Here is a 112,572-nt window from a genome sequence, read left to right on the forward strand (position 1 = left end):
CTCGTCGGCCTGGCCAGCCTCTTGACCCGTCACGCCGAGGAGCAGGAGCCGAAAGACCTGATCACGCTCGCCGACCGGGTCCGAGACACGGGCAGGGAGCTGCTGCAGGCCGCCGTACAGCTCGAAGCCGGAACCCTCGGCGGAGGCGACCTCAAGGAAGTCAGCGGCTTGCTCCGAGCGCTCGCCGAAGTACTGGAGCTGTACGGCGACAAGTTGCCCACCGCGCTGGCGGCCACGGTGCCGTCTGACCCGCCCGAGTCTCCAGGCCCGTGAACGGTGGGGTGCTGGCGGTACTGGTCGTCATGGCCGTTCCGGTGGCCCTGATCATCGTGCTGCTGGTCTCGAACGCCCGGCACAACCGCCGAGTCCGGTCTCAGCCGGAGCGGACGGTGGCTGGTATCCGAGGGCGCGTCACACACGAGAACGCCGAGGCCGAGGCCGCCAACGCCCCCACGGAAGTCCTGCCTGTCATTCAGCCGGCCCCGGCAGACGAGCCCACCGTGAAACTACCGCCGGTGCTTCCGAAACGAACACGGCCGTACGTCGGCAAGCCCACGCCGTATCCGCGCCGCTCGCTCTCGTCACCGCCCGCTGATATCGCGGCCCGCGTGCTTCAGGGGCTGCGCGACCTCGACAAGGAGTGACCACTCGCCACCATGCCGGACTCGACCTCACTGCCCGAACCGAGCGACGACGCCGAAATCATTGCTGCCTATACGAGCGGCCGGACCGTTGAGGAAATCGTTGCCACATGCGGCTTGTCGTACCGCCAGGTTCGCAGTCGCCTGCTTGACGCTGATGTCACTATGCGGCCGCAACAGCGGCAGGTGCAGCCGACCCCGCCCGGCCTGGTCGAGGCGTACCAGAGCGGGCTATCAATCCGAGCCACCGGGGCGCAGTTCGGACTCAGCTACAGCGCCACGCGGAACATGCTGCTGCGCGTGGGAATTAGCCTCCGCTCGCGCGGGCAGGAGCCTGCCTTCGGGGTGCGCTCATGAACCGCGCAGCGCGCAACCGGCGCATGGTCCGTGACCATAGCGCCGGAAAGACCGTCACCGAGATCGCCCGCATGTACGGCCTGTCGCTGAACTGGACCGGCGAACTCTTGCGCCAGCACGGAGCCAACATGCCCACCTCGGGCCGGGGCATCCGCTGCGATCTCGATATTGATGAGGTCGTGTGCCAGTACGAGTCAGGCTCAACGATTCGGGAAGTCGCCGGCCTCTACGACGTGTCATACGGCAAGGTCTACCGGCTGCTGGCGGCGGTCGGAGTGACGTTTCGTCCGCGTGGTGGCTAGCGGGCGGCGCACCCGTATCGCTGACAGAAGACCCACCGCATACGTACCTGGCGCAGGTAATCCGAAGTAATCCCTACAGAAAATGGAGACAGCAGATGACCACGACCGAGCTGCCAATCGCCGATGCCGACAAGCGTTTTGTGCTCGGGCCTCCGCTGGGATGGACGCCGACGTCTGAGCCTGTTTCAGACACCGACGTGACACCCTTCGGCCTCACCCTGCGGACTGCGCCCAATCGTATCGACATTCGCGCAAAGAAGGACCCTACTCAGGCCGTTTCCGAAATCACCAGTGACGGTAGCGGCGAAGATGAGGATGTGCGATTCGACGTGACCGACGACTAACAGCTGAGCGAGGGAGACAGGCTGAAGCGATGAACCCGCAAACTGTTGCCAGCACGGTGCTGGTCTTGACCGAGGCGGCCGACACAACGGCCGACCTGGTGGTCAAGGAGTTAGACAACAGGGGCGCGTCGGTAATGCGCGTCGATACCGCCGATTTCCCGCTCTCACTCCAGGTGAGCGCGCGTTTTGACGGCACCTGGCACGGCGAGATTCGCAGTACAGACTGCGTCGTCGACCTGGGCGACATCCGCAGCGTCTACGTCCGGCGCCCGACGATGTTCAAATTCCCGGAAGCGATGACCGACGCTGAGCAGCGGTTCGCGGGTCGGGAAGCCCGCCGAGGCCTCGGCGGGCTTCTCATGAGCCTGCCCTGCGCGTGGGTCAACCACCCCTCCCGGGCGGCCGACGCCGAGTACAAGCCGTTTCAGCTGCAGACCGCCGCCGCGTGCGGACTGTCGGTGCCGCGCACCGTGATCACCAACGCCCCGGAGCACGCCGCCGAGCACAGCGCCTACCTGGGTCCATCGGCCGTGTACAAGGCCCTCGCGTCGGCGACGGTGGCCGATGGCAACCGGGTGGCCTTCATCCCCACGACCGAGGTAGCGACGTCGGACATGGCCGACCTGCGGGTGGCTCTGACCGCGCACCAGTTCCAACAGCGGGTGCCGAAAGTCCGCGACGTACGGGCAACCGTCGTCGGCGGCCGAGTGTTCGCAGCCAGCATCCTGTCACCTGACGAGGGCATGATCGACTGGCGGACGAACTATGCGGGGCTGCGCTACGAACCGGTGGACCTGCCGGATGAGGTCGAAGCCGCCCTGCTCGCGCTGCTGGACCGGCTCGGCCTGGTCTTCGCGGCAGCCGACTTCGTCGTGACAGCAGACGGCCTACACCACTTCGTCGACCTGAACCCGAGCGGCCAATGGGGTTGGATTCAAGAGGCGACCGGGCTGCCCATCGCCGCCGCCCTCGCCGCGCACCTGACAGGAGCAGACCTGTGATCGACCTCGACAGCGACCTGCAGCGACTGGCCGACGAACTCAACCACGCCTTGATCCGGCAACTGGTCGACAAGGGAGCGCTGACCACGCCCGAGTGGAGGGCCGCGTTCGAGGAGATCCCCCGGCACCTGTTTGCACCGAAGTTCACGTTGCCGGACAACCTAGGTGGCCAGTCCCACGACGCAGCCGACAGCGCCCGGCGGGAAGAGTGGCTGCGCGCGGTCTACCACAATGAGGCGCTGCTGACCGACTTCGACGAGCAGGGCGTGCTCGTCAGCTCATGTTCCGCCCCGACGGTGGTAGCCACCATGCTGGAGCACAGCGGCGCCACCGAAGGCGACTCCGTGCTGGAGATTGGCACCGGCACCGGGTGGACTGCCGCCCTGCTGTCGCGCCGGCTGGGGTCTGGGTCGGTGACGTCGGTCGACGTCAACCCGACGTACGTGGACCAGGCTCGTGAGCGACTGGACGCTCTTGGCTTGGCCCCGGCGCTCGCCGTGGCGGACGGGTACCTCGGGTACCCGCAGCGTGCCCCGTACGACCGAATCATCGCCACGGCGTCGCTGCGGAAGGTGCCTCCGGCCTGGCTCGAGCAGACCCGGCCCGGCGGGACGATCCTCACCGACATCCGCGGCGCCTTCGCGGGTAACCTGGCCCGCCTGACCGTGGACGCCGACCAGACCGCGCGCGGCCAGTTCCTACCCACAAAGTTGAACTTCATGCCACTGCGAAGCCCTGACCAGCCCTTCCGCCTCTTGCCCGAGCTGTCCAGCCGCGCTGTTCACGAGGCCGGCCAGTCCCGTACGACCCGGCTGGCGCCCGGGGTGCTGCGGGAGTGCGGGCGCGTGTTCGCGTTCTTCGCCCAGTTGGCGATGCCCGGGACCAAGTCCGGACACGTCAAGGTCGAGGACGGCCCGATGTACTTCTGCCTCACCGACCCCCGCACCGGGGCATGGGCGCGTGTGGACACCGCTGCGGGTGATCCGGCCGCTGACCGCCCGGTCACGCAAGGCGGTGACCGGCGTCTGTGGGACGAGCTGGAGGCCGCACACGAACAGTGGCTCCAGCTGCAACAACCGCGGCCGGAGGACTTCACCATCTTGATCACGCCGGACGGTAAGCAGCTCGTAGCGCATCCGGCGGCCGACAAGCGGTGGTCGCTGCCGCTGTAGCGGAATAGACAGCAAAGAGGCTCTTGTGGACCCAGCATCGGGGTCTGCAAGGGCCTCATTTGTCCCGGCTCCACCTCCACGGGCTGACCCGGATGATGCCTAACTCGTCGCGGCCTACACGGGGCCAGACCATTGAAGAGTTGGCTGACGCCTACGGCATCGAGCTGTCGATCCGGACGACTCCCGCACAGTTCGCGCTCAGCTACAGCTACAACGCCACGCGGAGCATGGTGCGCTCGAATCGAGAAATAAAGGCCGCCCAACTCGCTTACAAGTTAGGCGGAAGCGCATTTAGCCTGCGTAGCTATAGCTGAAATCATCCGAACGTGTCAATTTGTAGTAGATGATCCAACTCAACTGGACGATGGCCTCATCGTAATATCGACTACGGAAATAGCGGTACTGAACTCCATAAGCCAGGCTCGCACGTTCAACCCGGATCCGCAAGTTTGCCTTATTGACCTCAGACTCATCCGACAACGCAAAGATATAGCGAAGAGCTGCGGTCAGCGGCTTGTCCCAATTGATGTCATCAAGAGCGTCGATCGCCTCCCCCATACGACGCTCGGCGACCTCAGCTTGCCGCGTATCAACCGGACCGGAAGGCGACTTCATCAAACAGAGTTTTTTCACTAGCTCCGGCGTAGCCTTCAAGAGATTGTCAGCTCCGGCGCCAAGAGGCGCGAGATCGTAGAGCTGATAGATAACCCACTCCGGGCTACCATATCCTTTCGGTTGCTCGTAACGGAATCTACCATCTTTCTTAGGCAATCCATACACCCTCTCACCTTGAACAAAGGTCACTGCAAGCCAGTCGCAACAAATGGTTCACAGCGTGCTTCAGTCAAGATGAGGCAGGACCAACGATTACTATCGTCACATGAAATTCGATGTTTCGTCAAGATCGCATCGACCAAAGGCATGAAAAAACCGCGAGCCCTATAGGCATCGCGGTGAACAAGCAACTACGAATTAGGCAACGATCTGTAGAGTCGCCAGCCCAGCTCTCTGGCATACGCCACTTGCCATGACGATTCAATTGTTCGCGGTTTCACGCCGTACTCTTCAGCTGCATCTTCTCGCCTCTTCTTAAGTGGTCTACTGCGGTTAAGCCCAATGAATCCAAACAGGGTGAGCACCGCATCAATGGTTCGCTCCAACTCAAACTCAGACGTCCCGTACGAGAGCTCCGCAGCTGTCTCGCGCAACAATCCCTCGATGAAAGATTTCAGCCATTCCCGTCGCTGCTGAGGACTTTCGTCGCAAGACACTTGCGGTGGCCGCATGATGTCAACCAATTCTACCGGATAGCAGTCGACCTGCGATGGGCCCAACCCTTTGCCTTTCAACAGCTTGGCAATCTGCCCAATAATCCACTCCGGCGTCCGCGGGTTCAAGCACCCTTCGCCAGCCAACACCAGCTGACGAAGAGTCGTCAATCAGGCCGCAGCGCGGTAACTCTCTTTTTGAGACACTCTTTCATGTTCAACCCTCCTCTCGTCGTAGGTTTCGCTGGATTCAGCGTGTTTCTTCGTCGAAGCAGCACACTATGATCAACTAGGGGTTGTTGATCTAACTCATCGCCTAAGCCTCGCCTCCTCAACTCGGGGACTGACCATCATCCCACAGCCCCATAGGCAACCACTCTGCAGGTGCGTCCGATTCGTCCGGTTCCGTAGAAATCCATGGCGAAGTGGGTAGTAAATGGCTTTGTTCTCCTTATTCACACGGGCACGCAGCCCACCCCGCCAGACGCGGGTTCGAGTGAGGAGCACAGATGACCAAGATCGCTTCCCGGGTGTACCGGGCTAGGAACATTACGGCGCTGCGTGACGAGATATGCGTCATCGGCAACCGCCTCATCCGGGCGTACGGAGAGTCGGCACACGAACCCGTGTTGTCACTCGACCAAGCCTGGGCCGACGTGCTCAAGCTGTACGACCACAGCATGTTCGACCTGGACTGGGAGATGAACTGCTGGCCGCCTTCCGCCGATTGGCTTGCGGAGGACATGACCGTGCCGCGCGACAGCGCGACCTGGGGCCTGTGGGCTCTGAAGAGCGTTGAGCAGCCGGTGCGCGAGATCGCGCAGCAGATCGCGCTGGCAGCCAAGTTCCACTTCAACGTGATGGACCGGCTCGCCGACATCGAAGAGTCATACCAGTCGCTAGTTGCCAACCGACCGTACTAAACGGCCGCGCGCCCGACGTGAGGTGCGTCGGGCTTCTTCTATCGAGAGGAGTGAGGAAATGTCTGAACTCGTTCCGGCCAAGCAGGCCGTTGAGCTGGTCCCGCTGACGCCGCCACGGCGGCGGCTGACGCGGGCCGTACAGACCGAGGTCGATCAGCCCCAGATCAACGGACTGGTGGGAGCCGCCCACGTTCAGGCGGTCGCCTACGTCGCCGCCGAGGCAATGACGCGTGCCTCGCTGCTGTCGGCGCTTGAAGCGCGCCTGGCCGCCAGCGACCCGGTGATCGCGGACCGCCTGTCCGGCTTCGTGGACGACTACGTGCACGTGGCCCGATCCACCGTGCGCAGGATGGGCACGCTGTGATGACGTGGCTGTACGTCGCGGCCGGCCTCGGCGTCGTGTTCGTCCTGGTGCTGCTGTTCATCGGCTGGATGCTGGCCTGGGACGCCTGGGATCGGTTTCGCCGGCGCTGGCGTATCTATCGGCAGCTTGCCGCCACTGATCGAGAGATGCTGCGCGAGTGCGTACGGCTGTCCGCTGCGCATTGGCGACAGGCCAAGGCCCTGCTTGACGCCACCGACCGCCAGCGCCAGGCCGGAGGCCGGTAATGCGACCCGTCCTTGTGACGATCATCGGGCGGTGCCTCGGCGTTCTGGCCGGGCTCCTGCTCCTCGGCATCGTCATGCGCCTGACCGAGCTCGTGTTGCGCCCGGTCTTGCCACCCTGGCTCATGAACGCGCTCGATCAGGGCTGGAGCACGCTCATCAGCATCCTGAGTCCGGCCCTTGGCCCCATCGCGGCCATCTTGATCCTGGCCGGACTGGGCTGGGTCATCGCGAGCAGGCGACGATGACGCGCCGTCGAGGCGAGCGGCGGCCGATGCAGCTGCTCGCCCTTTTCACGCTCGTCAGTGTCGGCATCATCGTGTTTGAGCCGGTCGCCGCCATGCTCGTGCCGCTACTGCTGTTCGCCTTGGCGGTGGCGGTCCTCATCACGGTAGTGAAACGTTAGACGACGCACCTCCCAGGCGGACGCGGCGTCAATCTTCTAAACGAAAAGGAGGACAGCTATGCCCAGAAACTCGCGCAAGAAAATCGTCGGCAAGCGTCAAGAAAATGCCGAGCTGACTATGAGTGCCGAGTTTTTCAAGACACTTCGGCGCAACATTGAGACACTCAAGGTCCAGCCGGTGTCAACACTGTCAGGTCTTCAAGACAGCCTTCCGCGCACCTATTGAGAGCTACCCTACAGACTTTTTCGTCAACTTTCCTGTGGCGTTTCTCTAGAAAAACAGGCCGCCGGTCGGTAATTTGCATGTGGAAAAATGGCTTGCTTGTAATTGTATAGTTCCGGAATAATAAAAAGCCTGAGTGCGAAGCAGTCCCGACTATGCAAGAAAGATGCGTGAACATCTTCCATGCGGTCAAGCGCCGGAACTGACGACGCGTCTCAGGTGAATCACACAATAGCCCGCGAACGGGTACCACTGTGCTTCCTTATTGAAACGCCTGACACTTTTAGCGTCAAGGCTGGTTTCTGTTCGGTATGCAAGCACACGAATCCTCGTTCCGGGCACGTCCCGGAAGGAGGGTTTTTCTATGTCTCATCACTACGCAAACAGGGAGGTTCACGTCACGGCGCAAGAGCGCGCCCACCCGGCACTTCGGCTGCTTTCCCGAGCCTGCATCGCTTTGGCTCGTCACGAGCTGGCCGCTGAACGCCGGACCAGTCCGCCCGCCGCCGGCGGTGCCCAGAAGGAGGCCCGCCATGATTGAGCTGACCTGGTTTGAAGCCGTGCCGCCGCGGGACGCCGCTTACGACGACCTGACGCAGATGGTGCGCGTGCTGGCAGCCCGCCCCCATCACGGCCTGCGACACCTGCAACCGCTGGTCGTCTTTGAGGTCTGCCTCCATGCCGATCGCGTGCAATGGCTGGTCGGGGTGGAACCCCAGCTGGCCCGCACGCTGCCCGGTGAGCTGGCAGCCCAGCTGCCGCAGCTGACCTTGACGGAGTCTCGCCAACCGGCCCGGCCGGCCCCGGTGACGGCGCGAGAGCTTCGCCTCACCAGCCTGATCTACCCGCTGCGCGTGACGACCGCTCGCGCTGTGACGGCCGGGCTCTTCCAGGCGCAACGCCAACTGCGCGCCGGAGAAGCCGTCACCGTTCAGTGGGTGGTCGGCCCATCCCAGGCCAGGACGCAAGTACCGGTACCAGAGTCGCCGCTCGAACTGCTCGGCTTCGCCACTCGCCGCGAACCGTCCGGCGACGAACAGCGAGCCTGGAAGCAGAAGCTGGCTGAACCGCTGTTCGGCATTCGGGGCCGGGTTGGAGCTGTGGCAGGTGATCCCCGCCGCGCGGCTGAGCTGCTGCGCCCGGCGGTATCGGCCCTGTCGCTCGTCAGCGGGTCGCACAGCCGCCTGTACGCCAGCCCGCAATCCAGCAAGACGGCCGCCCAGCTGTATCAGGTCATGGGCCGGATGCGCTCGTGGTCGGGCATCGCCAACGCCGCCGAACTGGCCGTCATGATGGGCTGGTGCCTTGGCGGCCTTGACGTACCAGGCGGCGCAGGCCGGTTCGCTCTCGTCCCGCCGAGCCTGTTGCGCGACACGCCGCCCAGGCCGGCCACCGCGGACCGTCCGGTCGGCATCAGCACGCACCCGGCCTCCCGCGGTCAAGGCGTCTGGCTGCCTCGCCGCAGCTACAGCACCGGCAGTCACGTCATTGGCCCGACCGGGCGGGGTAAGTCCACCTTGCTGACCCACTGGGCAGTCCGCGAGGCCCAGGCTGGCGGCTCGGTGGTCGTCCTGGAACCCAAGTCCGACTTGGTGACCGACATCGCCGCCCGGCTCGGCGATCACGGCAACGTGATCATCATCGAGCCCGGCACGGACGGGCCGGTCATCGGGTTCAACCCCTTGGCCGGTCCGCGTCACGACGCCGAGCGACGTGCCGATGCTGTACTCGGTCTGCTGCGCGACGTCTTCGGGTCAGCCATCGGCCCGAGGTCAAATGACATCCTTCTCCACGCTCTGCTCATCGCAGCCCGACTGGACGACGGGACGTTGTGTGATGTGCTGCCCATCCTCGGCAACGCCGCCTACCGACGGGCAGTGGCCGCCAAGGTCGGCGACCCGCTAACCGTCTCGCCCTGGCTGGCTTGGTTCGACAAGCTGTCGGACGAACAGCGAACGCAGGTCGTCATGCCGGTGCGCAACAAGCTCACGGCCTGGACCGCGCGGCCAGCTATCCGGCATCTGCTCGGTCAACCAGCACCGAAGTTCGATCTGGCTCAGGTCTTCGACCGCCCGACCATCTTGCTCGTCAGCCTGAATGCCGGGCTGCTCGGACCTGAAGCCGCCAGCCTGCTTGGCAGCCTGTTGCTCCAGCACCTCTGGCACCTCGTCCAGCGCCAGACCACCCGGCCCGCCGCCTTCCGCCGTCCCGTCACCGTCATGGTGGATGAGTGGCACACGTTCACCGCCGGTCTCGACTTCGGTGATGCGCTGGCCCGCGCCCGGGGCGCGGGTGTCAACTTCGTGGCAGCCCACCAGAACCTTGGTCAGCTATCCCCCGCACTGCGCAGCGCCGCTCTCGCCAACCTCGGCACGCAAGTCGTCTTCCGGCCGGCGGAGGAAGATGCTCGACCTCTGGCCCGAGTACTCGGCGAGCCGGTCACCCCGGACGACCTGATGGGACTCGGCGCGCATCACGCCGCCGTCAAGACGACGGTTGACGGGAACGCGAAGGCCGCCTTCGAGGTCGTCACCCCGGCGTTGTCAGACGCCCTACGTGATCCGGCCGAGCTGCGCCGCACCAGCGCCGAGCGCTTCGGCACCGACCCGGCCGCCATTGACGCCGCGCTACTGAACCGGTGGGCCGGACAGGCTCCGCCGGACGGGCCGATCGGGGTGCGGAGAACCAGCCAGTGAACGCGCGCGACAGCTTCACCAGCCCTACCGCTCGCCGTACCGGTCCGCTGGTGTCGAAATCACCCCGACGTGCGGGAATGCCCGGTTGCCGCCGCCGACACGTAGCCACTCCCCGAGGTGTCAGATGAATGGCCGTGGTCGCGCCGGACGGCTGGCGGCCCGGCTCAGTGAACGGGACTTGGCGATCTTGGCCGACCTCCAGACGCTGCGGCTCATGACGGGTGGACAGGTGCTGCGTCAGCACTTCCCCGGAGGACAGCCGGAGACACAAGCTCGCAAAGCCCGTGCGGCGCTGGCCCGGTTTCACCGCCTCGGGCTCGTCGTCCGATTGCGGCGGCGCGTCGGTGGCGTGCGAGCCGGGAGCCAGGGCTACGTCTACGGCCTGACGGGCTTGGGACTGGCGGTGCTCGATGTTGACAGCCCGACCCCAAAGCGGCACCGCCGGGTCGTCGAGACCAAGCCCGCCTTTGCCGATCACACGCTGGCCATTACGGAATTACACGTCCAGCTGACCGAGTTCAGCCGCGAGCACCCAGCCGCCCGGCTCGACTTCGCCGCCGAACCGCAGTGCTGGCGCACATTCCCCGGACCGGGCGGGGTGCCGCTGACGCTCAAGCCGGACGCCCATGTACACGTCGAGCGGGACGGCTACGAGCTGACAAGCTTCGTGGAAGTCGACATGGCGACCGAGAGCCTGCCGACGATCCACCGCAAGCTTGACGTCTATATCAGCTACTGGCGCAGCGGCCTGGAGCAGGCCCGCCATGAGGTGTTCCCCCGTACCTGGTGGACGGTGCCGACCCCGGCCCGCCGCGACGCCATCCAGAGCGTCATCCGCCGTCTGCCCACCGAAGCCCAGGGCCTGTTCGCTGTCTGCCTGGCGGACGAGGCCGTTACCCACCTGACTGCCATTCCCAACGACGAAGGAGGTGCCCAATGACCTTGACCCCCGACCAGTTCATCCGCCGGATTCTCATCGGCGACGTACGTGAGCGCTTAGCGCAACTTCCCGACGCGTCGGTGGATTGCGTCATCACCTCCCCGCCGTACTGGGCGCTGCGCGACTACCAAAATCCCAGACAGATCGGAGCGGAGTCCACGGTGGACGCCTGGGCGGAAACCATCGCCGCCGTCTGCGCCGAGCTCGCCCGCGTGCTCACGCCGACCGGCAGTCTGTGGCTCAACCTCGGCGACGGCTTCAGTCGCCATGACCGCGAGGGCGCAGCGAAGAAGAGCCTGCTGCTCGGGCCGCAGCGCGTCGCCCTGCGCCTGACTGCTTCTGGCTGGCTGCTGCGCAACCAGATCATCTGGGCCAAGCCGAACCCGACTCCGTCGAGCGTGCGAGACCGCTTCACCACCAGCCACGAACTGCTGTTTCTGTTCACCCGGCAGCCGCGCTACTTCTTCGACCTGGACGCGGTGCGGGAACCCGCCCGCACCAAGAACGCCGGCTCCGCGCGGACCGCAGCTCGCACCTACCTGACGCGCGAGGCCGTGCCGTCCCTGAACGGCGGGACCAGCCCCCGGGTCGACCTCAACCAGGGCCTTGCCGAGATGAAGACCACGGGACTGGCCAGTCACCCACTCGGCAAGAGCCCGGGTGACGTCTGGACCATCCCGACCGGCAGCTACCGGGGCGCGCACTTCGCCACCTTCCCACTGGCGCTCATCCGTCGTCCGCTCCTGACCACCTGCCCGGAACGCGTTTGCGACGTCTGCGATCTGCCCTGGCGTCGCAGGCTCCAGATGGTGAACGGGCGGCAGCTGGCCACGGGGCCACTGGCCCCGAGCTGTCCGCACCGGCAGTTCCGGCCGGGGCGCGTACTCGATCCGTTCATGGGTGCAGGCACCGTCGCGGTGGCCGCCGAGACGTACGGCCGGGACTGGGTTGGCATCGAGCTCAACGAGGCGTACGCCGCCTTGGCCGAGGCGCGTCTTACGGCCCACCGGACTCAGGCGGCCTTGGCCGCATGAGTCCGGAACACCGCTTTGTCGGTGGCGTGGGGCTGCTCAAGTTTTCGCTTGCAGGCATCTGTCTGCCTGGCGTGAGCGGTCCCACCAACACCGAGAAAGGAGCTCGTCATGAGCGAGCCACGTCCAGGGGTGAAGACGTTGGGCATCAAGCTGCCCGATGCGCTGCACGCGCAGTTCACCCTTGTTGCTCAGCTCGACCGGATCTCGCTGGCCGATGCGGCCCTGCGAGCCGTCGAGCTGTACGTCTCCACCAAGCGGCAGGAGGAGGACTTCGCCGCCCGGGCCACCGCCGCGCTTGAGGAGATCGAGCGTGAAGCGGCTGCCCGGCGCGGAGCCATCGAAGGCCTGTTCGGCGAGACGCCGGACAAGCCGGAAGAGGCCCCGAAGACGCCGACCCGCCGCAAGAGCGCGACCAGCGAGTAATCGCTCGCGCGTCGCCCGGTACTGGATGGCCGCATACCGCAGCCATCCAGTACCACCCCCTAATCAGGATTTCCTAAATAAGGATAGGAATACCTTTCTTGGCACTTACAAGAAAGGCTGAGAAAATGATTAAGGAGAAATTATTTAATACCTTCACGAAGCCAAAAGGAGGCGATTATGAGTCAAGACCAACCAGCGCTCACGGCCGTGTTCTATCTGCGCATTGGAAGCGGTCGGGCCGGAGACATCTTCAGCGGCCTAGCCAGGCAACGAAGCGTCTGCCAACAGCGAGCCAACGAACTAGACCTGCGGGTACTTGGCGAGTACGTCGATCGCGGCAGCACAGCCAACCTCGACGACCAGCCCAGCTTGGCCAAGCTTCTCGACAACCTCGCCACCCTGATGCCGGACTACGTCATCACGTTCGACCATGACCGTATCGCCCGCAAGGTGGCGCGCTACGCCAGCATTGCCTGGACGATCGCCAAGGCCGGCTCTCGGCTGGAGATTGCGTCTGCGCCGCACTACGAGGTGGACGAGCACGCTAAGCAGCTCATTAGCTACATCGGATCGGTGCAGCTCGTCGATAGCGACACCGAAGAGCCAACCGGCGAAGAGTGCGGCGACCACTGAACAACAACCACCGACGAGAGGAGGTCATCATGACCAGCAAGCAGAATCCAAACCCGATCCCTGATAAGTCCGCCAGACAAGCGGCGCTAGACGCGATCCAACGCGCCGGTCACACGAGAACAAGCACGCCTGCTTCGACGCAGTCGCCACACGGTACAGGCATAGCATTTATCTACCTGCGCGTGAGCACAAAGGAACAGGCACGGACAGGCGGCGGCGCGGAAGGCTACTCGATCCCGGCGCAACGTGAGGCCTGCTACACCAAGGCCCAGCAGCTGGGTGCCACCGTGCATGAAGAGTACGTAGACGCTGGCGAGTCGGCCCGATCAGCAGACCGCGAGCAGTTACAGAAGCTACTCAAGGACATCAAGACCATCCGGCCGGACTACGTCATCGTGCACAAGATCGACCGGCTGGCCCGCAACCGCGAAGACGACATAGCGATCAACCTCATGCTGCGCAAGCACGGCGTCAAGCTGGTGTCCTGCACGGAGAACATCGACGACACCCCCAGCGGCCGGCTGTTGTATGGCCTCATGGCCGAGATTGCTCAGTTCTACTCGGGCAACCTGGCCCAAGAGGTCATGAAGGGACTCGTGCGCAAGGCCCAAGAGGGAGGCACGCCCTTTCGGGCACCGCTCGGCTATCTCAACCGCCGCGAGACGCGAGGCAGTGTTGAGTTCTCGTGGGTCGAGCAAGACCCTGAGCGTGCCGAGATCATCCGCTGGTGCCTTGAGGAGTACGCCACCGGCCGCTGGAGTGCCATTGACCTAACACTCACGGCCCAGACGAAGGGCCTCACGAGCAGGCCAACGCCGAGCCGTCCAGCCAAGCCCGTCTCCCTCACGACGATGTACAAGATCTTGGCCAACCCGTACTACATGGGCGTGGTCAGCTACCAAGGTATTCACTACGAGGGGAAGCATGAACCCCTGGTCGAACCTGACATCTGGCTTGCTAACCAAGCTATCTTGGCGGCCCACAACCACACAGGCGACAAGGAGCGGGTTCACAACCATTATCTGCGCTCCACCATCTACTGTTCAGACTGCGGCGGGCGTCTCATCTTCTCCCGCAACCGGGGCAAGAGCGGTGAAGCATACGACTACTTCATGTGCGTCAAGAAGAAGACCAAAGTCAACAACTGCATCCGCCGAGCCATCCGCGCCGAACGCGTCGAAGAGGCGGTGGCCCGCTTCTACGGCACGTTCCACATTGCGCCTCAGCACGCCGAGCTGATCCGCGCGACGGTTCACGAGGAGTTGGCAACGCAGCAAGCCGAGGCGGCCCGCAGCCTAGAACAGGCCAGTTCGCGCAAACGCCGGGTTCAGGACGAGCGCGAAAAGCTGCTTCAAGCTCACTACGCCGGGGCGATCCCGCAAGACTTGCTCGCCGCCGAGATGAAGCGCCTAACCCGCGCGTTGGCCGAGGCCGAGGTGCAGATCAAGGTGGCCAAAGTATCCACCGCCGACGTCGAAGACACGCTCAGCCGAGCCCTGGTAGCCGCAAGCCACTGCGAGCGGGCCTACCTCACCGCGCCGGACCACGTGAAGCGGCAGATCAACCAAGGGTTCTTCGAGAAGCTGTACATCCGCGAAGACGGGACCGTAGAGCGCGCCGCCATGACCGAACCGTTCACCGCGCTGCTGGACGCTGGTCACGCTCTCGCGCCGGGTGCCGAGGCCACGCGAACAAGTCCGACTGACGTACTCCGGGCGACGTTCGGCGAAACGGTCGCCATGACAGACCGTGTGGATACGAACACGCCCGGCGCGCGTATCGCGGCCGGGCGGTGTTTGAATAAGGACCTTCTGGTGGAGCTGAGGGGAATCGAACCCCTGACCTTCTCGATGCGAACGAGACGCGCTACCAACTGCGCTACAGCCCCTTGTTCGTGCTCGTAGAGCTTAGCAGTGCCCTACGAGCACGTTACGGAGGGGGTCACTCTCCGACAGCCCGCCGATAAGGCCCGGTCCCGGGCTCGTCGAGCTCCTCGAAAGCCGGGTCTTCGTCATCCAGATCCACGACCACCGCGCTCCGGCGAACCCGCGCGGTCGGCGACGGACGGCGCTCGACGACCTCCCGGCGGACCGGCTCGACCACCTCGACGCGCTCGGTCTCCTCGACCGGGTCGTCGTCCTCGATCGTGTCCTCCTGAACCGGAGGACGCGGTGCCGGGCGGCGAGGCGCGCGAGTGCTGTTGAAACGGGCCAGGCGACGCTGCCGGATCTCCTCCTCGATCCGCACCTGACGGCGCAGGTACACGAGGTAGCCGACGAGCACGACGTCGACCGCCGCGTGGCCCCACCAGACCAGCGGCATGACGAACCCGGCGACGGCGGCCGTGATCACCGCGATCGTGAGCAGGATGACGACGATGCGCTGCCGGAAGCCGTACTTCGCCCGCGCCGCGATCTCCGCCGCTTCGGGGTCGAAGCCGCCTCGACCAGGGCGGTAACCGGCGCGCTCGGCCCGTTCCGCTCGCTCGGCGCGGGTCGGCTGCGGGAGCGGCTCGGGCTCGGGCTCCTCGTAGTCGTCTTCGAGCTCGAGATCGGCCTCCAGCTCCGCGAGGTCGTCCTCGACCGATGGCCGGGACTTCACGGTCTCCTCGGACATGGCGAATTCCTCCCGGTCTTCGTTGCGTCCACTGCGTACGACCCTGGCCGCCAGCGCGGAGTCGGCCGTATGGGCCACCTGCTGCCGCCGACGCGCGACCATGGGCACGAGAACGACGAGCCATGCCGCGGCGAGCGCGACGATGATCACGGAGCTGGGCATCTCCCGTCACCTCCCCCGATCCTTCACCTGAAATCACGCTAGTCACAGGAGTAACAGATCGGACGGAGGCTCGCCGGGTTGGATCACGGAAATGCCTCACCGGATTAGGTGAATCTCACAGCATGTGGTAACGCGCTCACGAACCCGGGTGGGTAATGACCGTCAGGCGTACTCGGCCCGGCCCGCCGCGACCAGCCGCGACACCAGCCCGGAGCCGGTCTCCTCGCGCGTCACGGCGAAGCAGTAGTGGTCCCGCCAGGCGCCCGCGACGTCGAGATAGCGCTCGAACAGGCCCTCCTGCCGGTAGCCCGCCTTGGTGAGAACCCGCAGGCTGGCGGCGTTTTCCGGGCGCACGGTCGCCTCCAGCCGGTGCAGCCCGGCCGGGCCGAAGGCGTGGTCGGTGACCAGGGCGACGGCGGCCGTCGCGACCCCGCCGCGGACCACGTCGGACGACACCCAGTAGCCGATCCAGGCGGACCGCAGCGACGCCCGGATGACGTTACCCACAGTGATCTGCCCCGCGAGCCGTCCGTCGAGGGTGATCGTGAACGGCAGGCACTGACCGCGCCGAGCGAGCGACCGCAACGCCGCCCACTGCGACGGCCACGACCAGAAAGCGTTGCGTTCGGGCCACGGGCCGACGCCGGTCGGCTCCCACATCTCGAGGTGGGCCCGGTCCCGGAGCCGGATCCGGCTCCACTCGGCGGCGTCGCGCAGCCGCACCGGCCGGATCACGACCTCCCCGGCGGGCACCCGCAGCGGGCCGAGCCGGGCCGGCCAGCCCGGGTGCCGGCTTTCGACCGGGTAGGACAACCCCGACACGGAGTTCATCAGGCCCGTTGCGCCAGGAAGGTGACCTGCACCTGCTCGCCCGCGGGGACTTCGGTCAGCTCCTCCGGCACGTTGATCAGGCAGTTCGCCTCGGCCAGCGACGCGAGCAGGTGCGCCCCCGACTGGCCGAGCGGCTGGACCAGGTACTCGCCGTTGGCCTCGTCGCGCAGGAGCTGGCCGCGCAGGAAGCCGCGCCGGCCCTCGGTCGACGTGATCGGCGACAGCAGCCGCGCCCCGACGATCCGCCGGTGCGGGTTGCGCGTCCCGCGTGCCGTCCGGATCAGCGGCCGGACCAGCACCTCGAACACGACCAGCGCGCTCATCGGGTTGCCGGGGATGAGAAACGTCGGCACCGAGTCGGGGCCGAGCCTGCCGAACCCCTGCACCGAACCCGGGTGCATCGCGACCCGCGTCATGTCGATCCGGCCGAGATCGGACAGCGCCGCGTGGACCTCGTCGCCGGTGGAGCCCCCGGCGCCACCCGCGACCACGACGATCTCCGACATCAGCAGCCGGCCTTCGACGATCTCCCGCAGCCGCTTCGGCTCGCTCGGCACGATGCCGACCCGGCTGACCTCGGCGCCCGCGTCCCGGGCGGCCGCGGCGAGCGCGTAGGAGTTGACGTCGTAGACCTGGCCGACCGACGGCGTCCGGTCGATGTCGACCAGCTCGTCGCCGACCGACACGATCGACACCCGCGGCCGCGGGTAGACGAGGACCTTGGCCCGGCCCACCGCGGCCAGCAGGCCGACCTGCGCCGACCCGATCGTGTCGCCGCGGCGCACCGCGACGTCGCCGATCTGGACGTCCTCGCCGGCCCGGCGCACGTAGCCGGCCGAGGGCACCGAGCGGTGCACGGTGACCCGGGCCTGGTGCCCGTCGGTGTAGGCGAGCGGCACGACCGCGTCGGCCAGCGTCGGCAGCGGCGCGCCGGTGTCGACCCGCACGGCCTGGCCGGGCTGCAGGCGCCGCGGCTGGCGCGAACCCGCCGCGATCTCCCCGACGACCGGCAGCTGCACCGGCTCCTGCCCGGCGGTGCGCACGTCGACGCTGCGCACGGCGTAACCGTCGATCGCGGCCTGGTCGAAGCCGGGCAGCGCGTGCTCGGCGACGACCTCCTCGGCGCAGAGCAGCCCCTGAGCCTCGGAGATCGCCACGCGCACCGGCTGAGGCCGGACGGCGGCGTCCAAGGTCATCGAGATCTGCGCGTCGACCGAGCGCAGCACGGTCTCGTCCCCGGCCACTTCGGGCGGTGCCGCGTCGAGGGATTCCGTCATGGGCGTTCTGTCCCGATCCGTTCCGTCAGCCACGCCCGTAAAGATGGACCGTACTCGGGCGTTTCAAGCGCGAAATCGACCGCGGCGCGCAGGAAACCACCCGGATTCCCCAGGTCGTGGCGTCCGCCGCGGTGCACGACGACGTGAACCGGGTGTCCTTCGGAGATCAGCAGCGCGACCGCGTCGGTCAGCTGCAGCTCGCCGCCGCTACCCGGCGTGATCCGCTTCAGCGCGTCGAAGATCGCCCGATCGAGCAGGTAGCGCCCGGCCGCGGCGTACGTCGACGGCGCGTCCTCCGGCTTCGGCTTCTCGACCATCCCGTGCACGCGCTTGACGTCCGCGTCGTCGGTGTCGGTGACGTCGAAGACGCCGTACGGCGAGATGTCGGCCTTCGGGATGTCGAACGCGCAGAGCACGCTGCCGCCGTACTGCGCCCGCACCGCGCCCATCCGCTCGAGCACGCCGGTGGGGAGCACGAGGTCGTCCGGCAGGAGCACGGCGACGGCCTCGTCATCCGGCTTCAGGTTGGGCTCGGCCTGCGCGACGGCGTGGCCGAGGCCGAGCGCCTGCTCCTGGATGGCGGTCTCGACGGCGAGCAGGCCGGACCCGCGACGCACCTTTTCGAGCAGCTCGATCTTGCCCTTGGCCTCGAGGTTCTTCTCGAGCTCGGGCTGCTCTTCGAAGTAGCGGACGACGGCGTCCTTGCCCGGTGAAGTCACGATGATCAGGCGTTCCGCGCCCGCGGCGGCAGCTTCGGCCGCGACCAGCTCGATCCCCGGCGTATCGACCACCGGCAGCAGTTCCTTGGGCACGGCCTTCGTCGCCGGCAGGAAGCGCGTCCCGAGGCCGGCGGCCGGCACGATGGCGGTTCTGAACGTCTGGGTGGTTGCGGCGCCCGTCATGGGCGCAGAGCCTAACGTGAGGTCATGCACGCGCTGGGCAATGAGCACCTGAGCAAGGCGGAGTGGCGTGACCGGCTGACGCGCGCGCGGGCGGACCAGACCGCCGAATCCCACGCCCGGGAAGCTTCGGCGCTGGTCAGTGCGGTGTCGAAGGTCACATCCGGGACGGTGTGCGCGTACCTGCCCTTCGGCACCGAACCGGGGACGACGGCGCTCGTCGACGCGCTCGCGGCCGGCGGCGCGCGGGTGTTGCTGCCGGTCATCGTGTCGCGGGCGGACCCGCTCGACTGGGCCGAGTACACGGGCGAGGCCGATCTCGTGCCCTCCCGGTTCCGCGGGATCCGCGAACCGGGCGGGAAACGCCTGGGTACCGAGGCCGTGGGGGCGGCCGAGCTGATCTTGGTGCCCGCACTGGCCGTCGATCACCGGGGCGTCCGGCTCGGGCGGGGTGCCGGCCACTACGATCGCTCGCTGGTGTTCGCCGCGGCCGGCGTGCCGCTGCTGGCCGTCGTCCGGGACGAAGAGCTGGTCGGACGGCTGCCCGGGGAACCCCACGACGTGCGCATGAGCGGGGTCCTGACCCCTGCTCGCGGCGTGCTCGACCTGCCGCTGTGAGCAAGCAGGAATTGCTTTCGGGGAATGTCTTCAAGCACAATTGAGTTGGCACTCTGGTCGGATGAGTGCCAGCAAAGGAGCCCTCAGTGCCTACGTACCAGTACGCCTGCAAAGAATGCGACCACCGGTTCGAAGCCGTGCAGTCGTTCTCGGACCCCAGCCTGACCGTGTGCCCGCAGTGCTCCGGCACGTTGCGCAAGGTGTTCAGCTCGGTCGGCGTGGTCTTCAAGGGCAGCGGGTTCTACCGCACCGACTCGCGCGAATCGGGCAAGTCGAGCACCACCGCGACCCCGGCGAAGACCGAGACCAAGACGGAGTCGAAGTCCGAGTCCAAGTCCGACACGAGCTCGGCATCCTCCTCCTCGGGTACGACGAAAACCACCGCCGCGGCCTCCTGACCGGCGAGGTTGTCCACAACACCCCGGTTGTCCACAGATGCCGGATCCGGCCCTTCCGGCGGCCGGTCCGGCTTCCCTAACGTCGATCTCGTGCGGCACACCGCCGCACCCGATCCGACCGAGGGGGCACCGTGGACCTGGCGGCGAAGTTCCGCACTCCTGATCTGACCCGGCTGCGAGGCCGGCGGGCTCGGCTCGTCCGCCGCTGGCTCGCCGCCGGCCTGCTGCTGGCCGGTGCTCTGCTGTTCGCGCATCCCGGTTCCGCACGGGGCGCACCGACGACTCCGACCGTCGTCGCGGCGCACGACCTCCCCTCCGGCGCGGCTCTGCGCGCTCTCGACGTCCGGCTGGCCGACCTGCCCGATTCCACACGTCCGGCGGGGGTGCTGAGCACGGTGGACGGCGTCGACGGCCGCCTGCTGGCGGGCGCCGTCCGCGCCGGCGAACCCCTGACCGACGTCCGGCTGGCGACGACCATCCCCGGCTCGGGTGATCCCACGGCGGCGACAGTGCCGGTGCGCCTGGCCGACGCCGGCGTCGCCGAGTTGCTGGAGCCCGGCCGACGCGTGGACGTCGTCGCGGCGCCGGAACCGGGCGTGCCCGCGTCCGTGCTGGCCGGCGGCGCGACGGTGGTGGCGGTCGGACAGCGGGAGGCGTCCGCGGCGAAAGGTCCGCTCGTACTGCTCCGGCTCCCGGCGGCGATCGCGACGAGGGTGGCGGCGATTTCACTGGAGCGTCCGGTAACGGTTACTCTCCGCTAGCCCACCCCCCTGTTCGTGAGGAGAGCAAGTTGTTCAAGGGTTTCAAGGACTTCCTGATGCGCGGCAACGTCGTGGACCTCGCCGTCGCGGTGGTCATCGGCTCGGCGTTCACGGCCATCGTCACGGCGTTCACCACCGGCCTCATCAAGCCGCTGATCAGCACGATCGGCGGCACGGACGCCGCGCAGGGCCTCGGCTACCAGATCTTCGACAACAACAAAGCCACGTTCTTGGACATCGGCGGCGTGATCAACGCGGCCATCAACTTCGTGCTGGTCGCGGCGGTCGTCTACTTCGTGATCGTGCTGCCGGTGAAGCACGTCCAGGAGCGCCGCAAGCGCGGCCAGGAGCCGGGCCCGTCCGAGCCGACCGACGTCGAGCTGCTGATCGAGATCCGCGACCTGCTGCGAGCCCAGGCCCAGCGCGACAACGGCCGCGGCTGAGCGGGATCAGCGATCGTGGTGCGGCGGCCGGTTCTCCCGGTACCAGTCGTCCGGGAGTCCGGTGCGCCGGTCGGGATCGCGCTCGTCGGAGGTCGTCTCGGGCAGGACGTCCCCGAAGATCTCATCGACCCGCCGGCGCCGCTCACTGCTGGCCTTGGGGTCACGCTGCTGACCGGACATGCCCCCAGTCTCCCACGACGCGTTGATTGACAACTCCAGAGCGAACGTCAAAGGCGGCGGCGTGCCCGCACCTCGTCGCGCCATCCGCGGATCTGGTCGTCGTCGTGCAGGAACCCGGTGCCCGGCCCATCAGGGAGGTCGATGCCCCCGAGCAGCTCCAGCGCCCACAGCTGATCTTCGTCGAGATCGATCCGGCCCGCGAAGTCGTCGCTGAGCAACCGCATGGCCCAGCGGTCGGCCGCGTCGCGGGTGATCCGTCCGGAGAGAACACCGTCGAACCAGGCCTCGATCTCGCCGAGATCCGGCCCGTTCACGACGTCCCGCCCTCGACGAGGGCGTCGAGCCGCTCCCGCTGCTCCCCGCTCAGCCGGACCTCGGCCGCGGCGACGTTCTCCTCCAGGTGCGCGATCCGGCCCGTCCCCGGAATCGGCAGGATCACCGGCGAGCGCGCCAGCAGCCAGGCGATCGCGACCTGGGCTGCGGTGGCTCCCAGCTCGTCAGCAACACCGGCGAGTGCGGGACTGGCCGCCGCAGGAGCCACCGGCCGCCAGGGCAGGAACGCGATACCCGCCTCGGTGCAAGCCCGCAGCACCGGCTCGTGCTCCCGGTCGAGCACGCTGTACCGGTTCTGCACGCTGACGATCTCGGCGAGCTCCCGGGCGCGGGCCAGCTCGTCGACGGTCACCTCGGACAGCCCGATCCGCCCGACCTTCCCGGCGATCTGGAGCTCCCGCAGCGTGCCGAGCTGGTCGGCGAGCGGCGTCCCGGGGTCGATGCGGTGCAGCTGGAGCAGGTCGATCCGCTCCACCCGAAGACGGCGCCGGGCCTGCTCGACCTGCTCACGCAAGATCGAGGGCCGGGCGTCGAGCCGCCACTCGCCGCCGGGTCCGGTGCGCGCGACCCCACCTTCGTGGTGATCACCAGCTCGTCCGGGTAGGGGTACAACGCCGACGCGAGCAGTTCCTCGTTGGCTCCGCCGCCGTAGAGGTGAGCGGTGTCGATCAGCGTGACACCCAGCTCGACGGCCCGCCGCGCGACCGCGATCGCCTGGTCTCGCGCGGAGTCCACCGGCAGGTGCATCGCCCCGAAGCCGAGGCGGCGCACCTCCAGGTCTCCGCCGATCCGGAAGTGCGAAGGGATCAGACCTCTTCGAGGCCCGACAGCTCGTCGATCACGTGCGGTACGAGCGAGGTCAGCGTCGCCATCCCGTCGCGCACCGCGGACCGCGATCCGGCGAGGTTGACCACCAGCGTGCTCCCCGACACCCCGGCGAGCCCCCGCGAAATCCCCGCGTCCACGGCTCCGGCGGCGAGCCCGGACGCCCGGATGGCCTCGCTGATGCCGGGGATCGGCCGGTCGAGCACCCCGGCGGTGGCGTCCGGCGTGCGGTCACGCGGCAGCACACCGGTGCCGCCGACCGTGATCACCAGGTCGGCGCCGCCGATCACGGCGGTGTTGAGCGCGTTGCGGATACCCGCGGTCTCGGCCTCGACGACCACGACACCGTCGACGATGAAACCCGCTTCTTCGAGCAGTTCCGTGACCAGCGGGCCAGTGGTGTCCTCGTGCTCGCCGTGCGCCACGCGATCGTCCACGATGACCACGAGGGCCCGGCCCAGCCGTTGTGCACTCCGTTCCATGGCGCCCACCGTAGTCGGTTTCGGGTACCCGGCGCCGGGAGGTGCCGGGTGAGTTCTGACGATTCCGTGACGTGCCCGCGCGCGGCCGGGCACGCCGGTCCGCGGCCCCCTAGCGTGGCCGGTGTGCGCGTACTGGTCACCGGCGGAGCCGGGTTCATCGGGTCTCATATCGCCGATCTGCTGGCGGAGGGCGGCGACGAGGTCGTGGTGCTCGACAACCTCCTCCCGACGGCCCACGGCTCCCGCACCCCGCCGGCGTACACCGGCAGGCACCGGTTCCTGCGCGGCGACGTCACCGACGCCGAGCTCGTCGCCGAACTGCTGGACGGCGTCGACGCGGTCTGCCACCAGGCGGCGGTGGTCGGGCACGGCGTCGACCCGTCGGACGCGCCGTCGTACGCCCTGCACAACGACTACGGCACTGCGGTCCTGCTCGCCGGGATGCACGCGGCAGGGGTGCGGAAACTGGTGCTGGCGTCGTCGATGGTCGTCTACGGCGAAGGCCGGTACGAGTGCCCGGACCACGGCGTCGTCCCGCCGTCACCGCGCCGTGCGTCCGATGTGGACGCCGGCCGGTTCGAGCCGCGCTGCCCGGCTTGCGACGCCGAGCTGAGCTGGCGGCTGGTGCCCGAGGACGCACCGCTGAACCCCCGCAGCACGTACGCGGCGACGAAGCTCGCGCAGGAACACCTGGCCGGCGCGTGGGCGCGGCAGACGGGCGGCAGCGTGTGGGCGATGCGCTACCACAACGTCTACGGCCCGCGGATGCCGCAGAACACCCCGTACGCGGGGGTGGCGTCGCTGTTCCGCTCGGCCCTGGAGCGCGGCGAAGCACCGGTGGTGCTGGAGGACGGCCGCCAGCAGCGCGACTTCGTGCACGTCCACGACGTCGCCAGGGCAAACGTCCTGGCTCTCCGGACAGACGGCCCGGCGGGCGACCTGACGCCGCTCAACGTCTGCTCCGGCACCCCGCACACGGTCGGCGAACTGGCCGAGGAGCTGGCGCGCGCCTGCGCCGGCCCGGCACCGAAGGTGGCCGGCGGCGCCCGCCCGGCCGACGTCCGCCACGTGGTCGCCGACCCGGCCCGCGCCCGCGAACTGCTGGGCTTCACCGCGGAGATCGGCTTCGAAGAGGGAATCGCCGACTTCGCGACGGCGGAACTGCGCGCCCCGGTCTGACGTCACCCCGCGAACGCTTGCGCGACGGTGAGGCTGTCTTCGTAGACGTGGTAGCGAGAAATCACCCCGCCGTCGACGGTCAGGTGGAGTGCGCAGCGGGCGGTGTACGGCCGCCCGGTGGCCTCCACCGTCTGACGGATGTCACCGAGCACCACCGCGTCCCGGCCGTCGACCAGGACCCTCGGCGTCATCCCACCCCGCGCCTCCGGGATGTGGAAGTCGTTCAGCGCACGGAAGTGGTCGGCGACGTCGGCGCGCGTCGACCGCTGCCGGATCCACGGCACCGCGGGGTGTCCGGCCTCGGGCCAGTCGAGCTGCCAGTCGACGCCGTCGGCGAACAGTTCGGCGATCCGGTCCGGATCCCCCTCGGCCAGCCGGCCGAGGAACTCGGTCACCACGGCCCGGGTGCCCGCCTCCGCACCGGTGAACTGGTAGTCGTGCCGGATCCGGCCGTCCGGGCCGAGAACGACGAAGACGGTGCCGCTCCACACCGGCACGCCACCCGCCGCGGGAACCATGTGGGTGGTGAACGTGACCGCGTCGTGGTGGGCCACGACGTCGTCCGCTGCGACGAAGACGAATGCTCCCGTCGCCACGAACTGGTTGTGAGCGCCGGTGATCCGGGCGTGCAGGGCGGCGTGCCCTCGATGTTCGGCGGTTTCCGTGTACTCCACTCCGTCCTCGGCCCACAGCTCGGCGACGGCCTGGCGGCGGGCCACCCGATCCGGCTCATTCCACACGGACACATAGCGGCTGACCAGGGTGCCGGTGTCGGTAGTGATCGTCATGGCCGGACGCTAACGCGGGTTCCCTGACACCTTCTGTCAGTGGATCCCGGCAGACTCGCGAGCATGCGCGCGACCCGGCTCGTGTCCCTGCTGTTGCTGCTGCAGTCCAGGGACCGGATGACGGCCCAGGATCTGGCGGACGCCCTGGAGGTGTCGGTCCGGACGATCTACCGGGACGTCGGCTCGCTCGGTGCCGCGGGCCTGCCGGTGTACGGAGAGCCTGGTCACGACGGTGGTTACCGGCTGGTCGACGGCTACCGGACCCGCCTGACCGGGCTCACGGCGAGCGAAGCCGAGGCACTGTTCCTGACCGGGCTCCCGGCGGCGGCCGCCCAGCTGGGCCTGACCGCCGCGACCACCGCCGCGCAGCTCAAGCTCATGGCCGCGCTGCCCGCCGAACTGCGCGACCGCGCCGGCCGCGCCGCCGGCCGGTTCCACCTCGACCTGCCGCCGTGGTACCTCGGCACCGAGCGGACCCCGCACCTGGCGCCGATCGCGGACGCCACCTGGAACCAGCACGCCGTGAAGATCCGCTACCTGCGCTGGGCGGAGCCGCACGAGATCACGCGCACCGTGCAGCCGCACGGGCTGGTCCTGAAGGCGGGCAACTGGTACCTCGTGGCTCGCGGCGAGGGACGGTTCCGCACCTACCGGATCTCGCGGATCCTCGACGTGGACGTCCTCCTCCAGCCGTTCGACCGCGCCGAAGGGTTCGACCTGGCCGGCCACTGGGAGACCTACCTCGACCAGTTCGACCGGCGGCGGCACCGGGACACCGCGGTCCTCCGGGTCACCCACCGCGGTCTCGACCGGCTGCCCCAGCTGCTGGACCCGGCGGCCGTCGCCGCCCGGAAGATCACGGCCGGTCCGGACGCGGCGGGCCGGACCGAGATCGAGATCCCCATCGAGTCGATCGAGGCAGCCGTGCCCGAGCTCCTCAAGTTCGGCGCCGACGTCGAAGTAGTCGCACCGGAGGCGCTCCGCACGGAGGTCATCCGGACGCTGCGCGCGATGAACGGCACCTACGGCGTCTAGGACATCGCCAGCGGCAACCGCACCTCGAACCGGCACCCCGGCCCGTGGTTGTGGACGCCGATCTTCCCGCGGTGGGCCTCGACGAGCCCCTTGGTGATGGCCAGCCCGAGCCCACCGCCACTGGTCGTCCCGCCACGCTCCGGCGTCCGGGCCTGCGTCCCGCGGAAGGCGACGTCGAAAACCCGGCTGATTTCGTCGTCCGGAATACCGCCGCAGGAGTCGTCGACGGCCAGCAGAGCCTCGTCGCCGTCGACGCCGATCTGCACCGCCACCGTCCCGTCGGGTGGGGTGTGCCGGATCGCGTTGGACACCAGGTTCCGCACGATCCGGGCCAGTTCCGGGTCGCTCCCGGTCACGACCGGCCAGGTCGACGCGTTGGCGAGCACCCGCACGCGCTTGCGCTCGGCGACCGGCGACTGGGCGGCGACAGCGTCGCTGACGACGTCCCGCAGCGGCACCGCGGACATGGTGAGCTCGAGCGCGCCGGCGGTGATGCGCGAAAGCTCGAACAAGTCGCCGACCATCGCGGACAGGCGCCTGGTCTCGCCGCCGATCCGCTGGGCGTAGTCGGCGACCTCGTCGCGTTCGGACACCACGCCGTCGGCCAGCGCCTCGGCCATCGCCTGGATGCCCGCCAGGGGGCTGCGCAGGTCGTGGCTGATCCACGCGACCAGCTCGCGCCGTGACGCCTCGGCCGCGCGCTCGCGGTTGCGCGCCTCCCGCTCCCACACGCTGCGGCGCGCGATCGCCCGGCCGAGGATGATCGCCGCCGGCACGGTGCCCACCGCGACGAGCAGGCAGACCAGCAGCATCGTCGTCAGCGCCGGGGTGAACATGAACCCGCTGACGCCCAGGACGCCGACCAGCGTCGAGAGCACCGGGATCAGCACCAGCACCGTGAGCGTGGTGGCCAGCGAGCCGCGGCGGAGGAAGTAGAGCACGACCCCGCCGAGCGCGGCGATCGGCAAGGAGAAGAGCAGCGCCAGCGGCAGGATGTGCCAGAGGTGCGTCAACGTCTCCGCGAAGGACTCGCCAGGTTCGATCACGGCTGCTCCCGGTCGTAGCGGTAGCCGACACCCCACACGGTCGCCACCCGGGCCGGCTTGGCCGGGTCGCGCTCGATCTTCTCGCGCAACCGTCGCACGTGGACGGTCACCGTGGACTGGTCGCCGAAGTCCCAGCCCCACACCTTCTCGAGCAGGTCCGCGCGCGAGTAGGCGACACCGGGGTGGGCGAGGAAGAACGCCAGCAGGTCGAACTCCCGGCTGGTCAGCGGCAGTTCGCGGCCGGCGAGCGTCGCGGTGCGCGCGGTCATCTGCAGGCGCAGGTCGCCGTCCGACAGTTCGGCGGCGGCCGCCACCGGACGCGGCATCCGCGCGCGGCGCAGCACCGAGGCGACGCGCAGGGCGAGTTCCTTGGGGCTGAACGGTTTCGTGACGTAGTCGTCGGCGCCGAGCTGGAGCCCGGCGATCCGGTTCTCCTCCTCGCCGAGGGCGGTGAGCATGACGATCGGCACCTGGCTGACCTGGCGCAGCCGCTTGCACACCTCGAGGCCGTTGATCCCCGGCATCATCACGTCGAGGACGACGAGGTCCGGCTCGTGGGCGGCGAACTGGGCCAGCCCTTCGGCACCGTCACCGGCCTGGTCGACGGTGAACCCGGCCACCTCGAGGTAGCGGCGCACGACGTCGCGGACCGTCTCGTCGTCGTCGACCACGAGCACGCGCCCGGCCTGATCGTTCATCACGTCTCCCTCACCAGCCGGTCAGCAGCAGGTGGTTGACCGCCAGCGCCGTCACGGCTTGCGCGGCGAGCCACCACCGGCGCCCGGGCCGCGGCAGCAGGGCCGTCATCGGCAGCAACCACACCCCGAACGGTAGCCAGATCCGTTCGGTCTCGGCTTTCGACAGGCCCGAGACGTCGGCGAACACGATGGTGAGCAGGGCGGCGACACCGAGGAGCAGCACCGGGTCGGTGAACAGGCCACGACCCGGACGGGGCAAGAAGGCGTCGGCGAGCCCCCGCCGGATGGCGGCCACCACCGCGGGGCCGAGCGCGACGACCACCGCCGCCAGATCCGCCCAGACCCAGTACGAGTAGGGCCGGACGAGCGCGACGCCCTGGTAGTAGCGCTCCACGACCAGGTGGTAGCCGTCGAGCCACCAGAAGCCCGCCCACGCGAAGATGCCGACGACGGCCAGCGCCGCCGCGACGGCCAGGGCGGCGGCCCGCCACTGCCGGCCGAGGACGGCCACGGCGAGCGCGAGCAGGCCGAGCAGCACCAGCCCGTACGAAAGGAAGATCCCGAAGCCGAGCAGCACACCGGCGGCCAGCCCGGCCGGGACGGCGTACCGGCGGCCCACGCTGAACCCCTTGGCGGACAACGCGAGCAGCGCCAGCCCGGTGGCGGTCGTCCCGGCGAACAGGCCGTCCGCGGAGACGCCGATCCACACCGCGCCGGGCGTCAGGACGGCGAAGGGCAGCACCGCGCGAGCCGCGTCGGGCCGGCCGAGCAGGGCGACCGTGGCCGGCACAGCGACGGCGACCAGGCTGCCGACGAGCACGACGGCCGTCGCGGCCCACGCGCCGCCGTGCAGGCCGATCCGGTCCAGCCAGACGAACACGAGCGTCGCGCCCGGCGGGTGGCCGGACACGTGCGTCGTCCACGAGTCCGGCCGGAAGTCGAGGATGCGGGAGGAGAACTCGCGCAGCATCCGCGGGATGTCGGTGATGCCGGGTACTTCGTGGAGGTACTCCTGCGGAATGGTCAGCCGGCCGGCGAACCCGCGGGACCAGCCGTCGACCATCGCCAGCGAGAAGATCCAGGCCAGGGAAGCCAAGTAACCGACACCGAGCGCCTTGCGCCACGGCAGGCGGGCGGCCAGCGCGGGGCCGTGGAGCACCACCGCGACGGCGATCAGCACGGCGAACACCGAGCCGGGGCCGACGTGCGGGAGCCAGTCGGCGAACAACGGCGGCGAGGACACGAAGATGACGACGCCGGAGTGCGGCCGGTTGTAGTACGTGCCGACCGCGGCGGCCGCGGCCACGAGCACCGCGGCCACCACGACGGCCAGGAGATCGGCCCGGTGGGCGCGGCGCCCGGGCCGATCGGGTGCCGGGAGTTCGGGTTCGCGGGCAGGCGGCTCGGCGAGCCGGGCTGCCGGGTTCGGCTCGCTCATCGCCGTCCACCCTAAGTCCGCGGACGCGGATCCGCGGGGCCGCGGAGGCAGCCGTAACGACCCGGTAAGAACTCGTCACACGTCATGATTCAGTAAGGAGCGCAAGGGTTTTCCCCGGTCCATCCCGGACTTACGGTCGGCGCCGTGACTGACTCAGGAGTGGACGTCGTCCTCCCTTGCCTCGATGAAGCGGGCGCCCTGCCCGGAGTACTGGCCGGACTGCCCCCGGGCTACCGCGCGATCGTGGTCGACAACGGTTCGGCCGACGGCTCGCCCGAAGTGGCGGCCTCGCTGGGCGCGAAGGTCATCCACGAACCGCGCCGCGGCTACGGCGCGGCCGTGCACACGGGGCTGGAGGCCGCCACCGCGGACATCGTGTGCTTCGCCGACGCCGACGGGTCCCTGGACCTCGGCGACCTGCCGCGGCTGGTGACCGCGGTCGAAGGTGGTGCCGACCTGGCCGTCGGACGGCGGGTGCCGACCGGTCCCGGGGTGTGGCCGTGGCACGCGCGGGCCGGCAACGTCGTGCTGGCGCGGCTGTTGCGGGGCCGCGGGTTGCCGGTGCGGGACATCGCGCCGCTGCGGGCCGCGGACCGGCGGGCGCTGCTCGGCCTCGGCGTCACGGACCGGGCTTTCGGCTATCCGCTCGAGCTGCTGATCAAGGCCCAGCGCGCCGGCTGGCGGGTGCGCGAGTTCGACGTCCGCTACGGCGAGCGCGCCAAGGGGACGAAGTCGAAGGTGTCCGGCTCGGTGCGGGGCACGCTGCGCGCGGTCCGCGACTTCGGGCGGGTGCTGGCGCGATGACGAATCGATTCGTGCTGCTGGTCGTGGCCAAGGCCCCCGTGCCGGGGCTCGCCAAGACCCGGCTCTGCCCGCCGGCGACCCCGGCGCAAGCGGCGCAGATCGCCGCGGCCGCGCTGCTCGACACGCTCGACGCCGTCTGCGCGGTTCCCGGCGCCGCGCCCGTCGTCGCGATGACCGGCGACCTCGGCGACGCCGCGCTGGCCACCGAAATCGGCTCGGCACTGCGCCGGGTGACCATGATCCCGCAGCGGGGCTGGGACTTCGGCGCCCGGCTGGCGAACGCCCACGCGGACGCCGCCGCGGTGCACACGGGCCTTCCGATCCTGCAGATCGGCATGGACACCCCGCAGGTCACGCCGGAGTCCCTCGCCAGTGCGGCCGCGCCGGTCGTGGACGGCGGGCACGACTCGGTCCTCGGCCCGGCCGAGGACGGCGGCTGGTGGGCGCTCGGACTCGCCGATCCGCGGCACGCGCAGGCCCTCGCGGACGTCCCGATGTCCCGCGACGACACCGGCGAACGCACCCTGCGCGCGCTCACCGCGTGCGGGCTGCGACCGCGGCAAGCCGCGCGACTGTCCGATGTGGACACAATGACAGACGCTCGCGCCGTGGCGGCGACGTGCCCGGACGGCCGGTTCGCGCGCGCCGTCGCGGCGGTCCCGGGGCAGGCGGTCGCATGAAGACGGCACTCATCGGCAACGAGTTCGACCGCGGCCTGCTGGGCCACCGGTGCTGGCTCGAACTGGCCACCGGCGAGCGGGTCGACCTGCCGGTCGAGCGGTGGACGGCGCCGTCCGAGGGCGACGAGGTCCTGCTCGACGCCTGCGCCGGCCCGACCCTCGACATCGGCTGCGGTCCGGGCCGGCTCACCGCGGCCCTCGCCGCACGCGGGGTCGTCGCGCTGGGCGTGGACAGCTCTCGCACGGCCGTCCGGCTGACGCGCCGTCGCGGCGGGAGTGCGTTGCACCGCAACGTCTTCCACCACGTGCCCGGCGAAGGACGGTGGCGGCACGCCCTGCTCGCCGACGGCAACATCGGCATCGGCGGCGACCCCGTGGGCCTGCTGCGGCGCGCGGCGCAGCTGATCGCCGGCGACGGTGACGTCCTCGTCGAGCTGGAACCGCCGGGGCGCGGGCTGCGGCACGAGCGCGTCCGGCTGCGGCCCGGGCACGCCGACAGTGCCTGGTTCACCTGGGCGTGGGTCGGTGTGGACGCGATCGCCGAAGTGGCCATGCGCGCGGGGCTGCGCGTCGGCTGGACCACCCGGCACGGTCATCGCTGGTTCGCGCGGTTGGAGCGGTCGTGAAGCTGCCGATCCCGAAGGAAGAACACTTCACGGCACCGGCGCACGACGAGCGCGTGACGTCGAAGATCGGCCTGGCGCTGGCGGTCACGTTCACGACGTGCTTCGTCACCGGCCTGATCAGCCACCTGATCCAGCACCCGCCGGAGTGGTTCTTCTGGCCCAGCCGCCCGGTCGGGCTCTACCGCGTCACGCAGGGGCTGCACGTGATCTCCGGCGTGGCGTCGATCCCGCTGCTGCTGGCGAAGCTGTGGAGCGTCTACCCGAAGCTGTTCGGCCGGCCGCTCGTCCGTTCGCTGCCGCACGCCCTGGAGCGCCTCTCGATCCTGGTGCTCTCGGGTGCGGCGTTCTTCGAGCTGACGACCGGGCTGCTGAACGTCGCGCAGAACTACCCGTGGGGCTTCTACTTCCCCCAGGTGCACTACGCGGTCGCGTGGCTGGCGATCGGGTCGATCCTGGTGCACGTCGCGGTGAAGCTGCCGGTCATCCGGCGGGCGCTGAGCCGCGGCAAGCCCGAGGAGGAGCCACCGGCCGCCGGGCTGTCCCGGCGCGGGTTCCTGCGGACCACCGGGCTCGCTACGGGCGTCGCGGTCGTCGCCACCGCCGGCGCGACCGTCCCGTTCCTGCGCGGGATCTCCGGCCTCGCCTGGAAGACGAGCAAGGGCACGCAAGACCTCCCGGTGAACCGGACGGCGGCGGCCGCGGGCATCACGTGGTCGACGTCCTGGCGGCTCTCGGTGGTGACCCCGCGCGGCACGACGAAGTTCTCGCTCGACGAGCTGCGCGCGCTGCCGCAGACGACCGCCGAGCTGCCGATCGCGTGCGTCGAGGGCTGGAGCCAGTCGGCGACCTGGCGCGGGATTTCCCTGCCCACGCTGTTGAAAGCCGTCGGCGTGTCACCGGGGACAGCCGTTCGAGTGTCCTCTTCGGAGCGTTCCGGGCTGTACGGCGTCAGCGTCCTGCCCGGCGAGCACACGGCCGACGAGCTGACGCTGCTCGCGCTGGAGCTGAATGGCGAGGTGCTCGACCTCGACCACGGCTTCCCGTGCCGGATCATCGCCCCGAACCGGCCCGGGGTGCTGCAGACGAAGTGGGTCACGAAGCTGGAGGCGCTGTGAAGACCGCTCGCGCTCTGCTCGCCCTGCCGGGCCTCGCGGCGCTGGCGTGGGGTGTGGTGCTGTTCGTCGAGTACGCGTTCCCGTTGCGCCCGGACGTGTTCGGCACGGTGGGCTGGATCGTCGGCGGCCCGCTGATCAACGACGGCGTCGTCGCCCCGCTGACGGCGGTGCTCGGCATCGTCCTGGCCCGCGTCCTCCCGCGTCCGTGGAAGGTCCCGGTGGTCACCGGCACGGTCATCACCGGAGTCCTGCTGATCCTGGCGTTCCCGCTCCTCTGGCGCCCGTACGGAACCCCGCCGATGCCCGGCCTCCACGACGGAAACCCGGCCCTGGGCCTGACCCTCACCTTGGCCGCAGTCTGGCTCCTGGTGGCCTTGACCCCGCTGGCCCGCCGTGTCGTCCCCTCAATCACGCGTGTCGCGCCTCCAGACACGCGTGATGCCCCTCCAATCACGCGAGAAGCCCCCTCGATCACGCGAGATGCCCCTCAGGACACACGAACCGACCCTCCAGGCACGCCGGCCGACCCTCCAGGTACGCGAACCGACCCTCCGAGTACGCCGGCCGACTCTCCGGGTGCCTGAACCCGGCCACAAATGCGGCCACGCGCGACCGGCATCGAGTGCCTGATCGCGCGTGGCCTTGTGGGTCCGGCCCCGAGATGCGGGGGTCGAGCCAGTGCTGGTCTCGGCCGCACCAAGGCGGCCGAGCGTCTGGAAGGGATCAGTTGGCCGGGACGGGCTGTCCGCCGAGGGTCACTTCGACCGTGCGGCCGTCGGAGAGGGTGAACGTCGCCTTCTCGTCCGGGGCGCGGGTGCGGATCGCGGCGACCAGCGTGTCGGACGTGTCGATGTTCCGGTCGTCGATCTTCGTCACGATGTCGCCGGACTTGAGGCCGGCCTTCTCCGCCGGGCTGCCGGCGGTGATGGCGCCGAGCTTCGCGCCGCCTTGCGGGGCGTCCGTGACCTGCGCACCGATGTAGGTCTGCACCGCCTGGCCGGTCTTGATGATCGTGTCCGCCGTGCGGCGGGCCTGGTCGATCGGGATGGCGAACCCGATGCCGACGTTGCCGCTCTCGGAACTGCCCTGGCCCTGGCCGCTGGCCGACTGCGGGCTGTAGATCGCCGAGTTGATGCCGATGACCTGGCCGGCCATGTTCGACAGCGGCCCGCCCGAGTTACCCGGGTTGATCGCGGCGTCGGTCTGGACGGCGTCCATCACCGTCTCCTGGCTCGCCTGGCCGCCACCCGCGCGCACCGGCCGGTGCAGCGAGCTGACGATGCCCGAGGTGACCGTGCCGGCCAGCTCGAACGGCGAGCCGATGGCGACGACCGACTGGCCGACCTTCAGGTCGTCGGACCGGCCGATTTCCACCGGGGTCAGATTGTTGACGCCGTCGACCTTGACGACCGCGATGTCGGTGGTCGGGTCGCGGCCGACGACCTTGGCGGCCGCCTTCCTGCCGTCCTGGAACACGGCCTGGATCTGCCCGCCGCCCGTGGCGACCTCGACGACGTGGTTGTTGGTCAGGATGTAGCCGTCGGTGCTGATGACGAACCCGGAGCCCTCGCCGGCTCCCTGCTGCCCGCTGACCTGCAGCTCGACGACGCTCGGCGACAGCTTCTGCGCGACCGCCTCGACCGAGCCCGCGGGGGCGTTGCCGGTCTGCTGGGCCGGCTTCGGCGCGTCGAGCGCGTTGCTCGCCGGGCCGTTGGACGAGCCGCCGGTGAGGTACCCGACCGCCCCGCCCGCGATGCCGCCGACGAGCAGTGCCACCAGCGCGACGCCGGCGAGCAGCTTCCCGCCGGACCGCTTCGGCTGAGCGGGCGGCGCCGGCGGCACGCCGTAGACGGACGTCCCGGCCTGCGCGTACGGGTTGGGGTTCGGCGGCGGGTAGACGCTCTGCTGGGTCTGGCCCGACGGGGTGCTCTGTGCGGACCAGGGGTTCGGCGCCCCGTAGGACGGATCGGCCCCGGTCACCGCGTGGTAGGACGGCTCCGGCGTCGAGTACTGCGGCGTACCGCCGGACTCGGGCGTGGTGGCCTGGTCACCGTACGGGCTCCCCGCCCAGCTGCCCTGAGCGGCCTGCTGGCCGGTCTCGGGGTGCCGCGGCGCCGCGGGGTCCTGCGCGCTGGGGTCGTTCTCGGTCATGTCATCACCTTGCGGGACGGTCCTGAGAGGTTCCTGAGCCGAACCTGTGCATCGGAGATGAGTATGGCCGGATCAGCCCACCGCGCGGAGCTTTTCCGCGATCTGCTCCGGCGTAGCGTCGTTGACCCACACCGCCATGCCCGATTCGGACCCCGCCAGGTACTTCAGCTTGTCCTTGGCGCGCAACACGGAGAACAGTTCCAGGTGGAGCCAGCCGAGCTCGCGGTCGCGGCGCACGGGCGCCTGGTGCCACGCCGCGATGTACGGCAGCGGCCGGTCGTACAGCGCGTCACACCGGCGCAGGACGTCGAGGTAGACGTCGGCGAAGTCATCGCGCTCGGCGTCGGTCAGGGCGGGGATGTCCGGAACCTGCCGGTGGGGAACCACGTGCACCTCGATCGGCCACCGTGCCGCCGGCGGCACGTACGCCGTCCAGTGCTCACCGGACGCCACCACGCGCGCACCGGACTTCCGCTCGGCGGCCAGCACGTCGCCGAGCACCGGGCGGCCGTGCTCGGCCTGGTAAGCGCGGGCGACGTCGAGCATCCGCTCGGTCTTCGGCGTGACGAACGGGTAGCCGTAGATCTGCCCGTGCGGGTGCGACAGTGTGACGCCGATCTCCTCGCCGCGGTTCTCGAACGGGAAGACCTGTTCCACACCGGGCACTTCGGACAGTGCGGCGGTGCGGTCGGACCACGCGTCGACGACCGCGCGCACCTGCTTCGCGCTCAGCCGCGAGAAAGCGCCGTCATGATCGCTGGTGAAGCAGACGACCTCGCAGCGCCCGCGTCCGGGCCGCACCGGCACCAGCCCGAGACCATCCACAGTGGACGGCTCGCCGATGACGTCTTCGGCGAAGGAGGGAAAGCGGTTCTCGAAGACGACGACGTCGTAGTCGCTTTCGGGGATCTCGCTCGGTTTGCCGGGCTTGCTCGGGCACAGCGGGCACAGGTCGGCCGGCGGCTTGTAGGTCCGCGTCTGCCGGTGGGCGGCCATCGCGACCCACTCGTTGGTCAGCGGGTCCAGCCGGATCTCCGACGCGGCCGCGACCGGCGGCAGGTCGCGGGTGTCCTCGGCGACGCGGTCGGGCGCGCCGGGCTGGTCGAAGTAGATGATCTCCCGGCCGTCGGCCAGGTGGCGTACGGTGCGCTTCACGCTTCTTCGGCCTCGACTGTCTCCGCCGTTTCGGCGATCATGAGTTCCGTTGCCCTTTCGGCGAGTATTTCCTTGGCCTCGTCGGAAATCCCGTCATCGGTGACGACGACGTCGGCCTCGTCCAGGTCGGCGATCGTGGAGATCCCGACGGTGCCCCACTTGGTGTGGTCGGCGAGCACGACGAGCTTGCGCCCGGCCTCGACCAGCGCGCGGTCGGTCTCGCTCTCGGTGAGGTTCGGCGTCGTGAAGCCCGGCCCGTCGGCCATCCCGTGCACGCCGAGGAAGACGACGTCGAGGTGCAGCGACCGCAGGCTGTGCACGGCGACCGGCCCGACCAGCGCGTCCGACGGCGTCCGCACCCCGCCGGTGAGCACGACGGTGCGGTCCGGCTGCGTCGACCCGCGGAGCACGTCGGCGACCTGGATCGAGTTGGTCACGATGGTGAGCCCCGGGATGGCGTCGAGCGCACGGGCGAGCGTCCACGTGGTGGTGCCGGCGGAGATGCCGATCGCGGTGCCGGGCCGCACGAGTGTCGCGGCGAGCTCCGCGATGGCGTCCTTCTGCGCACGCTGGCGCACGGATTTGGCCTCGAAGCCGGGTTCATCGGTGCTCTTGCCGACGATCGACGTGGCGCCGCCGTAGACCTTCTCGACGAGCCCGCGCCCGGCAAGGACGTCCAGATCGCGGCGCACCGTCATGTCGGAGACACCCAGCCTGGTCACGAGGTCACTGACCCGGACCGCTCCGGTCCGGCGTGCCTCTTCCAGGATCACCGCCTGTCGCTGACGCGCCAGCACCGCTCAACTCCGTCCCCGTCACACCCCAACCACACAAAATCCTACACGATTCAACACGGTATCCGCAGGGGCGACGTGGGTGAACTTTCGAAAGAGCAGGTCACAGCGCGATCGGCAGAACCACGCCCCAGGCGAACAACACCACTGCGGGCGATCCGAGCGCAACCCGCCACGCGAGCGGCAATCCATCCGCGGTGACGAGCGCCGCGAGCGCGTAGCAGCCGGCGACCACGGCGGAGAACACGAGGAAGGAACTCTCCCCCGGCTCGAGCACGGTGGTGAACACGGCCAGCGCGACGAGCGGCCCCCCGAGCGCGACCACGCAACGGCGGACCGGCTCACGACGCGACATGCGCCGATCGTGGCCCACATCGCCGGAGGCGTCTCGAAAACACCCGGATCAGCCGGGCGCCCCCGGCAGCCGGATCGTCATCAGCGCGCCGCCCTCGGGCGCCCGAGCCGCGTACACCGCGCCGCCGTGCCGCTCGGCCGCGTGCTTCACGATCGCCAGGCCGAGGCCCGACCCGGGCAGCGTCCGCGCCTCCGACGAGCGGTAGAAGCGGTCGAACACCTTGGGCAGGTCCTCCTCGGCGATGCCCGGGCCGGCGTCGGCGACCTCGACCACGGCGGTGCCGTCGCCGAGCGGGTACAGCCGCACCCAGACCGTCGCGTCCGGCGGCGAGAACTTCACCGCGTTGTCCAGCAGGTTCAGGATCGCGCGCTCGATCGAGCTGTTGTCGCCGGTGAGCACCCACGGCTGCAGCGAGACGTCGAAGTTGATCTCACCCGCGCGCCGCCGCGCCCGGTCGAGCGCGCGTTCGACGACGTCCAGCAGCTCGACGCGCTCGAAGCGTTCGCGCGGCTCGTCCTGGCGCGCGAGCTCGACGAGGTCGCCGATGAGCTGCGTCAGCTCGTCGAGCTGGCCGCTGATGTCCGCGACGATGTCGACGCGGTCGGTGTCCGGCAGCGGCGGCGCGCCCGGCTTGCTCGCGGCGAGCAGCAGCTCGAGGTTGGTGCGCAGCGACGTCAACGGCGTCCGCAGCTCGTGGCCCGCGTCCGCGACCAGCTGGCGCTGGCGTTCCTGCGAGTCCGCGACGGTTCCGAGCATGGTGTTGAAGGTCGTGGTGAGGCGCGCCAGCTCGTCGTCGCCGCTGACCGGGATCGGCCGCAGGTCGCCGGTCTTGGCGACGCGCTCGGCGGCCGAGGTCAGCCGGTCGACCGGGCGCAGGCCGGTCCGCGCGACCGCCGTCCCCGCCGCGGCGGCGACCAGGATGCCGGCGCCGCCGATCAGGAACAGCACCAGCGCGAGCTCGTTCAGCGTGCGCTTGGTCGGCTGCATCGACTGGGCGAGCACGATGGCCTCGCCGTGCCCGGTGGGCAGCGCGACGACCCGGCTGTCGGTGCGGAAGTCCGTCCGCATCGACTCCGGCGAATCCCCGTTCGCCACGTTCAACTCGTCCTGGCCGAACGGCGGCGCCGAGCTCGAGAGCGGATAGGTCATCACGGCGTGCTGGACGTCGGGCGCGGCGGTGAGCTGCCCGATCTGCAGGTCGGCGCTGGCCAGGAACGCGCCGGGCACCTGCCGCAGCTCCGTCTGCACCTGGGGCGACGCGACGGCCGCCTGGGCGCGCGCCATCAAGCCGTCGTCCAGCTGCTGGTAGAGGTTGCTGCGCACGACCATGTACGCCCCGAGCGACACCAGCGCGACGGCGCCGGCGACACAGGCGGCGGCGAGCAGCGTCACCCGGCCGCGCAGCGAGAACCGGCGCGTCCCCCAGCGCGTGCCGCGGGGATCGCCGGGTTCGGTCACGGCGGGGTTTCCCTCAGGACGTACCCCACTCCCCGCACCGTGTGGATCAGCCTCGGCTCCCCCTCGGCCTCCGTCTTGCGGCGCAAGTAGCCGACGTAGACCTCCAGCGCGTTGCCCGACGTCGGGAAGTCGTAACCCCATACTTCCTCCAGTATCCGGCCCCGCGTGAGGACGTGCTTCGGGTAGGAAAGGAACAGTTCCAGCAGCGCGAACTCGGTCCGCGTCAGGCTGATCTCGCGGCCGTCGCGGCGGACCTCGCGCGTGCCCGGGTCGAGCGTCAGGTCCGCGAAGGACAGCATCTCCGAGGCCTGGCCGTTCTGGGCCTCCGGGCTGGCGCGGCGCAGCAGCGCCCGCAACCGGGCGAGCAGCTCTTCGAGCGCGAACGGCTTCGGCAGGTAGTCGTCGGCGCCGGCGTCCAGCCCGGAGACCCGGTCGGAGACGGTGTCGCGCGCGGTGAGCACGAGGATCGGCAGGTCGTCGCCGGTGCTGCGCAGGCGGCGGGCCACCTCGAGGCCGTCGAGCCGGGGCATCATGACGTCGAGGACCATCGCGTCCGGACGGTCGGCGATGATCGCTTCGAGGGCTTGCGCACCGTCGCTGGCCAGCTGGACCTGGTAGCCGTTGAACTCCAGGGACCGCCGGAGCGACTCACGGACGGCGCGGTCGTCGTCCACCACAAGGATGCGCATGGCGACAGTTTTACTCAGCGTGCTGAGACTCGCCTAAGAACACACACAGAACTAACAAAGAGATTCCCTCACTCCGGCGCTCGCGCGACCGGCGCGTTCCAGTGCCGCCAGAGCGCGATCATCCTGATCGCGACGACCCCGGCGGCCGCGACGACGGTCACGGGCCCTTCCGGCAGTCGCACAGCGTGACCGATGGCGACGAGCACCGAGCCGGCCAGCGCGGCCACGGCGTAGATCTCTTTCCGCAGGACGAGGGGGATTTCCCGGAGCAGGAGATCCCGCACGGCGCCGCCGCCGATGCCGGTCGTCATGCCGATCAGGCACGCGGCGTAGACGGTGGCGCCGGCGTTGAGCGCGATGGTCGTCCCGGCGGTGGCGAAGACGCCGAGCCCGAGCGCATCGGCGAGCAGCACGCCCCGCCGCAGCCGCGCGACCTGAGGGTGGAAGGCGAAGACGACCAGGGCGGTCACGGCGCAGACGGCGAGGTAGGGCCAGTTCCGCAGTGTCGTGGGCGGGTGGATGCCGAGCAGGACGTCCCGGATGACCCCGCCGCCGAGCGCGGTGGTGAGCCCGACGACGACCACGCCGAAGACATCCAGACGAGCCCGCACGGCGGCGAGCGCCCCGGACGCCGCGAAGGCGACGAGCCCGAGGAACTCCAGCGCCGTGAGCAGCATCTACTGGTCGAGAAGCCCACCGCGGTAGGCCAGCAGCGCGGCCTGCACCCGGTTGGCCGCCCCGATCTTGGAGAGCACGGCCGAGACGTACCCCTTGACGGTGGCTTCGGACAGGTGCAGGCGCCCGCCGATCTCGGCGTTGGAGAGGCCCTGCCCGATGAGCGCGACGACCTCCCGTTCGCGTTCGGACAGTGAGGCGAGCAGCTTCCGTGCAGGCTGGGCGGCGCGCTGTTCGTCCCGGTGGGACTGAACCATCCGCGCGGCGACCCCCGGGTCGAGCACCGCCCCACCTCGCGCCAGGTCCCTGACCGCCCTGAGCAGCGCGGCCGGGTCGATGTCCTTCAGGAGGAAGCCGTTGGCGCCGAGCCGGAGGGCGAGGCTGACGTACTCGTCGATGTCGAAGGTGGTCAGCATGGCCACGGTGGGCGGATCCGGGAGGGCGAGGATGGCCCGGAGAGCGCGAATGCCGTCGTCAGGGGCCCGCATCTTGATGTCGAGCAGGGCGACATCGGGGTGGTACCGCCGGGCGACCTCCACTGCGGATCTGCCATCGGAGGCCTCGCCCACGATCTCGATGTCCTGAGCCCCGGACATCATCGCGCGCAACCCCGAGCGCACCAGTTCCTCGTCGTCGGCGAACATGAGCTTGATCAACGAAGCCCTCCGCAACAGCCAGTAGGAGGCGGCTCCCCGCGTCCCGTTAACGAAGGTTACCTACTGTTGTTCAGCAGTTCGAAACCAGACACGACCAGGTGAGGCGCTGGTCCGTCCAGGTCAGGTCGGGTGGGCCGTCCGGCAGGGTGTATCCCGGGGCTTGGTCATGCCGCAGAACCACTCACCTGGGTGACGACGGAGGTCGTGCTAGGCCATCCGTGCCCCTGCTGCTGAGTCCTGCTTCGGCAAGCTAAGCTTGCCTCGGCAGTTGTAGGCCCTCGTAGCTCAGGGGATAGAGCACCGCTCTCCTAAAGCGGGTGTCGCAGGTTCGAATCCTGCCGGGGGCACCGGCACTCTGAAGGCAAGAGTCGAAGCCGAACCGTCACGATGAATCACCATCGTCGACAGGAGCACACAGCTGAGCATGCGCTCCTGTCGACGACTCAGGCTGCCTGCGCGAAGTAGGCCAAGCCCTTTCCACTGGAACCGCCGACCAGAAGAGCTCGATCGAGAAAGCAGTTGTTGTTTTCGCAACTGGTTTCGGGCAGCAACACACACGCGTGACATGCTGCGAGGTTGGCCCCGTCGACGCCGCTGCTCTTCGACTCCATGCACAGCGGGTCGTTGGAACACCATGAAGCCCTCAGCAACGCACTCCCCAACGTCTGTGCAAGACGCGCGGGCTCACCCTGCGCCACCACCCCGCCGAGACTGCCGGCGGAATCACTGGTCGCCGTGTAGATCAGGACGCCGGACATCTCCGAACCGGCGTAGATCCTCTCGCGCAGCGCGGAAGCCGGGTATCCGCCGTCCAAGCTCCATTCATTGATCAGGGCGTGCGCGAGGGTGTGGAGCAACACACGCCGCGCCGAGACGGGAGACGTCACCTGGTCGACAGACGTCAGCGGGTCGAGCGCAGCTCGCTCGCGAAGCAACTTGAGGTGATTGTCCCGGATGACCGAGACCCGATCACGGACAGCTTCCCGAGTCTCCCACCGACGGACCTCGTCCTCTTCCAGGCGGACGAAGACACCCTCTCCGACAACTTCGATGGCGGGGAGCCACTTCAGGTCAGCCTTGCTCAACGGGGCCTGGCGTGCATCGTCGGCGTTCTCTTCGGACGGCGTCCCACGGGTGAAGGCGGCGAGCGCTCGCACCTCGCGGAGCCGTTTGACCAACATGACGCCATCGACTTTGAACTCGCCGAGCGGATCGAGACTTCCTTCAGGCGGTTCGCAGACGAACGACTGTAGACCGTCGTCAGGCCGCTCTCGACTGCCGGCCACGAGACTACGGTATTCCTGTACCCGGAGCGATGCCGAAGAAACGATTTCCGCGTCGCCGCCATCCGCTTCGCGCTCACGCGCGGCGTTGAGCTCGGCAACCACCCGGAGAACATCGCCCGAAGTCGCATTCGCCTGCTGCAGCTTCGCGTGGTGATTGCTGCAGAACCACAGCACGGCCTTTTCGTCAGGCGCATCCATCAGCTTTTCCCGCTCCACGAGCGCGTGCACACCTTCGCTGAACGGCGGAATGGAGAGGGCACTGCTCATCACGGGGTTCCAGACCGAAGATGAACCACGCTGCATCGTCCGCGGAGTCCGGTCGCACGGGGCAGAATTGTCATCCTGCAACCACGGAGAACGTCCTGAGCAATGGATACCCAGCTCGCGCAACGCCTTACGACGGAAGACTCCCTCCATGGAAGCCTTCTCTCCGCAACTGCACTCGATGACGATCGCCCTCAGTGAAGCCGACGCGCCGGCGGCCCTAAGCTCGAGCGAACCCTTGCAGAAACCCGAAGCACCTTTCCCTCGATGAACCCACTTCGAGTACGGGAAATCCTGGATATGACCGCCGTCGCAGACAAGCACGAATCGCGACGGCACCAACAGCTCGTCACAGTCCCCACAGTTCGCCTTTTCCCCGGCGGTGTTGAACTCACGAAAATTCTGCAAAGCATGACAACTCGGACAAGAGTAGTACTCGGGGAACCTGCGGACGCGCACGCCATCCTTGGCACTCTCCTGGTCCGGCGCGGGCGGCAACCGGAATGAATCGACACCTAGGAGCTGGGCGAGCCGCCGTTCGTGGATTTCCGGCGCTTCGGAGATATCCCAGGAATCGAGCCCGGAAACGATGAAAGACTCGTTGTCGACCGCAACGAGAGAACCGACCCCGTAGGTCGTGACGAGCTGCGACCTCCGGACGGAGCTCAGCTTGCGAGCTGCTCGCAACTTTCCGCCGCTGCGGCGGGCAGAACCTGTGTAACCCATCCCGTCACTCCTACCGCTTGTTTTCGAGGAACAGCGTCGACTCGGCATCTACGTCCCGCAAGCTCCACAACGTGGGCTGACCGTCGCTCGGGCCCGCTTCGTCGGTGTCGAACCCGCTGAGCAAAGCCGGGGCCTGAGTGCCCCGCGTCGCCTCGTACACGAGTTCGGGGTGGTCGTCCGCCATGTCGCGCCACCATTGCACGAATGCGTCTATCTGCTCCGCGACCGACTCCGCCTCCTGCCGGTCGACACTGGCCACGCGATCCAGGATCGCAGCGCGCACAGTCGCCTCCACCTCGCCGACGAACTTGTCGATCCGACCGGCATCACCGTTGCCGGCGAGCCCGGGAACCACCAGCCTCGACAACGCGACGACCACCGCGTGCAGACCCCGATCCCGCGCCCTCGCAGAGAACGGTGTGACGCTCGTCGACTCGACTTCCCGGTAGAGCGCGGAGTGGAAGGTGGGAAAGCTCTCGTAGTGCGAGCGATCCCTGGAACGCATGGAGTTCAACATCACGGTGACCAGACCGGGATGACGACGACCGACCCGGCTGGTGGCCTGGATGTACTCCGCAGTCGTCTGCGGCTGACCCATCACGGACATCAACCCGAGGCGGTCGATGTCCACGCCGACCGAAATCATGTTCGTCGAGAGCAAAACGTCGAGCACCCTGTCTTCCGGCAATGCACGCTCGATCATCTTCAGCAGCGCCGGGATCTTGGTGGAGTCCGCCCGGCTGCTGAGGTCTTCGACCGAAAGATCGCCTCGTTTGCTGGAACCGTCGCGATCTGCCAGCGCCTCCAAACGGTCCTGAACGTCATCGCGGACCTGGAGTTCAGCAGCCGAAAGCAGCCTGAGGCTGTTGAAGTAACCGACGAGCGTCCAGTAGGGATCGAGTACTTCGGGCGTCACCCCACTTTCTCGGGCACGGACAACCTCGTGCAGCAACGCCGCATAAGTGCGCACCAGCAGCGTGGCCTGGCTGGTACTCGACGTCATCAACCCCACGTAGCGCCGCGAAGCCTTTTCCGACCGAGGCGTTTCGACCGCGAACCACGAGTCGCGTGCGTCCAAGCCAGCCGGGGGGAACTGGGCCACATGACGATCGAAGAGTGCGGCGACCTGGTCGGAAGCCCGCCTGATCGTTGCGGTGGACGCCACGATCTTCGGCCGATCGGCAAGTACGTCGATCGCGGTTTCGTACAAGCCGGTCAACGTTCCGAGCGGCCCGGAGATGAGGTGGAGTTCGTCCTGCACGATCAGCTCGGGTGGCTTCACCCCGTCACGATCACGGTTGAACAGCGCCGCGGTGACCGGTCGCCATGGCAGCGAGGCGAATTTGTCCACCGTGGCGATGACGAGTGTCGGATGCCACTCGTAGACAGCCTGATCGACGACGTGCACGGGGAGACCCGGCGCCGGGTGGAAGTCACACCGCGCATTGCGGCAGCGCACCGTCATGCGCACCTCGGCCTCGACGACTTCGTAGTCGTCCGCCGTGAGTACGTCCCCGCACCACGGGCAAGCGCGAAGCTGGACCGGGTTCTGCGTGCTCAGCTGCTTCCCGCGACTCGATCGCAGCTGCTTCAGCGACTCGTTCGCGCTCTTGAGATCATTGGGCGTCGCAGATCGGCCGACCCACATGCCGATCGATATCGATGTCGAGCCCAGACGAGTCGGATCGTCGTTGCGGATGACTTCCATCGCGCAGATCAGCGTGGCTGCGCGTTCGAACTGCTGAAGAGTGAGGAGACGAAGCGTGTACCGCATCAGGACGGTCACGCCGTCCCCCTGCTCGCCGTCACGGAGACGTCGAAGAAACACGGTGAACGCGATCAGTCCGAGGTACGCCTCGGTCTTGCCACCCCCCGTCGGGAACCACAACAAGTCGGCGACCGACCGGTCGTCATGACCCGGGTCGACGATGCCGGCGAGACACTGGAGCACGAAGGCGACCTGGAACGGACGCCAACGTCCGGCGGCGAGATCGGGCTCGCCCTTGCGCCCGTCCTTGATCCACTGGGTCCGCGCCCGTTGCTCGGCCATGGCCTTGTTCGCCAGCCGGAAAGCCTCGAGAACCTCCGGACGTGACTCGTCCGTGAGCAAGTCCAAGCCCGCTCGCATCCGGGCGAGCGCGCTCCGGCAATACTCGATCTGCTTACGAGCAGCGCTGACGTGATCCTTCTCGGTAAGACCGGCGATGTCGACCTCACGGGCGTCGACCCAGTCGGCGTAACCATCGAGCACCGAACGGAGGCGATGTCCGATCTCCTCGGCCGAGGACCCGCCGAGTCCGACCATGTCGAGCGCTCCGTCGTCGATGTCGCGGTTCGAGTCGGTGAGCAGGACCTCCTGAGTCGGAATGAATTCGGTGCGCACACTCGCCACCGCAGCGCGAGGCATCGGCCTGTACAGTTCCGGTGCCTGCCAATCCCAAGCGACCGAGCAGCCGTGTCCCGTTGCGAACGACGGCACATGACGATGCAAAAGCCGGCTGAGTGCTTGCTCTTCATCCACGGCGCCGCGAAGTGCCGGACGTTCGACGAAGGGAACGCTCCCGGCAGGGCCGGTGACCTCCAGAGCCGCTTGGAAGAAGCAGAAGGCGTCCTGGAGGTCGTACTCACCGCAAGTCAGCGTGTTCACCAACGTCACAGTCACCGAAACCACGCCACCCGCAGGTACCCGCACCAGCGCGCGCAGCGCCAGCCCATCCGGAAGACCGTCGACTTCAACCATCCCCGGAACGGTCGCATCGAGTTCGACGGGGGCGCAGTCGAGCGGCACCCGCCGCCATCGTTCACGCTGGCCGTCCGTGCTCCTGGGCTCGCTGCGCTCGGCTCGCACGACGTTTCCCTCGGCGTCCTCCGGAACGTACCGCGCTCCGGCGACGGCGATGCGAAGCATCGGGCAGACCCCGGTGTCGACCGAGAACGTCAACCCCATCGACGAGGGCTTCCGCTGGTTCGACAGCGCGACACCGAGGTCGATTTCGTCCCGATCGGCGCCTTTGACACCGGAGACTTCCGGCACCTGGTCCACGCCGTCCTCCTCGACCGGCTCCGGAACCTCGGTCGGCTTGCGCTGCGGGAACAGGGCACCGATCGGGTAGGCCGTGATCGGGGCGTCGGTGGTGAGAACCTCACGATCGCCTCCGTACGGCCCGAGAAGGTCCGCGCGCAGCGCAGAGCGCAGCTCGGCACGGAGACCGTAGTGTTCACCTCGGAGCGTCGTCACTTTTCGACCGTTCCTTCCCTGTTCTCGTCGCCTGCACGCCACACGATCCGACCGAGTCCGCCGACACGGGGCGCCAACCACACGTCACCGCCGTCCCAGCCGACTTGTTCACCGACTCCCATGGCACCGACAACGGTCTGGACCGCGTCGATCTGCAGGCCTTCGATGGAGATCGGCCAAATGGTGCGCCCCTTCCCACCGAGCAGCTTCCAGAGGTCGCGGCGGAACGCCTGCGAGGCGTCGCCGATGCGAAAACCCTTGTGGAACAAGCCGTATTCCGGCGCTTCGTCGCCTGACATCGGCAAATCGTGCAACTTTCGAAACTCCGCCGAATCGCCCTCGCGCACCCCCACCCGAAGGTACCGTTGGATCGCAGACGGGGCCGACCCATCGGAACAGGCCGGGCGAAGCTGCGCTACATCGAATTCGAGAACCTCGATCCCAGTGCGCTGGGGTTCTTTACGAGAAATGTACCAACGCTCGACGCGTGACGGCAAAAACGACTTCTTCCGATACAGCCACGTCTGGGGTGCTTCCAGGCGGTAGAGGTCCAGCCGCGGTCTGGTCATGGCAACGTACAAGAGCCTAGCCGCAGCCTGGACGTCCTCGCCCGTCTTCTTGCTCTTCGGCCCATCCGGTCGGACGACGAGCACACGGTCGAACTCCAGACCTTTCGCCCGGTGGATGGTCGAGATCGTCAAGCGGTGTTCCAGCGGCGCGGTGAGGTCGTCCGGGAGACGTTCCTCGGCGATGCGCCTCCGCAACTCCGACAGGTCAAGTCGGTTCCCTCGCGCACCTGCCGCTCGACGCAGAGAGCGCCAAGCGCCGGACGGCGGACGAACCGCCAGGGTGTCGAGCTCGTCGACGAACTCGGCGAACCGGCTTTCGGTGATTTCCCCGTCGGCGAATGTTTCGAAGAGTCCGGCGAGCCACGGCGGCGCAAAGCGCTCCCTCGTTCCCCTCTTGACACGATGGGGTATCGCATACTTGTCCAGTTCACGGGACAACGCGAGCGCTTGCGCGTTGTCCTGGCAGAGGATTCCGGTGCTGCCCTCGGCGTCACGCAGGGAAGCCTGGACGAAGCCGTCTTCGAGAGAACCGAAGGACGGCACCTGCGCCAAGAGATTCGTGAGTTCGCGGAGCAGGGACACGGCTTCGTCGTCGGTTCGCATTCGTTGGAGTCGTGGACCGACACCCAGTGCGATTCGCGCCTCTGGCGTACGAGCACGGAAGTTCTCGTCGAGCGTGCACTCGACCAAGTCGTCCAGGAAGCTGCTGCGAAGCCAGTCGAAAAACCGGCCGGTCTCGCCTGCCCGCTCCTGTGGGTCGGCGATCTGGAACCCGTAGATCGACTGCGCGACATCGCCCACCACGGTGAAGCCGGCCTCCCGAAACCGATCGAGGAGAGTCTCGACGAGATCGCGCCGAACACCTACCAGATCCTGGATCTCGTCCACGACGAGATGACGGGGCTCGCCGCGTTCGGACTCCTCGAGCACTCCGCGCCCGATTGCCTCGACTGCCAGCGCAATCCGTCGGTCGAACCCGATCCCGCCGAGGTCGACGCGGTGCGGATCCTCCTGGTGGAGAATCGACGTCGCCCAGCTGTCGAACGTCTGGGCCCGTACCCGGCGGGCCGCCACGCCCGCCCGATCGAGTCTTTCGACGATTTCGCGCACCGCGGCTCGTGAAAAGCTCAGCACCAGGATGTCCGCAGCCTGCAACTCCTCCTCTCGGATCAAGTGCTCGAGCCGGTGGATGAGCATGGTCGTCTTGCCGGCGCCCGCCCCCGCTCCCACGAGAACCTTGGCATCCCACGGCAGCTCCACGACCTCCCGCTGGGACGGGGTGAGGACGAGACGATTCTCTTCGGTGGTGATCATCACCGGCGCTCCTGCCACAGGTGCTCGAAGTCGGTGAAGGCAAGCGCCTCGGAGAAGTTGGTGATGTTGTCCCGAACGTCGAGGATGAGGCACCCGTCCTTACCGCCGTTGAGACGACCACGGAGGCCGCGACCGATCATCTGCTGATAGCTGTTCGCGCTGTACACCGGACGCGCGATGACCACGGCTCGGGTAGCCGGCGCGTCGAATCCTTGGGACAGGACACCGTAGTTGGTTATGACCCGGACGCGCCGCTCGCGGAAGTCGTCGATCTTCTTCCGCCGTTCGGCCAAAGGTGTCGAAGAATCGATCGCGACGGCCCGGATCCCGCGATCTCCCAGCTTGGCGGCGAGAAACTTCGCGTGATGGACCGACGTGGCGAACACCAGGATCGGCCAGTCGTCGGGCAAGGAGGCGATCTCGTCCAGGAGGATCTTGTTCCGCACCTGATCCTCGGACAGCCGCTGCTCGGCGGCCTTGGGCAGGAAGGCGGCCGGACCGTCGCCTTTGAGGCCGACCAACTCGTCCGGCCTGAGCTGGAGGTCCGCACCGCGAAGCTGCCGGTGTTCCACCGCTGACAGAACCCCTCGCCTCTGCAGCGCAGGAATGGCTTCGCCCTCGAAAACACCTTCGTCGAGACGCTCGTTGCCGAAGCGCGCCACGAGCCGTTCGGTCGTCGTCTCGTTGTTTCGGAAGGGGGTCGCGGTGAGCCCGATCAGATGCCTGGTCGTCTCACGATGGGTGAGGCCGAGCTTCTCGAAGATCGCCGTATAGCTCTTGGAGATGGCCACATGCGCCTCGTCGACGAGCACGAGCGACGCGTTCCTCAGCCAGCCGTATTGGTCCTCACCGAGAATCGAGCTGAGCTTCGCATCCGTGGCGACCACCAGGTGCGGGCGATCGGCGACCGGTGTCGCGGAGTTGTTGTGCCAGAGTCGGTCGATCACCAGCTCGGACTTGGGGCCGACCTTTTCCCAGACGAACTTCCAGGACTGGACGGCCTGTTCGCAGAGCTCGCCGGTCTGCGCGATCCACAGGATCGGTCCGGCCGGCGTACCGGAGTCACGGATCCACCTGATCACGCCTTCGGCGGCGACTCGGGTCTTGCCCGCTCCGGTGGGCAGGCTCAGCATGGCCCGCCGAGGAGTCGAAGAACGCAACAGAGCCGACACCCGGGCGGCGATGATTTCCTGGTAGTCGTGCAGCCGAGGGAATTCCACCGGCCCCGCCGCGCGAACGCGAGCGGGTGGCGCCGGGATCCGCGCACCCGCGAAGGAGTCCGGCAGGTCCAGGGAAGCAACGAACCGGAGCGCGGCCTGTTCACCGTCGAACCGCGCCGGCGCGGTCGGGATTCGCGCCTGCAGATCTTTCTGGTGCACCCTGAGGATCCCGTCGCCATGGGCGTTGTAGGCCATCTCGGCAACGCGCAGAGCATCGGGTTCGCGGCCCGACTCGGTCACTTCGCTCTCGAGCAATCCATTGGGGAGTCCGGAGCGCAGATCTTCCTCGGCGATGAGCGACGAGATCTTCTCGGCCACCGTCTTCGCCTGTCGGACGGCATCGAGCTTCGCGTTCAACTCGAGGTCTTGCTGCTGTCGACGGTGCGCTTCGAGCAGGCTTCGGCAGCCGTCCGTGCCCAACTTCCAACCGAACTCCATGTCGGCCAGGGAAAGCGCGGTCTCGTGTGACGCGTTGTCGGTGACGAGCACCGTGGTCCGTTCGTGCAGGGTACTTCGTAACGGCGTCGTGCGGGTACCACTCGGGGTGTGCACCACTTCTTCGAGCTCGGCGCACCGTTGAAGGAACAGACCGTTGACCCGGGATCCGAACCGCTGGCGCAGCGGCGGGTATTCGTCGACCACCGCGACCGGGGAGCCGGCAGGTACCGAGCGCACGCGCTTCGAAATCACGTCCGAAACCCGCCTCATGCCCCAATCGGCGATCATCGCTTCGGCGTCGTCGCGGTCCTCGGCACGGTCGATGAGGAGAGCCGGGTGGTTTTCCTTCACCAATTCGTGCAGTTCCTCGCGGTTGAACGCAATCGCGATCTCGTCGTCCGCGCGCAGCTCCCACCGGTCACCGACTCGGCAACGTGTGCTGTCCTCGTCGCCCAGCAGGCCGCAACCGGCCCTGACCAGCAGTGCGTAGGTGCGGCCGATGAACTCGTCGTCGTCGCTCTGCTTGACCTGCGCCAACAAGTCGGCCCACTGCGCGTCCCGCACCTGGTCGACTGTCGACGGCAACTTCAGCCGGGCGGCCTTGCGCGGACTGATCTCCGCGACCGGGAGGACGTCGCGGTACGCAGCCAGCTCCGGGGAAACAGCTTCGGCGACGCGGACGACGCCCTTCGAGGTTTTCACGTGGCCGTACTTCTCGAGGAGCCAGCGAATCGGCGACTTCACCGCCACGCGGGTGGCCGCGGACTTCCCGATCTGCCGGGTCCAGCTTTCGGTCAGCCCCTCGTCGGGCATCGCACCCAGGAACGCGGCACGTCCCTCCGGGGACAGTTCGAGGAAGATGGTCATGGGCCCCGCAATCGGACCACCTTCGACCTTCACCGTCTTCAACGCCGGCCGGTGATCCGTGGGCTTGAGTTTGCTCACGAAAGCCTTGTAGACCGCCGCGTGGTAATCGTCGAACCACGGTTCGCTCTCGGGCCGGTGGCCGCGTGCAGGCAGGTCGACCGCACCGAAGTCGAGCAAAACTCCACGGTCGTCGACGTGGAATCGCGGGTCGATCGCAACATCGGCGTCGCGCGATCCGTCGCCGGGTACGACCGCTCCGACCAGCAAGCATTGTCCGATCGGCCGCCAGCTGCCGGCGACGGTCCGCACCTTCAGCGTGCTCTCGACCGACGGCATCGCTTTCCGGATCGCCGGCACCTGCGACGTCCGGCCTGCCGCTCGCATGAGCTCCCAGAACCGTGTCCAGGACTCGGTCGTGTAGTCGTCGAAACCTCCCTGGTCCAACACACTGCGAAAGCGTCCCTCGGCGTCGGCATCACGGATACCGAGTTGATCCAGGGCGCGCTGGAGCGATACGTCGTCGGCCAGTTCACGGTGGACGTAGACGAGATCATCCCGGAGCCCGTCCTCGACCGTTCGGCGGAACACGCTCCCGGCGATGGGCGCGACGACCCCGCCGTGTTCGGTGAGAACGATCTTCGCCCTCCGCGCATCTTCCGCGGCGGCCCGATCGTGGAGGTATTCCCCCTGCAACAGCGCGGCCAGGACCCTGAGCGCGGCGGCCGAACCCGCCGGTGTCCCATCCGCCACCAGCGCTTCCAGCCACTCGCGAGTGGATGCGACTTCATGGCCGGCCGCGTCGAGGATGTGGCTGACCTTTCCCCGCCGTTCCCGCGACGCCTCTACGGAATGGTGGATCCAGTCGCGGGGCCTCCCGGGATGGCTCCGCCACAACTCCAGCGTCTTGGGATCGAGCTTCTCCGGGTGGACCCGCAGGTCCACGGGGCGACGCAGCACACCGTCCTGGTCCGGCAGCGACGGTCGGGTCGCCGCCTCCTGCCAGATCCGACCGGTCAGGTAAGCGCACGCCCAGTTGGGTGATTCCTTCGACCGACCGGGCAGGAGCGGCAGGTAGGCGGCCGGATCCTCGTCCACCACCAGCTTGCCGAGTGAAGAGACGACGAGGTCCGCAGCCACGCGCAAAAGCTCGTTGTTGAAGGCGCTTTGCAGCAGGTTCTGACGGTCTTCGTTGGTCTTCCACGCCGCGTTCAGCACGCCGCTGAGAGTCGTGGGGTACGTGGTGGGGAAGTACGCCCAAAAGGCGCCCCGATCGTTGGGGACCGTGTGAAGTGTCTGTCCCTGGGCGTTCGTCGTGACCCGGTAGTCCGGCACCGCCCAGGAAACGTCGATCGTCACCCTGTCGTGCAGCTCACCGGCCCCACGCCGGACTTCGTCCTCGACAGTGTGCGAGCGCGAGAAGACCCTGTGCTGTTCGGTGACGGCCTTGGCGCCACCACGCACCTCCCGAATGGTGCGCCTTTCGGCCGATCGAGCGACCACTATCTCGCGGCGCACCAACGGCATTCGCCTTCGGTCCTCCAGCACGACGGTGCCGACGTGCGACGAGAAGACCTGGAAGAGATGGGGGAACTCGTGGGACGGCTGGTCCGCCAGCCTGCTCCGCGGGGTTTGCTGGATGTCGTGTCCAAGCCCCTCTCCGGCCCCTCGGAGCAACGGCAGACGCACAACCGTCACCGCCCAGTCGAGCAGTTCGTGGAGCACCTGGTCGAGTCGACGTTCGACGGCGACGTCGAGGGGCTTCGCAAGTCTCAGCACCGGCGAGCTCTCGAGCGCGGACAGCGGCGGAAGGCCCTTTCCGACCCGCCCGTCGTTCACCGCCTCGAGGATCCGCCCACGGGCCCAGTCGGCATCGAAACCGAAGGCCCCGGTCCTGCTGAAGAACTGCGGCGTCCGGGTGACCGACAAGACCGACTTGACGCCCACGCCGAACCGGCCGATCTGGCCGCCTCGCTTGCGTGAGACACCCATGCGCAAGATGGTCTCCGCGCCCTCCGGTGTGATGGGTCGACCTTCGTTCGCGCAGTACAGGTGGTCATCAGTGAGCACGACCTGGACGCGTCCTCCGGCGCTCTCGGGTTCACGCATTTCGTCGGCGGCGTTCTGCACCAGTTCGAAGATCTGCCGGTCGCTGTATCCACCTTGGTGGATTCGACGCTCGCCATTGGCGTCCTCCTCTACACGGCCTTCGCTGAGCGCATACGTACTCAGCGCGAGGTCGGTGAGCTCGGTGATCCTTCCGAGCACGGTTCCATCGAACGTGTCCACCACCCGATTCGCTCCCAACGACGGCTGTGCGGCATTCGGAGAACGATCACCCCTGCAAACCGGACTCCGAAATTCTTCATGATCGATCACCGATTCACCACCATCGCCTCGCCCCGACGGCGTGTCAACCGGCTGTTGCTTTCGAATCGGACGTGCTGTATTCGCGCCAGCGAAGCTTCCTGACTCCCGACGCACCCACTTCGGCTGCGTCGGACCGGGATCCGACCTCACCGGAGTCGAGATCGACTTCCTACGATCGATGAGGTCGCCGACCGGCCTGCAAGTGTTACGACCATCGTCCCGGCGAGCAGCGCGACGGCAACGTGTCAACTATAATTTGACGTACCTCATCACGTCAAATAAAATCTGATACGCTGTAGGCATAGGCTCCCAACAGCGGATACAGGAGAAAGCCGATGCCGGACGGACGCCCTGAGAACGACTTCGGGCCCTGGCTCGCGCGCCAGTTGCGCCGTGCGGGGCTGAGTCAGGCCGAACTCGCGGACCGACTGGACCTCACTCGGGCCGCCGTGTCGGCGTGGATCACGGGACGGGCACAACCCCGCGAAGAGACGAAACGCGCCATCGCCGAAGTCTTCGGCACCGACGCGGCCGTCGTCTACAACCGCACCAGCGACCTGACGCCAATGCTCCCCCGCGAGTGGTACCACCGTCCCGCCCACGCCGACGGCGGCCGTGAATACGGGAACGCCGCCGCTTTCGCCTTCGACGCCGACCTCTCGGTGCTGGCCAAAGAGGCCACCCAGAACTCCCTGGACGAACGGCTCGACCGTGATTACGCCGTACGAGTCCGCTACATCCTGCACGAAATCACCGGAGAGCGGCTGGACGCTTTTCTGCACAACATCCAGTGGGATCGACTGCAGCCGCATTACGAGCAGGCAGCGAGCGCCGATCAGAAGGTTTCGAAGAGCTTGCGCTCCGCGCTCGACGATCTGGCGACCACGAGCACACTGCGCCTGTTGCGAATCGACGACTACAACGCCTCAGGCCTGATCGGGCCCGAATACACGGACGGTCAGTTCGCGGCGGTGGTCCGACGCCAACTCGACAGCTTCAAGCAACAAGCGAGCCGGGCCGGCGGCTCCTACGGTCTCGGCAAGGCCACGTTGTGGGGGACGAGCCGGTTCGGGTTGGTGCTGATCAATTCGACCCTCTCCGAACCGTTCGAGGGGAGGACCGCTCGCAGGGTGGTAGGCAGGTTGGACCTGCCCTGGCACACAATCGACGAGCAGGCCTTCGCAGGTCCCGCGTGGTTCGGCGAGCTCGACACCGAACCCGCCCACCACGGGACAGCCAGATCCTGGTGGGCGGATGACGAGACGGTTCGCGGTCTCCACCTCGATCGCCCCAATGAGGACCCGGGCACCTCATTCCTCATCGTCGGTGCCCACGATGCGTCGGGAACCGCGGATACCCTTGCCGAGATGCACGACAAGCTCGTGCGGTCGTTGGCCAAGGACTTCTGGGCCGCCATGGTGTCGGGCACCGGCCGAGAGCCCATGCTGGAGGCGAGCGTGACCGCGCTCCACAACGGACAGACGGTGATCCCGGAGAAGCGCATCGATCCCCACGAGCACCACCCGGCTCTCAGCCGGGCGCTCGAAGCGTACCTGGACGGGGAAACGGTCGAGGAACTCACGGAACGCGACCAGGTGGCACAGGCGTCGGTGCCGCTGACAGTGGTGGCCAGGAGGACGGACGCCCGACGCAGCGCCGCGAACGTCGAGCACGAGGCCGTCCTCCTCGTCACTCCCGCCGGCGAGACCGATCAACAACAACTGAACCAAGTCGTTCTCATGCGAGGGAATCGGATGGCCGTGCGCGACCACCGCCCCCGGGAGGTGGCGCTCGGAGCCATGGCGTTCCAGGCCGTCCTGCTCGCCGGTTACGCAACAGGACGCGAAGGCGAGGAAGTCGAACTGGCCGAACAGTTCTTGAGGGCTTCGGAGCCGCCCGAGCACAACCGCTGGGGCAAGACCGAAGAATTGACCGCGACGTACGCCAGGGGGGCGCTGAGCAGGTTGGCCGACTTCCACCGGGCCATCGACGAGGCGATCCGAAGCATGGTCGGGAAGAGGGAGAGCACGCATCAGGCCGGCCCCGCCCTCCTTCGAGAACTTTTGAAGTTCGGCAGTCCGGCAACAGGAACTCGTCGGAACCAGCCCATTCCGACGGTACGCGCCGTCACTGCCACGATCGGTGACGACGGCGCGTGGAACGTCGGCGTTTCGCTCAAACTCCCCGCCGTCGAAGATCCGTGGTCCTTGACCCCGGTCGCGAAGTTCGACGTCCGCTCGGGCAGCAAACCGGACGTGCCCTGGCGGCTCGTCTCCGCGGAGAACTGCCGGATCGAGGGTGCGAACCTGATGATCGAGCCGGGGGTGCGGTCGGCGGCGTTCACCGCCGTCACAGATCCGACCCGACACCCGGTTCCCAGCTCGATGTCCCGTCTGGTCGTGGACGTCCAGAGGACGCGAGGAGGTGCCGCGTGATCACCACCTTCCCCTATCGAACGGTGTTCGGCGACGTCGACATGGAGGTCTCGGCTGTCACGGTGGACGGCGCGTCGCTGCCCTACTCCCGGATATCGAAAACGGAACGGACCGTGGCGCTGCACCAATCGGGCAAGGAGCACTGGCACACAGCCACCTTGCGCCTCGACGCGAGATTGCCGGGCGAGGAGATCGCCGCCGGGCCGTGGGAGGACGTCCGGTGCATGGCGGTGGTGACCGAAAAGGCCACCAACACCAGGATCGTCACCCGCTTGACGGAACAGGGCACCGGTCTCTACCACGGATCCGTCGAGCTGGCCCGGTCCGCTCACCTGAACCGAGCGACAGTCGGTCTCGCGGTCGTCGGCACGGTCGACGGGATACCCGGTCGGCTCATCGGAAGTGCCGACCGGAACTGGTACGTCGATCTGCAGTCCGCCACCCCGGCCCGGCAACGTGAGATCGACATCGTCGAAATCGACTTCCGCGACGGTCCCGAGCCATGGCTGCGTCCGTTCAAGGATGCGCCTTGGCTGGTCGACACGTCCGGCGAGATTCCGACAGTCCTGATCAACACCTCGGCCATCGAAGGATTCACGGACATCCTCGGCAGCACCGGCGGAACGGCGGGAGAAAAGGCGCTGCGCGAGACGATGAGCAGCCAGATCGCCCAGGACGCTTGGACCGCGATGTTCCAAGCAGCCATCAGCGACCTGGAACTGGACGAGGACGGAACGCCTCAGCTTCCCGGCGGCTGGCGCGGATCCGTTCTCGCTTCGATGTTGCCCGACGTCTTCCCCACCCTCACACCGACGGACGCGCTCTACGAGATCGACCAACGTCGGAAGCTGGGGTTCAGCTGGTCGGAGATGCAGACTCGCATGCAGTACGCGGCCGGGAAGCGCAGCCAGGTCACCAAGCGGCTGACCACGGCCATTCGATCCGTCCGCCGCGCGACCGACATGGGAGAACGATGACCGGCCCCCTCACGTTCGAAGCACCGCCGGCACTCGGCTTGCTGTCGAACTCCGCTGTCGCGGCCCACCTCGGCCGTGGTGTCCAAGCCGGTGACGAGGTGCCCCCACAGATCGCACTGAGCAAGGCAGTGACTGCTCTGCCCGAGAGTGCCCGGTGGCGGACAGAACCCCTTCGCGAGCTCTTCGACGAAGCGATGCAGCGCTTCCAACACCGGAAGACAGCAGCCGACGGGTGGTTGGCTCCTCGGCTGCACGCCACTCTGCGGATGAGCCGGTCCGAGGCCGCCCGAGGCGAACTGTGGAACTTCATCGCTCTTCTGGTGGCTCCGGACTACGTGGTTTGGCGCCACCGGGGCACGGAGATCGCACCGGCATCCCGCTTCAGCGGCTTGCACTACAACCAAGCGTTCGCACGACTGTGGTGGGTGGCCGAGCTCTTCCGCAACGGCGAAGACTACCGCCCGGTCGAGACGGTGTGCCGCGTGCAGGAAATCTTCAACAGCACGATGAGGCTGGACGTCGTGGACCACCGACCGACTGCGCTGACCGTGGTCCGCATCCTGCAAAACATGGTCGAGACCGGTGCACCACGCCCAGGCGATCATCTGCACGCTCTTTCGTCCGCGATCAATCTCGCGGGAAGTACGCTCGTCTTCGAGGCGCTGGCCTCCGATCCCGGTCCTGACCCCGAAGGGATCCAGGCTTGGATCGAAGGAGCGGCAAGCGCAGCACAGGTTCCCTTGGATCGCCTGCCCGACGGCCCGGATGACGGGTCTGTGGCCGAGTCCGGCATTCAGGCCCTGCTGCCGCTGTTCGAGCAACTCCGAAAGGATGCGAACGTTCGCATCCGAACGAAGCACGAGGAAGAAGCGGTCTAGTCGACGTCCCGTCCCGTCGCGGCTTCGGCCATCGCCACCGGACGGGAGTCGTCGAAGTCCTGCCAAGTGCCGCGAACCGCATCGTCGAGACGTCGGGGATCGATCACGAGGCCGATCGCTGCCGCCAGGACGTGAGCAGCCAACCGCGGAGGAATGGCGTTGCCCACCTGTTGCGACACGTCCTTTCCGGACCACGGGTAATCACGGGGGAACGTCTGCAGTCGGCCTGCATCCCACAGATCGAAGCGCGTGAGGTCTTTTCCGTCGGGTGTCTCGAGACGGTTGCGGGAAACCTTCCCCGTCACGGTTGCCGCCGGCTCGTCGGAATAGCGGCGCCCACGAGCCTTCGGGTCACCTCCGGTTCCGTAGTTCGAGACCACCACGAAGTCGTCCGTGCGACCGAGCGCCTCCCCCATGGTCACCCAAAGTGGTAAGTCGTCCGCTCCCGTACGCGGCGCACTCCCCCTCCGAAAGCGACGGTGTGTCGCCTTCGGCAGCTGGGGCTTTTCGGTCGCGCCGAACCGGGCGATCAAAATCGCCCGACGCCGGGTCTGCGGAACGCCGTACGCCTCTGTGTGCAGGATGCCCGAAGTGGTTTTGTAACCGATCCCCTCGAGCGCTTCCTCGACCGCCTCCCAAACCGGCAACACAGCAGGTACCTGTTCGAGTACAACCGTCCGGTACGGACGTCCCAGGTGATTGGCCCGCAGCGCCCAACGCAGCGGCTCCAGCACCAGCGCAGTCCGCTCGTCGTCCAGCGTCTTCAGCTCCGGCCGGACATCCTCTCCGGCCGCCATCCTCTTGACGAACCCGAGCACCTGGTCGAGGGCGCGGCGGCCTGCGCCGCCGCCTGCGACGGTGTAGGTCTGGCACGGCGGACCGCCGGTGAGAATCGTCGCAGCGGGAAAGTCCTCCGGCCCCAGATCACGGACATCGGCTTGATGGGTTCTCAGACCGGCCGCACGGCGGGTCGCGCACGCTCCCGAGTCCCACTCGACACCGTCGGCGACGAGGCCCAACCAGTGGGCAGCGACGTCGAGGCCCCCCGGGCCAGCAAACAGGTCGACGAGGTGTGGGCGCTCGCCGAAGTCGAGTTCCTGTTGCCGGGAGGTCATGGCCGGTCAGTGTATAGAGTCACATCGGGAGTCGAGGCAAGGCGCTCCGATCACAGGAGAGCCTTCCGCAGCGCTCTTCCCAATGCTCGCGCAACTGCGGGCGGCGCAGCGTTCCCGACTTGCCGGTAGCGAGCCGTCTTCCGACCGGCGAACCGCCAATCCGGCGGGAAGCCTTGGAGACGCGCCGTCTGATCCACCGTCAGCCTGACAAGCTGCGATCGGTCGAGGTCAGGTCGCCACCGGTAGTCGGGGCCCGGTACCTCGTCGGCCAGGGAGCTGCCGTTGACACCCAACCGCTGCCAAGCTGTCTTCGTGCCCGAGGGGCCCAGATCACCGCCTCCGCGGTTCCATGATCCGCCCACCAGCGTCGGGGCGAGCCGGTTGGCATGAGCAGCCCACTCGGCCGCCTGGGGCCAGCCGCGCACCGCCATGGACTCACCGAGTGCGTCGCCGACCGTGATCGGAGGTTCCAGCACGCGGGCAGGCTCGTCGAAGGCGTCCATCCGGTCGCCCTTGAGCGCGATGAAGATGCCCTGACGCCGGTCCTGTGGGACACGGTGGTCCGCGGCATTCATGACGAACCATCGACCGTGGTACCCGAGATGCTTCAACTCCGTCGAGATGAAATCACGCGTCGGCTGGTACCTCTCTCGGTCGACCAGTTCTGCCATGTTCTCGAGGAGTAGCGCCTTCGGCTGCACGGCATGCATGAGCATGATCGTCGCTCGGATCAGAGCGATCTCGTCGTCGATGTCCGAAGGGCTGTTCACGGCCGCTGCCGCCGGCACCCGAGGCAGACCTGCCGACAGCAGGTCGACGTCGTATACCTGCTGATCGTCTACTGGATCGAAATCAAGAAGATCGACTTGGCGGACGTCCCAACCGGGCCGATTCAGTCTCAACGTGTCGCACGCTACCTCTCGGTTGTCGATCAGCAGCACAGGATCGAAGCCCGCCTGTTCGAGCCCCAGTGCCAGGCCACCTGCCCCTGCGCAGACATCGAGAAAGCCCAAGCGACTCTCCTCAAGCGGCACGCAAGCCTGATCACCTTCGGTTCCCACCATCACCCCTCGCTGATTCTTTCGCACGATCTGAAAGACAAACTACGCCTGGTCACCAACTCGCGGCCTCACACGTTGGCCGGTCTTCCAGGCGGCGTACCGGACGGAGCCTGCAGCAACCGATCGACCGGGCAAGACAGTGGAGTTCTTCACGACTGCTCATCCCAGCGGGCTCCATACGCCAGGCCCGGCATGAGGCCTCGGAATCGCAGGTGCAGCTCCCCCGACGAATCGACCGCATGAGGCCGACCGCGGTACCCCGGATCCGACACGTCCCGCTGGAACGCTCCCTCCAACGCCCAAACCTCCGGAGGACGCGAACCCTGACCGAACCGCACCCGCAGGTCGAACGAATCACACGGATGCCGAGGCACCGTCACCATGTACGGCCGCAACGACGGCGGCCGGAACAGGATCGCCGTCTCCCATGGCTCGCCGCGGGACAACGGGCGGGGCAGCTCCAGCCCATATCCCCAGCGCGAGGACGTCTCCATCCCCCGGTCCACCAAAGTCCCTCCATACAAAACCGTGACCGACGGGCGTCCATCCGGGAGCGAAACCGCCAAGTCGAGAGACCGAACCCCTTCCTGATCAGCCACGATCCGGCGCCGCTCGAGGACCAGGAGCTCGTCCAGCACCAAAGCGATCGACAACGACGACGTGTGCCAGTGCTCCCCCGCGGAAGCAGCCGGCGGCGGCGAAGACGATGCAGCCAGCTCCGCCAGCAAATCGATCGCCTCATCCACACGGCGCCGGACCGTGCGGGGGTCGCGGTCCAGTCGCTGGGCTGCCCAGCGGACCCTCTCCTGGTACAGCGGCTGGCGGGCCTCCGCGCAGATCGCGAAAGCCGCCAGTGCCGCCACCCGCAGGTCCTCCGGGAGGTCCGCCGCCAGGGCGGACAACCGGTCTGACACCTTCTCCCGGATCGCCACCATCCCGTCGCCGTCCGCCACCGAACACGCCGAGCGAAGCAGCGGCCCGACCCGGTCCTCGACCCGGCCCGCCAAGCCTCGGCCCTTGCGCAGCGTCTTCAGCTCCTGGACCAGCTCAGCAGGCTTCACGGTCCTTCTCCTTCAGTGCGTTTCCATGGTCAGCACCCCCTTCAGGACAGAGTGCGGCCCGGCGGTGGACCGGAAGTGGACAGAACGTGCATCACCGAGGCGATCAGCGCCGTCCCCAGGCGGACGCCGTCGCGGCTCAGGTACGTGCGGAACGTGCCGATGCGGCCCAATGCCTCTTCGTCCGCGTCGCCTACGCCGAACGCCACCACGCGAGGACGGCGCGGCCAGGCCGGGTCGCACAACGACGAGAACGCCGATGGCCAGGTCACCGGGTCCGTCGGCTGGCCGTCCGACAGGAAGAACACCAACGGCCGGTGCACCCGGACCCGGTGGGTCTCCAAAAGCCGGATGTCCATATCTATGGCCGAGCGCAGGAACGTGAACACCGGGCCGAAGTTGGTGCCCGCGCACGGCCCCAGCGGCGGCAGCTCGGCAACCTCACCCGCCAGGTACAGCCCGTGCACCGCCGCCGGTTCCTCCCCGAAGCCGATGACGCTGCAAAGCACGCGGTCGGCGACCGACGCGTCGCCGTGGACCGCCCCCCGGAACTCGCGTAGACCCCTGTTCAGCTCGTCGATGTGGTCAGCCATCGAAAGCGAGATGTCGCACGCCACGTAACACGGCAACACGTCGGACCCCATACCGGTTTCTCCTTCACCCCTGATACGACCGGCGGAGTCTGGCAACCCGGTGTGTATCGAACGTGCAAGAAATGCGGATTACCGAAACTCCAACGGCCGATTGCGCGACACCAACGGGGAACGCAAGCTGACGGCCGGGGAGGCTGTGTGGAGTTTCGGATGCTCGGCCCGCTCGAGGCGTGGCACGACGGTGTGCCGGTGCAGCTGGGTGACCAGCAGCAGCGGTTCGTCCTCGTCGTGCTGCTCCTGAACGCGAACAAGCCGGTGTCGACCGCCCGGCTCACCGAGATCGTCTGGGCCGGCCGGGAAACCAAGCCCACCCTGGTGCGCGGCTACATCAAGCGGCTGCGCGACATCGTCCAAGAGACGGACGGCGTCGGCATCGAGACGACTCCGACCGGCTACCTCCTGCGCGTCGGCGACGACCAGCTCGACACCGTCCGGTTCGACCGGCTGCGGGCCGAAGCCGGCCGGGCCGACGAGCCGCGGCGGAAGATCGAGCTCCTGCGGGAAGCCGTCGGGCTGTGGCGCGGGCGGTTCCTCGAGGACATCGACATCGACCGCGTCGGCGGGGCCGAGGTCGTGCTCCCGGAGGAAAGCCTGCCCGACGCCGTCGGCGACCTCGCCGAACTGGAGCTGGACGCCGGCGACCACCGCTCGGCGCGCGACCGGCTGCGGCCGCTCGTCCGGTCCGACCCGGCCGGCCAGAAGCACGCCCAGCTCCTCATGCGCGCCCTGCTCGCCGGCGGTGACGGCGTCGGCGCGCTGCGCGTCTTCACCAGCACCCGCGACGCCCTCGCCGAGCTGCGCATGGAGCCCGGTCCCGTGCTGCGCAACCTCGCCGCGCGGGCCGAACACGGCGAACCGCCCAGCTCGCTGCCGTCGCGGCCCGGTGGGTTCACCGGCCGTGCCGCCGAATTCGCCGCCCTCGAGACGGCCGCCCAAGCCGGGCGCCGCGCCGTCTGGGTGAGCGGTGCGCCGGGCGTCGGCAAGACCGGCCTCGCCATCGAAGCGGCGCACCGGCTGCGTGCCCGCTTCCCCGACGGCCAGCTCCTGGCCCGGCTGAACGGCTTCACCCCGGGCGTTCCCGAGACCACCGTCGGCGACGCGCTCACCGAGCTGCTGGTCGAGCTCGGGGTGCCGGCCGAGCAGATCCCGGCCACCGTGGGCCGGAAGGCGACCCTCTACCAAACGACGCTCTGGGGCACCCGCACCCTCGTCGTGCTGGACAACGCCGCGTCGCCGGAGCAGATCCGGCCGCTGCTGCCCGAGGCCGACGGCTGCCTCGCCGTCGTCACCAGCCGGCGGATGGGCGACGCGGACACCGGGGAGAACATCCGGCTTTCGCCGTTGCCGCCGGACGAAGCCGCCGAACTGTTCCACGCGCTGAGCGACCCGCCGCGCCTGCGCGGCCGGGCGGCCGAGGTCGCGTTGGTCGTCAAGCGGTGCGGGTTCCTGCCGATGCCGATCCGGGTGGCGGCCGCGCTGTTCCGGCGGCACGACCGGTGGCCGCTCGAGCACCTGCTCCGGCTGCTCGAAGAGAACGGCCCCTGGGGCACGGACGACGCCGACGGCATCGCCGCCGTCCGGGTCTCCTACCAGCAGCTCGGCGAACCGCAGCGCGCCATGTTCCGGCTGCTCGGCGGTCTGCCCGGGCCGGACGTCGACGTCGTCGGCGGCGCCGCGCTGGCCGGCTGCGACGTCGCCGAAGCCCGGCTGCTGCTCGACGACCTGCACGAGGTCAGCCTGCTGGAGGAAGCCGCGCCGGAGCGGTACCAGATGCTGGACCCGCTCAAGGAGTTCGCCGCCGGTGAGCCGGCGCCCCGGCCGGCGCTGGTGCGGCTGCTCGACTTCTACCTCGTGACGCTGGCGGCCGCCGTCCGTGCCGCGTACCCCTTCGACCGGGCGCAGCTGCCCGCGTCCGACCGGTCCTGCGCGGTGACGCCCGATTTCGCCGACGCCGACGCCGGATTGGGCTGGATCGCCGCCGAGCGCGACAACCTCGTGGCCGCGATCCGCTACGCCGCCCGGCACGACCTGCCCGAGCACACGTGGCGCCTCGCCGTGCTGCTGTGGCGCTACTTCAACACGACCAACCAGTTCGAGGACTGGATCGGCACCCTCGAGCTCGCGTGGGAGACCGTCGCGGCCGATCCGGGCAACGACTACGGCCAGGCGCACGTGCTGCTGCGGCTGGCCACCGCGCACGACCGGCGTGGGCAGCTCGCGGAGGCGCTGGAGCTCGCCGCCCGCGCGCTGCCGAAGTGGCGCCGCCTCGGCGACCCGCGGGGTGAAGCGGCGACGTTGTGCGCGCTCGCGATTCCCACTATGGAGCTGGGGAAGCACGAGCAGGCGATCGCCCACCTCGAGGCCGCGCTGGCGAAGTACGAGCAGACCGAAGACCGGCGGGGCGAGGCCCACGCGCTGAGCATGCTCGGCTACCTCAACGAGCTGCACGGCAACCTCGACGTCGCATTGGGCCAGCACGCGGCGGCCGCGCGGATGCTGCGCGAGATCGGCCACGTCCAGGGCGTGGCGCACGCGCTGAACAATCTCGGTTCCGTGCAAGAGAACCTGGGCCTGCTCTCGGAAGCGCTCGCCAGTTATACGGACGCGCACGGGCACGCCGCGCAGGTCGGGGACCACTGCGTCGAGGCCTACGCGCTGAACAACATCGGAAACGTGCACCGCAAGCAGGGCCGGTTCACCCAGGCGGTGCGCTACCACGACAAGGCTCGCGAGGTGGCGGCGAACGTGCCGGACGCCGATCTGCGCACCCAGCTCTACCTCGACCGCGGGGCGACCGCGCTCGCCCGGGGTGCCCGGCGGGACGCGCTCACGGCGTGCAAAGCGGCCTTGGACCTGGCCGACGGCAGCGGAAACCGCGCCTACCAGGCACGCGCTCATCGCGGTGTCGCCGAAACGCTCCACGCGCTGGGTGAGCACACGGGCGCGGGCGCGCACTGGACGGCCGCCGAAACCGGGTTCGACGCGCTCGATCTGCCGGAAGCCGGCGAAGTGCGGGACGAACGCGCGGCGCTGGACTGCGCCTGCGCCACGCGCTGACGCAGTCCGGGCCGGCCGGCTCCCGGCCGGCCCGGCGTACATCAACCGTGCCAGGGGTTGCCGTTGGTGCCCGCGGGCGGCGGGCCGCTGGTGGTGGGCGGCGGCGGGGTGCCGCCGTCGTCGTCCGCGAACGCCGAGGTGGACCCGATCAGCGGCACCGCCGCGATGATGCAGAGCGCCAGCACGGGGCCGCCGATTCTGGCCAGCTTCTTGGGCATGGACATGGCGAATCCTCCAAAGGAATGGTGGTTTTCAGGGATTCCGGAGGATTTCCGGGCCCTGCAACCAGGATTCGTCACGCGAGTTGGGCCAACAAGGCGTTTCCTGTTGCCTGCGGAAATAGGAAACAGGAAACGCTCAGGAAAACAGAAAGGCGCCGGTGAAGAGCACGGTGCCGGCGACGACGAGCGCGGTCGTCGCCGAGGTCGTGTTCAGGAGCGCGCCCAAGATCGCCACGCCGAGGACGGCGCCCGTCTGGCGGGACGCGTTCAACGCTCCGCCCGCCGTGCCCGCCAGTTCGGGCGGGGCCGAGCCCACCACCGCCGTCAGCAACGAGGGAATGGCCAGCGACACCCCGAATCCCAGCAGTGCCAGCGCCGGCACCGACAAGGACGTGAATGCCTGAATGAATACACCTGAGGACATCAGCACGAAACCCGATACCGCCGGAACGCGCGGGCCGATGCGGGCCACCAATCGGCCGGTGAAGATCGGGTTGAACGCCGTCGGGATCGTCAACGGCAAGAATGCCAGCCCGGTCGACGACGGCGAATAACCCCGCGTCTCCTGGAAATACAGCGACAGCACGAACAACACGCCCGACAAACCGAAGTTCACGATCGCACCCGCCAGGAGCTTTCCGGAGAGCGGGGAAAACGGCAGCATCGCGCCCGGACGGCGTTGGGACGCCACGAAGACCGCGGCCGCAGCCAAGGACAGCGGCAGCACCCAGAAGTCGGCCTCGACCAGGGCGTACGTCAATGTCGACAAAGCGACTACGATCGAGACCTGGCCGAGCACGTCGAACCGGCGCGGCTTGGGCGGCGTCGCGGGGGCCGAGCGGGACAGGGCCAGGGCGACCAGCGCCACCGGGACGTTCACCAGGAAGATCGCGCGCCAGCCGAACGCCTGCGTCAGGAGGCCGCCCAGGAGCGGGCCCGCCACCAGGCCCGTTCCGCTCACCGCTGCCCACACGCCCATCGCCTTCGCCCGCGCGGCGGCGGCCGGGTAGGCCGAAGCGATCAGGGACAGCGATGACGGCACCAGCAGCGCGCCCGCCACGCCGAGCAGCGCGCGGAGGACGATCAACGCGATCGGAGAGAAGGCGAACGCCGACAACAAGGACAGCACGGCGAACGACGTCAGGCCCGTGAAGAACACCCGGCGTGCGCCGAAGCGGTCCGACCACGCGCCGGCTGTCAGGAGGAACGCCGCGAACGTCAGCGTGTAGCCGTTCGAAATCCATTGCTGGTCCGGCAAAGACGGCGACAACGCGGGAAGCGCCACCGTCACGATCGTCGTGTCCAGCATGACCAGGAAGTAGCCCAGCGAAAGGCCGGAGAGGAGTCTTGCCACAACGAAAGCCTGGACTCTCCGTGACTTCGACGGAAGCAGGCAGTTACGATGGTGGGTATCGGGAACGCCGATGGGGGCCTTCATGGAACTGCGTCACCTGCGCACCTTCCGCGTCGTCGCGCGGACGCTCAACTTCACGCGCGCCGCCGCCGAGCTGCACTACGCGCAGTCCAGCGTCACCGAACAGATTCAGGCGCTCGAAGCCGAACTCGGGTCGCAGCTCTTCGACCGCGCCACCAGGAAGCTCACGTCCGCGGGGGAACGGCTGGTCGGGTACGCCGACCAGGTGCTCGAACTCGTCGAGGAAGCCAAGGCCGCCGTGGAGGAAGAGCGCGGTGAACCCGACGGCGAGCTGACCATCGGGGCGCTCGAAACCCTGTGCACGCACTGGGTTCCACCGATCCTCGGCGCGTACCGGACGCGGTGGCCGCGCGTCCGGATGTCCGTGAAGGAAGGCGGTCGCGGCGAGCTGTACCGAGGCGTCCGGGAGTCCGAAATGGACGTTTGTTTCACCTTCGGCACCCCGCCGGACGATCCCGCGTTCGCCAGCCGGACCCTCGGCGTGGTACCGCTCGTCGTCATCGCACCGCCGGGGCATCCGTTGGCGGACAAGGAAGAGATCCGGCCCGACGACCTTCGCGGCGTCGGATTCCTCGCCACGCCCCAGGGGTGCGGTTTCCGGGAGATGCTGGACCGGATCGACGGGCCCGTGGTCGACACCGAGGTTGGCAGCCTCGCCGCCCTCGGGCGCTGCGTGGCCGCCGGGCTGGGCTGCGGCATCGTGCCCGCGCTGGTCGACCACCCCGGCGCGGTCGCCGTCCCCCTGGCCGGGCAGGCGACCGACGTCACCCTGACGTGGCGGCGGCGCGACGAGCACAAACCGAGTGTCGCCGCGCTGCTCGCCACCGCCGGTGGCGACGTCAGGGTTTGACGACCTCGAGACCGTCGGCCACCACGACGCCGTCATGGAGCACCGTGCGGTCGCGACCGCGGTCCATCACCGCGCTCGTCGGCGTTTCGCCGTCCACCAGGACCAGGTCCGCGCGGTCGCCGACGGCCAGGCCCGGCCGGTCGTCGAGGCCGGCCGGCCGCGGGACGTCGTGGCTCATGATCGACGCGCCGCCCATCGTCGCGACCGCGAGCGCGAGCTCCACGTGCGCGTCACGGCGGAAGCCGCGGGTGAACGCCAGCTGCCACGTCCGGTCCAGCAGGTCGCAGTTGCCGTACGGGCTCCAGTAGTCGCGCTGGCCGTCCTCGCCGAGTCCGATTCGGACGCCGGAGGAAACCAAGTCCAATAAGGACAGCTGACCGGACGAAGACGGCGCCACCGTGGTCATCGCGATGTCCCATGAGGCGAAGTCGTCGATCACCCGGCGGCTCACCGACTCGGAGATCGAGCCCAGGTCGTACGCGTGGGACATCGTCACCTTGCCCCGCATGTCCAGCGCCCGGACGCGCTCGAGCACCAGGTCCGTCGAGAACAGGCCGAGGTGGCCCGGCTCGTGCAGGTGGATGTCGATCTCCGCCTGGTACTTCTCCGCCAGGCCGAACACGGCGTCCAGGTGCCCCTTGGGGTCCTTGTCCACAGTGCACGGATCGATGCCGCCGATCACCGTCGCGCCGGAGCGCATCGCCGCGTCGAGGACGTCCAGTGTGCCCGGTTCCCGCAGGATGCCCGCCTGCGGGAACGCCATGACGTGCACCTCGGCCTGCGCCGCGAACTTCTCGCGAGCGGCCAGCACGGCGTCGAGCTTCTCCAGCTTGCAGTCGACGTCGACCTGCGCGTAGCTGCGGACTCGCGTCGTGCCGTGCGCGATCATCCGCTCGAGGGTCCCCGCGACCCGCTCGGGCAGCGGGACCTCCGCCGTGCGCCAGTTCTCGCGGTCGTTCGTCATCATCGTCCACACGCCGGGGCCGCCGGTGTGCGGCCGGAACGGCAGCCCGACGCGCGTCGAGTCGAGGTGCACGTGGACGTCGCTGAACGCCGGGAACAGCAGCCGGCCGCGGCCTTCGACGGCGTCCGGAACCGGAGCCGGATCGTGCGGGCGGACCGCCGCGATCCGGTCACCGGCCAGCTCGACGTCACTTCGTGAGCCACCCCAGGGGCGGACATCTCTGATCAGCACAGGAGGCACGGTAGTCATTTGCCGAGCGCGTCCACACCGGCCTGCGCGAACGCCTCGTCCTGCGCACCGGACGGCGCTCCGGCGACGCCAACCGCGGCGATCGGCGCGGAGCCCGCGGTCACCGGAACCGCGCCGGCCAGGAACAGCGTGCCGTCGATGTCCTTCAACGTCGGGGTCTGCTGCAGGCGGCCCACCAGCTCGGACGTCTTGGCGTTCCACGACACCGCCGTGAACGCCTTCTCCTGCGCCGAGCTGTAGGACTGCGGGCCCGCCCCGTCGCCGCGCAGGGTCAGGATCGTGTTTCCGTCGCGGTCGACCACGGCGACCGACACGTGCTGGCCGGCCTTGCCGGCGGCGTCCAGCGCGGCCTGGGCGGCCTTCTGCGCGGAGGCGATCGACAGGTGTGACGTCTGGATGACGCCCTTGGGCGGGGCCGGGGCCGCGGTGGCCGACACGGCGCCGACGGTGGTGGCGCCGACAGCGGCGAGGCCGGCGACGGCGGCGGCGATCCGGGTGCGGGTCGAGATCATGGTGTGCTCCTCGGGTTCGGCAGTTCGATGACTCCAGCTTCAGCCCGGCGCGGGGTCGATCCGGTCGTCGTCCCGGCCGACAACCGGGTCATCCGATCGGCTGATGCGCGGTCGTCCGGCCCGGCTGACGCTGGTGTCGGACCCGAAGGGAGCGAGCATGGAGACCATGACGGCCGATTCCGACGCGCGGTGGCTCGCCGCGGTCATGCACTCGGCGTTCGTGCTGCTGGTGCTCGCTTCGGCGGTCCGCTTCCTGACGCGTCACGACGGGAACCCGCTCCAGCCCTGGGTGATCGTGTTCACCGTGGCGCTGGTCCTCGCGTATGGCGCGGGCCTGGTCTTCCGGCCGGGCACTCTGCTCTGGCTGACCGTCGTCCTGGCGCTCTGGATCGTCCTGGTGGTGCTCGCCCCCAGCTTCGCCTGGTCGGCCATCCCCCTGCTGGTCACCGGCCTGCGCACGCTGCCGGCCGGGCAGGCCCTCGCCCTGGTCGCCGTGATCACGGCGCTGGTGGTCGTCTCGCAGAACCGGCTGGCCGACGGCTTCGACCCGAACCTCACCATCGTGCCGATCGCCATCGCCGCGGTCACCACCGCCGTCATCACCTTCATGCGGCGGCAGGCCGAACGGCTGCGGGAGTCCGAGCGCCGCGCCGGCGTGCTGGCCGAGCGGCACCGGGTGTCCCGGGAGCTCCACGACGCCCTCGCGCAGGGCCTGTCCAGCCAGGCGATGCTGCTGCAGGCCGCCGACCAGGCCTGGGACCAGCCCGAACTGGCCCGCGAACACGTGCGCGCCGCGCAGCGCGTCGGCGCCGGGAACCTGTCGGAAGCACGCCGGCTCGTCCAGGACCTCGCGCCCGCCGACCTCGCCGGCGCCACGCTCGAAGAGGCGTTGCGCGCCGTGGCCGGCCGGGCCGGGCTGCCGGTCGACGTCCGCATCGACGGCGACGAGCGGCCGCTGCCGGAGCGCGTCCAGTCCACTGTGGTCCGGATCGCCCAGGGCGCGCTGGCCAACGCGCGCGAGCACGCCGACGCGGGCAGCGTGGTGCTCACCCTCACCTACCTCGACGATCAGGTCATGCTGGACGTCGCCGACGACGGGCGGGGCTTCCTCGAATCAGCTCCCGAGGGCGAACGCGGCCACGGGCTCCCGGCCATGCGCGTCCGGGCCCAGCAGCTCGGTGGCAGGCTGACCGTGGAGTCCGCGCCCGGCCAAGGCACCGTGATCTCCGCCGCGATCCCCCTGGAGGCCTTGTGAGCATTCGCGTACTGGTGTGCGACGACCACGCCGTCGTCCGCGCCGGCCTGCGGGCCCTGCTGGCGGGCGCGGACGGCATCGAGGTCGTCGCCGAGGCGGCGACCGGGGAGGAAGCCGTCGCGACCGCCACCGCCGTGCACCCGGACGTCGTCCTGATGGACATCCAGCTCGGCGACGGCATCGACGGGATCGAAGCGACGCGACGGATCCGGAGCACCCCCAGCGCGCCCCGGATCCTCGTCCTCACGACCTACGACACCGACGCGGACATCAGCCGCGCGATCGCCGCCGGTGCCACCGGCTACCTCCTGAAAGCCGGCTCCGCCACCGAGCTGTACGCGGCGATCGACGCGGCCGCGGCCGGGCGTACGGCGGTGTCCCCGCCGGTCGCCGACCGGATGATGGCCCAGCTGCGCGCCCCGCGGCCCACGCTCACCGGCCGCGAACTCGACATCCTCCGTCAGCTCGCCCAGGGACTGGGCAACAAGGAGATCGCCCGCGCGCTGTTCATCAGTGAGGCGACGGTCAAGACCCACCTGAGCCGGATCTACGGGAAGCTCGAGGTGGACACCCGATCCGGCGCCGTCGCGGTGGCGAAGGAACAACGGATACTGGACTAGACGTTGTCCAAAAGGGATAGATGTTCGTCCGACAGCGCCAAGGTGAACGCGGGCGCGATCGACTCGTAGTGTTCCCACGTCCGCGGGCCGATCAGCGGGATCACGCCCTGGTGCAGCAGCCACGCCAGCGCCACCTGGTTGCCGGACGCGCCCAGCGACGACGCCACCTTCGCCACCGCGGCCAGCCGTGCCTCCGAGTCCGGGCCCGCGTACGCGCGCCAGATCGGCGTGGACTCGCGGTAAGCCGCGTCGTCGTAAATCCCGCGCAGCAGTGAGGAATACGCCGCCAGGGAGACGTCCGGGTGTTCCGCCAGCCAGTCCAGCAGCTCGCCGCCCGCGATCGAGGGGACGTCGGCGCCGGTCGGGCGCAGGTACGAGTGCTGGACCTGGACCGCCACCGGGGACGCCCAGCCGTTCGCCAAGGCCAGCGAGCGGATGTGCTCGAGACGCCACGTGCGGACATTGCTCCAGCCGATGTACCGGACCTTGCCCGACCGCACCAGTCCGTCCAAAGCGGACAGTGTCTCCTCCGGCGGTTCGCGGCGGAGGTCGACGTGGACGTAGTACAGGTCGATGTGGTCCGTTCCCAAGCGCCGCAGGCTTTCCTCCACCTCGCGCCGGATCACCGCGGCGCTCGCGCCTTCGTAGGTGCGCTCCCTCGCCGCCCAGTCCGTCGTGCCGTCCGGGCGGGAAGCGGCGCGGGCCGCGGGGAAGTCCGTGATGCCCGCCGCCACCTTCGTCGCCAGGAACACCCGGTCGCGGCGGCCTTTCAAGAGGCGGCCGAGGAGCGCTTCGCTCTCGCCGCCGGCGTACGACGGGCCCGCCCACCACGCGTAGCAGTTCGCCGTGTCCAGGAAGTCGCCGCCCGCGTCGAGGTACGCGTCCAGGATGCGGGCCGACGTCGGCTCGTCCGTCGACGTGCCCATCGTCATGCAGCCCAAGGACACCTGGCTCACCCGCTGGCCGGTCCGGCCCAGTTCCACCTTCTTCATGCTCACGAACCTAAAGCCGGATCGGTCCGGTACTACAGTCCAATGGTGTGGCCAGATCACAGACCAATTGGGGCGTCCTGCTCGAGCTGAGCGGGCCGGGTCCGAAGCACGACCAGCTCGCGCGGGCCCTGCGCCGGGCGATCCGCGGGCTCGAAGACGGCGTCGCCGTGCCGCCGAGCCGGCAGCTCGCCGCCGACCTCGGGTGCTCGCGGTGGGTCGTCACGCAGGCCTACGCCCAGCTCGTCGCCGAGGGGTACCTCGCCGGGCGCACCGGATCGGCCACGCGCGTGCGCCGCGTCGCGAGCGAACCGGCGCCGAGAACGCGCGCGAGGCAGGCCGCCCCGCCGCGGTACGACCTCGCCCCCGGGCTGCCCGACCTGCGGCACTTCCCGCGGCAGCGGTGGGCGGACGCCGTGCGCGACGTGCTCACCACCGCGTCGCACGCCGACTTCGGGCTCCCCGATCGAGAGGGGCACCCGCGGCTGCGCGAGACCCTCGCCGGCTACCTGCGGCGGGTTCGCGGCGCCGAGACGGACGACGTCGTGATCTGCGGCAGCGTCACCGACGGCGTGACCCGCGCCTGCCGCGTCCTGCTCGAAAGAGGCGTCACGCGGCTGGCCGTCGAAGATCCCGGTTGGACGCGATTGCGGCGCGCCGCCGCGGCGACCGGGATGGCGATCGATCCGGTGCCGGTCGACGGAGAAGGCATCGACGTCGGCCGGATCCCGCGCGGGACGCGGGCCGTGCTCGTCACGCCGGCGCACCAGTTCCCCACCGGTGTCGTCCTCTCGCCCCGGAGGCGCACCGAGCTCCTCGACTGGGCGCGGGACGTCGACGGACTGATTCTCGAGGACGACTACGACGCCGAATTCCGGTACGACCGGCGGCCCGTCGGCACCGTCCAAGGCACCGATCCGGGCCGGGTCGCGCTCTTCGGATCCGTCAGCAAGACGCTCAGCCCGGCGCTCGGGCTCGGCTGGGCCGCACTCCCTCCACAGTGGACTCTGCCGGGGCACGCGCCACCCGTGGTCGACCAGCTCGCGCTCGCCCGGTTCGTCGAAAGCGGCGGCTACGACCGGCATCTCCGGGCCGCGCGGCTGCGGTACCGCGCCCGGCGCGACCGGCTCGTCGAGGCGCTCGGCCCCGCGCGGCTCTCCGGTGTGGCGGCCGGGCTGCACCTCGTCCTGCACCTCGACCGGGACGCGGCCGAAGTGACGAAGAGAGCGCGTGCCAAGGGCGTCAAAGTCGCCGATCTCGACGGCTACCGGGAAGCGCCCGGCGAGCCCGCGCTCGTCCTCGGCTACGGCAACCTGGCCGACAACGCTGTCGGTGACGCCGTCCGGTTACTGCGCGAAGCGGCCGGTTGAGGTCTTCTCAAACGCCCATCGAGGTGGAAAGCTGCTGACCGAACCGAGGGCCTGACCAAAGGTCCGCTTCTGACAACGTTGTCATCTCCGGGAGGTGCGCCCATGTGGTCGCAGAGCAGACGGCTGGCCGCCGCGGTGGCCGCGGGGGTGGTGGTCGTCGGCCTGGCGCCCGCCGTGGCGCAGGCCGCGCCCGCCCCGGCGGATCCGGTGAGCCTGGTCAATCCCTTCGTCGGCACGCAGAACTTCGGCAACACGTTCCCCGGCGCGAGCGCGCCGTTCGGAATGGTGCAGGTCAGCCCGGACACCGGCGGTCAGGGCGGCTACGACTACCTGCAGAACGCGATCTACGGCTTCAGCCAGACGCACCTGTCCGGTGTCGGCTGCGGCGTGATGGGCGAACTGCCGATCATGCCGACCACCGGCGCTGTCGACAACGTTGACAAAGACGCCTACAGGTCCGAGTACAGCCACGACGACGAGCACGCCGAGCCCGGCTATTACCGCGTCGGCCTCAAGAAGTACGGCGTGAACGCCGAGCTGACGGCCACCGCGCGCACCGGCTGGCAGCGCTACACCTTCCCCTCGACCGGGCAGGCGAACGTCCTGTTCAACACCGGCCAGGCCAACCAGTCGGTGAAGGACTCCGAGATCCACGTCGTCGGCGACCGGACGCTCGAAGGCCGCGTGCGCGCCGGCGGGTTCTGCGCCGGCCACGACGAGCACACCGTCTACTTCACGGCCACCTTCGACCGGCCGTTCAGCTCCTACGGCACCTGGCGCGGGTCGACACGCACCGACGGCAGCCGCGACGCCGCGGGCACCGGCGGCAACGGCGCCTGGGCGAGCTTCGACGCCACCACCGACCACGACGTCGTCCTCAAGGTCGGCCTGTCCTACACGGGTCTCGACGGCGCACGGAAGAACCTCGCCGCGGAAACGAAGGACTACGACTTCGACGCCACCCGCGCGGCGCTGCACCAGCAGTGGGTCGACAAGCTGGGCGCGATCAAGATCGGCGGCGGCACGACCGAGCGGCAGACGGCGTTCTACACCGCCCTGTACCACTCCCAGCTGCATCCGAACCTGGCCGGCGACACCGACGGCGCGTACACCGGCTTCGACGGCAAGGTGCACACGGCCGCCGGGTACACGCCGTACCAGAACTTCTCGCTCTGGGACACCTACCGCCCGCAGAACCAGCTGCTCGAAATGCTCGAACCGCAGGTCGCGCGGGACGTCGCACTGTCGGTCGTCGCCATCGGCCGTGATGGCGGGTGGCTGCCGCGGTGGGCCCTGGCCGAGAGCGAAACCAACATCATGACCGGCGACCCCGTGACGCCGTTCCTCGTCGAAGCGTGGTCGAAGGGGCTGCTCGCCGGGCACGAAGAAGAGGCGTACGGACTGCTCAAGAAGAACGCGACGAGCACGCCGCCCGCGGATTCGCCGTACAACGGGCGCTCCGGCGTCAACTACTACAACGACCGCGGGTACATCCCGAGCGGACTCACGCTGGGTAAGGACTGCGCGGCCAAGGGCGGCGACAACGACTGCGAGCACCCGGCGTCCGCGACCATGGAGTACTCGGCGGCCGACGCGGCGCTGGCGTTGATGGCTCGCGGTTTGAACCACCAGGCCGACGCGCGGATGTTCGCCGACCGCGGCCAGTGGTACAAGAATCTCTGGGACTCCTCGACTCAGCAGTTCCGGCCGCGCACGACCGAGGGCACCTTCCTCACCCCGTACAACCCGGTCGACGCCGACCACCAGTTCCACGAGGGCGGCGCCTACCAGTACCAGTGGCTCGTGCCGCAGGACCCGGCCGGGCTCGTGTCGCTGATGGGCGGCAAGCCCGCGACCCAGAAGCGGCTCGACTCGTTCTTCGCTTACGACAAGCTGCTCAAGGACCCGGCCGGCACCGCGCGCAACGACTGGATCTCCAGCCCGTACGACTACTACGGCAAGGCGACGTACAACCCGAACAACGAGCCCGACCTGCTCGCGCCGTACATGTACAACTGGGTCGGCGCGCCGTCGAAGACCGCGACGGTCGTCCGCGCGGCGATGACACTGTTCACCACCGGCCCGGACGGCATGACCGGCAACGACGACCTCGGCACGATGTCCGCGTGGTACGTCTTCTCGTCGCTCGGGCTGTACCCGACGATGAGCGGCGCGAACTTCCTCGCCGTCTCGAGCCCGCAGTTCGAGTCGGCGACCGTCCGGATCGGACAGTACGGGCGGTCGCAGGGCGGCACGCTGACGGTGAACGCGCCGGGGGCGAGCGACACCAACCGGTACGTCCAGAGCGTGTCGCTCAACGGCCGGGACATCCGGCAGACGTCCCTGGACTGGTCCGCGCTGTCACACGGCGGTGTTTTGAGCCACAAGCTCGGGTCGAAGCCGTCTTCGTGGGGTACTTCGGCCGCTGCCGAGCCGCCGTCGGTGAACAACGCCGCCGGTGACCTGCGGCGGCACGTCGACGCGTCGCTGCGTCAGACGTCCGTCGTGATCCCGGCCGGCGGGGCGCAGCAGGTGCACCTCGACCTGGACGTCCTCGCGCAGAACCCGGTGTTGCAGCCGGTGACGATTTCCGCGACCGCGCCGGCCGGGTGGAAGGTCAAGGTCCAGCCGGCCGACCTGATCTGGTCGGGACGGCTGCCGGTGCAGAAGACGGTGCCGATCACGGTGACCGTGCCGGCCGGGGTTGCCGCCGGGACGTATCCGGTGCAGGTCAAGGTCTCGGGGCTGGGCGCGAACAGCGTTTCGCGATCGGCGACGATCGAGGTCCGGACGCCGTCAGTGTGTGCTTCGTCCGGCACGTCGTGCGCGGTCGACCTGGGCCGCGACTACAACCACGACGGCACGGCGACGGTTTCGGCGTCTTCGGAGGGCAATTTCGACGGCGGCGGCTGGAGTTACGACGCGTCGCTGCTGCCCGCGGCCGGCCCGGTGACCTGGGACGGCGTCACGTACGCGGCACCGGACGCTGCGGGCACGGCGGCGAACTTCGTCGAGGCGCGGGGGCAGTCCCTGCTGCTCCCGGCAGGACAGCACGGCGCGCTGCGGCTGGTCGGGTCGTCGCACAACGGGCCGGTGTCGACGACGCTGACCGCGCACTACACCGACGGGACCAGCGCCGACCTGGCCGTGACGTTCGCGGACTGGGCGGGATCGGGGTCGTCGGTGGTGCTCGAAATGCCACACCGCATCAAGGCGGGCAGCGGAGTCGACGGGCCGCCGGTCCGGCTGTTCGGCATCTCGGCCGCGGTGGACGGCGGTAAGACGTTGCAGTCGGTGAGCTTGCCGAACGACCCGCGGGTCGAGATCTACGCGCTCACCCTGGCGTGATGGTCCGGTTCGCCGGGTCCGTCCCGGCGAACCGCTCCACCAGGCCAGGGAGACTGTCAGTAGTCGTTCGTCACCCCCGCGCATCTTGTTAATTAGCATGCGAACTAGCATGTCAACTAACATGACGGCCGGAGCGACGGGGCGGACGATGCAGGACGAAGAACTCGCCGAGATCGTCGACAACCTTCGCGCGCTCGGCAGTGACGTCTCCGACGTCGAGGTCAAGCGAGCGGAGGGCGGTCTGCCCCGGTCGGCTCGTGAGTCGCTGGTGGCGTTCTCCAACACGCGGGGCGGCACGCTGATCCTCGGCCTCGACGAGCAGGCCGGTTTCGCGACCACCGGCTTGTCCGCCCCGACGAAGATGTCGTCGGATCTGGCGGACATGTGCACCGCGGAGATCGAACCCTCACTGCGTCCGCACATCGGCATCCACGAGTTCGAGGGCGCTCGGATCCTCGTGGCCGAAATCCCGGAACTGGCGTCGAACCGCAAGCCCTGCTTCAGCCGGGGCGCCGGCATGAGCCAGGGCAGCTTCGTCCGAGTCGGCGACGGTGATCGAAAGCTCACCAGCTACGAGGTCCAGCTCCTGCTGGCGAACCGGGGCCAGCCACACGAAGACGAGGCTCCCGTCCCCGGTACCGGGCTCGCCGACTTGGACCCGGCACTCGTCGAAGCCCTTCTGACCCGCCTCCGCACCCGCCGTCCCTACGCGTTCAACGAACTCGACGACATCGCGGCCCTGCGCAGGGCGAAAGTCCTGGTCAACGGCACGAACGACAGCGTCGTCGTGAGCGTCGGCGGGCTGCTCGCGCTCGGCCGGTATCCGCAGGAGCACCTCCCGCAGGTGATGCTCACCTTCGTCCACTACCCGACCCCGGACGGCGCCGACCTCACGACCGGAGAGCGATTCGTCGACAACATGGTGGCGGAAGGACCGATACCGGTGATCGTCCGCGACGCGCTCATCGCGGTGCGAAAGAACATGACGCGACGGTCGGTGGTGCACGGAGCGGGCCGTGCGGACATCTGGCAGTACCCCGAAGCGGCCCTTCGGGAAGCCATCGTGAACGCGCTCGTGCACCGCGACCTCTCACCGGACGCGCGCGGCACCCAGGTACAGGTGGAGATGTATCCCGACCGGTTGACCATCCGGAATCCCGGCGGTCTCTTCGGCCCGGTGACCGAGGAACAGCTCGGCGAAGAAGGCGTCTCATCGGCGAGGAACGCGAGCCTCCTGCGAATCCTCGAAGACGTGCCGCTGCCCGGAGGCACGCACGCGATCTGTGAGAACCGCGGCTCGGGTATCCGGACCATGATCAACGCTCTTCGGGCCGCGCGGATGAGCCTGCCTGCGTTCAAGAGCCGGGTGAGCACCTTCACCGTCACCTTCCCCAACCACACCTTGCTGGGGGACGAGACCGTCGAGTGGATCAACTCCCTGGGGGAACACGGACTCTCCGAGAGCCAGTGTGTCGGACTCGCGATCCTGCGCGAAGGCGGGCATCTCGACAATCAGGCCTACCGGACGGAAACCCGCGTCGACTCCCGCGTGGCAACTCATGAACTGCGTGACCTCCTCGCGCGCGAACTGGTGGTGCAGACCGGCAACCGTCGCTGGACGAGATACCGGCTCGCTCCCGCACTCCGCCCTGACTCCGGCGCGACCGCAGGCTCCGCTCGGAAACGAGCAGATCGCCGAGGCGAAATCTTGGCCGCTCTCGGCGACGCCGAGAGGTCGAGGCTCGAGTTGGCGATGGCTACCGGCCTGACAGACCAGACGGTGGCCAGGTGGTTGCGCATCCTGCGGAGCGAAGGCGTGGTGGAGACGACCGAAGCGAACGTGCGAAACCCGGCAACGCGGTATCGCCGGACGGGGCAGATCGCGCTCGGCGAATAGGCGGCGATCAACTCGTCCCGGCGAACCGCTCCACCAAATCAGGGAAGCCGAAGACGGTGATCCGGGTGATGCCGCCCTTGCCGAGGGTCAGGACTGCCAAGCCGAACGGCTCGCCGCGGTACCAGGTGGCCGCCGCGAGCTGGCCGTTCGCGCGGGTCGGGGTCATGTGCCACTCGCCCGGCTCGCCCATTACGTGTCGCAAGAATGCGACACAAGTCCGCTTTCCGGCGAACCACGACCGCGACGGCAGCGGCTCGATCACCGCGTCGTCACGCAGGACGCTCTCCAGGGCCGCCAGGTCCGAGTTCATGAACGCGCTCATGTAGCGGTCGAGGAGTTCGCGCTGCTCGGGCTCGGTGAGAGGGTTGACCTCCGGGGCGTCCTGGAGGGTGGCGCGGGCGCGCTGGAGGGTGCTCTTCACCGCCGCGACGCTCGTGCCGAGCATCTCCGCGACCTCGGCCGCCGGGAACGCGAGCACCTCTCGCAGGATCAGCACGGCGCGCTGCCGCGGTGGGAGCAGCTGCAGCCCGGCGATCAACGCGAGCCGGACGCCGTCGCGGGCCACGGCGATCTCCGCCGGGTCGTCCGCGTCGGAGGTGATCAGGGACTCGGGGATCGGCCGCGGCCAGACGTCGGCGGGTTCGGCCGGGACGGGCGGGGCATCCGGATCGGCCGCGGGCGCACCCAGCCCGGACGGCATCGGCCGGCGTCCCCGCTGCTCCAGCGCGGTGAGGCAGGCGTTCGTCGCGATCCGGTAGAGCCACGAGCGGACGGAGGCCCGGCCTTCGAAGCGGTCGTAGGCCCGCCACGCGCGGAGGTAGGTCTCCTGGACGACGTCCTCGGCCTCGTCGGGGGTGCCGAGCATGCGGTAGCAGTGGGCCAGCAGCTCACGCCGGTAGGTCTCGAAATCCACGGTCACACTCTTGCTGACCGTCGCGAGCAGCGAAAGGAATCGGTCAGGGCGAAGGCCGGACTTCCGGCTGCGGCGCGCGGTCGTGTTTCCGGAACTCGGCCCAGCCCATGTCGGCCGAGGCCAGGTCACGGAAGCCGGGCGCCGACCGCTTGAAGGCATCGAGCCAGATTCCTCGGAGCCACCGCCTCCGCGGCAAGCGTCAGGCGACGATGCGGGGCTCGGAAGCCAACCTCGACAGCGCCTGAGTAAGCCGCCGGGCCGCGGCCTCCCACTCCTCCAACGCGCTGCCCCTGCCCAGCGCCGCCGTCCTCAACGATCGGCGCAGCTCCGGGTCCGCGTACCACCGGTGCAACGCGTCAGCCAGCGAAAACGGGTCGTCCGGCTCCACCAGCAAGCCCGGCATCTCGCCGTCGGCGTCCACACCGAGCGCGTCGTACACCCCACCGACCTCGGTAGCAATCACCGGGATCCCGCGAGCCAGCGCCTGCGCCACGAACATCCCGGACGTCGCCGCTCGGGAGGGGATCACCAGCAGATCCGCCGCGTTGTACGCCGCGCCCAAGTCGACCGCGTCGCCCGCCAACGTGATCCGGCCGCCGAGGCCGAGGCGCTCGATGGACCACCCCAGCTCGTCGACGTACCCGCGGTCCGCCTCCAGCGAACCGGCCATCACACACGACAGCGCCAGGTGGTCGACCTCGCCGAGGGCCTGGACCAGCACGTCCTGACCATTCCGACGGGTCACGTCGCCGACGCACAGCAGCCGGGAGACGCCGTCGGCGCCCGCGGCCAGCGGGGCCGCGTCCGTGCCCGGCTTGGCCACGTACACGCGGCCCGGGTCCAGGTCGTGGCGGTCGATCAGCATCCTGGCCAGCCACGGGCTCGTCGCGACGACCATCCCGGCCATCCGCAGCGTCTCGCGCTCGCACGCGTCCAGCTCCGCCGCGTGCGCCGGGTCGAGGCCGGGCTCGTCGGCCAGGGCCTGGTGCACCAGCACCGCCAGCCGCAGCCGGCGCGCGTGCGGGACGACGATCTCGGGCACTCCCGACGCGATTACGCCATCGAGCAGCACCACCGTCCGGTCCGGCAGGGCTGCCAAGGATCTGGCCAGGCGACGTCTCGACGTCGCGTCCGGCTCCGGCCAGTCGCCGGCGAGCGGCAGCTCCAGCACCGGCTGCCCGACGGCGGGCAGGTTCTGGCACATGCGCTTGTCGTACGTGTCACTCCCCGGCGGCGCGGCCGGGAGGATGAACACCATCGGGTCGGCGGGCCTCATCGCGAGCGCCGGAGCAGGGCGGCGGAAAGGGACACGGCTACCTCCAGCGCGGTCGACGACGGTGACGCCTCATCTGTCACACGCGGCCGGCGGCGAGTTGGTTCAGCCCTGCCTGTCAATCATCCACACGCCGTTGACCTGGACCATCGTGAAGGTGTCGTTCTCGGCCTTGCCGCCGTCGTAGAGGACGGTCGCGGTCACCTTGCTGGGGCCGACCTCCTTGACGTTGGTCGCCTGCACCGACTTGTACTGCGACCAGAAGCTCCGGTACGACTCGTACGTCTGGTGTCGTGACGCCTTGAAGTTGGCGGTGAGCAGGTTCCACGACTGCGCGGGGTTGCTCGGCAACAGCGCGTAGTAGGCGGAGAGCGCCTGGGCGGCTGATGTCGTCGACGACACCGGCGAGACGGGCGTCGAGGTGGGCGGCGGCGTGGTCGTCGGCGCCGAGGTGGGCGCCGGCGAAGGTGACGCCGACGCCGGAGGTGTCACGGAAGCCGAAGCCGACTGCGAAGAACTGGCCGGCGGGGCGGCGGTGTCCTGCGGCGCTTTCTGCCGCACGACCAGCAGGATCGCGACGACGACCGCGACGCACAGCAGCGCCGCACCCGCCCCGACGGCGATCATGCCCTTGCGCGCACCCGGCGACACCGCGGCGACCTCGCCGGGCGGTGGCACGGCGACCGTCGCCGGCACCGTCGGCACCGTCGGCACCGCCGCCACCGCGGCGACCTCGGCCTCCGGGACCGTCGCCGCGAGCACCGACTCGCCCGGCTCCGCGTCCGGCAGCAGCGCGCGCAGCTCCCGCTCGACCTCGTCCATCGACGGCCGGTCGGCCGGGTCGGTGGCGAGCATCCGCTCCAGCAGCGGGGTCAGCCGCTCCGCCTTGGTCGGCGGCTCGATCTCCCCGCTGGACGCCTTGTAGAGCAAGGCGATCGGGTTGTCCGAGGTGCCGTACGGCGTCGAGCCCTCGACGGCCGCGTACAGCGTGGCGCCGAGGGAGAAGACGTCGGCGGCGAAGTCGGCGTCCTCGCCGCGGGCGACCTCGGGCGCGAGGTACGCGGGCGTGCCGGCGATCTCGCCGGTGGCGGTGAGCTTGACGTCACCGATCGCGCGGGAGATGCCGAAGTCGGTGATCTTCGCCGTGCCGTCGTCGGAGACCAGGATGTTGGCCGGCTTCACGTCGCGGTGCACGATCCCGACGCGGTGCGCGCCGGCCAGCGCCGAGCTGATCTGCGCGCCGATGCGGATGGCGTCGTCGACGGAGACGGGCTCGTCCTGGATCAGGACGGCGAAACTCTTCGACGGCAGGTACTCCATGATCAACCACGGCCGGTCCTCCTCCTCGAGGACGGCGAACACGGTGATCGCGTGGGAATGCTGCAACCGGGCGGCGATCCGCGCCTCGCGCATCGCGCGGTTCTTCGCCTCTTCGGTGCGGTGCTCGTCGTGGTCGTGCGGCAGCAGGAGTTCCTTGATCGCCACAGTGCGGCCGAGCATTTCGTCCTGGGCCCGCCACACCGTGCCCATCGCGCCGCCGCCGATCGGCTCGAGCAGCCGGTACCGATCGCGGATCCGGCGACTTTCCACGAGCATCCACCATTCTTGACAAAGTGTGCCGACGAGATCCGGCCAGCATGCCAGGATCATCGGCCGGCCGGTACCAACGTAACCGAAAACCTCGGACGGACAGCGCAATCTGGCGCTGTGGCGCTGCCCACCGTGTACCCGCAAATCCTAACGAACAACCCCATGTGCCCGATCAAGTGCGTCCACGATCTCCTTGCGCAGCCCGGCACCGACGGCGATCGTCGACGACGAACCCACGGTGTGCTCGCTCCCGTCGCGGTCCACGACGACCCCGCCGGCCTCGCGCACGAGCAGCACACCGGCCATGGTGTCCCACGGGTTGTTGGACAGGATCAGTGCGGCATCGAGCTTTCCGTCCGCCACCCAGGCGAGGTCGATGGCCGCGGTGCCGAGCATCCGGATCTTCTGCGCCCGCGCGCCGAGGTCCGACAGTAGCCGCAAGCGCGCCGCGTTCTTCTCTTCCGCCAACCGGCCTATCGCGAAGTCGCCGACGGCGATCATGGCGTCCGACATCTCCGTCGCGACGGACGCGCCGACGCGCTCCCCGTTCGCGAAAGCACCTTCGCCGCGCGACGCGGTGTACGTGACGCCGAGGTACGGCAGGGCGATCGCGGCGACCGTGCTGTGCTCGCCGTCCACCAGCGCCAGGGAAATCCCGCAGAGCGGAATTCCGCGGGCGAAGTTCGCGGTGCCGTCGATCGGGTCGAGCGCCCACCAGCGGCCGCCGCCGTCGCCGGTGCGGCCGCGCTCCTCGCCGAGGACGCCGATCTCCGGCGTCTCGGCCGTGAGGAACTCCCGCAGCGCGTCCTCGACCGCGGTGTCGACGTCGGTCACCAGGTCGCGATCACCTTTCGCGGAAACGGAAAAAGTCGGGCGCGACCGGACGATCGCGGTCGCCTTCGCCACGGCTTCGCGCGCGACGTCGAGTAGTGCGGCATGCTCGCTCATGACTCCAATCTAATGAAGGGACGTGCTCATGACCGACCTCTTCCCGCTCGCCACCAGCGTCGACGAGCAGCGGCGGGGCGCGGGGGTCGCGGTGCTGCCGGTCGGCAGCTTCGAACAGCACGGCGCGCACCTGCCCCTGGCGACCGACACGGTCATCGCGGCGACCCTCGCGAAGGCCGTCGCCGACGCCTACCCCGTGCTCCACCTGCCGCCGATCACGATCTCGTGCTCCCACGAGCACGCGGCGTGGGCCGGCACCGTGAGCATCTCCGCCCGCACGCTGCACGCCGTGGTCACCGACGTCGCCGCCTCGCTGAGCGCGTCCGGCGTCGGACGGCTGGTGCTGGTCAACGGGCACGGCGGCAACTACGTACTGTCCAATGTGGTCCAGGAATCCGCCGGCGCGATGGCGCTGTTCCCCGGCGTCGCGGACTGGCAGGCGGCGCACACGGCGGCCGGCCTGCGCACGTCGCTGGACGACGACATGCACGCCGGCGAGCTGGAGACGTCGATCCTGCTGCACGCGCACCCGCACCTGGTGCGGCCCGGCCACGAGACGGCCGACCACGTCACCGACCGGGAGCACCTGCTGACGCTGGGCCTGCGGGCGTACACGGAGTCGGGGGTGGTCGGCCGTCCGTCGCTGGCGAGCGCGGCGAAGGGACACGTCGTCCTGGACACGCTCGTCCAGCGTTTCGCCGGCGTCCTCGAGGCCCTGGGAGGTCGTGAGTGAGAAACAGGGTTAGAACCCTGTTTCTCACTCACGAGCGTCAGTTGCCGGCGAGGGCCTGCCCCAGGTGCGGCAGCAGGTGGTCCATCCGCTCGGCCTTCGTCCGGAGGTACCGCAGGCTTTCCGGGTTCGGCGGAACCAGCAGCGGAACCTGCTCGCTGATCCGGATTCCGTAGCGGGTGAGCTGTTCGACCTTCTGCGGGTTGTTCGACAGCAGCCGCACCGACCGGACCCCCAGGTCCTGCAGGATACCGGCCGCCGCGTGGTAGTCGCGGGCGTCGACCGGCAGGCCGAGCGCCACATTGGCGTCGACCGTGTCGAGGCCCTCGTCCTGCAGCCGCATCGCCTTGAGCTTCGCGAGCAGGCCGATCCCGCGGCCCTCGTGGCCCTGGACGTAGACCAGCACGCCCGAGCCCTCCTCGACGATCCGGTCCAGCGCCGCCGCCAGCTGTTCGCCGCACTCGCAGTGCGTCGAGGCGAAGACGTCGCCGGTGAGGCATTCGCTGTGCACGCGGGTCAGGGTCCCCAGCTCGGCGATCTCGCCGTAGACCAGCGCGACCTGCTCGATGCCGGTGCGGTCGAGGTAGCCGACCGCGCGGAACGTCCCGTGCCGGGTCGGCAGCCGGGTGTCGACCACCCGCTCGACCACGGGCCGGTGCGGCAGGTCCCCGATCACGTCGCTTGCGGTCATGATCTCAACTCCACTTCCGATTCGATCCCGGTGTCCGCCGCGGTGCGCGGAGCAGGCAGGACACCGGTGTGCGGAGCGCGGGTCACGCGGAACCCGGCGACGCTCCGGACGAGCAGGACACCGGCGCCGGGCAGGCTCGCGACGAGCGTGAGCACGCCGTAGACCACAGCGACGGTGACACCTTGGGCGGCTCCCAGGCCGGCCGCGCCGAAGAGCAGGGCGCAGACGCCCTCGCGCGGGCCGAAGCCGCCGACGTTGAGCGGGAGACCCATCGCGAGCAGCGCGAGGATCATCAGCGGCACGAGCTGCCCGACCGGCGCGTCGACCCCGGCGACGCGGGCGGCGACGACGAACAGCGCCAGGTGCCCGGCCAGCGTCGCGACCGAAAGGAAGCCCACGCCGGGCCAGGTCTCGCGGGTGAACAGGCCCAGCCGCAGGTCGGCGAGGGTGACGGCGAAGCCGCGACGCCACTTCGACTCGCTGTGGATCCACTTCCCGCCGAACAGGCGGCCGGTCACGAGCGCGCCGACGGCGGCCAGCACGACGACCACCCCGGTGATCGTCACGACGTCGCGGAACGCGCCGGGCACGACGTCCGGCGCCACGAGCACGACGGTGACCGCGGACGCGATCAGCACGAGCTGGCCGGCGGTGCGCTCCAGGACGACGGCGCGCACGCCGCGCGGCACGTCGCCCGAGTCGCGGCCGTGCTGCACCGCGCGGTGGACGTCGCCGAGGACGCCCGCGGGCAGCACACCGTTGAGGAACAGCGCGCGGTAGTAGTCGCCGACCGCGGTGCGCAGCGAAAGCCGCAGGCCGAGCCGGGTGGCGACGAGCTGCCAGCGCCCCGCGCTGAACAGCGTCGTCGCGAAGCCGATGACCAGGGCGGCGAGCACGCCGGGCGTGCTGATCCGGCCGAGGCCGTCGAGGAAGGCGTCGCTGCCGAGCTGCCAGACGAGGACGCCGAGGATGGCGAAGGCACCGAGGATCCGCAGCCAGGCCAGCGCGCGCTTCACGCCGCCACCTCCAGGCTCGGCGGCAGGACCAGCAGGTCGCCGTGGTGGATGACCGCGTGCAGCTCGCCGGCGTCGGCCATCTCGAGCCGCCGCTGCAGGTAGACGTCGGCGGCCGGGCGCAGCTCCCACAGCTGCTCGACGGCGGCGCCGACCCACCCTTCGAGCCACTGCCGCTGCAGTTCGGCCTGGTCGGGGCCGAGCCGCCAGGCGCTCTCGGCGCGGACGACCGTGGCACCGAGCCGGCCGAACGCGGTCGCGGCGACGTCCACCGCGGTCGGGCCGAGCAGCCGCCGGCCCCCGGTGAGCCGCCGCTGGTGGGCATTGAATGCTGCGGAGAGGGCGGCGTCGAGCGGGTCGGCGGGCGACAGCTCCACCCGGCCGGTGACCGAGAGCATCAGCAGCGCCGCGCAGCCCGCTTCGACGATGGCCCTGGCCAGCGCCGTGACCTCGGCTTCGGTCAGCAGGTCGAGCAGCGCGGACGCGGTGACGAGCGACGTCCCGGCGAGGTCGGCGGCGCGCAGCGCGGTGACGTCCCGCTGCTCGGCGACCACGTCGACCGGGCTGCCGTCCAGCGCGGTGGACGGCAGCGAGGTGCGGGCGCGGGTGAGCAGCTCCGCGTCTTCGTCGTGCAGGATCCAGCGCTGGGTGCCGGGCAGCCGGGCGGCCAGCCAGCGGCCGAGCGAGCCGGTGCCGCAGCCCAGGTCGCGGATGACCAGGTCGCCGTCCGGCAGGTTCTCGCGCAGCGTGTCGACGAGGTCGGTGGCGCGGGCCGCGGCGTCGGCGGGCTCCCGCAGGTACAGCCAGTCCGGCGCGAACGCGGTCATGCCGCCGCCTCCTGCCGCTGCAGGACGTCGGCGATCCGGCGGGCCGTGTCGTCCCAGCCGGGCAGGGTCTCGCGGCGCAGCTTCGCCGAGGCGCGCAGCCGCGTCCGCAGCTCCGGCTCGGTGAGCCAGCGGCGCAGGGCGGCGCCGAGCGCTTCGACGTCGTCGCCGGGCACGAGCATCCCCGGGACCGAGCCGTCCGGCGCGAGGCCGACGGTGTCGGGCAGCGCATCGACGTCGGTGGTCAGCACCGGCACGCCGCGGGCGAGGGCCTCGGTGACGACCATGCCGAACGTCTCGCCGCGCGAGGGCAGCACGAGCAGGTCGGCGGAGTGGTAGGTCGCTTCCAGCGCCGCGCCGGTACGGGGACCGGTGAGGGTGAAGCGGGCGCCGAGCCGGTGCTCGCGCAGCCGCTCGACGTACTTCGTCTCGCGCCGGATCCCGCCGACGCACTCGCACGTCCAGCGCAGGTCGGCGACGGTTTCCAGGGCCTGGGCGAGCACGCCCTGGCCCTTGCGCGGGGTCACGTTGGCCACGCAGACCAGGCGGGACATGCCGTCGGTGCCGATGGCCGGCGGAGCCGGGTCGACGCCCGGCGGCACGGCGTGGACGCGGTGCGGCGCGAGACCGTGGTGGCGCACCAACCGGCCCGCGGCCCACTCGCTGGTCGCGATGACGGAGCTCGCGGCCCGCAGCGTCTCGCGCTCGAGCGCGTCGAGCTCGGCGGCCAGCGCGGGCGGCAGGCCGGTCTCGTCGGCCAGCGGCAGGTGCACCAGCACCGAGAGCGACAGCCGGCGTGCCTGCGGGACGACGACCTCGGGCACGCCACAGGCGACCAGGCCGTCCAGCAGCACCGCGGACCCGGTGGGCAGCGCGGACAGCAGGTGGCCGAGGACCGCGCGGGCCTCGGTGTCCGGGCGCGGCCAGCTGCCGGAGACGGCGATCTCGTGGACGTCGAGGCCGGCTTCGGTGAGCCGGTCGCACAGCCTGCGGTCGTAGGTGTTGCCGCCGCTCGGGACGGACGCGTCGTCGACGTCCCCGGGGAGGACCACGTACAAGCTGTTCACAGCGCACGCTCGTAACTCGCCCAGGCGACGTGCGATTCCTTCAGCGAGACGGCGATGCCTTCGAGGCCGCGCGCGCCTTCGCCGAGGCGTCCGGCGTGGACGGCGTCGGCGAGGCGGTCGGCGATGACCTTCGCGAGGTATTCGGTGGAGGTGTTGATGCCCTTGAACACCGGCTCGTCGTCGAGGTTGCGGTAGTTCAGGTCGCTCAGCACCGCCCCGAGCTCTTCCGTGGCCTTGCCGATGTCGACGACGATGTTGTCCTCGTCGAGGTCGGTGCGGCGGAAGGTGGCATCCACCACGAAGGTCGCGCCGTGCAGGCGTTGCGCGGGTCCGAAGACTTCCCCGCGGAAGCTGTGGGCGACCATCACGTGGTCACGGACGGTGATGCTGAACACCAAGACCTCCGATGCGTTCGGGTGGACGTGGTCACTGCGGCTGATACATGACACGGAGGCAGAGGGCGGAAAGTTCATTCGCGGCGAGCCGGGGTAGCACCGACGGAAGATCTTCAAACATGCACTCGTCGCTGACCAGTGCTTCGAACGCCGGATCGGCCAGCAGCTCGAGGGCGAGCCCGAGCCGCTGGGCGTAGTCGCGGTCGGGCCGCGCGACCGTCCCGACCTGGCTGCCGCGGATCGTCAGCCGCCGCGAATGGAAGTTCTCGCCGAGCGGCACGCTCACCCGGCGGTCGCCGTACCAGGACAGCTCGACGACCTCGCCTTCCGGCGCAAGAAGCTCCAAGGCCTTGGCGAGGCCGGCTTCGCTGGCGCTCGCGTGCACGACGAGGTCGCAGTCGCCCAGCGCCGCTTCCGGCGTCGAGAAGCCGACCCCGAGGGCGTCGGCGACCTCGGCGCGCGACGGGTCGACGTCGATCAGCTGCACGCGCGTGGCCGGGAAGCCCTGGAGCAGTTTCGCGACACTGCAGCCGACCATGCCGGCGCCGATCACGGCGATCCGGTCGCCGAGCTTCGGCTTCGCGTCCCAGACGGCGTTGACCGCGGTCTCGACGGTGCCGGCGAGGATCGCGCGGCCGGGCGGGACGGCGTCCGGCACCGGCGTCACGGCGCTCGCGGGGACGACGTACGCGGTCTGGTGCGGGTAGAGGCAGAAGACCGTCTTGCCCTTGAGCTCGTCCGGGCCCTGCTCGACGACGCCGACGTTGAGGTAGCCGTACTTCACCGGCCCGGGGAACTCGCCCTCCTGGAACGGCGCGCGCATGACGTCGTGCTGGCTCGCCGGGACACCGCCGCGGAAGACGAGGGTTTCGGTGCCGCGGGAGACGCCGGAGTAGAGCGTGCGGACGAGGACTTCGCCGTGTTCCGGCTCACGAAGGGTCACATCCCGGAGGGCGCCTTCGTCGGGGCTTTGAACCCAGAAAGCCTGTTCCACGTGTTCTCCTCTGCAGGCGACCGGAGGCTGGTGTCGCCGCCACCCTATGAGCACCCGTGCCGATTCGCGGAGTAAAAGATGATCAAGAACGGACTTCTCCTACGCTCGGCGGTCCCGGTGTGGGCACTCGTCGCCGGGGCCGGTTTCCTTTCCCCGATCGCCTGGGCGACCGGGGCCGCGTACGGCCTCGCGCTGGTACTGCTGACGGGCTGGGGCCTGCGGCAGAGCGGCCGCGGGAAGTTCGGGCCGGCGGACTGGATCACCTTCGCCCGCGCGGTCCTGGTCGGCGGTGCGGCCGAGCTGATCGCCGACGGCGGTCACCCGCTCTGGCTGCTGGTCGGGCTGGTCGCGGTGGCACTGGCGATGGACGGCTTCGACGGCCAGGTCGCCCGCCGCACGGGCACCGCGTCGGAGTTCGGCGCGCGGTTCGACATGGAGGTCGACGCGTTCCTGATCCTGCTGCTGTGCATCCAGGTGTCCCGCACGCTCGGGCTGTGGGTGCTGGCGATCGGCCTGATGCGCTACGCGTTCGTGGCCGCTTCCTGGGCGTTGCCGTGGCTGACGGCGCCGCTGTACCCGAGCATGGCCCGCAAGACGGTGGCCGCGGTGCAGGGCGTGGTCCTGGTCGTGGCGGTGTCCGGCCTGCTGCCGTGGGCCGTTTCGTTCGGCTTCGTGGTGGCGGCGCTGGTGTCGCTGGTGTGGTCGTTCGGCCGGGACACCGTGTGGCTCGCCCGCCACCGCGTGGCGACGTCCGAGCCGGCCCGGATCGTGGAGATCACCCGCGCGACGCTGCGGCGTCCGCACGGGACGGTCTGGCGGGGCCACAACCAGGCGGCTTGAGCTTTCCCCTTCAGCCCGACTCGCGGGCCGCCCGGGCCCGGCGCTTGCCCTCGTGCATCGCCAGGACCCGGGCGATCGGGATGGTGTGCCCCTCGGCCACCAGGTCCGCCGGCAGCACGAACGGCTCGGGCATCTCCTCGGTCCAGGCGTCGGCGCCGTCGCCGAGCTGCGCCGCGGCCGTCTGCACCGTGAAGTCGCCCGGCTTCACCCCGTCCAGGTCGGCCCACCGGACCGGGAACGACACCGGCGCGCCCGGCCGGTGGCGCGGGCTGTACACCGACACCACCGTCGCGCCGCCCGCCCGGGTCGAATCCAGGAACACCTTGCCCTCGCGGCGGTCCTTGACGAACTCGGTCGTCCCGAGCGACGGGTCGACGCGCTCGGCACGGGCCGCGACCGCCCGCGTCGCCGCCGCGATGTCCTCGGTCGACTGGCCCGGCGCCAGCGGCACGAAGACGTGGACGCCCTTGGAACCGCTCGTCTTCACCGCGCCGTCGAGGCCGTCCGCGCGCAGTGCTTCGCGCACCAGCCCCGCGGCCCCGATGGCCAGGGAGAACGGCCCGTCGGCGGGCGGGTCGAGGTCGAGGATCAGGTGCGTCGGGCCGTTTCCGGCTTCGCCGCGGTAGAGCGACGTGTGGAACTCGATCGCGCGCTGGTTGCCGAACCAGATCAGCGTGCGGAGGTCGTTGCACAGCGCGTACGAAACGTCCCGTTTGGACGCTTCGGCCCACACCGAGACCCGCTCGACCCAGTCCGGCGTGTACTTCGGCAGGTTCTTCTGCATGAACGGGCCCTGCCCGCGCAGCACCCGCAGCACGGTCAGCAGCCGGTCGCGCAGTTCGGGGAGCATCCGGTCCGCGACGGCTTCGAGGTAGTCGAGCCACTCCCGCTTGGTCACCCCGGCACCGGAGAAGACCTCCTGGTCGAGACTGCTCAGCTTGACGCCATGGCGAACCTCGTCGCTGCTCATCGGCCCACCTTCGCGCCCGCGCGCGAAGCGGTCAACTCTCAAAATGGCAGCTGTGAGCGGAGCCGGTCGAGCCAGCGGTCGACGGTCGCTTCCGGCCGGTCCGGGTCGTTGACCTGCCGGGCGGCGTCGGCGCGCTGCCGGACGTGCTCGCCGACCGTCGCCGCGTACGGCGGCAGGACGAAGACGTCCTGCCAGTACCCGGCCCGCATCTCGACGGACGCGACCTGCTCGTAGCCGGCGGTGGCCCTGGCCGCGTCGAAGCCGTAGCGCTTGCCCACCGGCTGCGGGCCCACGGACGTCACGACGAGCACCGTCGGCCGCCTCCGCATCACTACCTCGGTCGGATCGGCGCCGTGGGCGATCTCCGGGTCGTTGAGGCCGATGTAGTCGATCGACGTCCAGCCGCTGTAATACGGGATCGCGCCGGCGTCGGTGACGGCGACGGTCCGGTCCGCCACCGGGACGTCGGACTCGGCCAGCGCCTTGCCGATCGGCACGTGGGCGCGCTGCAGGTCCATCCCGTAGTTCGAAATCAGTCCCAGCTCGGGAGAGCTCGTGCCGGCGACGGCCGACCAGCCGACGGCGACCAGCCCGAGTACCGCACCCACGACGCGCTGGGTCAGCGTCCCGGCGGCGATCCCGGCGCCGAGGCAGAGGACGGGGATCGCGTGGTCGGCGAAGCGGTCGAGGTAGTCCATCGTCGGGCCGGACACCGCGTACGTCACGTACGTGACCGCGACCGTGACGACCAGAAGCCCGCCCGCCGCCCGCGTCGCCCTGCGGAGCACGAGCGAGAGTGTCAGCAGCAGGAGCGGGAGGAGCAGCAGCGTCGTGTGCTTCGTCCAGACCCAGCCGGAGTCGAGGTTGCCGAACTTGACGTAGAAGGTGTTCGGGAGCAGCTGGCCGTAGAAGCGCCACCGCCACACGAAGTACGCGGCGCCGACGACCGCCGCACCCCCGGTCCACCACCAGCGGGCCGCACCGCGTTCGCGGATGAACCACAGGGCGACGACCGGCAGCGCGGCCAGCACGCCTTCCGGCCGGAGCATGCCGAGCAGGAGCAGCAGCACCGGCGGCTCCCACGTCCGCACCCGCTCGTTCGCGAGCACGCGCAGCCCGAGCACGACGACGCGCAGCAGCACCGCGGCGAACGCGGCCGTCTCGAGCCCGGCGGTGATGTGGAAGTACGTCGGCAGGAACACGACGTACGCGCCGGCGCCGACCAGGACGCCCGTCAGCCCGGCGCGGCGGTGGCCTTCGCGGACCAGCAGGTACAGCGTCCCCAGGCCGAGCAGCAGCGACGTCACCTTGGCGAACAGCGGCAATGCCAGTCCGAGCCACGCGCCGAGGCCCGACCAGACGACCCAGGCGAAGTTCGTGAAGCCCTCGACGCGCGGGCCGTCGACGTTCCACACCGGGCCGTGCCCGGCCGCGAGGTTCGCCGAGTAGCGGAAGCTGATGAACGCGTCGTCGATGGTGAGGGACCAGGCGGCCCAGGCGCCGGCGAGGAAGACGGCCAGGAGGACCACGGAGACCACGATCAGCGGGGCCCGGCGGGCGGTCCGGACCGGCGTGGTCTCGGCGGGCTCGACGTCGGTCTCGATCGCCGTCATGGGATCCCCTCGGGTGGCGGAGCCGACACTCTAACGGGGTAAGTCAGACGAGCGGACGTCCGGTGCGCAGGCGGCGGCGCAGGTCCCAGAGACAGAGGTTGAAGGGGAACCGCCGCACCGTCGCGGGCAGCAGGCGGGTGACCCGGCCGAGCGTGGCGAGGAGCGCGTCGAAGCGGCGCTGGTCGGCCGCGGTCCAGGGCAGGCGCATCTCGTCGCGGAAGCGCTGCGGGAGGAAGCCCGTCGTGACGAAGCGGTGGAACCGCCGCCCCGGCGCGGCGACGACCGGGTGCAGGAACCGCAGGTCGACGATGTCGGTGAGGTAGCGGCGGACGGTGTCGTCGACGCTGACCTCGTCGAGCCCGGCGGCCCAGTACTCCTCGAAGGCCGAGCGGTCCGCCGGCCACATCTCGGGCCGGACCTGCAACGTCGTGCCGAGCGCGGCGGCCTCGCCGTAGAAGTGCGCCGGCTCGCCGCCGACGAACGCGAGGTAGACGTCTTCGAAGCCCTTGTAGAGACAGGCCGCGACCCACAGCTGCAGGTCGGTGTCGAAGGCGTTGTAGGCGACGGGACTTTCGGCGCTCGAATGCACCTGGGCATGGGCCTCGTTGACGCCGCGCCGGTAGGCGGCGCGCTCGGCATCGGTCCCCATCGTGGCGACGGCGAGGTAGGTGAGGGTGGTCCGCGTCCGTTTCACGGGATGGCGGAAGAGGTTGCCGCTGTCGACCTTGCTTTCGAGCACGCCGTAGCCGACGGGCGCGCGGGAGAGCTGCATGATCACGTTCGCGCTGCCGGCGAGCAGCCCGGCCCCGACGACGGCGTCCTGGAGGGCGGTATCGGTCATCTTTGACGCCTCCTCGTCCTCCAGGGAACGACACTGTTGACGAGGTGTCAAGAGCGGTAGCTCGCCCGGGCGAACGCGATCAATGCGCGTGCCGCCGGGCTCAGCGGACCGTCCGTCCGCCACGCCAGCGCCAGCACACCCCGCAGCCCCGGCCCCGCGATGGTGATGACCCGCAGCTCGGCCTCGTGGTACCGGCCCAGCGACTCCGGCACCACCGCTACCCCCAGCCCCCGCGTCGCGAGCTGGACCAGGACGTTCGGGTCCGCCGCCTCGAACGCGATCCGCGGCGCCAGTCCCTCGCGCGCGAAGGCGGCGTCCAGCGCCGTGCGCAGACCCGTGCCCTTCGGCAGCGCCATCAGCGGGAGCCCGGCCAGGTCCGCGATCACGATCTCCGCGCGATCCGCCAGGAGGTTCGTCGTCACGGCCACGAACGGCTCGTCGATCAGCACCTGCGTCGCGATGCCGGGCGGCGGGTCCGTCGAGAGGCCGACCACCGCCAGGTCGAGCCGGCCTTCGCGCAGGGCCGTCAGCATCGTGTCCGAATTGGCCTCGGACAGCGTGATCTCGACCGCCGGGTAGCGCTCGTGGAAGCGGGCGAGCAGGTCCGGCAGCTTCACCGGGCCCGCCGACGTCACCGCGCCGATCGCGACCTGGCCGCGGACCAGCCCGGCCAGCTCGTCGACGGCTTCACGGACCCCCTTCACCGCCGCGAGCGCCGCTCGCGCGTGGGGCAGCGCCGCCGCGCCGACGTCGGTGAGCCGGACCGTGCGTCCCGACCGATCGAGGAGCTCCTGCCCCAGCTCGCGCTCCAGCCGCCGGACCTGCGCGCTCACCCCGGGCTGGGCGACGTGCAGCCGTTCCGCCGCGCGCGTGAAGTTGCCTTCCTCGGCGACGGCGACGAAGTACGCGAGCTGGTGCAGTTCCATAAGCGCTGATTCTAGTAGCCAGACGAACCAGATCTTGGACTTCTGATCGTCGCGGCGCGAGGCTGGAAGCAACGAAAGGAGCCCGGAAATGCACACCCTTCGCCCTGGTCAGGACGGGTACGCCGAAGAGGTCGCCGGCTTTCAGACGTCCGTCACCACGAAGCCCGCGGTGGTCGTCGCCGCCGAGTCCGCCGAAGACGTCGTCGCCGCGGTGCAGTACGCCGCCGAGCACGACCTGACCGTCTCCGTCCAGGCCACTGGACACGGCCTGACCGCCGGCACCGACGGCCTGCTGATCAGCACGCGCCGCATGACCGGTGTCGAGATCGACGGGCGGCAGAAGACCGCGCGGGTCGGCGCCGGCGTCCGCTGGGGCGCGGTGATCGAAGCCGCCGCGAAGCACGGGCTGGCCCCGCTGAGCGGCTCGTCGCCCGACGTCGGCGTCGTCGGCTACACGCTCAGCGGCGGCTTCGGCCTGATGGCGCGGCGGTTCGGCCGCGCGGCCGACCACGTGCGCGCGATCGACGTCGTCACCGCCGACGGCGAACTCCGCACCGTGACGCCGGGGGCCGAGCTGTTCTGGGCCCTGCTCGGCGGCCGCGCCGGTTTCGGTGTCGTGACCGCGCTGGAGTTCGGCCTGGTCCCGGTGACCGAGCTGTACGGCGGCGGGCTGTACTTCGACGCCGCGGACCTGCCGTCGGTGCTGCGCGCCTGGCGGACGTGGTCGATGACCGCACCCGACGACCTGACGACGTCGATCGCCGTGGTCCCGCTGCCGGACCTGCCGTTCCTGCCGGAGCCGATCCGCGGGAAGCACGTCGCGAACGTGCGGATCGCGTACCTCGGCGACGACGGCGAGAAGCTCGTCGCGCCGCTGCGGGCCGCCGCGCCGGTGCTGCTGGACACCCTGAAGCGGTTGCCGTACACGGATTCGGGGTCGATCGCGAGCGACCCGCCGCACCCGCACCCCTACCACGGGACGAACGCGACGGTGGAGGTGCTGAACGACGGGATGCTGACGTCGATCCTCGAGCACGCCGGCCCGGGCGCCCCGGTGGAGACGGTGCTGATCATCGACCGTCTCGGCGGCGAGCTCGCGCGCCGGAAGGGCGACGGCGCCGGCTGGGACTCGGCGGCGGAGTTCGTGGTGCGGGCGCTGTCGGTGGTCGAGGACGGCGTGGACCCGATCCGCCGCGCGCACGCGAAGCTGTTCGACGCGCTGGCGCCGTGGTCGACGGGCCGGCTGCTGCCGTTCCTCTACGGCGAGCACTCGGCCGCGGACCTGGCGACAGCCTTCCCCGCCGGGGACCGCGCCCGGCTGAAGCAGCTCAAGGCGAAGTACGACCCGGCGGGGAGGTTCGGCTGAGGCGTCAGCGCTCGAAGACGACGATCGGGATGAGCCGCGTGGTCTTCGTCTCGTACTCGGCGAAGCCCTCGGCGTGCGCGACCATGCCCGCGTAGAGGCGGTCGCGCTCGGCGCGGTCCTCGACCACGGTGGCGGTGGCCTCGAACGTCTCGGTGCCGACCTCGAGGGTGACCTTCGGGTTGGCGACGAGGTTGTGGAACCAGGCCGGGTTCTTCGGGGCGCCACCCATGGACGCGGCTACGACGAACTTGTCGCCGTCGCGGGTGTAGACGAGCGGCGACAGGCGCACCTGCCCGCTCTTCGCGCCGATCGTGGTGAGGAGCAGCACGTTCTTGCCGTCGAAGTAGTTGCCGACCTTGCCCTCGTTGGCCCGGAACTCCTCGACGACCTGGGTGTTGAAGTCGTTCATGTCGGCTGGCGTAGTCATGGGATCCCCTGTTTTCTGGCCGGTACGCTCGTGCCCCGAGGTACGCTCGGGAGACCGATAAGCGTTTGCTTTGCAAACAAAGCTACCGACGGGAGGCAGGCGGTGTCAACGCAGGGCGGGTTGAGCCTCGAAGACGGCGTGCGCAGGCTCCTGCTGCTGATGCCACGTCTGGTCGGCCGCGCGAAGCGGACCCCGGTCCCCGACGAGCTGGACGGCTGCGCGCTCGCGCCGCGGCACCTGTCGCTGCTGTCGATCCTGCTGTTCGACGGCCCGATGACGGTCACCGAGCTGGCGGGGCGCCTGGAGGTCGCCCCGACGACGGCGAGCCTGATGGTCGGCGACCTGAGCCGTCAGGGCGTGCTGAACCGCGACGAAGACCCGGCGGATCGCCGCCGCACGATCGTGAGCATCACCCCGGAGCGGCGTCCGGCGGTGGACGCGTGGCTGGCGCGCGGCGCGCAGGCGTGGAGCAACGCGCTGGCGCCGTTGACGCCGGCCGAGCGCCAGCTGGTGATCTCGACGCTGGAGGCCTACGAGCACGGCACCTGCGAGGGCCCTGCCTGTTAGCGGCTCAGTCGTCGGAGTTCTTTTCCCGGGCCAGCTTCCGCTGCGCCTCCGCGCGCTCACGGCACTTGCGGAGGAACTCGTCGTCGTCATCCGGGCTGCCGGCCGCGAACCGGCCCGGGCGGTCGTACTCCGGGTACGCCGGCGCGTTCCGCTCGTACGGGCCGCGCGCCCGCGTCACCTGCTGCGGCCGCCCCGCGACCAGCCAGATGATCGACCCCACCAGCGGCAGTACCAGCACGACGAGCAGCCACAGCCCCTTCGGCAGGTTGCGGCAGGACGACTCGTCCGTCGTGATCACGTCGACCAGGCAGAAGATCCACAGCCCGAGCGTGACGACGCCGAGCAGACCATCGAAATACAGCATTTCCCGCGCCTTCCCCCAAGAAGATGAACGCGGTAAGTAGTAGCAGAACCCAGCACGGGTTCAGCCGCGGGTCACCCGCAGCCCCGCGAGTACGCCGGTCGCGAGCGCGATCGCGTGTGCCGGCCCCGGGCACTCGCGCGGGCCCGCGCCGAACGGCGTCCCGGCCAGCGGCACCAGGACGTCCTCGCCGGCCACCCGGCGCCGCGTGTGCGACACCGGCGGGTCCGCGCGCAGCACTTCCGCCACCGCTTCCTCGGGCGGCTTTCCCGCCCGCACCAACGGAACCGCGTTGCCGATCAGCCCGGCGGTGGCTTCGCAGGCCTGGATCAGCAGGCCGATCCGCGCGGCGACGAGTTCGTCGGTGGTCCCACCGCACGCCGCGACCAGCCGTCCCAGCGCGGCTTCGGCTTCGGTGGTGTCTTCGGACGGCGTCACGTGCGGGTGGTAGGCGGCCGCGACCGCCGCGACGTCCGACGCCACCACCGGCAGGCCCAACTCCCCCGCCAGCACTCCGACGACGACCAGGCGAGGGTCGCCACCGGCCGCCTCGGAAGCCTTGCGCCGCAACACCTCCGGCTCGACCTCCGCGAGGAGGTCCACGGCCAGCGAGCGCCGCCGGGCGTGGTCGGCGCCATTGCTGAAGCGGGCGACGGAAGCCCGCAACCAGGCGACGCTTCCCAGGGGGACGTCAGTGGGCACCGGAGGAACCGGAGAGGCAAGCGAAGTCATGCCGTGAAGGTAGCCACGGGAAACGTCGGCGGCGGCCGAAGTGATCAGAGCAGCGACGCCGGGAACCACGTCGCCTGCGGCCCGCCGCAGCGGGTGGTCCGCGGGACGGCGTGCTGGAACCACCACGCCTCGGTGACGCGGCCGTCCGGCAGCCGGTACGTCGGCGGCCCGGCGACGCGGGCGAGGCCGGCGGCCAGCAGCGACCGCGCGCTCGCGACGTTGCCGACCTCGGCGCCGGCCCGCACGCCCGGCAGGCCCAGGTGCTCGTGCGCCAGCGTCAGCCCGGCCGCGAACAGCACCCGGCCGTTGCCGCGGCCGCGGTAGTCCGGCGCGAGGTAGCCGCCGGTCTCCGGGCCGCCGTCCTCGCCGGTGTGCACGCTCACCAGGCCGACGCACCGGTTGGCCTCGACGTCGATCATCACCAGGTCGATCGACTGCGGGTCGGGCGACACCCAGTCCGGTCCGGTGCCGGGCACGACGCGCAGCGCGTCCGCCCGCGCGGACTTGGCCACGATCGAGTCCGGCTGCCAGCCGAGCCAGCGCTGGGCGGCCGGGTCACTGCCGCAGGCGACCGCGGCGGCGTACTCCCACGCGGTCGGCGTCCGGAAGAGGAAACGCCCCGCACGCAGCACGTGGCCCTGCCGGTCGCAGGTCCGTTTGGTCATCAGACGGCCGCGGCGGGTGAGCCGGTCGAAGATCCCCTTGGTGGCTGGCAGCATCGCGGCGAAATCGTAGCGGAGCGATCGGCGCGGGAGGCGTTATTGTGGCCCGATGACGGCCGTACCCGAGGCAACCGAACTGGACGGCTCCGGCCGGGCGGCCCAGCCTCGCCAGCTGATCGTGACGGTGTACGGCCTCTATTCGCGCACCGAGGGCGGCTGGCTCTCGGTCGCTTCGCTGATCGACCTGCTGGCCGCCGTCGGCGTCGACGAGCCCGCGGTGCGCTCGTCGATCTCCCGGCTGAAGCGGCGCGGGATCCTCGAAGCGGTGCGCCGCGGCGCGACGGCCGGCTACGAGCTGTCCGACGACGCGCGCGAGATCCTGCGCGAGGGCGACGAGCGGATCTTCCGCCGCGGGCGCGCGACCGCGGCCGACGGCTGGCTGCTCGCGGTGTTCTCGGTCCCGGAGACCGAGCGGCACAAACGCCACCTCCTGCGCACCCAGCTCGCCCGGATGGGCTTCGGCACGGCCGCGTCCGGCGTCTGGATCGCCCCGGCCCACCTGCACGCGGCGACCGCGGAGGCACTGACCCGCCTCGGCCTGGCCGGGTACGCCGACCTGTTCCGCGCCGACCACCTGGCCTTCGGCGACGTCCGCGCGAAGGTCCGCGACTGGTGGGACCTCGACCGCCTCGACGAGCTGTACACGACGTTCCTCGACGAGCACGGCCCGGCGCTGCGCCGCTGGCAGCGCCGCAAGTCCGTGGCCGACGAAGAGGCCTTCGCCGACTACGTCCGCGTGCTGACCGGCTGGCGGCGGATGCCGTACCTCGACCCGGGCCTGCCCGCGGAGTTCCTGCCGCACGACTGGTCGGGGATTCGCGCGGCGGAGCTGTTCTTCGAGCTGCACGCGCAGCTGGAGGACCCGGCCCGGGCGTACGTCACGAAGTCGATCAACTTCGGCTGACGACCGCGAAGCCCTGCACCTCGACCAGAGCCTCTTCGTCCCAGAGCCGGTCGACGCCGATGCCGGCCATCGCCGGGTACTCCGTGCCCGCGAGGCGGCGCCAGACCGCGCCGATCTCTCGCGCGTGCGTCCGGTAGTCCGCCATGTCGACGATGTAGATCGTCACGCTGCAGAGGTCCTCCGGGGAACCGCCCGCCGCGCGCAGGGACGTCAGCAGGTTGCCCAGCGCGCGCTCGAACTGCTCGACCACGCCGTCGCCGACGATCTTGTTCGACGCGTCCAGCGCCGTCTGCCCGGCGAGGAAGACCACGCGCCCTTCGGCCACCACCGCGTGCGAGAACCCGGACGGCTTGCCCAGCTCCGGCGGGTTGATGCGTTCCATGCGGGACACCGTACGCCATCTATCGCGTTATTGACGGTCGTACCGCTGACGACATACTCTGGACGGCGTGCGTATCGCGGTCATCGGTGGCGGCCCGGCGGGTCTGTACTTCGCCGCGCTGGCGAAACAGCTCGGCCCCGGACACGAAATCACCGTCTGGGAGCGCAACGCGCCGGACGACACCTTCGGCTTCGGCGTCGTGTTCTCCGACGAGACGCTCGGCGGCATCGAGCACGCCGACGCGGCCGTGCACGAAGCGATGCGCGCCGAGTTCGCCCGCTGGGACGACATCGACGTCCACTACCGCGGCACGGTCACCACCTCGGGCGGCCACGGCTTCGCCGCGATGAGCCGCAAACGCTTGCTCGGCATCCTCCAGAGCCGCTGCGCCGAACTGGGCGTCGGCCTCCACTTCCGCGAAGAGGCCCCGGCGGACCTTTCGGGCTACGACCTGGTCATCGCCGCCGACGGCGTCAACTCCGCGGTCCGCGCGAAACACGCCGAGACGTTCCGGCCGAGCGTCGAGACGCGCCGGTGCCGCTACATCTGGCTCGGCACGGACCTGGTGTTCGACGCCTTCAAGTTCTACGTCCTCGAGACGCCGGCCGGGATCATGCAGATCCACGGCTACCCCTACGGCCGCGACGGCAGCACGTTCATCCTCGAAGTGCAGGAAGACGTCTGGCAGCGGACGTTCGGGCCGATCGCGGCGACCGCGCTCAAGCCGGGCGAGAGCGACGAGAAGTCCATCGCGCTGATCCGCGAGCTGTGTTCCGACGTCCTGGGCGACCACAAGATCATGGCGAACAACTCCAAGTGGGTCTCGTTCGGCACCGTCCGCTGCGAGACGTGGGTGCACGGCAACGTCGTCCTCCTCGGCGACGCCGCGCACACCGCGCACTTCTCGATCGGCTCCGGAACGAAGCTGGCGATGGAGGACGCGCTCGCGCTGGCCGCCTGCCTGCACGAAAACGAAGGCGTCGCCGAGGCGCTCAAGGCGTACGAACTGGAACGGCGGCCGGTCGTCCAGTCGACGCAGCGCGCCGCGCAGGCGAGCCTGGAGTGGTTCGAGAACATCGCGCAGTACGCCCACCAGGAGCCGCCGCAGTTCGCGTTCAACATCCTCACGCGCAGCCGCCGCGTCACCTACGACAACCTCCGCCTGCGCGACCCGGAGTTCGCGACCGAGCTGGACCACTGGTTCGCCCAGTCGCTCGACACGACGTCGCGGCCGCCGATGTTCCAGCCGTTCAAGCTCGGCGAGCTGGAGCTGGCCAACCGGATCGTCGTCTCGCCGATGGACATGTACTCCGCGGTGGACGGCGTGCCCGGCGACTTCCACCTGGTGCACCTGGGCAGCAAGGCCCTCGGCGGCGCCGGGCTGGTGATGACCGAGATGGTCTGCGTCTCCCCCGAAGGCCGGATCACGCCCGGCTGCGGCGGTCTCTACACGACTGAACAGGAAGCGGGCTGGAAGCGGGTCGTCGACTTCGTGCACACGCAGTCCCCCGCGCGCATCGGTGTCCAATTGGGACACTCCGGCCGCAAGGGCTCGACGAAGCTCATGTGGGACGGCATCGACGACCCCCTGCCCGAGGACAACTGGGAAGTCTGCGCTCCGTCCGCGCTGGCGTACTCCGACCGCAACCAGATCCCACGCGAGCTGTCCACTTCGGACATGGCCGCGATTCGTGACGAGTTCGTCGCGTGCGCACACGCGGCGGCACGCGCCGGTTTCGACGTCCTCGAACTGCACTGCGCGCACGGCTATCTGCTGTCCTCGTTCCTCTCGCCCCTGACCAACCAGCGAAGTGACGAATACGGCGGCTCACTCGAGAACCGGCTGCGGTTCCCCCTTGAAGTCTTCGACGCGGTGCGCGCGGCCTGGCCCGCCGAGCGGCCGATGACCGTCCGGATCTCGGCGACCGACTGGGCGGACGGCGGCATCGACGCCGACGACGCCGTCGAGATCGCCCGCGCCTTCGCCGTGCACGGCGCGGCGGGCATCGACGTCTCGACCGGCCAGGTCGTCTGCGACGAGAAGCCGCAGTACGGCCGCAGCTACCAGACCCCGTACGCGGACCGGATCCGCAACGAGATCGGCGAGGAGTACGGCATCGCGGTGATCGCCGTAGGCGCGATTTCCTCCTACGACGACGTCAACTCGCTGATCCTGGCCGGCCGCGCGGACCTCTGCGCCCTGGGCCGCACGCACCTCTACGATCCACAGTGGACGCTGCACGCGGCGGCCGAGCAAGGCTACGCGATGCCGTGGCCGAAGCCGTTCGCCGCGGGCAGCCGGAAGCCGCAGTCCGGCCGCACCGACGGCCCCGAACCGCGGCTCGACCTCGTCCGGTCAGGGCCGGCCGGCACCGCCCATGCCCGCTGGCGACCGGGAGCCTCCTCGTGACCTTCGCCCTCGACCCCGCTCAGCAGGCCTTCGCCGTCGAAGTCCGGCGGCTGGCCGAAGACCGGCTGCGCCCGCTCGCCGAGTCCGGTGTGGAGGGTGCGGTGAACCGGCCGCTGCTCAAGGAGATGGGCGCGCTCGGCCTGCTCTCCCGGCTCTTCCCCGGTGTCGCCGAAGGAAAGCCGTCGCGCCAGGCGGCCGCGACGGACCTGTGCATCCTGCGCGAGAACCTCGCCACGGTGAACACCGAGGCCGAGACGGCACTGGCGTTGCAGGGCCTGGGAAGTTACCCGATCCTCCAGTCCGGACAGGACGAACAGGTCGCGAAGTGGCTGCCGGCCGTGGCGGCCGGGGACGCGGTGGCGGCGTTCGCGCTGACCGAGCCGGACGCCGGTTCGGACGCGGCGGCACTGTCCCTGGCGGCGGAGCCCGACGGCGACGGCTGGCGTCTCACCGGCGAGAAGATGTGGATCTCGAACGCACCGGAGGCCGACTTCTACACGGTGTTCGCGCGCACCACGCAAGGCGCGGGCTCGCGCGGCGTCAGCGCGTTCGTCGTCCCCGCCGACCGGCCGGGCCTGGGCGGCGAGCACCTGGACCTGGTGAGCCCGCACCCGATCGGCACGGTCACGTTCGACGGCGTCGAGGTCCGCCGCGAGGAGCTGCTCGGCGAGGAGAACCGCGGCTTCGCGGTGGCGATGCGGACGCTCGACCTGTTCCGCCCGAGCGTCGGGGCGTTCGCCGTCGGAATGGCTCAGGCCGCGCTCGACGCCACTGTGGACTACACCGGGCAGCGGGAAGCCTTTGGTGGCCCGCTGATCAAGCAGCAGGCAGTGGCCCACGCGCTCGCCGAGATGGCCACCCGCACGGAAGCCGCCCGGCTGCTGGTCTACGCGGCCGCGGGTGCGTACGACGCGGGTGAGCAGAACCTCGGCGGCCGCGCGGCGATGGCGAAGCTGTTCGCCACGGAAGCCGCGCAGTTCGTCGTCGACTCCGCGGTCCAGCTGCACGGTGCCCGCGCCTTGCGCCGCGGGCACCTGCTCGAACACCTCTACCGCGAAGTCCGCGCCCCGCGCATCTACGAAGGCGCGTCGGAGATCCAGCGGACGATCATCGCGCGATGGCTGGCTTCGGCTTCCGGTCCAGCCACCACTGGCTGAGCAGCAGCAGGGTGAGCACGCTCATCGTGCCCGTCAGCGTCGAGGCGGCCTGGAAGAGCGCGGCCTGGTCGGGGTAGTACGGGCCGAGGGCGATGAACGCGATCGGCGCGTAAACCCGGCTGAGCAACGTGTTCATGGTCATCGCGAAACTGCGGATCATCCACCGCCGGTGATCGGCGTACCGGCGCTGCCGGGTCGCGCGGAAGCCGGCGATGGTGAACCCGAGCCACAGCAGCGCCGCGACGACGTTCAGCACCCCGGCCGCCGGCCCGAACGGGCTGAACAGGGCGATCGTCAGCGCCATGAGCGCGGACGGGATCGCGCCGCCGAAGACGTAGACGCGGCCGATGCGGCGGTGGGCGACCGGGTGCGTGCGCCGCAGCCACGGCCAGATCTGCAGGATGACGCCGACGATGGCGATCGTGCCGAAGAGGATGTGCCCGACGAGGAACCAGTAGTGCGCGGCGAACCCCGGCGGCGCGGGGACGCGGGACTGCGCGGGGTCCAGCGTGAGGTAGGGCGGCACCGAGTAGGCGAGGAAGACGGCGACCAGCAGGGCCAACGGCGCCATCCACGGCCGCCGCCACCACGTCTTGCCCGGTCTCGCGGCCGGCAGGGTGGTCGTCATCGCACACCCACCGGCTTCTTCGCGGGACGGCGTTCCAGGATCAGCTGGCTGACGACCAGCGCGAAGAACAGCCCACCCCACGAAGAAAGGGCGCCGACGCTCTGGCCGTAGGCGAGCTCGCTGCCGCCGAAGGTGGTCGGGATCTGCGGTTCCAGCACGATCATCGCGATCGGCGAGATCACCCGGTTGACGATGATCGAGAAGGTCAGCGTCACACTGCGGATCATCCACTTGCGGTGGTCGCCGAAGCGGCGCTCGCGCACGGCCCGCCAGCCGGCGATGGTGCACCCGATCCACAGGACCGCGGCGAGGACGTCGCTGACGCGCGTCACCGGGCCGAACGGGCTCTGCGACCCGATGGTCAGGGCCATCAGCCCGGAGGGCAGCACGCCGGCGAAGACGTACGCGCGGCCGGCGTAGCGGTGGACCACGGGGTACGTCCGGCGCAGCCACGGCCAGATCTGCAGGACGGCGCCGATCATCGCGACCGAGCCGAAGATGACGTGCCCGACGAGGAACCAGTAGTGCGCCGGGAACCCCTCGGGCGCCGGCACCCGCGACTGGGCCGGGTCGAGCGCCAGATAGGGCGGGAGCGAGAAGGAGAGGAAGGCGAGCACGACGAGGGCCAGCGGGCCGATCCACGGCCGTCGCCACCAGGCCTTTTCGGCCTTCGTCGTGATGCGCGGGATGGGCCTGGCCTCGGTCCGGACCGCCATGGTTCCCCCTGTCAGTCGTTCGGGATCTTGCCCGTCCGACGTTAGGGGTGGTCAGGGGTTGCCGACCATGGTGCGCACCACCGGCGTGGGGGTGGGGTGTACCCCACCCCCAGCCGGGTGACGGACTTCAGCTGCCGCGAACCCGCCTGAGGGTGTCGCGGTAGAAGTAGCCGCTCTGCTTGATCGTGCGTGCTTGCGTCTCGTAGTCCACCCGGATCAGGCCGAACCGCTTCGCGTACCCGTACGCCCACTCGAAGTTGTCCAAAAGGGACCATGCGAAGTACCCGCGCACATCAGCACCCGCGTTGCGCGCCGCCGCCACGGCGGCGATGTGCGAAGCCAGGTAAGCCGTCCGCTGCTCGTCGCGGACGAAACCCGACGAGTCCGGGTCGTCGTCGAACGCCGAACCGTTCTCCGTGATGTACATCGGCAGGCCCGGGTAGTCACGCCCGAGCCGGGTCAGCAGCTCCGTGAACTTGTCCGGCAGGATCTCCCAGCCCATCGCCGTCGTCGGCTCGCCGAACGGGATCGTCCGGGACGTCGGGACGCCGTCGTCGTCGACCGCGCGGCCGGTCTCGTCCACGCCCGAGAACTGCTGGCCGAAGTAGTAGTTCACGCCGAGGAAGTCCAGCGGGGTCGAGATCACCGACAGGTCGCCGTCCTGGATCGGGAGCTTGACGCCCCGCGCGGCCAGGTCCTCGACCACGTCGGCCGGGTATTCGCCGCGCACCAGCGGGTCCAGGTAGATCCGGACGCCGAGGCCGTCGGCCTGCCGCGCCGCGCGGACGTCCTCTTCCGAGTCCGTCGCCGGGTCGGCCGTGCACATGTTGAGCGTGATGCCGAACTCCGTGTCCGGCGGGGCCGCCTCGCGCATCCGCTGCGTCGCGAGACCGTGGCCCAGCAGCAGGTGGTGCACCGCGTGCAGCCCGGCCGTGTAGTCCCGCCGCCCCGGAGCCATCACGCCGTGGACGTACCCGTGCATCGCCGAGCACCACGGCTCGTTCAACGTCGTCCAGTGCCGGACGCGGTCCTTGAGCCGGTCGAACACCAGCATCGCGTAGTCCGCGAACCGGTACGCCGTGTCGCGCGCCGGCCAGCCGCCCGCGTCCTCCAGCTCCTGCGGCAGGTCCCAGTGGTACAGCGTCAGCCACGGCGCGATGCCCTTGCCGAGCGTCTCGTCGACCAATCGGTCGTAGAACCCGATGCCCGCCTCGTTGACGCCGCCACGCCCGCGCGGCTGGACCCGGGGCCACGCCACGGAAAACCGGTAGGTGTCCGCGCCGAGCTCGTTCACCAGCTCGATGTCCGCCGGCATCCGGTGGTAGTGGTCGCACGCCACTTCACCGGTGTCGTTGTTGTCGATCGCCCACGGGACCTGGCAGAAAGTGTCCCAAATGGACGGAGTGCGCCCGTCTTCCGCGATCGCGCCTTCGATCTGGTACGCGGCGGTCGCCACGCCCCAGCGGAAGTCCGGCGGCAGCGTGTCGATCAGCGCCTGCTGTTCGGCGGTCGCGGCTGTGGTCTCGGTCAAGGCGGGTCTCCTCCAGGTGGACCGGATAGGACAGACGGCGTTCAGGGAGCTGCGACAGGGTGCAGGAAGCACGCCACCTCGCGCGACGGATCTCCGCCGGGCAGGCCCAGCTCGGGCACCTTCGAGTCGCACGGCTCGAAGGCCTTGGGACACCGCGGGTGGAACGCGCAGCCGGCCGGCATGCCACGCGTGTCCGGCGGCGACCCCGGGATCCCGGCCAGCTCGCGGCGCGGACCGCGCAGGGCCGGGAACGAGTTCAGCAAGCCGTGGCTGTACGGGTGCAGTGCGTCCCGGTAGAGCTCGGCCGCCGGCGCCTGCTCGACGATCCGGCCGCCGTACATGATCGCGATCCGGTCCGAGAACTCCACCAGCAGCGAAAGGTCGTGCGTGATGAACAGGACCGAGAAGCCCAGCCGCTCGCGCAGTTCCACGAGCTGGCCCAGGATCTGGCGCTGCATCACAACGTCCAGCGCGGTGGTCGGCTCGTCCATGATGACGACCCGCGGCTCGAGCGCGAGCGCCATCGCGATCATCACGCGCTGGCGCATGCCGCCGGAAAGCTGGTGCGGGAACGCCTCCAGCCGGTCGGCCGAAATCCCGACCAGCTTGAGCAGGTCTTTCGCCCGCGCGTAGCGGCCGGCTTTCGTCGACCGCGGCTCGTGCGCCTTGATGACGTCGACGAGCTGCGTCACGACCTTGTGCACCGGGTTCAGCGAGTTCATCGCACCCTGGAACACGATGGACGTCTCCGCCCACCGGAAGTCCCGCAGCTGCTTGTCCGTCAGCTTCAGGACGTCGTAGGGCTCGCCGTCGGCCGGGTGGTAGAGCACCTGGCCGCCACGGATCACGCCCGGCGGCGCGAGCAGCCGCGTCAGCCCGTAGGCCAAAGTGGACTTGCCGCTGCCGCTTTCCCCGGCCAGGCCGAGGACTTCGCCGCGGTGCAGCGTCAGGTGCACGTCCCGGACCGCGCGCACGGCCTCGTCGCCGACGCCGTAGTCGACGTCCAGGCCCTTGATCTCCAGGACCGGGTCCATCATGACTGTTCCTCCCGCCCGAGCACGGGCGTGAAGCCCACGCGCATGCGATGCGTCCGTCCGTCGGCGCCCTTGACGCGAGACTTGCCGCTGCCGCGCAGGCGCGGGCTGACGAACTCGTCGATGCCGAAGTTGAGCAGGGACAGCGCGGTGCCGAGGATCGCGATCGCCAGCCCGGCCGGCACGAACCACCACCACGCGCCCTGCGCGAGGGCCTGCTGGCTCTGCGCCCAGAACAGGATCGTGCCCCAGTTCCAGTTGGACAGTCCCGAGACGCCGACGAACGCGAGCGTGATCTCCGACATGACAGCGAAGATCACCGTGCCGACGAAGCTGGACGCGATCACCGCGGTCAGGTTCGGCAGGATCTCGAAGAAGATGATCCGCCACGTCGACTCGCCGGTCGCCCGGGCCGCTTCGACGTATTCCCGGCCGCGCAACGACAGCGTCTGCGCGCGCAGGACTCGCGCGCCCCACGCCCACGACGTGAACCCGATGATGACCGCCACCAGGTAGTCGCCGCCGGTGGGCACCGCGCTGCCGATGATGATGATCAGCGGCAGCGCCGGGATCACCAGGAACACATTGGACAGTGCGGACAGGCCTTCACCCGGTGTCCCGCCGAGGTAGCCGGACGTCACGCCGACGATCACGGCGAGGATCGTCGCCACGATCCCGGCGGTCAGCCCGACGAGCATGACGCTGCGCGTGCCGACCACCACCTGGCTGAAGATGTCCTGGCCGAGGTGGGTGGTGCCGAACCAGTGCCGGCCCGACGGCCCCTCCAGCAGGTCGTTGCTGCGCGCCGACGGGTCGTACGGCGCGATCCACTCGCCGATGACCGCGATCACGACGAAGAACACGAGCACGCTCAGCCCGGTGATCGTCTTGCCGCCGGCGAGGAACCGGAACCGGCGCCGCTTCGACCGGCCGGCGATCGCGTCGACGGGGAGAGCTTGGGCGGCTTTGACGTCCGCCGCGGGTACGGCCATGTCAGCTCTCCTTCCGGGTGCGGGGGTCGAGCGCGAGGTAGGCGACGTCGGCGAACAGATTCGCCACCAGCACCGACAGCGTGATGATCAGGAAGATGCCCTGCATCAGCGGGTAGTCCTGCGAGCCGACCGCCTGGAACAGCTGGTAACCGACGCCGGGGTAGGAGAAGACGATCTCCACCAGCAGCGTGCCACCGACGATGAACCCGAGCGCCAGCGCGAAGCCGGACACGCTCGGCAGCAGCGCGTTGCGGGCGGCGTACCCGACCATCACCCGGCGCTCGGGCAGGCCCTTGGCGTGCGCGACGGTGACGTAGTCCTCCGACGCGACGGTGACCATCATGTTGCGCATGCCCAGGATCCAGCTGCCCATCGAGCTGATCAGGATGGTGATCGCGGGCAGCAGGCTGTGCTGGATCGCGCTGCCGATGAACCCGCCGTCCCAGCCGGGCACCACGCCCGGGTCGTAGCCGCCGGACGACGGGAAGAAGCTGCCCGGACCGGCCAGCAGCGCAAGCGCGATCAGGCCGAGCCAGAAGTACGGGATCGACGAGAGGAACGTCGTCACCGGCAGCAGGCCGTCGACCCACGAGCCGCGCTTCCAGCCGGCCACCACGCCGAGCCCGGTGCCGAGCGCGAAGCCGACGATCGTGGTGATGCCGACCAGGATGATCGTCCACGGCAGGCTGTCGCCGATCAGCTCCGACACCGGCGACGGGAAGAACGTGAACGAGATCCCGAGGTCACCGCGGAAGAGCTGGCCCCAGTAGTCGAAGTACTGGGAGATCAGGCTTTCGTTCTTGTCCAGTCCGAAGAGGGTGTACAGCGACTGCATCGCTTCCGCGCTGATCATGCCCTGGTTCTTCGCGATCAGCGACTGCACCGGGTCACCCGGGATCATCCGCGGGATGAAGAAGTTGATGGTGACGGCGGCCCACGCGGTGAAGACGTAGAAGGCCAGCCGTTGCAGCAGGAACCTCATCGGGCGGCTCCGTCGTACAGCCAGCACGCGGCCCAGTGGCCGGGCGCGTCGTCGACCTCGAACCGCGGCGGCAGGTCGGTCTTGCACCGCTCCATCGCGACCGGGCAGCGCGGGTGGAACCGGCAGCCGGACGGCGGGTCGATCAGGCTCGGCGGCTCGCCGGCCCCGCGCTCGGCGGGTACCTCGCCCGGGTCGAGCTCGTCGCTCCCGCCGGTCAGCCGGTCGGGGTCGGGCGCGGAGTCGATGAGCAGGCGCGTGTACGGGTGCGCCGGGTTCTGCGTGATGGTCTCGCTGTCGCCGCCCTCGACCATCCGGCCCGCGTACATCACCATCGTCTCGTCGGCGAAGTAGCGCGCCGACGCGATGTCGTGCGTGATGTACAGGATCGCGAGGTGCAGGCGTTCCTTGAGGTCGCGCAGCAGGTTCAGCACGCCGAGCCGGATGGAGACGTCCAACATGGACACCGGCTCGTCGGCCAGCAGCGCCTCCGGGTCGGCGCCGAGCGCCCGCGCGATCGCGACGCGCTGGCGCTGCCCGCCGGACAGCTCGTGCGGGAACTTGTCGATGTACCGTTCCGGCGGCGTCATCTGGACGCGGGAAAGCAGGTCGTGCAACGACTTCTCGAGGTCGTCACCCGCCCGGCCGTGGATCTTCAGCGCCCGCGTCAGGTGGTAGCGCACGGTGTGCACCGGGTTCAGCGACGCGAACGGGTCCTGGAAGATCATCTGGACCCGCCGGGCGTAGGCCCGGAACGTCCGGCCGCGGTGGATGTTCACGGTCTCGCCGTGCAGCCGGATTTCGCCGCCGGTGCGCGGGTAGAGGCCCGCGAGCAGGCGGGCGACCGTCGACTTGCCCGAGCCGGACTCGCCGACCAGCGCGGTGACCCGGCCCCGCCGCAGCGTGAGGGTCACGTCGTCGACGGCCTGGACGGCGCGCCGCGGACCGGTGAGGGCCGCGCGCCCGCGTCGCCGCACGGGGAAGTGCTTCGTGAGCCCGGCCGCCTCCAGAACGACGGGGAGATCCCCCTCCGACCCGACGGCGATGGGGTCGGAGGGGGCGGGGGCGGCCGCGTCGCCGCGGCCGTCCCCGTGTTCCGTCATGACCGAATCCGCCATCAGACCGCGGGCTTCAGGTGCAGGACGATGTCGAGCGCGTTGCGCAGGGTGGGCTGCGCCGGGCCGTAGGGGTTGGCCTCGTCCGGCCAGCCGACCCAGTTCTTCGTGCTGTACTCGCCGCCGGAGTTGGCCGCCGAGGTCGGGACCATCGGCTGCTGGTCGATCATGATCTTCTGCAGCGTCGCCATGGCGGCGGTGCGGGAAGCGTCGTCCTCGGCGTTGGCGTAGGTCGCGAGCGCGTTGGTCGCTTCGTCGTTCTTGAAGCGGCCGTAGTTGCCGTTGATGCCACCCTGGCCGGTCGGCTTGTAGCGGGTGCCGTCCATGACGTCGCGGTACATGTCGTACGGCGTCGCACCGTCGTTGGTCCAGTGCATCAGGCCTTCGAAGTCACCGGTGTCGACCGACTTGATCCACGCGTCCTGGTTCATCTTCTCGACCGTCGCGGTGATGCCGATCTGCGACAGGTTGTCCTTGATGATCTCGAGGTCGGTGATGTAGTCCGACCAGCCCGACGGCACGGTGAGCTTGAGGGTGACCGGCTTGCCGCTCGGGTCCGTCAGCTTGTCGCCGTTGAACTTGTAGCCGGCGCCGGTGAGCTGCGCCTTGGCGCCCGGGACGTCGACCTTGACCGTCTGGCCCTTGTACTGCGGCGCGATGAACGAGTCGCCCGCCGGCGTCGGGATGCCGGTGACCTGGTCGTTCTTCGGGTAGAAGTAGCCCGCCTCGCCCTGGTTGAAGATGTCGTCGCGGTTGATCACCTTGCTGACCGCCTGACGCAGCTTGGCGTCGTTCCAGGGGGCCTTCTCGGTGTTGAACCACAGGCCGTGGACGGCCAGCTGCGCGGGGAACCACAGCTTGTAGTGCTGCGGGTCCTTGTTCGTGTAGACGGCCTTGTAGTTCGGGATGAAGACGAAGCTCCACTCCGATGCGCCGCTGACCAGCGCCGCGACCTGCGCGTTGTTGTCGGTGTAGGAGGTGTAGCGGATCTCCTTGACCTTCGGCGTTTCCTGCCAGTAGCCGCTGTCGCGCCGGGTGACGATCATCGTCTGCGGCGTGGCCGACTTGAGCGTGTACGGCCCGGTGCCGATCGGGTTCTTCACGGTGTCGAGCGCCGGGTCCTTGATGCCCTGCCAGACGTGCTTCGGCACGACGAGGGTCTGCAGGATCTTGAGCTGGTTGACGAACTGGGAGGTCTCGAAGCCCAGCGTCACCTGGCTGCCGGCCGCGGTGATGTCCTTGTACGGGACGGCGTCGACGTTCAGCGCCTTGTTGTCGCGCAGCAGCTGGAACGTGTAGGCGACGTCCTCGGCGGTCATCGGCTGGTTGTCGGAGAACTTGACCCCGTCACGGACGGTCAGGACCAGCTTCTTGTAGTTGTCCGACCAGTCCCACTTCGTCGCCAGCCAGGGCTTGCCGGGCTCCTGCGGCTTGACGCGGTTGTGCATGACCAGGGGCTCGTAGATCATCCACCGGTAGCCCATGTTGGACAGGGCGGACGTCTCGAGGAACGGGTTGTTGTTCTCCGACTGCGGGCCGTCCGGCTTGCCGACGTTGAGCACGGCGTCCGGGTTGCTCTGACCTGCGTCGGAGCTGCTGCTCCCGCACGCGGTCAGGCCACCCAGGGCCATCACTGCCACTAGCGCTGCGACGATGGAGCGCTTGACTCGCATCGGTTCCTCCTGGTCATCGACGACGTGCCTGGTGTCGACTGGTAGCGAGCCCCGACCGCCGGCGACCGAACGACGCCCAGAAGTCAACCCGGGTGACTCGGGTCACGTCAATAACACGGCGGTAACGTTTTGTGCCTAAGTTTAAGTAATAAAAGAACTGGCGGTCTGGACCTGTCGGGGGCACTACTCCTTGCGACGCAAGGGTTTCAGCCGGTCCGGCCACCGTTTGCGAGCAACTGCGCGATGGGCAGGGTGGCCGCGCCGAGCGCGACCGCCTCCGGCCCGAGCCGGCCGAGGACGACCTCGGTGCGCCCGGCCAGGTAGTCGAGCGCGTGCCGGCTCACCGCGTCGCGCACGGCGGGCAGGATCGCCGGTCCCATGATCGCCCCCGCGGAGCCGGAAAGCACCACCCGATCCGGGCTGAGCAGGTTGATCAGGTTCGCGATGCCGATCCCGAGGTACTCGGCGGCCTCGGCGAGCACGTCGGCAGCCGGGCCTTCGACCGCCGCCTCGGCGACGATGCGAGCCAGCTCGGCGTCGCTTTCATCCCCGATGACCGGTTCCTTGCCGACGCGCTCGGCGTAGCGGCGGACGACCGCTTCGATGCCGACGTAGGCCTCCAGGCAGCCGTGCGAGCCGCAGCGGCAGGCCGCCCCGGCCGCCTTGACGACGGTGTGGCCCCACTCGCTGGTCGTGATGTCCGGGTGCGAGCGCCCGGCCGTCGCGACGGCGGCCCCGACCCCGACGCCGAGCAGGGCGACGATGGCGCGGTCGGCACCCCGGCCGGCCCCGCGCCAGGTTTCGACCTGGCCGAGCGTGCGGGCTCGGTTGTCGAGGTGGAGGGGCGCCTCGATGTGCGGGCGGATTAGGTCGGCGAAGGCCACACCGCGCCAGCCGAGGGTGGGCGCGTGGACGATCCCGCCGTCGCGGACCGCGCCGGGCACGCCGATGCCGACGCCGAACACCGAGTGCGGTTCGCCGCCTTCGAGCACTTCCGCGATGCCGGTTCGCACCAAACCGGCGACTTCGTCCGGATCCAGTCGGGTGCCGACGAGCGGGTGACGCACGGTGCCGAGCGTCCCGAGCGCGCAGTCGAACAGGCCGACTTCGACGTGCGTTTCGCTGACGTCGACCCCCACGACGTGCCCGAAGTCCGGCCGGACGGCCAGCAGCGTCCGGGGCCGTCCGCCGTCGGATTCGACCGAGCCGGCCTCCGCGACGACGCCGTCGGCGATGAGCTCCGAGACGACGTTCGTAACGGTGGCGGCCGATAGTCCCGATTCAGCTACTAGTTCCAGCCTGCTGACGGGGCCGCGGAGGTAGAGGGAGGAAAGAAGCGCCGCGCGGTTGTGCCGTCGGAGGTCTCTCGTTGTCTGGCGTACCACCTGGGTCACCGGGGGGATTGTGCCAGACACCGGCCGTGCGACCATCAGTTCGGGACTTAGTTCACCACTTAATACATAGCCACAACTTACGGTGATCAGGCATTCTGTCAGTGAGCCGGTAAGAGTTCAGATGGGTTGCCCATGGCGAGCAAGCGCACCACCGTCCGTGACCTGCGGAGGCACAACCGTTCCCTGCTGCTGTCGAAACTGTACTTCGACGGCCCGCTGTCGCGGCACGAACTCAGCCAGCTCACCGGATTGAGCGCGGCGACGGTCAGCAACGTGACCGCCGAACTGGGCGAAGAACGGCTCATCACGGAAGCGGGCCAGGTCGAGTCGGACGGCGGCCGGCCGCGCGTGCTGCTGCGCGTCGACCCGGCGTACGGGCACGTCGCGGGCGTCGACATCGGGGAAACGGGCGTCAAGGTCGAGCTGTTCGACCTGGCGATGAACCGCCTCGCGACGGTCGAGCACCCGCTGCCGAAGGCCCCGGA

111 protein-coding genes, 2 tRNA genes and 1 pseudogene (2 of these 114 running past the window's edge) are annotated in these 112,572 nt (G+C 69.5%); 49 read left to right on the forward strand and 65 right to left on the reverse strand.

Annotated elements, in window-relative coordinates; all coding sequences use genetic code 11:
- The 7 genes from QQ657_RS15320 to QQ657_RS15350 form a co-directional block, all read left to right on the forward strand.
- On the forward strand, positions 1-273 hold the 3' portion of the coding sequence (locus tag QQ657_RS15320; RefSeq protein WP_284742804.1) for a hypothetical protein. Its footprint begins 126 nt before the window's first position; the window shows 273 of its 399 coding nt (coding positions 127-399); its start codon lies beyond the left edge, outside the window; the stop codon is at positions 271-273.
- Positions 270-644, forward strand: a complete 375-nt coding sequence (locus QQ657_RS15325) for a hypothetical protein (protein ID WP_284742805.1) — start codon at positions 270-272, stop codon at positions 642-644. The genes QQ657_RS15320 and QQ657_RS15325 overlap by 4 nt, the downstream gene beginning before the upstream one ends.
- Positions 645-656: 12 nt before the next feature.
- Complete coding sequence (locus QQ657_RS15330; protein ID WP_284742806.1) at positions 657-998, forward strand: helix-turn-helix domain-containing protein; 342 nt, start codon at positions 657-659, stop codon at positions 996-998.
- Positions 995-1,300 (forward strand): helix-turn-helix domain-containing protein, encoded by a 306-nt coding sequence (locus QQ657_RS15335; RefSeq protein WP_284742807.1) that lies wholly within the window; start codon positions 995-997, stop codon positions 1,298-1,300. The genes QQ657_RS15330 and QQ657_RS15335 overlap by 4 nt, the downstream gene beginning before the upstream one ends.
- A 95-nt stretch (positions 1,301-1,395) precedes the next feature.
- Positions 1,396-1,644: a hypothetical protein gene (locus tag QQ657_RS15340; RefSeq protein WP_284742808.1), complete on the forward strand. Its 249-nt coding sequence runs from the start codon at positions 1,396-1,398 to the stop codon at positions 1,642-1,644.
- Between the two features lie 29 nt (positions 1,645-1,673).
- Entirely contained in the window at positions 1,674-2,645 is a 972-nt protein-coding gene (tgmB, locus tag QQ657_RS15345; protein WP_284742809.1) for an ATP-grasp ribosomal peptide maturase, read from the forward strand.
- Positions 2,642-3,817, forward strand: coding sequence for a methyltransferase domain-containing protein (locus QQ657_RS15350; RefSeq protein WP_284742810.1), 1,176 nt, complete (start codon positions 2,642-2,644; stop codon positions 3,815-3,817). The genes tgmB and QQ657_RS15350 overlap by 4 nt, the downstream gene beginning before the upstream one ends.
- Before the next feature lie 291 nt (positions 3,818-4,108).
- On the opposite strand, the gene QQ657_RS15355 is transcribed toward QQ657_RS15350, so the two are convergent.
- A complete protein-coding gene (locus QQ657_RS15355) occupies positions 4,109-4,597 on the reverse strand; it encodes a hypothetical protein (RefSeq protein WP_284742811.1) in 489 nt (162 codons plus the stop codon).
- A 997-nt stretch (positions 4,598-5,594) separates the two neighbouring features.
- Here QQ657_RS15355 and QQ657_RS15360 point away from each other — a divergent pair.
- The 12 genes and pseudogenes from QQ657_RS15360 to QQ657_RS15415 form a co-directional block, all read left to right on the forward strand.
- Positions 5,595-6,008 (forward strand): hypothetical protein, encoded by a 414-nt coding sequence (locus QQ657_RS15360; RefSeq protein WP_284742812.1) that lies wholly within the window; start codon positions 5,595-5,597, stop codon positions 6,006-6,008.
- 58 nt (positions 6,009-6,066) lie between these two features.
- Positions 6,067-6,372, forward strand: a complete 306-nt coding sequence (locus QQ657_RS15365; RefSeq protein WP_284742813.1) for a hypothetical protein — start codon at positions 6,067-6,069, stop codon at positions 6,370-6,372.
- The gene (locus QQ657_RS15370) at positions 6,372-6,617 is read left to right on the forward strand and encodes a hypothetical protein (RefSeq protein ID WP_284742814.1); all 246 of its coding nucleotides are present in this window, start codon (positions 6,372-6,374) and stop codon (positions 6,615-6,617) included. Before QQ657_RS15365 ends, QQ657_RS15370 begins: the two co-directional genes overlap by 1 nt.
- Complete coding sequence (locus tag QQ657_RS15375; RefSeq protein WP_284742815.1) at positions 6,617-6,862, forward strand: hypothetical protein; 246 nt, start codon at positions 6,617-6,619, stop codon at positions 6,860-6,862. The genes QQ657_RS15370 and QQ657_RS15375 overlap by 1 nt, the downstream gene beginning before the upstream one ends.
- Positions 6,863-6,888: 26 nt before the next feature.
- Positions 6,889-7,020 (forward strand): hypothetical protein, encoded by a 132-nt coding sequence (locus QQ657_RS15380; protein WP_284742816.1) that lies wholly within the window; start codon positions 6,889-6,891, stop codon positions 7,018-7,020.
- Between the two features lie 58 nt (positions 7,021-7,078).
- Positions 7,079-7,246 (forward strand): hypothetical protein, encoded by a 168-nt coding sequence (locus QQ657_RS15385; RefSeq protein ID WP_284742817.1) that lies wholly within the window; start codon positions 7,079-7,081, stop codon positions 7,244-7,246.
- A gap of 530 nt (positions 7,247-7,776) precedes the next feature.
- Positions 7,777-9,939, forward strand: a complete 2,163-nt coding sequence (locus QQ657_RS15390) for a type IV secretory system conjugative DNA transfer family protein (RefSeq protein WP_284742818.1) — start codon at positions 7,777-7,779, stop codon at positions 9,937-9,939.
- A gap of 178 nt (positions 9,940-10,117) precedes the next feature.
- Positions 10,118-10,879, forward strand: a complete 762-nt coding sequence (locus QQ657_RS15395) for a replication-relaxation family protein (protein ID WP_284742819.1) — start codon at positions 10,118-10,120, stop codon at positions 10,877-10,879.
- Positions 10,876-11,913 (forward strand): DNA-methyltransferase, encoded by a 1,038-nt coding sequence (locus QQ657_RS15400; protein ID WP_284742820.1) that lies wholly within the window; start codon positions 10,876-10,878, stop codon positions 11,911-11,913. The genes QQ657_RS15395 and QQ657_RS15400 overlap by 4 nt, the downstream gene beginning before the upstream one ends.
- Before the next feature lie 108 nt (positions 11,914-12,021).
- Complete coding sequence (locus QQ657_RS15405) at positions 12,022-12,336, forward strand: hypothetical protein (RefSeq protein ID WP_284742821.1); 315 nt, start codon at positions 12,022-12,024, stop codon at positions 12,334-12,336.
- A gap of 177 nt (positions 12,337-12,513) precedes the next feature.
- Positions 12,514-12,969 (forward strand): recombinase family protein, encoded by a 456-nt coding sequence (locus QQ657_RS15410; protein WP_284742822.1) that lies wholly within the window; start codon positions 12,514-12,516, stop codon positions 12,967-12,969.
- A gap of 29 nt (positions 12,970-12,998) precedes the next feature.
- A pseudogene (locus tag QQ657_RS15415) lies at positions 12,999-14,153 on the forward strand (recombinase family protein); the annotation flags it as partial.
- A 225-nt stretch (positions 14,154-14,378) separates the two neighbouring features.
- Here QQ657_RS15415 and QQ657_RS15420 read toward each other — a convergent pair.
- The 6 genes from QQ657_RS15420 to QQ657_RS15445 form a co-directional block, all read right to left on the reverse strand.
- On the reverse strand, positions 14,379-14,630 hold the full coding sequence (locus QQ657_RS15420) for a hypothetical protein (RefSeq protein WP_284742823.1): 252 nt from the start codon (positions 14,628-14,630) through the stop codon (positions 14,379-14,381).
- Between the two features lie 151 nt (positions 14,631-14,781).
- Positions 14,782-14,857 (reverse strand) — tRNA-Ala (locus QQ657_RS15425).
- Positions 14,858-14,910: 53 nt separating this feature from the next.
- Positions 14,911-15,747, reverse strand: coding sequence for a divisome protein SepX/GlpR (gene sepX, locus QQ657_RS15430; RefSeq protein WP_284742824.1), 837 nt, complete (start codon positions 15,745-15,747; stop codon positions 14,911-14,913).
- A gap of 162 nt (positions 15,748-15,909) precedes the next feature.
- Positions 15,910-16,578, reverse strand: a complete 669-nt coding sequence (locus QQ657_RS15435; RefSeq protein ID WP_284742825.1) for a GNAT family N-acetyltransferase — start codon at positions 16,576-16,578, stop codon at positions 15,910-15,912.
- Entirely contained in the window at positions 16,578-17,855 is a 1,278-nt protein-coding gene (gene glp / locus QQ657_RS15440; RefSeq protein ID WP_284742826.1) for a molybdotransferase-like divisome protein Glp, read from the reverse strand. Before glp ends, QQ657_RS15435 begins: the two co-directional genes overlap by 1 nt.
- Positions 17,852-18,757, reverse strand: coding sequence for a UTP--glucose-1-phosphate uridylyltransferase (locus QQ657_RS15445; RefSeq protein WP_284742827.1), 906 nt, complete (start codon positions 18,755-18,757; stop codon positions 17,852-17,854). Before QQ657_RS15445 ends, glp begins: the two co-directional genes overlap by 4 nt.
- A 24-nt stretch (positions 18,758-18,781) precedes the next feature.
- On the opposite strand from QQ657_RS15445, the gene QQ657_RS15450 reads away from it, so the two are divergent.
- The 4 genes from QQ657_RS15450 to mscL all read left to right on the forward strand — a co-directional run bounded on the left by QQ657_RS15450 (position 18,782) and on the right by mscL (position 20,974).
- Entirely contained in the window at positions 18,782-19,372 is a 591-nt protein-coding gene (locus QQ657_RS15450; protein ID WP_284742828.1) for a 5-formyltetrahydrofolate cyclo-ligase, read from the forward strand.
- A gap of 86 nt (positions 19,373-19,458) precedes the next feature.
- The gene (locus tag QQ657_RS15455; protein WP_284742829.1) at positions 19,459-19,770 is read left to right on the forward strand and encodes an FmdB family zinc ribbon protein; all 312 of its coding nucleotides are present in this window, start codon (positions 19,459-19,461) and stop codon (positions 19,768-19,770) included.
- A 131-nt stretch (positions 19,771-19,901) separates the two neighbouring features.
- On the forward strand, positions 19,902-20,531 hold the full coding sequence (locus QQ657_RS15460; RefSeq protein ID WP_284742830.1) for an SAF domain-containing protein: 630 nt from the start codon (positions 19,902-19,904) through the stop codon (positions 20,529-20,531).
- A 29-nt stretch (positions 20,532-20,560) separates the two neighbouring features.
- On the forward strand, positions 20,561-20,974 hold the full coding sequence (mscL, locus tag QQ657_RS15465; protein ID WP_284742831.1) for a large conductance mechanosensitive channel protein MscL: 414 nt from the start codon (positions 20,561-20,563) through the stop codon (positions 20,972-20,974).
- A 6-nt stretch (positions 20,975-20,980) separates the two neighbouring features.
- On the opposite strand, the gene QQ657_RS15470 is transcribed toward mscL, so the two are convergent.
- From QQ657_RS15470 to QQ657_RS15495, 5 genes are read right to left on the reverse strand one after another with little or no spacing between them, the layout of a single operon-like run.
- Positions 20,981-21,154 carry a hypothetical protein gene (locus QQ657_RS15470; RefSeq protein ID WP_284742832.1) on the reverse strand — a complete coding sequence of 58 codons (174 nt, stop codon included), beginning with the start codon at positions 21,152-21,154 and terminating at the stop codon, positions 20,981-20,983.
- A gap of 47 nt (positions 21,155-21,201) precedes the next feature.
- Positions 21,202-21,468 carry a YxzC family protein gene (locus tag QQ657_RS15475; protein ID WP_284742833.1) on the reverse strand — a complete coding sequence of 89 codons (267 nt, stop codon included), beginning with the start codon at positions 21,466-21,468 and terminating at the stop codon, positions 21,202-21,204.
- Entirely contained in the window at positions 21,465-21,953 is a 489-nt protein-coding gene (locus QQ657_RS15480; RefSeq protein ID WP_350310680.1) for an aldo/keto reductase, read from the reverse strand. The genes QQ657_RS15475 and QQ657_RS15480 overlap by 4 nt, the downstream gene beginning before the upstream one ends.
- Entirely contained in the window at positions 21,836-22,234 is a 399-nt protein-coding gene (locus tag QQ657_RS56725; RefSeq protein ID WP_350310681.1) for an aldo/keto reductase, read from the reverse strand. The genes QQ657_RS15480 and QQ657_RS56725 overlap by 118 nt, the downstream gene beginning before the upstream one ends.
- Positions 22,235-22,293: 59 nt before the next feature.
- A complete protein-coding gene (locus QQ657_RS15495; RefSeq protein WP_013230045.1) occupies positions 22,294-22,794 on the reverse strand; it encodes a MogA/MoaB family molybdenum cofactor biosynthesis protein in 501 nt (166 codons plus the stop codon).
- Between the two features lie 123 nt (positions 22,795-22,917).
- On the opposite strand from QQ657_RS15495, the gene QQ657_RS15500 reads away from it, so the two are divergent.
- Positions 22,918-23,973: an NAD-dependent epimerase/dehydratase family protein gene (locus tag QQ657_RS15500; protein WP_284742835.1), complete on the forward strand. Its 1,056-nt coding sequence runs from the start codon at positions 22,918-22,920 to the stop codon at positions 23,971-23,973.
- Positions 23,974-23,975: 2 nt separating this feature from the next.
- Here the strand turns inward: QQ657_RS15500 and QQ657_RS15505 are convergent, their stop codons facing one another.
- Positions 23,976-24,761, reverse strand: coding sequence for a nuclear transport factor 2 family protein (locus QQ657_RS15505; protein WP_284742836.1), 786 nt, complete (start codon positions 24,759-24,761; stop codon positions 23,976-23,978).
- A 63-nt stretch (positions 24,762-24,824) separates the two neighbouring features.
- On the opposite strand from QQ657_RS15505, the gene QQ657_RS15510 reads away from it, so the two are divergent.
- Positions 24,825-25,796, forward strand: coding sequence for a helix-turn-helix transcriptional regulator (locus tag QQ657_RS15510; RefSeq protein ID WP_284742837.1), 972 nt, complete (start codon positions 24,825-24,827; stop codon positions 25,794-25,796).
- Here the strand turns inward: QQ657_RS15510 and QQ657_RS15515 are convergent.
- The 3 genes from QQ657_RS15515 to QQ657_RS15525 are packed head-to-tail and all read right to left on the reverse strand — an operon-like array spanning position 25,793 to position 28,978.
- Positions 25,793-26,842 carry a sensor histidine kinase gene (locus QQ657_RS15515; protein ID WP_284742838.1) on the reverse strand — a complete coding sequence of 350 codons (1,050 nt, stop codon included), beginning with the start codon at positions 26,840-26,842 and terminating at the stop codon, positions 25,793-25,795. The genes QQ657_RS15510 and QQ657_RS15515 overlap by 4 nt on opposite strands.
- A complete protein-coding gene (locus tag QQ657_RS15520; RefSeq protein ID WP_284742839.1) occupies positions 26,839-27,540 on the reverse strand; it encodes a response regulator transcription factor in 702 nt (233 codons plus the stop codon). Before QQ657_RS15520 ends, QQ657_RS15515 begins: the two co-directional genes overlap by 4 nt.
- A 10-nt stretch (positions 27,541-27,550) precedes the next feature.
- The gene (locus QQ657_RS15525; protein WP_284742840.1) at positions 27,551-28,978 is read right to left on the reverse strand and encodes a hypothetical protein; all 1,428 of its coding nucleotides are present in this window, start codon (positions 28,976-28,978) and stop codon (positions 27,551-27,553) included.
- A gap of 159 nt (positions 28,979-29,137) precedes the next feature.
- Between QQ657_RS15525 and QQ657_RS15530 the strand changes: the two genes are divergently transcribed.
- The 5 genes from QQ657_RS15530 to QQ657_RS15550 are packed head-to-tail and all read left to right on the forward strand — an operon-like array spanning position 29,138 to position 32,787.
- Positions 29,138-29,782: a glycosyltransferase family 2 protein gene (locus tag QQ657_RS15530; protein WP_284743015.1), complete on the forward strand. Its 645-nt coding sequence runs from the start codon at positions 29,138-29,140 to the stop codon at positions 29,780-29,782.
- Complete coding sequence (locus QQ657_RS15535) at positions 29,779-30,462, forward strand: TIGR04282 family arsenosugar biosynthesis glycosyltransferase (protein WP_284742841.1); 684 nt, start codon at positions 29,779-29,781, stop codon at positions 30,460-30,462. The genes QQ657_RS15530 and QQ657_RS15535 overlap by 4 nt, the downstream gene beginning before the upstream one ends.
- On the forward strand, positions 30,459-31,088 hold the full coding sequence (locus QQ657_RS15540) for a class I SAM-dependent methyltransferase (RefSeq protein WP_284742842.1): 630 nt from the start codon (positions 30,459-30,461) through the stop codon (positions 31,086-31,088). Before QQ657_RS15535 ends, QQ657_RS15540 begins: the two co-directional genes overlap by 4 nt.
- Positions 31,085-32,203, forward strand: coding sequence for a molybdopterin-dependent oxidoreductase (locus tag QQ657_RS15545; RefSeq protein WP_284742843.1), 1,119 nt, complete (start codon positions 31,085-31,087; stop codon positions 32,201-32,203). Before QQ657_RS15540 ends, QQ657_RS15545 begins: the two co-directional genes overlap by 4 nt.
- Positions 32,200-32,787, forward strand: a complete 588-nt coding sequence (locus QQ657_RS15550; protein WP_284742844.1) for a hypothetical protein — start codon at positions 32,200-32,202, stop codon at positions 32,785-32,787. Before QQ657_RS15545 ends, QQ657_RS15550 begins: the two co-directional genes overlap by 4 nt.
- Positions 32,788-32,926: 139 nt before the next feature.
- Here QQ657_RS15550 and QQ657_RS15555 read toward each other — a convergent pair whose 3' ends face one another.
- The 8 genes from QQ657_RS15555 to QQ657_RS15590 all read right to left on the reverse strand — a co-directional run bounded on the left by QQ657_RS15555 (position 32,927) and on the right by QQ657_RS15590 (position 40,136).
- The gene (locus QQ657_RS15555; RefSeq protein WP_284742845.1) at positions 32,927-34,354 is read right to left on the reverse strand and encodes a S1C family serine protease; all 1,428 of its coding nucleotides are present in this window, start codon (positions 34,352-34,354) and stop codon (positions 32,927-32,929) included.
- Between the two features lie 72 nt (positions 34,355-34,426).
- A complete protein-coding gene (gene galT, locus QQ657_RS15560) occupies positions 34,427-35,509 on the reverse strand; it encodes a galactose-1-phosphate uridylyltransferase (RefSeq protein WP_284742846.1) in 1,083 nt (360 codons plus the stop codon).
- On the reverse strand, positions 35,506-36,306 hold the full coding sequence (locus tag QQ657_RS15565; RefSeq protein WP_284742847.1) for a DeoR/GlpR family DNA-binding transcription regulator: 801 nt from the start codon (positions 36,304-36,306) through the stop codon (positions 35,506-35,508). Before QQ657_RS15565 ends, galT begins: the two co-directional genes overlap by 4 nt.
- 100 nt (positions 36,307-36,406) lie before the next feature.
- A complete protein-coding gene (locus QQ657_RS15570) occupies positions 36,407-36,658 on the reverse strand; it encodes a hypothetical protein (RefSeq protein WP_284742848.1) in 252 nt (83 codons plus the stop codon).
- A 48-nt stretch (positions 36,659-36,706) separates the two neighbouring features.
- On the reverse strand, positions 36,707-38,116 hold the full coding sequence (locus tag QQ657_RS15575) for a sensor histidine kinase (protein WP_284742849.1): 1,410 nt from the start codon (positions 38,114-38,116) through the stop codon (positions 36,707-36,709).
- Positions 38,113-38,805, reverse strand: a complete 693-nt coding sequence (locus tag QQ657_RS15580; protein ID WP_284742850.1) for a response regulator transcription factor — start codon at positions 38,803-38,805, stop codon at positions 38,113-38,115. The genes QQ657_RS15575 and QQ657_RS15580 overlap by 4 nt, the downstream gene beginning before the upstream one ends.
- A 68-nt stretch (positions 38,806-38,873) precedes the next feature.
- Positions 38,874-39,482, reverse strand: a complete 609-nt coding sequence (locus QQ657_RS15585) for a trimeric intracellular cation channel family protein (RefSeq protein ID WP_284742851.1) — start codon at positions 39,480-39,482, stop codon at positions 38,874-38,876.
- Positions 39,483-40,136, reverse strand: a complete 654-nt coding sequence (locus QQ657_RS15590; protein WP_003087851.1) for a response regulator — start codon at positions 40,134-40,136, stop codon at positions 39,483-39,485.
- A 274-nt stretch (positions 40,137-40,410) separates the two neighbouring features.
- Between QQ657_RS15590 and QQ657_RS15595 the strand changes: the two genes are divergently transcribed.
- Positions 40,411-40,483: transfer RNA gene (locus tag QQ657_RS15595), tRNA-Arg, on the forward strand.
- A gap of 96 nt (positions 40,484-40,579) precedes the next feature.
- Here QQ657_RS15595 and drmB read toward each other — a convergent pair.
- Genes drmB through QQ657_RS15615 form a run of 4 tightly spaced genes read right to left on the reverse strand, consistent with a single transcriptional unit; the run spans position 40,580 to position 52,347 of the window.
- Positions 40,580-42,412: a DUF1998 domain-containing protein gene (drmB, locus tag QQ657_RS15600; RefSeq protein WP_284742852.1), complete on the reverse strand. Its 1,833-nt coding sequence runs from the start codon at positions 42,410-42,412 to the stop codon at positions 40,580-40,582.
- 10 nt (positions 42,413-42,422) lie between these two features.
- Positions 42,423-45,650: a helicase-related protein gene (locus QQ657_RS15605; RefSeq protein WP_284742853.1), complete on the reverse strand. Its 3,228-nt coding sequence runs from the start codon at positions 45,648-45,650 to the stop codon at positions 42,423-42,425.
- Positions 45,647-47,533 (reverse strand): UvrD-helicase domain-containing protein, encoded by a 1,887-nt coding sequence (locus QQ657_RS15610; protein WP_284742854.1) that lies wholly within the window; start codon positions 47,531-47,533, stop codon positions 45,647-45,649. The genes QQ657_RS15605 and QQ657_RS15610 overlap by 4 nt, the downstream gene beginning before the upstream one ends.
- The gene (locus tag QQ657_RS15615) at positions 47,533-52,347 is read right to left on the reverse strand and encodes a DEAD/DEAH box helicase (RefSeq protein WP_284742855.1); all 4,815 of its coding nucleotides are present in this window, start codon (positions 52,345-52,347) and stop codon (positions 47,533-47,535) included. Before QQ657_RS15615 ends, QQ657_RS15610 begins: the two co-directional genes overlap by 1 nt.
- A gap of 413 nt (positions 52,348-52,760) precedes the next feature.
- Here QQ657_RS15615 and QQ657_RS15620 point away from each other — a divergent pair, with 413 nt between their 5' ends.
- The 3 genes from QQ657_RS15620 to QQ657_RS15630 are packed head-to-tail and all read left to right on the forward strand — an operon-like array spanning position 52,761 to position 56,715.
- The gene (locus QQ657_RS15620) at positions 52,761-54,860 is read left to right on the forward strand and encodes a helix-turn-helix transcriptional regulator (protein ID WP_284742856.1); all 2,100 of its coding nucleotides are present in this window, start codon (positions 52,761-52,763) and stop codon (positions 54,858-54,860) included.
- Positions 54,857-55,837 carry a hypothetical protein gene (locus tag QQ657_RS15625; protein WP_284742857.1) on the forward strand — a complete coding sequence of 327 codons (981 nt, stop codon included), beginning with the start codon at positions 54,857-54,859 and terminating at the stop codon, positions 55,835-55,837. Before QQ657_RS15620 ends, QQ657_RS15625 begins: the two co-directional genes overlap by 4 nt.
- Complete coding sequence (locus QQ657_RS15630; RefSeq protein WP_284742858.1) at positions 55,834-56,715, forward strand: DUF6339 family protein; 882 nt, start codon at positions 55,834-55,836, stop codon at positions 56,713-56,715. The genes QQ657_RS15625 and QQ657_RS15630 overlap by 4 nt, the downstream gene beginning before the upstream one ends.
- Here QQ657_RS15630 and QQ657_RS15635 read toward each other — a convergent pair.
- From QQ657_RS15635 to QQ657_RS15650, 4 genes are all read right to left on the reverse strand, one after another.
- On the reverse strand, positions 56,712-57,830 hold the full coding sequence (locus QQ657_RS15635; RefSeq protein WP_284742859.1) for a DNA cytosine methyltransferase: 1,119 nt from the start codon (positions 57,828-57,830) through the stop codon (positions 56,712-56,714). The genes QQ657_RS15630 and QQ657_RS15635 overlap by 4 nt on opposite strands.
- 50 nt (positions 57,831-57,880) lie before the next feature.
- Positions 57,881-58,894 carry a DNA cytosine methyltransferase gene (locus QQ657_RS15640; protein ID WP_284742860.1) on the reverse strand — a complete coding sequence of 338 codons (1,014 nt, stop codon included), beginning with the start codon at positions 58,892-58,894 and terminating at the stop codon, positions 57,881-57,883.
- 146 nt (positions 58,895-59,040) lie between these two features.
- Positions 59,041-59,952: a hypothetical protein gene (locus QQ657_RS15645; protein WP_284742861.1), complete on the reverse strand. Its 912-nt coding sequence runs from the start codon at positions 59,950-59,952 to the stop codon at positions 59,041-59,043.
- A gap of 41 nt (positions 59,953-59,993) precedes the next feature.
- On the reverse strand, positions 59,994-60,593 hold the full coding sequence (locus tag QQ657_RS15650; protein ID WP_284742862.1) for a vWA domain-containing protein: 600 nt from the start codon (positions 60,591-60,593) through the stop codon (positions 59,994-59,996).
- Between the two features lie 159 nt (positions 60,594-60,752).
- Here QQ657_RS15650 and QQ657_RS15655 point away from each other — a divergent pair, with 159 nt between their 5' ends.
- A complete protein-coding gene (locus tag QQ657_RS15655; RefSeq protein WP_284742863.1) occupies positions 60,753-63,659 on the forward strand; it encodes an AfsR/SARP family transcriptional regulator in 2,907 nt (968 codons plus the stop codon).
- A gap of 41 nt (positions 63,660-63,700) precedes the next feature.
- On the opposite strand, the gene QQ657_RS15660 is transcribed toward QQ657_RS15655, so the two are convergent.
- Positions 63,701-63,883, reverse strand: coding sequence for a hypothetical protein (locus tag QQ657_RS15660; protein ID WP_284742864.1), 183 nt, complete (start codon positions 63,881-63,883; stop codon positions 63,701-63,703).
- A 133-nt stretch (positions 63,884-64,016) separates the two neighbouring features.
- Positions 64,017-65,234, reverse strand: coding sequence for an MFS transporter (locus QQ657_RS15665; RefSeq protein ID WP_284742865.1), 1,218 nt, complete (start codon positions 65,232-65,234; stop codon positions 64,017-64,019).
- An 82-nt stretch (positions 65,235-65,316) separates the two neighbouring features.
- Here QQ657_RS15665 and QQ657_RS15670 point away from each other — a divergent pair, with 82 nt between their 5' ends.
- Entirely contained in the window at positions 65,317-66,165 is an 849-nt protein-coding gene (locus QQ657_RS15670; protein ID WP_284742866.1) for a LysR family transcriptional regulator, read from the forward strand.
- On the opposite strand, the gene QQ657_RS15675 is transcribed toward QQ657_RS15670, so the two are convergent.
- Both QQ657_RS15675 and QQ657_RS15680 read right to left on the reverse strand, forming a co-directional pair.
- Entirely contained in the window at positions 66,155-67,360 is a 1,206-nt protein-coding gene (locus QQ657_RS15675; RefSeq protein ID WP_284742867.1) for an amidohydrolase family protein, read from the reverse strand. The two genes, QQ657_RS15670 and QQ657_RS15675, sit on opposite strands and share 11 nt — an antisense overlap.
- Before the next feature lie 14 nt (positions 67,361-67,374).
- Positions 67,375-67,890, reverse strand: a complete 516-nt coding sequence (locus tag QQ657_RS15680) for a GlcG/HbpS family heme-binding protein (RefSeq protein WP_284742868.1) — start codon at positions 67,888-67,890, stop codon at positions 67,375-67,377.
- A 103-nt stretch (positions 67,891-67,993) separates the two neighbouring features.
- Between QQ657_RS15680 and QQ657_RS15685 the strand changes: the two genes are divergently transcribed.
- The gene (locus tag QQ657_RS15685; RefSeq protein WP_284742869.1) at positions 67,994-69,145 is read left to right on the forward strand and encodes a sensor histidine kinase; all 1,152 of its coding nucleotides are present in this window, start codon (positions 67,994-67,996) and stop codon (positions 69,143-69,145) included.
- Positions 69,142-69,765 carry a response regulator gene (locus QQ657_RS15690; protein ID WP_284742870.1) on the forward strand — a complete coding sequence of 208 codons (624 nt, stop codon included), beginning with the start codon at positions 69,142-69,144 and terminating at the stop codon, positions 69,763-69,765. The genes QQ657_RS15685 and QQ657_RS15690 overlap by 4 nt, the downstream gene beginning before the upstream one ends.
- On the opposite strand, the gene QQ657_RS15695 is transcribed toward QQ657_RS15690, so the two are convergent.
- The gene (locus QQ657_RS15695) at positions 69,762-70,757 is read right to left on the reverse strand and encodes an aldo/keto reductase (protein ID WP_284742871.1); all 996 of its coding nucleotides are present in this window, start codon (positions 70,755-70,757) and stop codon (positions 69,762-69,764) included. The genes QQ657_RS15690 and QQ657_RS15695 overlap by 4 nt on opposite strands.
- A 47-nt stretch (positions 70,758-70,804) precedes the next feature.
- On the opposite strand from QQ657_RS15695, the gene pdxR reads away from it, so the two are divergent.
- The 3 genes from pdxR (at position 70,805) to QQ657_RS15710 (ending at position 77,369) form a co-directional block, all read left to right on the forward strand.
- The gene (pdxR, locus tag QQ657_RS15700) at positions 70,805-72,124 is read left to right on the forward strand and encodes a MocR-like pyridoxine biosynthesis transcription factor PdxR (protein ID WP_284742872.1); all 1,320 of its coding nucleotides are present in this window, start codon (positions 70,805-70,807) and stop codon (positions 72,122-72,124) included.
- Positions 72,125-72,226: 102 nt separating this feature from the next.
- Positions 72,227-75,472: a GH92 family glycosyl hydrolase gene (locus QQ657_RS15705; RefSeq protein WP_284742873.1), complete on the forward strand. Its 3,246-nt coding sequence runs from the start codon at positions 72,227-72,229 to the stop codon at positions 75,470-75,472.
- A gap of 85 nt (positions 75,473-75,557) precedes the next feature.
- A complete protein-coding gene (locus QQ657_RS15710; RefSeq protein ID WP_284742874.1) occupies positions 75,558-77,369 on the forward strand; it encodes an ATP-binding protein in 1,812 nt (603 codons plus the stop codon).
- 7 nt (positions 77,370-77,376) lie between these two features.
- On the opposite strand, the gene QQ657_RS15715 is transcribed toward QQ657_RS15710, so the two are convergent.
- The 4 genes from QQ657_RS15715 to QQ657_RS15730 all read right to left on the reverse strand — a co-directional run bounded on the left by QQ657_RS15715 (position 77,377) and on the right by QQ657_RS15730 (position 82,093).
- A complete protein-coding gene (locus tag QQ657_RS15715) occupies positions 77,377-78,288 on the reverse strand; it encodes an RNA polymerase subunit sigma-70 (protein ID WP_434056741.1) in 912 nt (303 codons plus the stop codon).
- 193 nt (positions 78,289-78,481) lie between these two features.
- Entirely contained in the window at positions 78,482-79,540 is a 1,059-nt protein-coding gene (locus QQ657_RS15720) for a glycosyltransferase (protein ID WP_284743016.1), read from the reverse strand.
- 120 nt (positions 79,541-79,660) lie between these two features.
- Positions 79,661-81,151 (reverse strand): serine/threonine-protein kinase, encoded by a 1,491-nt coding sequence (locus QQ657_RS15725; RefSeq protein ID WP_284742876.1) that lies wholly within the window; start codon positions 81,149-81,151, stop codon positions 79,661-79,663.
- Positions 81,152-81,292: 141 nt separating this feature from the next.
- The gene (locus QQ657_RS15730) at positions 81,293-82,093 is read right to left on the reverse strand and encodes an inositol monophosphatase family protein (RefSeq protein WP_284742877.1); all 801 of its coding nucleotides are present in this window, start codon (positions 82,091-82,093) and stop codon (positions 81,293-81,295) included.
- Between the two features lie 28 nt (positions 82,094-82,121).
- Here QQ657_RS15730 and QQ657_RS15735 point away from each other — a divergent pair, with 28 nt between their 5' ends.
- Positions 82,122-82,826: a creatininase family protein gene (locus QQ657_RS15735; protein ID WP_284742878.1), complete on the forward strand. Its 705-nt coding sequence runs from the start codon at positions 82,122-82,124 to the stop codon at positions 82,824-82,826.
- A gap of 37 nt (positions 82,827-82,863) precedes the next feature.
- Here QQ657_RS15735 and ribA read toward each other — a convergent pair whose 3' ends face one another.
- The 6 genes from ribA to QQ657_RS15765 are packed head-to-tail and all read right to left on the reverse strand — an operon-like array spanning position 82,864 to position 87,807.
- Positions 82,864-83,514: a GTP cyclohydrolase II gene (gene ribA, locus QQ657_RS15740; RefSeq protein ID WP_284742879.1), complete on the reverse strand. Its 651-nt coding sequence runs from the start codon at positions 83,512-83,514 to the stop codon at positions 82,864-82,866.
- Positions 83,511-84,530, reverse strand: coding sequence for a lysylphosphatidylglycerol synthase transmembrane domain-containing protein (locus QQ657_RS15745; protein WP_284742880.1), 1,020 nt, complete (start codon positions 84,528-84,530; stop codon positions 83,511-83,513). Before QQ657_RS15745 ends, ribA begins: the two co-directional genes overlap by 4 nt.
- Positions 84,527-85,354 (reverse strand): methyltransferase domain-containing protein, encoded by an 828-nt coding sequence (locus tag QQ657_RS15750; protein ID WP_284742881.1) that lies wholly within the window; start codon positions 85,352-85,354, stop codon positions 84,527-84,529. Before QQ657_RS15750 ends, QQ657_RS15745 begins: the two co-directional genes overlap by 4 nt.
- Positions 85,351-86,418 carry a glycosyltransferase family 4 protein gene (locus QQ657_RS15755; RefSeq protein ID WP_284742882.1) on the reverse strand — a complete coding sequence of 356 codons (1,068 nt, stop codon included), beginning with the start codon at positions 86,416-86,418 and terminating at the stop codon, positions 85,351-85,353. The genes QQ657_RS15750 and QQ657_RS15755 overlap by 4 nt, the downstream gene beginning before the upstream one ends.
- Positions 86,415-86,813, reverse strand: a complete 399-nt coding sequence (locus QQ657_RS15760; protein ID WP_284742883.1) for a 6-pyruvoyl trahydropterin synthase family protein — start codon at positions 86,811-86,813, stop codon at positions 86,415-86,417. The genes QQ657_RS15755 and QQ657_RS15760 overlap by 4 nt, the downstream gene beginning before the upstream one ends.
- Positions 86,814-86,844: 31 nt before the next feature.
- Complete coding sequence (locus tag QQ657_RS15765) at positions 86,845-87,807, reverse strand: zinc-dependent alcohol dehydrogenase (protein WP_284742884.1); 963 nt, start codon at positions 87,805-87,807, stop codon at positions 86,845-86,847.
- Between the two features lie 78 nt (positions 87,808-87,885).
- Here QQ657_RS15765 and QQ657_RS15770 point away from each other — a divergent pair, with 78 nt between their 5' ends.
- Entirely contained in the window at positions 87,886-88,647 is a 762-nt protein-coding gene (locus QQ657_RS15770; protein ID WP_284742885.1) for a CDP-alcohol phosphatidyltransferase family protein, read from the forward strand.
- Positions 88,648-88,657: 10 nt separating this feature from the next.
- On the opposite strand, the gene QQ657_RS15775 is transcribed toward QQ657_RS15770, so the two are convergent.
- Genes QQ657_RS15775 through QQ657_RS15790 form a run of 4 tightly spaced genes read right to left on the reverse strand, consistent with a single transcriptional unit; the run spans position 88,658 to position 92,997 of the window.
- Positions 88,658-89,617, reverse strand: coding sequence for a DNA polymerase domain-containing protein (locus QQ657_RS15775; RefSeq protein WP_284742886.1), 960 nt, complete (start codon positions 89,615-89,617; stop codon positions 88,658-88,660).
- A 38-nt stretch (positions 89,618-89,655) separates the two neighbouring features.
- A complete protein-coding gene (locus QQ657_RS15780; RefSeq protein WP_284742887.1) occupies positions 89,656-91,230 on the reverse strand; it encodes a DUF8728 domain-containing protein in 1,575 nt (524 codons plus the stop codon).
- A gap of 43 nt (positions 91,231-91,273) precedes the next feature.
- The gene (locus QQ657_RS15785; protein ID WP_284742888.1) at positions 91,274-92,071 is read right to left on the reverse strand and encodes an oxygenase MpaB family protein; all 798 of its coding nucleotides are present in this window, start codon (positions 92,069-92,071) and stop codon (positions 91,274-91,276) included.
- Positions 92,072-92,118: 47 nt separating this feature from the next.
- Positions 92,119-92,997: a LysR family transcriptional regulator gene (locus tag QQ657_RS15790; protein WP_284742889.1), complete on the reverse strand. Its 879-nt coding sequence runs from the start codon at positions 92,995-92,997 to the stop codon at positions 92,119-92,121.
- Positions 92,998-93,085: 88 nt separating this feature from the next.
- Between QQ657_RS15790 and QQ657_RS15795 the strand changes: the two genes are divergently transcribed.
- Positions 93,086-94,363: an FAD-binding oxidoreductase gene (locus QQ657_RS15795; RefSeq protein ID WP_284742890.1), complete on the forward strand. Its 1,278-nt coding sequence runs from the start codon at positions 93,086-93,088 to the stop codon at positions 94,361-94,363.
- 4 nt (positions 94,364-94,367) lie between these two features.
- Here the strand turns inward: QQ657_RS15795 and QQ657_RS15800 are convergent, their stop codons facing one another.
- Complete coding sequence (locus tag QQ657_RS15800) at positions 94,368-94,790, reverse strand: nitroreductase family deazaflavin-dependent oxidoreductase (protein ID WP_284742891.1); 423 nt, start codon at positions 94,788-94,790, stop codon at positions 94,368-94,370.
- A gap of 102 nt (positions 94,791-94,892) precedes the next feature.
- Between QQ657_RS15800 and QQ657_RS15805 the strand changes: the two genes are divergently transcribed.
- Positions 94,893-95,357 (forward strand): MarR family winged helix-turn-helix transcriptional regulator, encoded by a 465-nt coding sequence (locus QQ657_RS15805; RefSeq protein ID WP_284742892.1) that lies wholly within the window; start codon positions 94,893-94,895, stop codon positions 95,355-95,357.
- Positions 95,358-95,361: 4 nt separating this feature from the next.
- Here the strand turns inward: QQ657_RS15805 and QQ657_RS15810 are convergent, their stop codons facing one another.
- The 3 genes from QQ657_RS15810 to QQ657_RS15820 all read right to left on the reverse strand — a co-directional run bounded on the left by QQ657_RS15810 (position 95,362) and on the right by QQ657_RS15820 (position 97,169).
- A complete protein-coding gene (locus QQ657_RS15810; protein ID WP_284742893.1) occupies positions 95,362-95,721 on the reverse strand; it encodes a PLDc N-terminal domain-containing protein in 360 nt (119 codons plus the stop codon).
- A 60-nt stretch (positions 95,722-95,781) separates the two neighbouring features.
- A complete protein-coding gene (locus tag QQ657_RS15815) occupies positions 95,782-96,420 on the reverse strand; it encodes a hypothetical protein (RefSeq protein WP_350310678.1) in 639 nt (212 codons plus the stop codon).
- 74 nt (positions 96,421-96,494) lie between these two features.
- Entirely contained in the window at positions 96,495-97,169 is a 675-nt protein-coding gene (locus QQ657_RS15820) for a GNAT family N-acetyltransferase (protein ID WP_284742895.1), read from the reverse strand.
- Between the two features lie 52 nt (positions 97,170-97,221).
- On the opposite strand from QQ657_RS15820, the gene QQ657_RS15825 reads away from it, so the two are divergent.
- Entirely contained in the window at positions 97,222-98,076 is an 855-nt protein-coding gene (locus QQ657_RS15825; protein ID WP_284742896.1) for a PaaX family transcriptional regulator, read from the forward strand.
- On the opposite strand, the gene QQ657_RS15830 is transcribed toward QQ657_RS15825, so the two are convergent.
- Complete coding sequence (locus QQ657_RS15830) at positions 98,063-98,458, reverse strand: RidA family protein (protein ID WP_284742897.1); 396 nt, start codon at positions 98,456-98,458, stop codon at positions 98,063-98,065. The genes QQ657_RS15825 and QQ657_RS15830 overlap by 14 nt on opposite strands.
- Positions 98,459-98,525: 67 nt before the next feature.
- Between QQ657_RS15830 and QQ657_RS15835 the strand changes: the two genes are divergently transcribed.
- Both QQ657_RS15835 and QQ657_RS15840 read left to right on the forward strand, forming a co-directional pair.
- On the forward strand, positions 98,526-100,868 hold the full coding sequence (locus QQ657_RS15835; RefSeq protein WP_284742898.1) for a bifunctional salicylyl-CoA 5-hydroxylase/oxidoreductase: 2,343 nt from the start codon (positions 98,526-98,528) through the stop codon (positions 100,866-100,868).
- Positions 100,865-102,025 carry an acyl-CoA dehydrogenase family protein gene (locus QQ657_RS15840; RefSeq protein WP_284742899.1) on the forward strand — a complete coding sequence of 387 codons (1,161 nt, stop codon included), beginning with the start codon at positions 100,865-100,867 and terminating at the stop codon, positions 102,023-102,025. The genes QQ657_RS15835 and QQ657_RS15840 overlap by 4 nt, the downstream gene beginning before the upstream one ends.
- Here the strand turns inward: QQ657_RS15840 and QQ657_RS15845 are convergent.
- The 9 genes from QQ657_RS15845 to QQ657_RS15885 all read right to left on the reverse strand — a co-directional run bounded on the left by QQ657_RS15845 (position 101,976) and on the right by QQ657_RS15885 (position 112,087).
- Positions 101,976-102,596, reverse strand: coding sequence for a DUF2306 domain-containing protein (locus tag QQ657_RS15845; protein WP_284743017.1), 621 nt, complete (start codon positions 102,594-102,596; stop codon positions 101,976-101,978). The two genes, QQ657_RS15840 and QQ657_RS15845, sit on opposite strands and share 50 nt — an antisense overlap.
- Before the next feature lie 53 nt (positions 102,597-102,649).
- Positions 102,650-103,369, reverse strand: a complete 720-nt coding sequence (locus QQ657_RS15850) for a DUF2306 domain-containing protein (protein WP_350310679.1) — start codon at positions 103,367-103,369, stop codon at positions 102,650-102,652.
- A gap of 127 nt (positions 103,370-103,496) precedes the next feature.
- Positions 103,497-104,900, reverse strand: coding sequence for a GH1 family beta-glucosidase (locus QQ657_RS15855; RefSeq protein WP_284742900.1), 1,404 nt, complete (start codon positions 104,898-104,900; stop codon positions 103,497-103,499).
- A 41-nt stretch (positions 104,901-104,941) separates the two neighbouring features.
- The gene (locus QQ657_RS15860; RefSeq protein ID WP_284742901.1) at positions 104,942-105,937 is read right to left on the reverse strand and encodes an ABC transporter ATP-binding protein; all 996 of its coding nucleotides are present in this window, start codon (positions 105,935-105,937) and stop codon (positions 104,942-104,944) included.
- Entirely contained in the window at positions 105,934-106,926 is a 993-nt protein-coding gene (locus QQ657_RS15865; protein WP_284742902.1) for an ABC transporter permease, read from the reverse strand. Before QQ657_RS15865 ends, QQ657_RS15860 begins: the two co-directional genes overlap by 4 nt.
- Position 106,927: 1 nt before the next feature.
- The gene (locus QQ657_RS15870) at positions 106,928-107,908 is read right to left on the reverse strand and encodes an ABC transporter permease (protein ID WP_284742903.1); all 981 of its coding nucleotides are present in this window, start codon (positions 107,906-107,908) and stop codon (positions 106,928-106,930) included.
- Positions 107,905-109,008, reverse strand: coding sequence for an ABC transporter ATP-binding protein (locus QQ657_RS15875; protein WP_284742904.1), 1,104 nt, complete (start codon positions 109,006-109,008; stop codon positions 107,905-107,907). The genes QQ657_RS15870 and QQ657_RS15875 overlap by 4 nt, the downstream gene beginning before the upstream one ends.
- A gap of 14 nt (positions 109,009-109,022) precedes the next feature.
- Entirely contained in the window at positions 109,023-110,693 is a 1,671-nt protein-coding gene (locus QQ657_RS15880) for an ABC transporter substrate-binding protein (RefSeq protein ID WP_284742905.1), read from the reverse strand.
- 206 nt (positions 110,694-110,899) lie between these two features.
- A complete protein-coding gene (locus tag QQ657_RS15885; protein WP_284742906.1) occupies positions 110,900-112,087 on the reverse strand; it encodes an ROK family transcriptional regulator in 1,188 nt (395 codons plus the stop codon).
- Between the two features lie 132 nt (positions 112,088-112,219).
- Here QQ657_RS15885 and QQ657_RS15890 point away from each other — a divergent pair, with 132 nt between their 5' ends.
- A protein-coding gene (locus QQ657_RS15890) for an ROK family transcriptional regulator (RefSeq protein ID WP_284742907.1) crosses the window boundary here: on the forward strand, positions 112,220-112,572 show its 5' portion. Its footprint extends 883 nt past the window's final position; 353 of the gene's 1,236 nt are visible here — the first part of the coding sequence; it begins with the start codon at positions 112,220-112,222; the stop codon falls past the right edge of the window.

The sequence above is a fragment of the Amycolatopsis ponsaeliensis genome (assembly GCF_030182635.1).
Taxonomy (GTDB): Bacteria; Actinomycetota; Actinomycetes; order Mycobacteriales; family Pseudonocardiaceae; genus Amycolatopsis; species Amycolatopsis ponsaeliensis.

Bases quoted from the DNA above. Each gene is read 5' to 3' on its own strand.
- QQ657_RS15735 (WP_284742878.1), top strand. From the start codon at position 82,122: ATGACCGACCTCTTCCCGCTCGCCACCAGCGTCGACGAGCAGCGGCGG.
- QQ657_RS56725 (WP_350310681.1), bottom strand. From the start codon at position 22,234: ATGCACCTGCCGGTGGACTCCGCGCGAGACCAGGCGATCGCGGTCGCG.
- QQ657_RS15825 (WP_284742896.1), top strand. From the start codon at position 97,222: ATGACGGCCGTACCCGAGGCAACCGAACTGGACGGCTCCGGCCGGGCG.
- QQ657_RS15800 (WP_284742891.1), bottom strand. From the start codon at position 94,790: ATGACTACGCCAGCCGACATGAACGACTTCAACACCCAGGTCGTCGAG.
- sepX (WP_284742824.1), bottom strand. From the start codon at position 15,747: ATGCCCAGCTCCGTGATCATCGTCGCGCTCGCCGCGGCATGGCTCGTC.
- QQ657_RS15670 (WP_284742866.1), top strand. From the start codon at position 65,317: ATGGAACTGCGTCACCTGCGCACCTTCCGCGTCGTCGCGCGGACGCTC.
- QQ657_RS15750 (WP_284742881.1), bottom strand. From the start codon at position 85,354: ATGACCGCGTTCGCGCCGGACTGGCTGTACCTGCGGGAGCCCGCCGAC.
- QQ657_RS15535 (WP_284742841.1), top strand. From the start codon at position 29,779: ATGACGAATCGATTCGTGCTGCTGGTCGTGGCCAAGGCCCCCGTGCCG.
- QQ657_RS15720 (WP_284743016.1), bottom strand. From the start codon at position 79,540: ATGGTGTTCATCCTCCCGGCCGCGCCGCCGGGGAGTGACACGTACGAC.
- QQ657_RS15635 (WP_284742859.1), bottom strand. From the start codon at position 57,830: ATGACCTCCCGGCAACAGGAACTCGACTTCGGCGAGCGCCCACACCTC.
- QQ657_RS15650 (WP_284742862.1), bottom strand. From the start codon at position 60,593: ATGGGGTCCGACGTGTTGCCGTGTTACGTGGCGTGCGACATCTCGCTT.
- QQ657_RS15400 (WP_284742820.1), top strand. From the start codon at position 10,876: ATGACCTTGACCCCCGACCAGTTCATCCGCCGGATTCTCATCGGCGAC.
- QQ657_RS15875 (WP_284742904.1), bottom strand. From the start codon at position 109,008: ATGACGGAACACGGGGACGGCCGCGGCGACGCGGCCGCCCCCGCCCCC.
- QQ657_RS15555 (WP_284742845.1), bottom strand. From the start codon at position 34,354: ATGACCGAGAACGACCCCAGCGCGCAGGACCCCGCGGCGCCGCGGCAC.
- QQ657_RS15725 (WP_284742876.1), bottom strand. From the start codon at position 81,151: ATGCTCGTGGAAAGTCGCCGGATCCGCGATCGGTACCGGCTGCTCGAG.
- drmB (WP_284742852.1), bottom strand. From the start codon at position 42,412: ATGGGTTACACAGGTTCTGCCCGCCGCAGCGGCGGAAAGTTGCGAGCA.
- QQ657_RS15570 (WP_284742848.1), bottom strand. From the start codon at position 36,658: ATGTCGCGTCGTGAGCCGGTCCGCCGTTGCGTGGTCGCGCTCGGGGGG.
- glp (WP_284742826.1), bottom strand. From the start codon at position 17,855: ATGACGGAATCCCTCGACGCGGCACCGCCCGAAGTGGCCGGGGACGAG.
- QQ657_RS15450 (WP_284742828.1), top strand. From the start codon at position 18,782: ATGCACGCGCTGGGCAATGAGCACCTGAGCAAGGCGGAGTGGCGTGAC.
- QQ657_RS15370 (WP_284742814.1), top strand. From the start codon at position 6,372: ATGACGTGGCTGTACGTCGCGGCCGGCCTCGGCGTCGTGTTCGTCCTG.
- QQ657_RS15795 (WP_284742890.1), top strand. From the start codon at position 93,086: ATGCACACCCTTCGCCCTGGTCAGGACGGGTACGCCGAAGAGGTCGCC.
- QQ657_RS15775 (WP_284742886.1), bottom strand. From the start codon at position 89,617: ATGAGCAGCGACGAGGTTCGCCATGGCGTCAAGCTGAGCAGTCTCGAC.
- ribA (WP_284742879.1), bottom strand. From the start codon at position 83,514: ATGACCGCAAGCGACGTGATCGGGGACCTGCCGCACCGGCCCGTGGTC.
- QQ657_RS15410 (WP_284742822.1), top strand. From the start codon at position 12,514: ATGAGTCAAGACCAACCAGCGCTCACGGCCGTGTTCTATCTGCGCATT.
- QQ657_RS15790 (WP_284742889.1), bottom strand. From the start codon at position 92,997: ATGGAACTGCACCAGCTCGCGTACTTCGTCGCCGTCGCCGAGGAAGGC.
- QQ657_RS15520 (WP_284742839.1), bottom strand. From the start codon at position 27,540: ATGAACGATCAGGCCGGGCGCGTGCTCGTGGTCGACGACGACGAGACG.
- QQ657_RS15380 (WP_284742816.1), top strand. From the start codon at position 6,889: ATGCAGCTGCTCGCCCTTTTCACGCTCGTCAGTGTCGGCATCATCGTG.
- QQ657_RS15620 (WP_284742856.1), top strand. From the start codon at position 52,761: ATGCCGGACGGACGCCCTGAGAACGACTTCGGGCCCTGGCTCGCGCGC.
- QQ657_RS15680 (WP_284742868.1), bottom strand. From the start codon at position 67,890: ATGATCTCGACCCGCACCCGGATCGCCGCCGCCGTCGCCGGCCTCGCC.
- QQ657_RS15730 (WP_284742877.1), bottom strand. From the start codon at position 82,093: ATGAGCGAGCATGCCGCACTACTCGACGTCGCGCGCGAAGCCGTGGCG.
- QQ657_RS15630 (WP_284742858.1), top strand. From the start codon at position 55,834: ATGACCGGCCCCCTCACGTTCGAAGCACCGCCGGCACTCGGCTTGCTG.
- QQ657_RS15525 (WP_284742840.1), bottom strand. From the start codon at position 28,978: ATGAGCGAGCCGAACCCGGCAGCCCGGCTCGCCGAGCCGCCTGCCCGC.
- QQ657_RS15510 (WP_284742837.1), top strand. From the start codon at position 24,825: ATGCGCGCGACCCGGCTCGTGTCCCTGCTGTTGCTGCTGCAGTCCAGG.
- QQ657_RS15845 (WP_284743017.1), bottom strand. From the start codon at position 102,596: ATGGCGCCGTTGGCCCTGCTGGTCGCCGTCTTCCTCGCCTACTCGGTG.
- QQ657_RS15780 (WP_284742887.1), bottom strand. From the start codon at position 91,230: ATGACGGCGATCGAGACCGACGTCGAGCCCGCCGAGACCACGCCGGTC.
- QQ657_RS15660 (WP_284742864.1), bottom strand. From the start codon at position 63,883: ATGTCCATGCCCAAGAAGCTGGCCAGAATCGGCGGCCCCGTGCTGGCG.
- QQ657_RS15335 (WP_284742807.1), top strand. From the start codon at position 995: ATGAACCGCGCAGCGCGCAACCGGCGCATGGTCCGTGACCATAGCGCC.
- QQ657_RS15770 (WP_284742885.1), top strand. From the start codon at position 87,886: ATGATCAAGAACGGACTTCTCCTACGCTCGGCGGTCCCGGTGTGGGCA.
- QQ657_RS15470 (WP_284742832.1), bottom strand. From the start codon at position 21,154: ATGTCCGGTCAGCAGCGTGACCCCAAGGCCAGCAGTGAGCGGCGCCGG.
- QQ657_RS15820 (WP_284742895.1), bottom strand. From the start codon at position 97,169: ATGCTGCCAGCCACCAAGGGGATCTTCGACCGGCTCACCCGCCGCGGC.
- QQ657_RS15610 (WP_284742854.1), bottom strand. From the start codon at position 47,533: ATGATCACCACCGAAGAGAATCGTCTCGTCCTCACCCCGTCCCAGCGG.
- QQ657_RS15580 (WP_284742850.1), bottom strand. From the start codon at position 38,805: ATGCGCATCCTTGTGGTGGACGACGACCGCGCCGTCCGTGAGTCGCTC.
- QQ657_RS15860 (WP_284742901.1), bottom strand. From the start codon at position 105,937: ATGATGGACCCGGTCCTGGAGATCAAGGGCCTGGACGTCGACTACGGC.
- QQ657_RS15695 (WP_284742871.1), bottom strand. From the start codon at position 70,757: ATGAAGAAGGTGGAACTGGGCCGGACCGGCCAGCGGGTGAGCCAGGTG.
- QQ657_RS15365 (WP_284742813.1), top strand. From the start codon at position 6,067: ATGTCTGAACTCGTTCCGGCCAAGCAGGCCGTTGAGCTGGTCCCGCTG.
- QQ657_RS15445 (WP_284742827.1), bottom strand. From the start codon at position 18,757: ATGACGGGCGCCGCAACCACCCAGACGTTCAGAACCGCCATCGTGCCG.
- tgmB (WP_284742809.1), top strand. From the start codon at position 1,674: ATGAACCCGCAAACTGTTGCCAGCACGGTGCTGGTCTTGACCGAGGCG.
- QQ657_RS15810 (WP_284742893.1), bottom strand. From the start codon at position 95,721: ATGCTGTATTTCGATGGTCTGCTCGGCGTCGTCACGCTCGGGCTGTGG.
- QQ657_RS15340 (WP_284742808.1), top strand. From the start codon at position 1,396: ATGACCACGACCGAGCTGCCAATCGCCGATGCCGACAAGCGTTTTGTG.
- QQ657_RS15375 (WP_284742815.1), top strand. From the start codon at position 6,617: ATGCGACCCGTCCTTGTGACGATCATCGGGCGGTGCCTCGGCGTTCTG.
- QQ657_RS15655 (WP_284742863.1), top strand. From the start codon at position 60,753: ATGCTCGGCCCGCTCGAGGCGTGGCACGACGGTGTGCCGGTGCAGCTG.
- QQ657_RS15865 (WP_284742902.1), bottom strand. From the start codon at position 106,926: ATGGCCGTACCCGCGGCGGACGTCAAAGCCGCCCAAGCTCTCCCCGTC.
- QQ657_RS15385 (WP_284742817.1), top strand. From the start codon at position 7,079: ATGCCCAGAAACTCGCGCAAGAAAATCGTCGGCAAGCGTCAAGAAAAT.
- QQ657_RS15360 (WP_284742812.1), top strand. From the start codon at position 5,595: ATGACCAAGATCGCTTCCCGGGTGTACCGGGCTAGGAACATTACGGCG.
- QQ657_RS15640 (WP_284742860.1), bottom strand. From the start codon at position 58,894: ATGGTGGGAACCGAAGGTGATCAGGCTTGCGTGCCGCTTGAGGAGAGT.
- QQ657_RS15785 (WP_284742888.1), bottom strand. From the start codon at position 92,071: ATGACCGATACCGCCCTCCAGGACGCCGTCGTCGGGGCCGGGCTGCTC.
- QQ657_RS15705 (WP_284742873.1), top strand. From the start codon at position 72,227: ATGTGGTCGCAGAGCAGACGGCTGGCCGCCGCGGTGGCCGCGGGGGTG.
- QQ657_RS15870 (WP_284742903.1), bottom strand. From the start codon at position 107,908: ATGAGGTTCCTGCTGCAACGGCTGGCCTTCTACGTCTTCACCGCGTGG.
- QQ657_RS15685 (WP_284742869.1), top strand. From the start codon at position 67,994: ATGCGCGGTCGTCCGGCCCGGCTGACGCTGGTGTCGGACCCGAAGGGA.
- QQ657_RS15495 (WP_013230045.1), bottom strand. From the start codon at position 22,794: ATGGAACGGAGTGCACAACGGCTGGGCCGGGCCCTCGTGGTCATCGTG.
- QQ657_RS15540 (WP_284742842.1), top strand. From the start codon at position 30,459: ATGAAGACGGCACTCATCGGCAACGAGTTCGACCGCGGCCTGCTGGGC.
- QQ657_RS15505 (WP_284742836.1), bottom strand. From the start codon at position 24,761: ATGACGATCACTACCGACACCGGCACCCTGGTCAGCCGCTATGTGTCC.
- QQ657_RS15585 (WP_284742851.1), bottom strand. From the start codon at position 39,482: ATGCTGCTCACGGCGCTGGAGTTCCTCGGGCTCGTCGCCTTCGCGGCG.
- QQ657_RS15405 (WP_284742821.1), top strand. From the start codon at position 12,022: ATGAGCGAGCCACGTCCAGGGGTGAAGACGTTGGGCATCAAGCTGCCC.
- QQ657_RS15850 (WP_350310679.1), bottom strand. From the start codon at position 103,369: ATGGCGGTCCGGACCGAGGCCAGGCCCATCCCGCGCATCACGACGAAG.
- QQ657_RS15435 (WP_284742825.1), bottom strand. From the start codon at position 16,578: ATGAACTCCGTGTCGGGGTTGTCCTACCCGGTCGAAAGCCGGCACCCG.
- QQ657_RS15390 (WP_284742818.1), top strand. From the start codon at position 7,777: ATGATTGAGCTGACCTGGTTTGAAGCCGTGCCGCCGCGGGACGCCGCT.
- QQ657_RS15880 (WP_284742905.1), bottom strand. From the start codon at position 110,693: ATGCGAGTCAAGCGCTCCATCGTCGCAGCGCTAGTGGCAGTGATGGCC.
- QQ657_RS15830 (WP_284742897.1), bottom strand. From the start codon at position 98,458: ATGGAACGCATCAACCCGCCGGAGCTGGGCAAGCCGTCCGGGTTCTCG.
- QQ657_RS15330 (WP_284742806.1), top strand. From the start codon at position 657: ATGCCGGACTCGACCTCACTGCCCGAACCGAGCGACGACGCCGAAATC.